The sequence below is a fragment of the Elstera sp. genome (assembly GCF_044372965.1).
In the GTDB taxonomy this organism is placed as follows: domain Bacteria; phylum Pseudomonadota; class Alphaproteobacteria; order Elsterales; family Elsteraceae; genus Elstera.
In genome coordinates this window covers 1-106,738 of record NZ_JBILQX010000001.1, presented here as the reverse complement: position 1 = coordinate 106,738, position 106,738 = coordinate 1, and the positions used below count along the sequence as shown (strand labels likewise).

The window sequence follows — 106,738 nt, the reverse complement described above, 5'->3', positions numbered from 1 at the left end:
CGGCAATCGGCTGTTCAACACCAATTGGGTGGCTGCACCCTCCTCGACGGTGACGTTCGACGGGCTCGGCCCCACCTTCAACCGGGTCTCCTGCTCGGCCTGCCATCTGCGCGACGGGCGCGGTCAGGTGCCGGATAGTGACACCGAGCCGCTGCAATCGGCCCTGGTGCGGATTTCGGTTTGGGACGCCGCCAGCAAAACCGCAACGCCGCATCCAGCCTATGGCGATCAGCTCAACGATCGGGCGATTTCCGGCGTTGCGGCGGAAGCCCGCGTGCGGGTGACGTGGCAGGATGTGCCGGGGGGCTATGGCGACGGCACGGCTTATACGCTGCGCAAGCCCACCCTCAAAATCGATCAACCCGCCTATGGGGCGCTGGGGAAAGACCTGCTAACTTCCTTGCGCGTTGCCCCCGCCGTCATCGGCCTCGGGCTGCTAGAAGCGGTGCCGGAGGCCGATATTCTCGCGCTCGCCGAAAGCCAGAAGCAGGCGGGCATCGTCTCGGGGCGGCGAATGGCGATATTGGTCTCACCACCTCGCTGTTTCCGACGCAGAATTGCCCGCTCGCGCAAAAAGCCTGCCGCGCTGCCCCCACGGGCGGCACACCGGAGGTGAGCGACGAATTTCTTGAAAAGCTCACAGTCTACACCCAAACCTTGGCCGTGCCGCGCCGCCGGGAGTGGGACACGCCGGAATTGAAGCAGGGCGAAACACTGTTCACCCAGTTCGGCTGTTCGGCCTGCCATGTGAAAAGCCTGAAAACCGGCGATCATCCGTTGCCGGAACTGCGCAACCAAACCATTCACCCGCTCACCGATCTCCTCTTGCACGATATGGGGCCGGGTCTCGCCGATGGCCGCTCCGACCATCAGGCCGGACCAACCGAATGGCGCACCCCGCCGCTCTGGGGCCTGGGGATGATCCCGATGGCTAATCAGCACGAGCATCTTCTCCACGATGGCCGGGCGCGCGGTCCCGCCGAGGCAATCCTCTGGCACGGCGGCGAGGCGGAGGGGGCGAAAGAAGCCTTTCGGAATGCTCCGGCAGCGGACCGGGCGGCACTAGTGGCGTTTCTGCGGTCGCTGTGAGGGGAGCGCATGGCGGCATAGGTATCGTCATCAAACGATGCTATGAATTGTACTCCGATAGGAGCCAATTATGCGCGCGACCCTGACCCTCGACGATGATCTGCTAGAGCAAGCCCAAAGCTTGACGGGCATCCGGGAAACCGCCGCTATCGTTCGTGAAGCACTCAAGGCGCTGATCGAGCGGGAAGGCGCGCGGCGGTTGATTCTTCTGGGCGGCAGCGATCCGGGGGCCGAGGGAGCGCCGCGCCGGTAGTCTTCCGGAAAACGGGATACCCAAGGGGCAAGCCCCTTGGGCGGGGGAAACGGGGGCAGCGCCCCCGTTAAACAGTCTCTAAAGCAGCGCCTCATCATACTGAAGCAAGCTCTTTGAGCCCGCGCGGATGCTTTCCAGCAGGCCAGTCGCCCGCACTAACTCATGTTCCGCGAAAATGCGGGCACCGATGATTTTGGCTTCGAGGAACGCCGCGTGGCCGCCGCCTTGGGTAAGGTCGGCCTGGGCGACGAGGGCCGAGCGGGCGAGCATCCAGCCGCCGGCGACGATCCCGGCGAGGTCGAGATAGGCGCTTGAGGCGGCAAACGGCAGGCGCATGTCTTCCTTGGCGGCGAGCAGCAGCCAGTCGGTCGCCTCGCGTAAGGCGGATTGGCCGATGCTGAGGTTTTGCGCCACGACGGCGAGATCATCGCCCGGCTGCTGGGCTAGCTGGCCCAGGGTGGCGCTGACATCGGCAATCAGGGCGGTCATTGCGGCCCCGCCGTCGCGCAGCAGCTTGCGACCGACGAGATCGGCGGCTTGGATGCCGTTGGTGCCTTCGTAGATCGGGGCGATGCGGGCGTCGCGCAAATGTTGGGCCGCGCCGGTTTCCTCGATAAAGCCCATGCCGCCATGAATCTGCACGCCAGTGGAGGCGACGGAAACGCCGAGGTCGGTGGACCAGGATTTGACGATGGGAATGAGCAAATCGCCACGCGCTTGCGCGCCCGCGATGCCCTTATGGGCGCGGTCGAGCACGGCGGCGGCTTCGAGCGCCAGGGCACGGGCGGCTTCAATTTTCACTTTCGAGAGCACGAGCATCCGGCGCACGTCCGGGTGGGCAATGATCGTTTGGCTCGGGCTGCCCGGCAGCGGTTTCCCTTGGGTGCGCGAGCGCGCATAGGCAACCGCGTGCTGATAGGCGCGTTCAGCAATACCGATGCCCTGCACGCCGACATTGAGCCGGGCATTGTTCATCATCACGAACATATATTCGAGGCCGCGATTGGCCTCGCCGATCAGTTCACCCAGCGCGCCCTCGCCGTCGCCATAGGCCATGACGGCGGTGGGGGAGGCGTGGATGCCGAGCTTATGCTCCAGGCTCACGCAGCGCAGATCATTCTTGTCGCCCAAAGAGCCGTCGTCGTGAACCATCAGTTTCGGCACGACGAACAGGCTGATCCCTTTCACGCCCGGCGGCGCATCGGGCAGGCGGGCGAGGACCAGATGGATGATGTTATCGGTATAATCATGGTCGCCATAGGTGATGAAAATCTTCTGGCCGGAAATCCGGTAGGTACCATCCCCGACCGGCACGGCCTTCGTGCGCACCGCCGCGAGGTCTGACCCCGCTTGCGGTTCGGTCAGGTTCATCGTGCCGGTCCAGGTGCCTTCGATCATCTTGGCGAGGTATTTTTGCTTTTGCGCGTCCGAGCCGTGGCGTTCCAGGCATTCAATCGCGCCGAGGTTCAGCAGCGGGCAGAGGGCGAAAGCCATGCTCGCGCTATTCCACAGTTCCGAGAGCGCCGCCGAAATCGCAATCGGTAGCCCCTGACCGCCGAATTCGGGATCGCCGCCGACCGAGTTCCAGCCGCCTTCGACGAAAGCATGATAGGCGTCGCGGAAGCCGGGGGCCGTCCGCACCACGCCATTTTCAAGCACCGCGCCATGCTGGTCGCCACCCCAATTGAGCGGGGCGATCACCGAGCCTGCGAATTTACCCGCTTCTTCCAGAATGGCATCGACATCGGTCGAATCAATGCCGTCGGGGAGAACATCGGCCACCCCGACAACCCGGTGCAGCGTGAAGCGAATATCGTCGAGCGGTGCCTGATACGTCATGACGCGATTACCTTCCCTGGATTCATGATTGCATACGGGTCTAAGGCCCGTTTGATTTGGCGCATCGCCTCAAGAGCGGCGGGCGATTTATAATGTTCAAGCTCGTGCACCTTCAGCGTGCCGATCCCATGTTCGGCGCTGAACGATCCGCCCAAGTCCTGGACGATATCATGCACAACCCGGTTCGCCGCCTCCCACTGCTGCAAATAGGCCTCCCGGTCGGCCCCGACCGGCTGGGAAAGATTATAGTGTAAGTTTCCGTCTCCGGCATGCCCAAAACTGCAAGGGCGGGTTCCGGGGATCAGTTTTTCGATGGCGGCGTCGGCCCGCTCCAGAAAGGCCGGAATGGCGGCAAGGGGCACGGAAATATCGTGTTTGATGCTGCCGCCCTCGTGCTTTTGCGCGTCCGAAATTTCCTCGCGGATGCGGCGGAAGGCGGCGCGCTGGCTGTCGTTCTGGGCAATGGCGGCGTCCGTCACCCAGCCGTTCTCCATCGCAGCGCCTAAGCCTTCTTCCAGCGCCGACTGCAAATCGCCCCCGGCGCGCGGGGAGGAAAGCTCGATCAGCGCGTACCAGGCGCTCAAGGTTTCCACCGGGTCGGCAGTGCCAGGAACGTGGCGAAGCACGGTTTCGATGGAAAAACGGCTCATCAACTCGAACATCGTCACCGTATCGCCGGAGCTTTCGCGCAACAGCGCCAGCGTATCGATAGCGGCTTGCGGGTTCTCGACGGCAACGAAGGCGGTGGCAATATCGCGCGGGCGCGGGAACAGCTTCAGCACTGCCGCCGTGATGATCCCCAGCGTGCCTTCCGCGCCTAAGAACAGGTGTCGCAGGTCATAGCCGGTATTGTCTTTGCGCAAACCGTGCAGCCCGTGGATGATTTCGCCGTTTGGCAGCACCACTTCCAGCCCCAGCACCAAATCGCGGCTATTGCCGTAGCGCAAAACGGCGGTCCCGCCGGCATTGGTGGAGAGATTGCCGCCGATCTGGCAGGAGCCTTCGGCCGCAAGGCTTAGGGGAAACAGCCGGTCGGCCTCTTCTGCCGCTTTCTGCACATCGGCTAGCACCACGCCCGCTTCCACGGTGAGCGTATAGGCCGATTTATCGAGTGCACGGACTTTGTTCATCCGGGCGAGCGACAGGATAATCGCCTTCTCATCGGCAACCGCCCCGCCAACGAGGCCGGTATTGCCCCCTTGCGGCACGATAGGCGTGCGGGTTTCGGCACAAAGCTTCACCACGGCGGCGACTTCTTCGGTATTGGCCGGTTTGACGACCACGCGGGCGGTGCCGCGATAGAGGCCGCGCCACTCCACCAGATGCGGTTCCAACAGGGCGGGATCGACGATCACGCCCTTCGGGCCGAGGATTTCGTGCAGGCGGGAAAGAACGGCCTCGGTCGGCATGATCGGTCTCAAACTCCAGAAGATGAGCGAGGGCTGGCGGCGCGGCGCAGCCGGTCTTGAAGGGCAAGGCCGAGGCCCTGCGAGGGAATTGGCATCACGGCGATGCCTGTCAACTCCGGCTGATCCAAGCGGCGCAGGGCGGCGAACAGATTGGTCGCGGCTTCCACGGGGTTTCCACTGGGGGACAGGTTTTCGACCAGGGCAAACCCTTCCGGCACATCCGGGCCGAAGGCTAGGAGCGCTTCGCCGGGCTGTGGATCGTCGCAGGTCAGGCGAACGGGCAGGCGGGGGGCGTAATGGCTCAGCAGCATGCCGGGGCTTTTCGGGCCGTCGGGTTGGCCCTCGGCAGCGACATCGATTTCCCCCAGCGAGGCTTCCAGCGTCTCACGCGTCACGCCGCCGGGGCGCAGCAGCACGGGGCGGTCGCTGGTAAGATCAAGCACGGTCGATTCGAGCCCCACGCGCGTCGCCCCGCCGTCGAGAATCATAGCAAGGCGCGCGCCGAATTCTTCCTCCACATGGGCCGCAGTGGTCGGGCTGACTTTGCCGGAGCGGTTGGCGGAGGGGGCGGCGACCGGGCGGCCCAGCGCCTGCAAAAGCTGCAAGGCGACGGGATGGTCGGGCACCCGGATCGCCAGGGTCGGCAGGCCCGCCGTCACGAGATCCGAAATCGGCGCTTTCGGGTTGCGCGGCAAAACCAGGGTCAGCGCACCGGGCCACAGGCGGCGGGCGAGGTAGCGGGCGCGGGTATCGAAGATCGCATAGCGCTCCGCCGTTTCCAAATCCGCGACATGGGCTATGAGCGGGTTGAAACTGGGGCGGCTTTTCAGCTCGTAAATCGCAGCCACAGCCTTATCCTGGGTCGCATCGGCCCCCAGCCCGTAGACGGTCTCGGTCGGAAAGGCGACCAACCCCCCAGAACGGAGGTGGCGCGCGGCTTCGGCGATGGTGGCAGCGGTGGCGGACAGAATGGGCATGGCGGCAACCGTGCCGTTCTAGCCCCCGTGGGTCAAGCGATGCGATGGGTTTTCTTGCGCTTGCGCGCTTGCACCGCACGCAGCCCTTGCCAGCCCGCGCCGGAGAGCGTCATCATATCCGTATGACGGCTAAAATTATCACCATTGCTCAGCAAAAAGGCGGCGCGGGAAAAACCACCCTCATCGTCCATCTCGCTACCTTCTGGAGCGCGCAAGGTCTCAGCGTCGCCGTCGCCGATATCGATCCGCAAGGCTCGGTGACGCAGTGGGCGAAGCTCCGCGCCGAGAAGCAAGGGCGGCCTGCGCCCTTCGTGCTGCCCGTCACCGGCTGGCGCACGGCGGGGGAGGTGGAGCGTCTCGCCAAAACCTATGACATTGTGTTGATCGATAGCCCGCCGCACGCGGCCACGGAAGCCCGTATTGCTGTGCGCGCCGCCCATCAGGTCTTGATTCCGCTGCAACCGAGCGTGCTCGATTTGTGGGCAACGAAAGCCACCCTCGATCTCGCCGCCGAGGAAAAGCGCCCGGCCCAACTGGTCCTCAACCGGGTACCACCGCGCGGCAAGGCGGCGCAGGAGGTGGCCGACGAAGCCGAGCGGCAAGGTTTGCCTCTGTCGGCCTTTCGCATCGGCAATCGCACCGCGCTGGCGGCGTCCCTCGCAGCGGGCTTGGGGATTTCCGAGTTTGAACCGTCTGGTGTGGCGGCGCAGGAAATTGCGGCCTTGGCGGGGTCGGTCTACCCAACGAAAGCTTGAAGGGCGCTTTGAATTTGTAGCTCATTTGAGCTACAAAGAGCGTATTAGAAGGGAGGTAGTTATGGCTTCTAATGCTTTCGTGCGCGCGCGTATTGATGAAGGTCTGAAGGACGAGGCCGCTGCCGTTTTAGCGGAAATGGGGCTGACGGTTTCCGATATCGTCCGCATCACCTTGACCCGCATAGCCAAGGATAAGGCGCTACCCTTCGATCTAACGGTGCCGAACGCCGAAACGCGCGCGGCAATGACCGAGTCGCGGGCAATCTTGCGAGCCCGTCGGGCACGTTTTATCAAGGCTCAGGATGTCTTTGATGCCCTCGATCAAGAAGCCCGCAAAGAGTAAGCAGGCTTCGCTGCCGCGCACGGTCGATTACGCCAAAAGCTTTGTTAAGGATTGGCTGCGCCTCTCGCGCTCGGGGCGTTACGACATGCCGCAGCTTAAAGCGGTCATGCTGATGTTGATTGCGGATGACGCACCTTTAGGCCCGGAATGGCTCGATCATCCGCTGAAGGGCGAGTGGGCGGACTATCGGGAATGTCATATCGGTGGCGATTTTTTGCTGCTGTATCAAGTCGATGGCGATAGCATCGTTTTTGTGCGAGCAGGAACCCATGCCGATTTATTCGAGTAAGCCCCTCTACCCCGCCAGAACCTGAAACGGACTATTGCCGAATTCCGGCTTGCCATAGGCGAGACGTGTGCCGCCTAAATCCGTCACCCTTCCGCCTGCGCCTTCGATGATCGCTTGCCCGCCCGCCGTGTCCCATTCGCAGGTGCGCCCGTAGCGGATCATAATATCCGCAGCCCCCTCCGCGAGTAGGCCGAATTTCCAGGCACTGCCGCAGCTTACCTGCTTGGTCACACCATGCTCGGCAAGCGCCACATCGGCGGCGGCCCCATCGCGGTGGGAACGGGAGATCATGGCGACCAACGCCCCGGCGGGGGCGGCGCGCATGTGGATTGGCTGGCGGTCGTCGCCGACCTGTTTCCACGCGCCGAGGCCAAGGCCGCCGGAATAGGTAATGCCCTGCACCGGCACGCGCAGCGCCCCTAAGACCGGATAGAGGCCGGAAATCAGCCCAACCGAGACGGCAAATTCTCCGGTTCGGTTCACGAATTCCTTCGTGCCGTCGAGCGGATCGACGCACCACCAGAGCCCGCCCGAACAATCTGGGCAGAAACCGGCGGCGACCTGTTCTTCCGAGACGATGGGGATATGCGGCGTCAGCGCTTCGAGCCCCGCCAGCAGCACGGCTTCCGCCGCGTGATCGGCCTCGGTCACGGGGGAGCCGTCGCCCTTTTGGGTCATCGTGCAGCCGCTCGCATAGAGCGGCAAAATCGCATCCCCTGCCTCGGTCACAATCCGCTCCAAGCCGGGGATGAGCCCGCGCACCGTTTCGAGATCGATCATTCGGCAGCGGCCCGAGTTTGCGCGGCTTGAATCGCCTGCCAGAGCTTATGGGGCGTTGCGGGCATATCGATATGGGTGATGCCGAGGGGGCTGAGCGCATTCAGCAGCCCGTTGATAACGGCGGGCGGCGCGCCAATCGCCCCGGCTTCCCCCGCACCCTTGATGCCAAGCGGATTAGTGGTGCAGGGAACATTCTTCAAGTGGAACTCGATCTGCGGCAGTAGATCGGCGCGCGGCATGCCGTAATCCATGAAGGAACCGGTGATAAGCTGGCCCGACTCGGGATCGTAGGCGGCTTCTTCGATCAGAGCTTGCCCTGCGCCCTGGGCGATGCCGCCGTGGACTTGGCCCGCCAGCATCAGCGGGTTCACCACTGCGCCGAAATCATCGACGACGACGTAACGCTCCAGCGTGACGCCGCCGGTGTCGGGATCGATTTCCAACTCAACGACGTGCGTGCCGTTCGGATAGGTGGCGGCAGGCGGCTTCCAGCGCCCGTCCCCGTCCAGTTCCGGCGTTTCGCCCTCGGGCACCTTGCCCGCTTTCGCTTGGGCCGCCACTTCTGCCAGCCCGACGCGCCGGTCAGTCCCGACGATGGTAAAGCTGCCGCTCGAAAACTCCACATCGGCAGGGGCAGCTTCGAGCAGATGGGAGGCGAGGCGCTTGCCTTTTTCGATCAGGGCTTCAACGGCTTTGGTGACGGCAACGCCGCCAATGGGCACCGAGCGCGACCCGCCCGTGCCGCCGCCGGTGCGCACCCGGTCGGTATCGCCCTGGACCATCTGGATATCGGCGATATCGATACCGAGCCCATCGGCGGCCAACTGCCCGTAGGCGGTGGCATGGCCCTGGCCGTTAGATTGAGTGCCGATGAAGAGCGTCACTTTACCCGCGTCATCCATCACCAGCCGCGCATCCTCGGGGCTGCCGCCCGCGCAGGCTTCGATATAGGAGGACAGGCCGAGCCCGCGCAGTTTGCCGCGCGCTTTGGCCTCAATCCGACGCGCTTCGAACCCGGCAACATCGGCGATTTTCAGCGCTTCGGCGAGCGTTTGATTAAAGTCGCCGCTGTCGTAGGTTTGCCCCAGCGCGGTTTTGAACGGCATGGCGGTGGCGGGAATGAAATTGCGGCGGCGGATTTCAGCCGACGACAGGCCGGTGATGCGCGCCGCTTCCTCAACCATCCGTTCGATCACATAAGCGGCTTCCGGGCGGCCCGCGCCGCGATAGGCATCGACCGGGGCAGTATGGGTAAAGACGCCGCGCACGCGCACCGAGGCGGCGGGAATCGCATAGACGCCCGTCAGCATCATCGTGCCCGCCAGGGTCGGGATGAACGGCCCGTAGGGCGAGATATAGCCGCCGAGATTGGCGATGGTATCGACCGAGAGAGCGAGGAATTTGCCGTCCGCATCGAGGGCAAGGGCGGCTTCGGTCACATTATCGCGGCCGTGGGCGTCGGCTTGCGAGGAATCGGAGCGCTCGCCGGTCCATTTCACCGGGCGGTTCAGCTTTTGCGCCGCCAGCAGCACTAGCGCCTGTTCGGGGTAGGGGAAAATCTTTGTACCGAAGCCGCCGCCGACGTCCGGGGTGACGACGCGGAGCTTCTCGCGCCCAATGCCGAAGACCTCATCGGCGAAGACCTCTTGCAGGTCATGCACGCCCTGGCTGCTGGTATAAAGCGTCAACCGCCCGTCAGCATCCACATCGCCAATCGCGTTGCGCGGCTCCATCGCGTGGGAAATCAGCCGGTTGTTGATCAGGCGCAGTCGGGCGATTTTGCTGGCCTTGGCGAAGGCGGCTTCCACCGCGTCCGGCTGGCCCGAGCCCCAATCGAAGCAGATATTCCCCGGCGCTTCCGCATAAACCTGCGCCGCATCCAGGGCGACCGCGCCAGCGGTGTCGACGATGGCGGGATGATCGTCGTAATCCACGATCACCGCATCCAGCATATCGCGGGCGGCATCGAGGTTTTCGGCGACAATAAGCGCCACGCCATCGCCGACATGGCGAACTTTGCCTTCCGCCAGCAGCAGGCGCGGCAGCATCACCATTGGCGAGCCGTCGCGGTTCTTCAGCTTGATCGGCGTCATCATCGGCTTCAGGCCCGCCGCGTTCACATCCGCGCTCGTCAGAACCGCCAGCGCGCCGGGGATGGCCAGGGCATCGCTCGCATCAATGCTACTGATGGTGGCATGGGCGTAAGGCGAGCGCAGCACCAAGGCATAGGCTTGATTGGGCAGGGAAATATCATCCGTATAGCGGCCCGCGCCGGTCAGAAAACGCGCATCTTCAACCCGCCGAACCGGCTGCCCCATGCCGAACTGACCCATGCTTCTCTCCCTTGAACCCTGCCTGTTAACAGCGTCATCAAGATAGGCAGGCGCGGGGAGGGATACCAGTGGCAATTGCGCGGGGGTGCCGCAGCGAAACCTACAATCAATAAAAAAGCCTTCCATCTCATGAAGATGGAGGCTTTTAAAATGGTGGGCGCTACAGGGATTGAACCTGTGACCCCATCCGTGTGAAGGATGTGCTCTACCGCTGAGCTAAGCGCCCTCGCCAAAGCGAGGAGTGGTTTTTAGGAGCAGGGCCGTTTCCTGTCAAGCGGCTAATCGCGGGGGGCTGCCGAGTGATCTAAGGCCGGGCCGGGCTCGTACACTTAGAAAGCAAGGAGAGATGCAGCATGGCCCCGATTTTGATTATTGGCCCTGGCGGGATTGGCGCGGCGCTTGCCCGGAACTTGCACCGGCAAGGCCAATCAGTCGCCTTGATCGGGCGGCGAGAGGCGGCGTTAGTCCCGTTGGCGCAAGAGTTGGGCGCTGCCTATGCCGTTGCCGATGTTATGGATACTGCGGCGCTGAAAGCGGCTATCGGCCAGCTTGGCGCGGGTGGTCTTGCCGGGCTCGCCTACCTGGTTGGCTCCATCCCGTTAAAGCCCCTGGCGCGCTTGACCGAGGCGGACTTCTTGGAGGCGTTTCGGCTAAACGCCCTCGGCGCAGCGCTGGCGGTTCAAGCCGCCCAGCCTTTTTTAGACCATGATGCGGGTATAGTGCTGGTGTCGAGCGTGGCGGTGGCGCAAGGCTTTGCCAATCATGCCGCTATTGCGATGGCCAAGGGGGCGGTGGAAGGGCTCACGCGGTCGCTTGCCGCCGAACTCGCGCCGAAACTGCGGGTGAATGCTATTGCCCCCAGCCTTACCAGCACGCCGCTGGCGGAACCTTTTACGAAGAATGAGGCAATGGCCAAAGGGATAGCAGCCTTGCACCCAATCCCCCGGCTTGGCGAGGCCGACGAGGTGGCTGAGCTTGCCGCTTTCTTGCTCGATCCTAAGCGGGCTGGATGGATCACAGGTCAGGTTTTCGCAGTGGACGGCGGACGGTCCACGCTTCGAGTGAAAGGATAGGCGATGCGCACGCTCTTCGGTTTAGCGTTAGCGGGCGGGCTGCTTTTGGCCCCCGCCGTTTCGGCCCAGCAAGCCCCGCCGCGCGAATTGGCGTTTACCGTGGAGCGCGACGGCGCACCGTTCGGCACCCACAGCGTCAAATTCTCCGGGTCGGCTGAAGATTTGAAGGTGGACATCGCGATTGATTTGAAGGTGGATTTCGGCCCGCTTACGGTGTTTCGCTATACACACCGCAACCGCGAAGCTTGGCAAAATGGCCGCCTGACCCGGATAGAAACGACCACCGATGATGATGGCGACGCTTTTCGGGTTATCGGGGGCGCGTTGCCCGAGAGCTTCCGGCTACAACAGGGCGAGGCGACAAGCCCGCTGCCGAAAGACATTCTGCCGACGAGCTACTGGCACCGCGCAGCGCTGGACCGCGATACCTGGCTCGATACCCAAAGCGGGCGCTTACGTAAGGTCGCCATTCAGCGGCTTGGTGACGAGACCATCACAGTGGCAGGCTCCCTTGAGAAAGCCGCGCGCTATCGGGTCAGCGGCGATCTGGAGCTGGACCTTTGGTATCTTCCGAACGGCGAATGGGCCGGGTTGGAGTTCGTAGCGCGCGGCTCTAAAATCCGCTACCGCCGGAACACGCCCACCACGGTGGCGCTGCTGCCCGACGGGGCAAAGCCCGCGCCTGCCATAGCTTCTGCGGCACAATGAGCGGCGCGCTCCGTCTGGTTCTCGGCGATCAACTCACGCTAAACCTATCAGCCTTACGGGATATCGATCCGGCGCAGGATTGGGTGCTTATGGCGGAGGTGGCCGCCGAAACTCGCTATGTGCCGCATCATCCCAAGAAAATCGCCTTTTTCCTGTCGGCCATGCGCCATTTCGCTGAAGATTTGCGGGCGCGCGGGATTCGCGTTTTCTACATCGCCCTCGATGACCCAAACCCTTGTGAGACGCTGGCCGACGCGGTGGCGCGGGCTCAGGCGGCGCTTCAACCGGATCGACTGATCCTCACGGCACCGGGCGAGTGGCGGCTGTGGGAAGAAGTGCAAAGCTGGCAGGGCCGCTTCGGGCTGCCCGTCGACATGCGCCCCGATGATCAGTTCCTTTGTTCGCGCACCGAGTTTGCCGCTTGGGCCGAAGGCCGTAAGGGCCTGCGGATGGAATATTTCTACCGCGATATGCGCCGCCGCACCGGGATTCTGCTGACCGCTGACGGCAAGCCGGAGGGGGCTGCGTGGAATTTCGATGCGGAGAACCGAGGCGCGTTGCCCGCTGAGGTTCCCGCGCCGCCGCTGTTTCGGGTTGCCCCGGATGCGATCACGCACGCGGTGCTCGCGCTGGTTGAAGCGCGCTTTGCCAATCATTTCGGCGATTTGGCCGGGTTCGATTACGCCGTGACCGCCACTGATGCCGACGCCGCCTTTCAGCATTTTTGCCGCCACGCCCTGCCGAACTTCGGCACCTATCAGGACGCGATGCGCCAGGACAGAACCCCTGAGGGGGGCGACGTGCTGTTTCATGCCCGCATCGCCCTGTATCTCAATATCGGTCTGCTCGATCCGAAAGCCGTTTGCGACCGCGCGGAGGCCGAATACCGCGCCGGGCGCGTGCCGCTGAATGCGGCGGAAGGCTTCATCCGGCAAATCTTGGGGTGGCGCGAATATGTGCGCGGGCTCTATTGGCGGCATATGCCCGCCTATGCCGAGGTGAATTTCTTCGGGGCCGAGCGCCCCTTGCCGGGCTTCTACTGGTCGGCCGCGACCGAGATGAACTGCCTGCGCCAAGTGATCGATCAAACCAAGCGCACGGCCTATGCCCACCATATCCAACGCCTGATGATTACCGGCAATTTCGCGCTTCTCATCGGCGCGCGCCCGGCGGAAGTCGCCGAATGGTATTTGGCGGTCTATGCCGATGCAGTGGAATGGGTGGAACTGCCGAACGTTATCGGCATGGCGCTGTTTGCCGATGGCGGGGTGATGGCGAGCAAGCCCTATGCGGCGAGCGGGGCCTATATCGATAAAATGTCGAATTACTGCGAGCGCTGCCGCTTCGATGTTGCCAAAAAGAACGGCCCGAAAGCCTGCCCGTTCAACTATCTCTACTGGAACTTCCTGATCGAGCACCGCGATAAGCTGGGGCGAAACCCGCGCCTTGCCATGCCCTACCGCACCCTCGACAAACTGACCGACGAGCGCCGCGCCGCCATTTTGGACGATTCGCGCTGCTTTTTCAAAACCTTGGAGATTCAGCCATGACCCATCTGTGGATTACCGGCGCGAGCCAAGGTATTGGCCGGGCAGTAGCGCTCGCGGCAGCCCAGCGCGGCTGGACGGTCTCGGCGACGGCGCGCGGGACGGAGGAGCTCGCGGCCTTGGTGGCCGAGGGCGGCGGGCGGATTTCGACCTTCCCCGGCGATATCACCGATCGGGCTGGCCTTGCCGCCGTGGTGGACGCGGTGGAAGCTGCACAGGGGCCAATTACAGTGGCGGTGCTCAACGCGGGCACCCATCAGCCGACGGATGGGGCCGCCTTCGATCCCAGCGTTTACGACCGGCTGATTGGGGTGAACCTGGGCGGGGCCATTAACAGCGTCGCCGCAATTCTGCCGCGCTTTACGGCCCGTAAAAGCGGGCGGGTGGCGCTGGTTTCGTCGGTTGCCGCCTATCGCGGTCTGCCGAAAGCCGGGGCCTATTGCGCCAGCAAGGCAGCGGTGACGGCGCTGGCGGAATCCTTGCGCTTGGACCTCGCGGGGGTTGGCGTGCGCGTGCAGGTTATCCACCCTGGCTTCGTGCGTACCCCCTTGACCGATAAGAATGATTTTCCGATGCCGTTTTTGATGACGCCCGAGGCGGCGGCGGCGCGAATTTTGGCCGGACTTGAGGGGGATGGGTTCGAAATCGCTTTTCCGCGCCGGTTCGTCTTTATCTTGAAACTGCTTCGCCTCTTGCCCTATCGGCTCTATTTTGCGCTGGTTGCCCGCCAGACCGGGGTTTCGACAGGATTGTAAAACATGACCAGCGTGCCGCCTATTGAGCCGTTTCAGCAGTATTTGGAGACCCTGACGGCGGAAACCGTGCCGCAGATCCTGGATCTCGTAGCAAGCGACGTGCGCTTTATCGATCCGTTTCACGATGTCAGTGGGGCGCAGGCGATGCAGCGGGTGTTCGCTGCGATTTTCGTATCGCTCAAGAACGTCCGCTTTACGGTGATCGACCGCGCCTGGTCAGGCAATGCCTGGTATCTGCGCTGGCGTTTTGAAGGCGATCGCCGCCAAGGCGGGCAAATGTTCGAATTCGACGGCATGAGCGAGATTTATTTTAACGATGAAGGCCGTGTGCGCCTCTACCGCGACCATTGGGACGCGGCGAGCGGCTTTTACGAGAAACTGCCCGTCCTAGGTTGGGTGTTGCGCTTGTTGCGGCGGAAAATAGCCTCCGCCGCATAGTCGCGATCCCTTCCGCCAGATTAACCAGCCACCGAACCACAGCAACCACGCTTGCCAGCCGATAAAGGCGAGCGGCGTTACTTCGATTCCTGGCAGGCTCCGAAAGACAGTCGCCAGCGGCTCGGATAATCCTAAGACCCACAGCGGCAGGGTCGCCGCCCCCATCAGCGCCAGCGGTCGGTTCAAGCTCCAAAGGTGGCGCGCCACGCGGGCGGTCCAGGCGGCGAGCAGGATTTGCCCGAGAATTTCCCCAATGAACGTGCCGAACATTTGATGTTGGGCGCGATAAAGCAGATCAATCGTTGCCGCGAGTGGCGGCGGGGCATCCTTTTGTGCCTCCGCCAAAAGGGGCACGATGAACACCCAGCGGGCAAGGCCGACGGTTTGGGCGACGGCGGAGGCCTGCCCGGTCCAGCCCGCCCGCAGGCCAATCGCCCGCTCCAGCAGCCCGGCGAGCGGCGCGAACAGCAGCGCGCCTGCGGCAAACCCGAGCCACGCGAGCAGCAGGGGGGGGCCGCCTGCGCGAAAGGCCGCCAGCGTTACCCCCGTGGGTTCGCGCAGAATATCGTCATAACCGAAGAGTTCGATGAGTGTGGCGTAAGGCAGGTTGAGCGCAAGGATGAAGAGGATAACGATTGGGCCGATAGTCCGCCCCCGCGCGCCGTTCATGGGGCGAGCCCCTGTTTGAGCAGCGTTTGCAGTGCCGCGTAAATCCGGTTCCGCCCGGCTTCCGAAGTGAGATCGACCCCGGCGAAACTGCCCGTGGTGCGCGTGCGCAGCGTGAGATAATGCAAAGCTGCCAGCAAGACCGCATTGATCGCAGGGGCATCAATCCCCTCGGGCGGGGTGAGCGGGCCGCGCGCTTCGGCCATCCACTGCCCCATCGCTATAGTGCGCTTCTGTTCGACGGCGAGTAGCGCGGCGGAAGGGCTATCCAGTTCGGCGGCAAGCACGCGCTGGAGCAAATCATTATCGGTCAGTGTCGCCTGATAGGCGGTGAGCAACTCGGCCATTCGGTCGGCGTAGGAGGTATTGGGCTGCGCTTTGGGCGGGACCGGGCCGACCCAAAACCCAAGATCGCCGCCCAAGGTTTCCACAACCCCTTCAATCCCGCCGAAATAGCGCGTGATCAGTTTTTTATCGCACCCCGCTTCGGCGGCGACGGCGTTCACGCCGAGGGCGGTAAAGCCGTCGCGGGCGATGATGACGCGGGCCGCGTCCAAAATCCGGGTTTCGGTGGCCGAACGGTTGCGCGGGCGCTGTGGATTGGTTTCGTTTTCGGTCATGATGCTCATCCCTTCGCGTCCGTGCAGGCTTTCAGCGGGCCGAGGCGGTCGCGCTCCAGCATCTTGCGCCACCCGGCATCATAGTTGGCGGCATAGCGAAATCGCACCTGCGATCCGCCTGTGGCTGTATCGCTAAACTCAGCTTCTTCCAACCACAGATCATAGGTTTTCAGCCGGTAGCGGTAGAGGCGCGTATCGGCCTCGTAGGTGACGGTTGAGAGTGGTAGGAGGCGGGCCTGGGTTTCAAAACATCGGGCGACCTGCGCGGCGGGGGCCTGGCTGGTTAGGTTGACCACTTCCGTGCGTTCTGAAAAATCTTTCGCGCTTTTTTCGCCAACCTGCGCGCCAGCGGCACAGGCGACGAGACCGAGGCTCGTGAGGACGGGGGCGAGCAATCGCAGCATGATCCGATCTCCCCGCCCTAACGCGCCGCTACTGGGGCCATCAGCCCGGCCAGCGCCTCAGCATGGCGGGCGTGACCGTGTTGGGTGAAATAGCCGACGGGGCCGCCCATCAGGGGCGTGCCATTGGAATGGGTGGCGAGCGCAAGAACCGGGGCCTGGGTCTGGCTATCGATAACCACGGCCTCCGACGCCGCCCCGCCTGCGGTCACGGGGCCGACAAGGGTGGAGGTGACGACATTCAGCGCGACATTCGCCCGCTCAAACCCAGTGATCGCCGCTTTGACCCGCAGAACGCCGGGGCCGGGCTGCTGCACCTGCTTCAGCCGCGCCCCGAACGCCTGGCGCAACGCATCGGCATAGGTTTGCTTCAGATCGTCCCGCACCTCGGTGGCGGTATCGGCGGGCACCTGCGGGCCGGGGCGCAGCGCGACCTCATCGAGAATGAAGCTATGGTAGCCTGCCAGCACGGCCGGAGGGGCGGTGAAGATTTTGCGGTCGGCGTCCTCGGCATCGGCGACCAAAGTGACCGGCTTTCCGGCCTGCGCCTGGATGAAGCCGGTATTGGTGGTTTGTTGATTGGCGCAAGCCCCGAGCAGCAGCAGCGATAAAAGGGCGAGGGTGGGCGGATGAGCGAGCATAGCGGTTTCCCTGAGTAATCAGGGAATGGTCTATCCAATGTCCCTGTACGGGGACATGTATAATGAGCCTTTCGAAATGCCGCAAGTAATTTTGTCCCTAAGCGGGGGCAAAATTATTGAGCCGCAGCGACTCCTTGCCCCGCCCAGGGTTCAAGCGCGCCGGTGCGCTGGGCGGCAGCGGGTTCTTTGCGGAAAAACAGCGTGACCTCGCCGATCTCGATGCCGAATTTCGACACGCGGGCGCGGTTAATCAGCGTGTCCTTATCGGCCAGGAACATCCAATCGTTGAAGGCGACGCGCCAGGTGCCGTCGCCGACTTTGAGGTTCAAATCATAGCGCCAGTTGAGGGCCTTCCCGTAAGCGAGCCCGGTAGCGATGCCGACGACATCGGCAGCGCGGCCCTCGTAGGTATGCTCGTCCTTCTTGACGATGGTCCAGATCCGCCGGTCCTTCTCGCCGTCGCTATAGGTGAAATCCTCGTCCAGCGTCAGGATTTTACCGTCCCAGGTGCCGGTGATTTCGACGATAAAGTCGCGGCGCAAATTCCCGAACCGATCCTCGAAAATGCCCCAGGCCTTGGTCTTTCCGGCGAAATATTCTTCGACGACGAAGCGGGGGGTGGTATTGGCGAAATCCTGCGGTTTCATCGTGCTGCATCCTGTGAGCAGGGCAAAGGCGCCAAAGAAAAGGACGATTGGGGCGGCGTAGAGCCATCGGCGGACCATGGGGATACTCCTGAAGCAGGGCGGAGGCGGGTGAGGGCGGCTTCGTCGAGCGCATAGCCGCGCAACAACAGCCAGGCCAAAAGTTTGAACAACAGCGGCGCACCGCCGTAGAGGGCGGCTAAAGCCCAACCGCCGGGCGAGGTATTTGTTCCCGGCACGAACCCGGCAAGATCGAGCAGCGGAAAGGCAAGGCCAACCGCCAGCGCCAACGAGGCTTTCGTCGCCATGCCCCAGAGGGCGAAGTAGAGCCCGGCCCGGTCGCCGCCGCCGGCCAGCGCATCGGCTTCGATCACATCGGCCTGCATCGCGGGCGGCAGGATCAGGTCGGCCCCCATCATGAACCCTGTCGCGACGGCGAGGACGAAGAAAATCGGGGCGTCACCGAGGCTCAAGAACGGCGCGGGCAGAAACGCGACGCAGGAGAGCAGTAGGCCGGTTCGCCACGCCCGATGTTTCCCCCAGCGACGGCTGAGCCACAACCACAGCGGCACGCCCGCAAGCCCCGAGATGAAATAGAGCGCCAGGGCCGGGCCGGTGGCTTCGGGCGCGCCAAGACGGTCGCCAACAAAACTCAGAAACAGCGTCGCGGGCAGGCCGTTGGCGATGCCATTCAGCAGATAGGCCGCGAGCAACAGCCGGAACGGTTTATTCGTGATCAGGAGCCGCCAGGCCTCTTTCCGCGAGGGTTTGGGCGCGGGCGGGGTGCGTTTTTCCGGCAATCGCCAGCAGGCGAGCAGAACCGCCGGGATCAGCAGCACCAGAATCATCCCCCCGAGCACATTCACCGCCGCAAGCCCAGTCAGGCCGAGGGCGGCGGGCAGGATGGTCGCTGCGAGCGTGCCAATCAGCAAGGCGGCTTCCCGCGCGCCCGCAACCCGTGTGCGGCCATGGTAAGCCTGCGTGAGGTCGGTGCCCCACGCGAGATAGGGCACTTGCAGGGCGGTCCAGCCAAGATACAGCGCCAGACTCCACCCAAGCAAATGGGCTCCGCCCGCGCCCTCGGGCGGGAAAAACAGCGCCCAAACCGACACGCAAACTAGGGGAAGCGCGCCGAGAAGCCAGGGTTTCCGCCGGGGAAAACGGTCGGCCAACACGCCGACAAGCGGATCGGTCAGCGCATCGAAAACCCGGGCGAGCAACAGCAACGTTCCGACGAGGGTCAGCCCGAGGCCTAGGGTTTCGGCGTAAAGCGTGGGGAGATAGATATACAGCGGCACGGCCAGCGCAGCCAACGGTAGGGCGGGCGCGGCATAAGCGGCTAAAGCGGGGCCGGAAAGCGTAGGAGCGGTGTTGGGCTGCATACTCTTGATACGCAGCCCGCGCCGAACTGGATTAGATCAATCGGCCTTACGGGCCAGCCGAAGGTCTGGATGCAGTCTTAGAGCGTAAATTCGGGCGGCTCGTTATGGATTTCTTCGCCTTCGACCGGCAGTTGGTCGGGAATATGCTTGCCTTGGCGGCGCAGCGTATCCAGTACCTCTTGCAGCGCGGCATAGGAGCAGAGACCCAATTGAATCGGGTCACGCGCCTTAATATTGCTGATGTTCCAATGGCTACGCTCGCGGATCGAGGCGATGGTCGTCTTGGTCGTGCCCAGCAGTTTGGAAATCTGCCCATCGGTGATGTCGGGATAGTTCCGCACCAGCCAGGCAATCGCGTCGGGCTTATCTTGGCGTTTGGCAATCGGCGTATAGCGCCCGCCCTTGGTTCGCACCATCGGCTGCGGCAGATTACTGACCAAAAGCTTCAGCTTGGTCTTTGTATCGGCCTCGCAGCGCTTGATTTCTTCGTGGGTGAGCTGACCGTTGATGATCGGATCGAGGCCCTGCATGCCGCCCGCAACCTCACCATCGGCGATGGCTTGGATTTCGAGCATATGCAGACCGCAAAAATCGGCGATCTGGTCAAACGTCAGCGCCGTGTTTTCGACGAGCCAAACAGCGGTGGCTTTCGGCATCAACGGCAATGGCATGATTCTAACCCTCTATAAGCTGCGACGGCCCGCCTTAGGGGGCGGGCCGGGACGATATGGAATCGTCTATAGCAGGCGTGTTACTCCAAACCCAAGACGATTTTTCCAATCGGTTCGCCCGATTCCAGCAAAGCATGCGCGGCGGCGGCTTCGGCGAGCGGGAAAACACGGTATATCTGGGGGCGAATCAGCCCTTTTTCCACCCAAGGCCACACGGTTTCGGTCAGGGCGGCGGCAAGGCGTGTTTTTGCGGCAATGCTTTGCGGGCGCAGCGTGGTGCCGGTGAGCGTGAGGCGGCGCATCATGACTTTGCGAAAATCAACCTCGGCGCTCGATCCTCCCTGAAAAGCGATAAAGACGATGCGTCCTTCAACCGCCGCGCAGTCGATGTTCCGCTGAATATAGGGGCCGCCCACCATATCCAGAATCACATCCGCGCCCCGGCCTTGGGTTGCCTCCAGGGTTTTCAGCCCGAAATCCTCGGTGCGATAGTTGATTACGTGATCTGCTCCGAGTGCGCGCGCGGCGGCGGCTTTTTCGTCGGAGCCCACCGTGACCAGCACGGCGGTACCATGGGCTTTCGCCATTTGAATGGCGAGCGAGCCGATGCCGGAGGTGCCGCCATGGATGAGCAGCGTTTCACCCGGTTGCAACCGTCCGCGATCGAACACATTGCCCCAGACTGTGAACGCGCCTTCCGGTAGGGCTGCGGCTTCGATCATCGACAGGGCGGCGGGGACGGGCAGGCAATGGCCCTCGGGGGCCGCTGCGTATTCCGCATAGCCGCCGCCGGGGGTGAGCGCACAGACCCGTTCGCCGATGCGGGTGGGCGCGACGCCATCCCCCACCGCGACAATCACCCCAGCGACCTCCAGGCCGGGCAGGGGGCTCGCACCCGGCGGGGGCGGATAAGTGCCCTGGCGTTGCAGCAGGTCGGGCCGATTGACCCCCGCTGCGGCGACCTTAATCAGGACCTCGCCCGCCTGAGGCTGGGGTCGGGGCATGGTAACAGGGGTCAAAACCTCCGGCCCACCGGGGGTTTCAATGGCAATCGCGCGCATCACGGGGGGAAGGTTCACGGGTAAGGCCCTTATCGATAAGCTTTTTTAACGAAGGAGGGTCGAGTTTCGGCCCATCCTGTCTTATCATGCGCGCCCGAAGGGACCTAGCAAGGGAAAGCCGGAGCATGCAAGCCGAGGAAGAACGCCCACGCCAAACGGGAGACCAGCCAGTGTTTCTGTCGGTCGCGGCGCTGGAGCGGGCGGGGATTGAGGAGTTACAGGCCTATCGCTTGGCCTTACTCGCCGAAATCGCCCGGGTGGATGCCGAGGCCGAGACCAAACGCAACCGGCGCGGGGCGGCTGAAGCTCTGTTTAAATTCTAGAGAAGGATTTTCGATGAACCGCGTTATTCCGCGTTATGTGCCCGCCAATTCGATCGAAGATAAGCTGGGCTTTCTCATTACCGGGAAAACCACTAACGGCGACCGCGTTTACCTAACCCGGATCGGCAAATGGGGCGGGATTGGCGAGGCGCTGTTTTTTCTGGAAACACTGGACGCCGCCGATAGCCTGAAGGCGATCAAGATTGAAGAAACCCTGCAAGCCGATGGGATCGATCCTGCCAGCGTAACGCTGGTGCGCGTGCATGCTTTTCTGGTGCCGACGGTTATCAGCGAGGCCGATTTGCGGCGCAAGCGCAAGGAACAGGCCTTACGCAAACTGACGCCCGAGGAAATCGAAGCCATTGGCCTCAACCCCGATGGCACGGTTCCTGGCAGTGCCGAGAGCCGCCGCAACCGGAACCTTGGCCCCGCGCCAGCCGCACCAACGCAACCCTTGGCGGTCGATGATGCCGACCTGGCTTAACCGCCGGTCGATTGCGTCAAAAATTTGACCGAATCGCTTGACCCCAAACGGACGAACCATTAGGAGTCAATCCGCTTAGGCAAGTTGTATCAGGTGAGGTAAACTATTGTGAGCCGCCGACGTTATGTCGTGCGGCTTTTTTTTCGCCTCGGCTGTGGCCGTCACGCGGCGGTAACATTTTTAACTCACCCCCCTTGATCTGCTCGCCAGGCGAGAAAATTTAATTCACTATCGGAAGAGGGATGCTTATCCGGGCGCACCGTCCGTTGGTTGGAAATCCCATCACGCGGAAAGGGGGGCCAATGGCAACGGTCTTTTTCCGGGGCACCTACGACGAGGCCTTCCGGCTTTTGGTCGAGGCCCGAGACTATCTCACCTACCGCGAACCATCGGAGCGGGCGGAGCTATCGCTCGACCAGAGACTTGCGGCCAATCGGGAAGCCATGCGCCTAACGTCCCGGTTAACCCAGGTCATGGCATGGCTGCTTGTGCGCCGGGCCGTGCAGGAGGGGGAAATTAGTTTTGAGGAAGCCCTCCACACCGATCGGCGCTTAGATGGGCATCGCGTCTGCTTAATGCAGATAGGCGACGATGATTCCGCCCCCCTGCCGCGCGGTCTAAAAGATCTGTTGGGGCGGTCCTACCGTCTTTATGCGCGCGTGGATCGGCTGGACAAGGCGATGGGAGCCCTGCCCGCGTGCGCCGAGATCGGTGCCATCCACACGACCCACTAATCCCGTTCCCCCAAATGGAAAGTGGCCCCGAAGGGCCACTTAAACCATTTTGGCAAAAGCCTAGGGTTTCGAAAAACCTTAGCCTTTGATGCCCAGATTGGCGAAACGCTTGTTGAAGCGTGCCAACTGACCACCAATGTCCAGCATACGCTGCTGGCCACCGGTCCAAGCCGGGTGCGACGTCGGATCGATTTCCAAACGCAGCGTATCCCCCGGCTTCCCGTAGGTCGAACGGGTCTGATAGGTGTGGCCATCCGTCATCACAACAGTGATCGGATGGTAGTCGGGGTGAATGTCCTTTTTCATCGACGCTCTCGCAGCACAGGTTGGCCGTTTCCGGCACAGCAAAACTCGTGAAGCGAGGCTTCTACCCGAAGTGCCCCCATCTGTCCAGCGCGCTTGTCAGATGGAATGCGATTCTTTGCGGCTTTCTGCCGGTTGTTGTTCGGGGGCGGGGCTGCTATGACCCCCGCCGTACATATTACTGCCGACCGCCGATTAGGATGAGGGCTATGCGCCAACCCAGGTCTTTTCCCGCCGCCGCTAACGACGAGCGGGAACGGAGCCGCAGTCTGCGCTCCTTACGCTTTTTGCTTACCTACCTCAAGCCCTATCGCCTGCAGATGGCGGGGGCGGGGCTTGCCTTGATCGTGGCCGCCAGCACGGTGCTGGCGCTGGGGTCCGGCCTGCGGCATTTGGTTGATGAAGGGTTTGTGTCGGGCGATGCGGGGCTGCTCGATCAGGCGGTTCTCGTGTTGATGGCAGTAGTTGTTTTGTTGGCATTTGCCACCTTCAGCCGCTTCTACCTTGTGTCCTGGCTGGGCGAACGGGTTGTTGCGGATATTCGCCGGGATGTGTTTGCGCGGGCTTTGCATCTGGATGCGACCTTCTACGACACGGCCCGGACGGCAGAAATCCAGTCGCGTCTGACCACCGACACCACGATTATCGAAGGCGTCGTCGGCTCTTCCTTTTCGATTGCTTTGCGGAATTTCCTGCTGTTTGTCGGCGGCTCGGTGATGCTGCTGATTACCAGCGCTAAGCTAACGGGGCTGGTGTTTCTGGTCGTGCCGTTGGTTGTCGGGCCGATCATCATCATCGGTCGGCGGGTGCGGAACCTGTCGCGCCGCGCGCAGGACGAGGTCGCGGCGGTTGGCGTGCAGATCACCGAAGCGCTGCAAGGCGTGCGCACGGTGCAGGCCTTCACGCATGAAAAAATGGAACAGCGGCAGTTTGAAGGCCGGATCAACGCCGCCTTTTCCGCCGCCCGCTCCCGCATTATCGCCCGCGCCTATTTGACCGCGATTGTTATTCTGCTGGTCTTCGGTGCGATCAGCATCATTCTGTGGATCGGTGGGCGCGACGTGCTGGCGGGCACGCTGTCGCCGGGCGATCTGTCGGCCTTTGTTTTCTATGCGGCGGTGGTCGCCGGGGCGGTTGGGGCGATCTCCGAGGTGATTGGCGATTTGCAGCGCGCCGCAGGGGCGTCAGAACGGCTCATCGAGCTTGCCAGCACAGTGCCCGCCATTCAGGCCCCCGCCCATCCTGTGGCCCTCGTAAGGCCGGTACGTGGGGCAGTGAGCTTTGAGGCGGTCTCGTTCAATTATCCGACGCGCCCGGATCGGCCTTCGCTGGATCAGATCAGCTTCACCATCGCCCCCGGCGAGCGCGTTGCCCTGGTCGGCCCCAGCGGCGCGGGCAAGACGACGGTGCTGCAACTGCTGTTGCGCTTCTACGATCCTAATCGCGGGGTGATTCGCTTCGACGGGCACGCCTTGCCCGACCTCGACCCTACCGAATTGCGTGGGGCGATGGCGATAGTGGCGCAGGAGCCGGTGATTTTCGCGGGAACGGTCGCGGAGAATATCCGCTACGGCCGCCCCGGTGCCACCGACGCCGAGGTGCGCGCCGCCGCCGAAGCGGCCTTTGCCGCCGAATTTATCGATCTGATGCCGCAGGGGTTCGACAGTCAATTGGGCGAGCGCGGTATGCGCCTCTCCGGCGGCCAGCGCCAGCGCATCGCCATCGCCCGCGCCATTCTGCGCCAACCGGCCCTGCTGCTGCTCGATGAAGCCACCAGCGCCCTGGATGCCGACTCGGAACGGGCGGTTCAGCAGGCGCTCGATGGGTTGATGCGGGAGCGCACCACCCTCGTCATCGCCCACCGTCTGGCAACGATTGTGAACTGCGACCGGATTCTGGTGCTAGACCAAGGCCGGATTATCGAAAGCGGCACTCACGATGCTTTGGTCGCCCAGGGCGGGCTTTATGCGCATCTCGCGGCGTTGCAGTTCAGCGCGCGGTAATCTCGCTACGCGATTGGGAGGGCGCCGCCCTCCCAATCGCGTCAGCGATCCTTCTACTCCGCCGGTGCCGGCGGCGGCATGGCCGCATCCGGAACGCTGGGCTTGCGCGTCAGCCATTCCGACAGGCGCTCGAAATAAAGGTAAACGACCGGGGTGATGTAGAGGGTGAGCAGTTGCGAGACGAGCAGTCCGCCGACGACGGCAATCCCGAGTGGGCGGCGGAGTTCTGCCCCGGCCCCATGCCCCAGGGCGATGGGGAGCACGCCCATGATGGCGGCGAACGTAGTCATCATGATCGGGCGGAAGCGAATGATACAGGCGTCGTAGATGCTCTTTTCGGCATTCTCATCGCCCTCGCGTTTTCGCTCTAGGGCGAAGTCGATCATCATGATGGCGTTTTTCTTCACAATCCCGATCAGCATGATGATGCCGATGATGGCGATTACCGACAGGTCCATATCGAAAAGCTGCAACGACCAGAGCGCCCCCAGGGCTGCCGAGGGCAGGCCGGAGAGAATCGTGATCGGGTGGATGAAGCTTTCGTAGAGCACGCCGAGAATGATGTAGACGGCGAGCACCGCAACCAGCAGTAGCATCCCTTGCCCGCGTTCGGCGTCTTCAAACACCTTTGCCGAACCCTGGAAGGCGCTGGAAATGGTGACGGGCAGGGCGACACGCTGTTCCATCTCCTTGATCGCGCTCACGACCTGGCCGAGCGCGACCCCTTCGTTGAGGGCGAAGGAGAGGGTGACGGCGGCAAGTTGCCCCTGGTGGTTCACCGACAGCGGGCCGACCGAACGGCTGATACTGGCGAAGGTTTCCAGCGGAACCAGCGTGCCATTGGCGGCGCGCACATAGACGGCGTTGAGCCCGTTCATGCTGCTTTGGAACTTCGGGTCGGCTTCGACAATCACGGCGTAATCATTGACCGACGTGAAGATGGTCGAGGCTTGGCGCGTGCCGAAATAACTGTAGAGGGTGGTGCGCAGCGTATCGATGCCCACGCCTAAGGACGCGGCCTTATCCCGGTCGATATCGACCATCGCTTGCGGCGAGCGGATGCGCAGATCCGAGGAAACGTCTTGCACGCCTGGAATGCGGCGCAGTTCGGCTTCAAGGCGCGGGGCCCAGGCGAAAAGCTCGGTCGTATCCACGCCTTGCAGCGTATATTGATAGGCAAGGTTCGACGTTCGTCCGCCGATACGCAAGTTTTGTACCGGGTTGATGAAGGCATTGATGCCCGGAACCGACTGCAGTTTGTTCCGCAACTGCGTGATAACCGCGCGAATTTCCGGCGTTGTGCGCTGGTCTTTCGGCTTCAGCCCAACAAACATTTGCCCGGTATTGCCGCCGCGCCCGCCAAAACCACCGCCCGCCGTGGAACTGACGGATTCGACATTCGGATCGGCGGCGACGATGGCGGCAAGCTGCTGCTGCTTTTCGGCCATCGCGGGGAAGGCGGTATCTTGGTTGGTTTCGGTGAAGATCGTCAGCAGGCTATTGTCTTCCTCGGGGAAGAAGCCGCGCGGAATCTGCCGGAACTCGTGCACCGTATAGAAGGTGAGGGCGATGGTGAACATCAGCATCACGAACTTATGGCGCAGAACGAGGCGCAGGGTAAAATCATAGCCGTTCTGCATGGCCATGAACGCGCCTTCCAGCGTCCGCCCGAACAGATTTTCCCGGTCGCCCTCCTTATGGGGGCGCAGAAAGCGCGCGCACATCATTGGCGTTAGGGTGAGCGAGACGAAGCCCGAGACCAGAATAGCCATGCTAATCGTCACGGCAAACTCGAAGAAAACGCGCCCAACGACGCCGCCCATGAACAGCACGGGAATAAAGACTGAAATCAAAGAGAGTGTAATTGAGATAATCGTAAAGCCGATTTCCCGGCTGCCCTTCAAGGCGGCCTCCATCGGCGACATGCCTTTTTCGGTATAGCGAACGATATTCTCCAACATCACGATAGCGTCATCGACGACGAAGCCGACCGCGAGGGTGAGGGCCATCAAGGAGATATTATTCAGGCTGAACCCGCAAAGATACATGCCCCCGAGCGTGCCGACGATGGACATGGGCAAGGCCAGCGACGGGATAAGCGTCGCGGAGATTTTGCGCAAAAAGAGGAAAATCGTAAGCACCACCAGAATGACGGTGAGAACGAAAGTAAACTCCACATCAGCAATCGAATCGCGGATCGAGATCGACCGGTCGTTGAGCACCGAAATATTGACCGAGGGCGGAATTTGCGCGCGGAAGACCGGGATCAGCGCCTTGATCGAATCGACCACTTCAATCGTATTGGCCCCCGGCTGGCGCTGAATGGCGAGGGTGATGGAGCGCGTGCCATTGTACCAGCTAGCGACCCGGTCGTTCTGCACCGAGTCGATCACGGTCGCAATATCGCCGAGCCGCACCGGCGCGCCGTTGCGGTAGGCGACAACCAGCGGCACAAAGTCCTTAGCCACTTCCGGCTGACCTGAGGTTTTCAAAATCAGGGTTTGCTTGTCGCCGTTCAAGCTGCCGACCGGCGTTGTCGAGGTGGCGGAAACAATGGTGCGCTGAACATCGTCGATGCTCACCCCCAGCGAGGCCATGGCCTGCGGATTGATCTGCACGCGCACCGCAAACTTCTGCCCGCCGAAGATATTGACCTGCGAGACGCCCGTCAGCGTCGAGAGCCGCTGCGCCATTAGGGTTTCGGCGTATTCGTTCACTTGGCTGAGCGGCAGCACCGAGGAACTGACGGCCACGAACAGAATCGGCTCGTCCGCCGGGTTTACTTTGCGGAAGGAGGGCGGGTTAGGCATTTCGCGCGGCAAACGCCGCGTTGCCACCGATAGAGCGGACTGAACATCAAGCGCCGCCGCATCAATATCGCGCTTCAAATCGAACTCCAGCACCACTGAAGTACTGCCCAGGGTGCTGGTGGAGGTGATCGAACTGATCCCGGCGATATTGGAGAACTCGCGCTCCAGCGGCGTTGCTACCGACGCGCCCATCGTCTCCGGGCTCGCCCCTGGTAGGGTTGCGCTGACGACGATGGTGGGGAAATCCACCTTCGGCAGGGCTGCCACCGGCATTTGCTTGAAGCCCGCAACCCCTAGAATGCATAGCGCCGCCATAAGCAGCGTCGTCATGACCGGGCGCCGGATGCAGAGTTCGGAGAGATTCATCGAAGGCTCCTGCGGGAAGCGGGCTAGGGGATTAACGGCGACTGTTTAGCTACGGGCGGGCGGCTGTTGGCCGGTCTGGGCGGCGCCCGACTGGCCGGGGGCGGGCGGCGTTCCAGGCGCGCCGCCGCCAGGACGATTGCCCCGGCCCGGCGGGGCAGCAGCAGCAGGATCGCGCACGTCGACCCGAATACCGTTGGTCAGGCGCAACTGCCCGTCGGTCACGACCGTTTCGCCGACCGCAAGGCCCTTCGAAACAATGCTGCGATTGCCCACCGTGCGCGCGACGGTGACGGGGCGGAGTTCCGCCTGTTTGGCATCCGCGCCGCCTTCCGCCGGAACGATGGCATAGACATATTGACCCTGTTGGCCGGTCTGGATCGCGGCGCTCGGCACGCTGATCGCATCTTGCTGCACGCCAAAGCGCACGGTGAGCGGTGCGAACATCCCCGGCCACAGGCTATTATCTTCGTTCGGAAAGATCGCCTTGGTCTGGAAGGTGCCGGTAGTCTGATCGATGGTGTTATCGTAGAAGCTGACTTGCCCCATCACCAGATGGTCGGGCCGGTCGGGGACTTGTGCGGCAACGCCAACTTTGCCCGCCGCCATCGCGTCGCGCATTTCCGAGAAATGCTTCTGCGGGACCGAGAAAATCACATTGATCGGGCGGAGCTTGCGGATTGTCACCAGGGTCGAAGTATCGTTGGCTTTCACCAAATTGCCCTTGGTGAGCTTAATTTCCCCGGCCCGGCCGCTGATTGGCGCGGTGATCTTGGTATAGCCGAGGCTAACGCGAAACGTGTCTATCTGGGCTTGGCTGGCTTTAATCGATTGGTCGGCGGTAGCGGCGGCGGTGCGGGCGGTATCGAAGGCTTGCTGCGATGCGATATTGCTGGCGACAAGCGCCTGCTGGCGCTCCAGCGTGCGTTTGGCATTTGCCGACACCGCCATATCGCGCTGCAAATTGGCTTGGGCTTGGCGCAACTGCGCTTCGAGCCCCCGGCCATCGAGGGTGAAGAGCAGATCGCCTTCCTTCACTTCCTGGCCGTCAACAATATGAACCTCGAGAATAATGCCATCGAGGCGGGATTTGACCCCAACCACTTCGGCGGCTTGCACCGATCCGATGGCCGTAATTTCAATCGGTTGCGGGCCGCGTTCTACCGTTGCGGCGAAAACCGGTTGCGGCGTGGCGCGCCGTCCGCCTGCGGCTTGACCGGCTGGCGGTGCGCCCGTCGGGGCCTGAACCCCCGAAATTTTTGCGCTGATCTGTTCCCGCACGGTGGGGGATTGCCAGAGGAGGATCCCGCCGACCGCTAAGATCAGTCCCGCGCCCAACCAACCATATTTCGCCCGCATTCGAACCCCATCCCGATCATGGCCGCCCTTGAAAACCGACGGCAGTCAGACTACGCCTAATCATATATAGGATTCCGGGGGCTTGCCCATCCCCGCAACTTCGGTGCACCGCAAAAAAAAGAACCCCGCCCTTCAAAAGTGTAGGGCAGGGTGTAGGTCGCAATCTCTTGCGAGGGGTCGAGAATAGAGTTGGCGCTGATTATGGCTTTCCTAAGGCGTTGGCTCCGGCACGCTCGCCCTCGCTTCGGCCTGCTGCTGCTCGCCGGGTTGTTGCTCGGTGCCTGCGAGCGCAAGCCCGATGATTTGTTTCGCGCCTGCGCCGCCCTCACGGGGGCCTTCGAGCCGGCGGGAGAAACCATCGTTCGCGCGCCGCCCGACGTGATCGGCCCGCTCTCGGTCCAAATCGCTTGGCGCTGGGGGGATGGGCAGAAGGATGGCTTGATCTGCCATTTCGCTGGTCGGGCGCAAGCCTTGGAAACCCCGCCCTTGCGCGCCGTCGAAACCCTGCGCGGCGGCCCGCTGTCGGACCGCGAAGTAACCGTGCTGGAGGTTTGGGGGCGGATGGCAAGCGAGGGGCCGAAGCGCTTCGACGCCGCGCAGCCGGTGCAGAAATCCGCCCTGGCGGGCTCGGCCTATGGGCTTCAGCAGCTTCTGAACGCGCTCACCGTCGGCAGCCTCTATGCGCTCATCGCGGTTGGCTACGCGTTGATTTTTAGCCTGCTGGAAATCGTGAATTTCGCCTTTGGTGAACTGGCGATGGTCGGCTCGATCCTGGCGGTGATCGTTATTCTCGGTCTCGGTATGGCGGGGGTGGAGAGTGCCTGGATTCTGCTGCCTGCCGCCCTAATCGCCGTTCTGGCCTATGGTGGCGTGCTGGGGGCGGTGATTGACCGCACCGTTTACCGGCCGATCGGGCGCGGCAATCGGCTCTCGCCCCTGGTGGCGGCGATTGGCCTGTCGCTGGTGGTGCAAAACTCGGTACTGCTCGCCCAAGGCGCGCGCGGTAAAATCCTTCCCCCCCTGATTCAAGGCGGCTGGACGCTGCACATGGGCGACTCGACCGTGCATTTCAGCTTTAGCCAGCTTGCCATTATTCTGCTGACGGCGATCATCGGCCTCCTGTTGCACACTACCGTGTAACGCACGCGCTTCGGGCGGGATTTGCGCGCCTGCGCCGCTGATCCGACGATGGCGGGGCTGCTGGGGGTGCCGGTGAATGGCGTCATCGCGCGGGCTTTTGCGCTTTCAACGGCGCTTGCGGGCGTCGGCGGGTTGGTGTCGGTGGTCTATTACGGCCAGACCGACCATAGCATCGGCCTCGCCCTTGGTTTCAAAGCGCTCACGGGGGCGATTCTCGGCGGGATCGGCACGCTGACGGGAGCGATGGCAGGCGCAATGCTGGTCGGGCTGGTTGAAATCCTCTTCGCCGCCTTTATCTCCAATGAGATGCGCGATTTAGCCGTGTTCGTGCTGCTGGTCGGCGTGTTGATCCTCCGCCCGACGGGATTGTTCGGCACGCGCAACGAGACGAGTTCATGACCGACACGCCGAACCTCCCCGCCTGCACAACGCTCTACAATGGCTCTTGCCCGGTCTGCCGGACGGAAATCGACCATTACCGCGCCCAGGACGCCCGCGCGGGCCTCGGCCTCGGCTGGATCGACATTGGCCGCGACCCCGAAGCGGCGCGGGCGCGCGGCTTCGATCCGATTGACGTGCGCAAGCGCCTGCATGTGCTGGATGCCCAAGGCGCGGTTCATATCGGCGTGGACGGCTTCCTGCTGCTCTGGTCCCACCTGCCGCGCTACCGCTGGCTTGGGCGGATCGTTGGCGCGCGGGAGATCAAGCCGCTGGCGGTGGCGCTCTATGATCGGGTTCTGGCGCCGCTGCTGTTTGCGTGGGATCGGCGGCGGGCATCGTGATGCTGTTTGCGAGTCGGCGATAGAAGTGCCGCCGGGTTGATAGGGCTGTAAGGGTCAGTATGGGGTTGAAGGGCATGAACAATATAATCATGTAAATATATTCCGGCCAATCTTCGTAACCACCTATAAATATGATTATAAATAACGCAGGAATAGATAGAAAAAAATACACAATGCATAATATTATTGTTTTGGCATCAAAAACTTTCTTTTTATAATCTATTCTAATATCGGAAAAAAGTTTATCTGAAAATAAATAAACAATACATGCAATAAATATTGCAATCAATATTCCAATGGATGATAAAATTAGGATAATCAATATTATAATATTGCTAAAAAGAGATGCGGTGTATAATGAGATTTGTATTATGATTAAAAAAATATTGTATATCGTTTGGGTGCGGGTGAGGGGCTCTTTTAGGGTTGGGCTCTTTAAAAAATTTAACAAATTTGATCTCGTTTGATTAGTGCCTGCTCACCAGTCTCAACCCTAACGCAAACCGCCGCCCGCTGCTACAAAGCCCAGCATGAGCACCGTCACACGTTTCGCCCTTTTGCCGACGGGGATGCTGCATATCGGCGTGGACGGCTTCCTGCTGCTCTGGTCCCACCTGCCGCGCTACCGCTGGCTCGGGCGGATTGTCGGCGCGCGGGGGATCAAACCGCTGGCGGTGGCGCTCTATGATCGGGTTCTAGCGCCACTACTGTTTGCGTGGGATCGACGGCGACGGGGCGCTTGAGCGTCAGAAGAAAGCGCCGAACGAGCAAGGTTACTCCCATTAAAATCGGTGACAGATTAATCAAATAGGCAATTACAGTCCCAGCACCTGAGGTTTTCGTCATAAAAAAACTGTCACCGGCCCATATTAGATATGGCGCATAGATAACCATTCCAAAGAATATCATAACGGTATCGAACATCCTAAAGCTCGACTCACCTTTGAGTGTTCGAGAGGCTGTTTTAATAAAGCCCCACCAGCCTGCGCCACCAAAAATGAGTATTGGAAAAAATATAAATGCCGCCAAAGCAAAAAATAACCATTGGAGGAATAAAATTATTATCATGGGTATAAGGCTATAAATAAGAATCTCGCATCCTGCGTATACGGTTAAGCGTAGGAAGTGATGGGAGTTTGGGTTCATGTTAACTCAAAAATTACTTTATACATGTTAGCCAATGCGAAAGCGGGTTGACCCGAACATCAGAGAGCCTCCACCCTAGCCCAAACCGTCGCCCGCTGCTACAAAGCCCGGCATGAGCACCATCACACGTTTCGCCCCGTCGCCGACGGGGATGCTGCATATCGGCGGGGCGCGCACCGCCCTGTTTACCCTTCTGTACGCCCGCCACACGGGCGGCAAAGCGCTGCTGCGGATCGATGATACCGACCGCGAGCGTTCGACCGACGCGGCGGTTCAGGCGATTTTCGAGGGGCTGGACTGGCTCGGCCTGAAATTCGACGGCGAGCCGGTGTTTCAGCACCAGCGCCTCACCCGGCACGTGGAAGTCGCGGAACAATTGCTGGCGGCGGGAAAAGCCTATCGCTGCTACGCGACTGCTGAAGAACTGGAAGAGATGCGCAAGGCAGCCGCCCGGCGCGGGCTGCCGCCGCGCTACGATGGCCGCTGGCGCGACCGCGACCCGAGCGAGGCCCCAGCGGGCGCGCCCTTCGTCATTCGCCTGAAAACCCCGCGCACGGGCAGCACGATCATCCCCGACCGGGTGCATAGCACGATCACCTTCGCCAACTCCGATCTCGATGATTTCATCCTGCTGCGCGGCGACGGCTCGCCGACCTATATGCTCTCGACCGTGGTGGACGATATCGATATGGGCGTGACCCATATTATTCGCGGCGACGATCATATGACCAACGCCGCCCGCCAAGCGCAGATCTATGACGCCTTGGGCGTTGCGCGCCCGGTTTATGCCCATATTCCGCTCATTCACGGGCCGGACGGGCAGAAGCTTTCCAAGCGTCACGGCGCGGTCGGGATTGGCGAGTATCGCGATCAAGGCTTCCTGCCGGAAGCGGTGGTCTCCTACCTGATGGGGCTCGGCTGGGCCTCGGGGCTGGAGCATCCGACGATGGAGAGCGCGGCTCCGGCGTTCGACCTGTCGCATTTGGGTAAATCCCCGGCGCGGCTCGATGCCGACGCGCTGGTTTCGGCCAATTTCCACTTTATGAAACACGCCGATGATGCGCGCCTTGCGGAACTCATTCTGCCGCACCTGGGCCGCGCGCCCGACGATCCGGCGAAAGCCCTGCTGACGGCGGCGATGCCGGGGCTGAAGGAGCGGGCGAAAACCGTCCCTCACTTAGCCGAAACGGCGGCTTTCTACCTCGCCCCGCGCCCGATTCCGGTGGAAGAGGCGGCGCACGCGGTTCTGACCGAGGAGGCGCTCGCCCGCGTTCGCGCCGTGTATGAGGCGTTGCAGGGCGTTGATGATTGGTCGCACGATGCGTTGGCCGCGCTGGTGAAAGCCCAGGCCAAAGCGCTGGACGTGCCCTTCGTCAAACTCGGCCAACCCCTGCGGGCGGCGCTCACCGGGCGAACCAATTCCCCTGGCGTTGCCGAGGTGATGGCGCTGCTCGGGCGCGAAGAAAGCCTCGGGCGACTCGCCGACGCGCTCGCCTAATTAAGGGATGGAGGGAATGCCGTCGGCCCGGGGGGGGGGGGGGGGGGGGGGGGTGTAGCGGGCGGCAGTTCTCTGCGCTGTTGCTCCTTGCCAAGCCTTTGGGAGATTAGGGTATGGTGCGCGTATATTGGCGCACGGTCTCAATCGTCGATCATAACTAAATACAGAATTCCAGATAATTTTTAAATAAGTCGCGTCCTGCCCTGTCGGCGAGGACGCCAGAACCGCCCATTTTCCCGCAATTTGCGCCAGTCAGGCGGGCCGTTATCCCCTGATCGTTGGCGGCGCGGGCACCCCTGTCATATCCCAAGTTCGCGCCGTCGACGCCTCAGCAACACGATCCCATCTAGGGGATGATGACGCGATGTCCGCACAACACCCGCCCTCTGCCATAACGCGCCTCTGTTCAGGCGGAACTGAGTTGAAGCCGTTTGACGCGATTGCTCAGCTTCAACTGACATTGATGGATGATCGTGAGGATTTTCGCGCGAGATACTTGGCCGCGAATCTTTCCTGTTTGAACTTGATGGTCATCGAACTCGAAAAACTCATCCAACTTGGTACGGAGTTGGAACAGTGCATGCGGAATATGCTCGGTGACGATCCCAATGATCAAAATGTTATTAACACTATATATCGCTATAATAATGGACTCAATTCAATGAACTCCGAAATTAAAAGAAACATAATTCTGTTATCGGATAGCGTTAAGTCAATCTTATCTGGAGGAAAAACATGAAAAAACTAGGTGTTTTGTGTGCGTTGATTTTCACTTTTTCCGCGCAGGCCCAGGAAGTGAAGATCATAACGACCGATTTTTGCCCTTTTGTTTGCGAGAATTCGTCTGATTTGGGGTACGCTGTCGATATTACGAAACGGGTTTTAGAGCGCAGCGGACACAATGTTTCTGTGACGTTCGCCTCTTGGGCGCGCGCTCTCGAAAGCACACGGCAAGGAGATTTTGCGGCGGCGCTGTCCCCCGCCAAGACTGAAGCGCCGGACTTTATTTTTCCCGAGGAGCCAATCGGGGTACAACGGTATTGCTTTTTCCGCCGGGAGGATTCGGACTGGCAGTACAAGGGCACGGCAAGTCTGAAAGGGCAGAAGATTGGCGCTTTGCGCGATGTCTCTTATGCCGAAATAACCGATTGGCTGGAGGACCGTGCTAATGCCGCTTCGGTCGATTTCCTAACGGCAACCAGTGGGACCGATCAAAATTTTAGAAAACTGGCCGCTGGTCGGTTGACCATTCTATTGGAAGATGATGGCGTTGGCTCCTACTATATCAAGGCCAATAATCTCAAGCTCGCCAAGGCGGGGTGTTTGGCTGGGGAAGCGATCTATTTCGGATTATCTCCAGCATCGCCCGCTAGAAGTCGGGATTTGGCGGCAACATTCGATGCAGGAATCCGCGCGCTCCGGGCATCCGGCGAGTTGAATGCGATTCTCATGCGCTACGGTGTTAATGACTGGAAGTAAGATGTGCTTTTTACTGGGGGCAATGTATAGCGTATAGCTTATATATCGCCCCTATTGGCTTGTGTATTTATTTTATTATTTTTGTATTCTACGTTTAGAATTCATATAAAAAATATTAATATTTATAGAATTTCTTATTTTATATTGCGTTAGTGTTTTGTTAATATTTTTGATGACGCGCTCTTTGGATGTCTCCATCAATTTTTTTCTAATTGTATATTGTCTGTCCACAAAAGACCTGGTATGGGATTGAGCGACTCGCGAGTTAGAGAGTGTGCTCCCAAAATTAGTGTCCCAGGTGTGGTTATGCAGATTGTTTCACAGTTCTTGGTATTACTTACGGCAGTAAATCTAGCATTTTTTATTATATTGTTGCTTCTTAGGAAAGCGCGTCGGACAAAGGCTAATTATTTTTTTGTTGCATTTTTGGTTTTTTATATAATTTCTATTTTTACAGGTGTGAGTTTGCGTTTAATCGCGCTCGAATTGCGTCCGTATGGATATATTGTAAATCTTTTTTTCATGACGTTAATCTCTCCTTTCGGGCTGTCATATTTCAAAATATCTATTCACCCAGATATGGGTGTTAAGAAATTTTTCACAGTAAACTCAATTATATCAATTTTTATTTTTATAACGTCCCTCCCTGTCTTTTATTTTTGTTTCTATCGCAGCGCTATTATCGGTAATACAGATGATATTGCTTCTGCCTATCAAGATTTTGAGGGCGCAATAAAATTTTGCGTTGCGCTTGTCACCCTGCATCAGGGTGGGGGGATTATATTCATTTGGAAATTAATCTCCGCGACTCACTTCAAGAATAATTATTCTAAACGATGGATTTGTGCCTTTTTCCGGTCGCTTCTTACCTGCTGGGCAGCATTTTTTATGTCGAATGTTGTTTTAAATCATTATTTTGACTGGATGCTATTAATGGATATCGATATTTTGATATTTTCAATTGTCGTATATTTCATGACATTTCAGGCAATCACGCAACCTTATGCGTTTTGGGCGCGGAAACCCCTGAAGGCACGGCCTGTTATCTTTCAAGTGAGCCCGCCCAGCGCGCCAACCGTGCGCTATCAGAAATCGGGTTTGGACGATGCCGATATTCAAAGGATCGTTGGCCGGATTGAGACTGAATTTCGGGTAGGTAAGCTCTGGCGCGATTCGAACCTTACGGTGCAATCCTTAGCCGATCATCTTTCGATTCGCCGAGAATATATCTCCCAAGCCTTGAACGATGGTTTAGGGCAGAGTTTTTCGGAATATCTCAACGCGCTCCGAATACAAGATGCGCAGTCTATCCTGCTATCGTCGGCGGGGACCGAGAAGACGATTTTAGAGGTCGCCTTGTTGGTGGGGTACAATTCGAAATCCGCTTTTAATGCTGCCTTCAAACGCTTGACAGGGTGCGCCCCGACCCAATGGCTGCAAGCGCATCGGGTTCATGAGACGCATGCTTTTGAATAACATCGTATGTATCGCGCTAAAAATAAGTGAATTTTGCGTCCTGCCCTGTGGGCGTGGACGCCAGTTTGAGCCAAAAACGCTTTGAGTAGAGCTGCGTAACGCCACGCTCGGCGGTGCGTTGTTTGCGGCCTCACCGATTCCCTGGCACCCATGCCCATCTCGCCACGGTGAGGCCGCAAACACTATCTTCTCGCAAAAATGAGGATAAGAAATGCGAAAATTAAAATAATATCGGAAAATTAATCTAAATATAGATCGTGCCAGGGTGCTAAAAATGACTCAAAGAGCCGAAAACATTTTATCATATAATCTTGCTTGTTTAGTTTTGCTATCAAGCGAAATGGATCGTTTTATAAAGATTAGCAGATCACTCGTGGAAAGCGATATTCACACAAATTATCAGATGAGATTGCTCGATAGTGATAAGCATGTTTTCTTCGAAGCGTATCAATCCCTTCTAAACACGCAAAGCGATATAAGCTGCAAGATTCATAACTTGCAGCGTGAACTACGGGCTCTCTCAACCGACCGGATAGCGGCCAAAGTCGCAAACAGTAACTCGTAAGCCTGCGATAACCGCTCCCCCGAAATTTGCCGGGGGCGGGGGCAACTTACGGCCCGCCGTGGGCTTTCGACCATGCATCGGGGTTGGCAAGGAAGCTGCGGACTTCGGCTAAATCGGCACTTGCAATACGGCTATCGATATCTGCCACTTCCAGCACCTCTTTCCAGGTGGAGAGGTAGTGCAGGGTAACGTTGAGGTCATCCAGCACCTGCAAGCTCCCTGTGAGGGCGGCGTAGAAGAAGACGACGAGGGTATGGTCGCAGCGCGCCCCGGCTTCGCGCAGGGCGTTGATAAAGGTGATCTTGCTGCTGCCCTGGCTTGCTAGGTCTTCCACCAGCAGCACGCGGTCGCCATCCTTAAAATGCCCCTCGATCTGAGCATTCCGCCCGAACCCTTTGGGTTTTTTGCGCACGTAAAGCATCGGCAAGCCCAGCCTGTCGGCGAGCCACGCGGCGTAAGGAATGCCCGCCGTCTCCCCGCCCGCAACTGCATCGATCTGCTCGTAGCCGATATTCTCAGCGATGTTCTGCACGGCGAAATCGATCACGGCGGTGCGGGCGCGCGGGAAGCCGATAATCTTGCGGCAATCCACATACACCGGGCTGAAGGTGCCCGAGGTGAGCGTAAACGGCTGTTGCGGGCGAATATGCACCGCTTCGATTTCGAGCAGGAGTCGGGCGACGGATTGGGCGGGGGTGAGGGGCATAGCGAGACCTTTACGGGCGCAAACACGGTGAGGGCGTGATAAAGCGCCCGCGCCTCCCTGTCTAGCGTCCCTGTCTAGCCTTGGGGGAATCTTGTTGCGTGGGCTGCGGGCTTCTGATTTCTGATGAGGAGCGGCATCAGAAGGAGAGCGGCATGAGTGCGGCAGCATTGGGACGCGAGCGCCAGGGCGGGATTGTAACGGTTACGCTGAATCGCCCTGAGAAACTCAATGTGCTGAATGCCGATCTTTGGCGCGGCGTGGGAGCGGCGCTCACGGAGCTTGCCGAAGACGATAGTATTCGCTGCGTTATTCTGACCGGTGCCGGCAATCATTTCTGCGCAGGCGGCGATATTTCGGAATTCCAAACCTTGCGGGCGACGCCCGATGCGGCGCGCGCCTACGCCAAACTGATGTATGCGACCCTTACCCAGCTAGAGAATTTTCCGCATCCGCTCGTCGCCGCCATCGAAGGCCGCTGCATCGGCGGCGGGGTAGAGCTTGCGTGCCTCTCGGACGTGCGCATCGCCGGGGCTAGCGCCACCTTCGGCGTGCCGATCAATAAGCTTGGCTTTGTTATGTCTTATCCCGAAATCGGGGCCTTCATTCGGGCGTTAGGGCGCAAAGCCGCCGTCGAGATTCTGCTGGAGGGCCGGATTTTCGGCGTTGACGAGGCCAAGGGCTATGGCATCGTTTCGCGCATTGTCGAGGATGGGCAAGCTTTGGTGGAAGCGCAGGAAGCCGCCGAGCGCATCGCCTCTGGCGCGCCTTTGGTTAACCGCTGGCACAAGGCTTTCGCCCGCCGTCTGGACGAAGCGGCCCCATTGACCGAAGCGGAACTGGCCGAGGGCTTCGCCTGCTTCGATACGGAAGACTATCAAACCGGCATTGCCGCTTTCGTGAATAAAACCGCCCCCGTGTTTAAAGGGATATAGCCAATGGCGCATATCATCGTTTTGGGGAATGAAAAGGGCGGGTCGGGCAAAAGCACGACCGCGATGCACCTGATTATCGGGTTGCTGCGGGAGGGGCTGAGCGTCGCCTCGCTCGATCTCGACGCGCGTCAGGGCACACTCACCCGCTATTTCCAGAATCGCACAGCGTTTCGCGCCATGACCGGGGCACAAATCCCGATTCCCGAGCACGCCGCCTTGCTGCCCACCGAAGCTGAGAAGTTTGATGAGGTGGTCGAAGGCCTATGGCGGCGGCATCAGGTGCTGGTCATCGACTGCCCAGGGGCCGATACGCCGCTATCGCGCAAAGCTCATGTTATCGCCGATACGCTGGTGACACCGCTCAATGATAGTTTCATCGATTTCGACGTGATCGGCCACGTGGACCCGGAAACCCTGGCCGTCATCCGGCCCAGCACCTATGCCGAAATGGTATGGGAGCAGCGCAAACGCCGCGCGATGGGCCGCTTGCCGCCGCTGGATTGGATCGTGATGCGCAATCGTCTCGCCCATGTGGACGCGCGCAATAAGCAACTCGTGGCGCAAGCCTTGGAGGCGTTGGCCGGGCGGGTGGGATTCCGCATTGCGCCTGGGTTTTCCGAGCGCGTGATCTTCCGCGAGTTGTTTTTGAAGGGCCTCACGCTGCTGGATTTGCGCGACGAAGGGGTGAATGCCCAAGTGTCCATGAGCCATGTTGCCGCTCGGCAAGAGGTGCGGGCACTGCTGGCATCGCTTAATTTGCCGATCCTGCCGACGGTCTCGACCGACGAGATTACTAAAGCTTAATCGCCCCACGGCTTGCGCCGCAAGGCGCGGATGTGGCAAGTAAGCGGGCAATCGCATCACCCCCTTGGCTGCCTGACCGTGGCCAGATGATGCGAAATGCAATCCGAGGATTTCATGGCCGCACGTAAGGTCCGTAAAGCTGTTTTCCCCGTCGGTGGATTGGGAACCCGTTTCTTGCCAGCCACCAAGGCCATGCCGAAAGAAATGCTGCCGGTCGTGGATAAGCCCCTTATCCAATATGCGGTCGAGGAGGCACGCGACGCCGGGATTGAAGAGTTTATCTTCGTCACCGGGCGCGGCAAGGAAGCTATCGAAGATCATTTCGATCACTCCGGCGAGTTGCAGAACGCGCTGCTGAGCCGGGGGAAGGACGATCTTTGGGCGCTGATCAAAGATATTCCGCTGGGGCCGGGCCGCATCGCCTATACGCGCCAGCCGGAGCCGCTCGGCCTTGGTCATGCCGTTTGGTGCGCGCGCGCCCTGATTAATGGCGAGCCGTTCGCGGTTTTGCTGGCCGACGATCTTATTCTGTCCGATCAGCCGTGTCTGAAGCAGATGATCGAAGCCTATGAGGATTTGGGCGGCAGCATGGTGGCGGTGATGGATGTGCCGCGCGAGCATACCTCGCGTTACGGCATTCTCGATCCGATCTCCGATGATGGTCGCTTGGTGCAAGTGCGCGGTGTGGTGGAAAAGCCGAAACCGGCGATGGCCCCCTCTAATCTCGCCATTATTGGCCGCTACATCCTCGACCCGCAGGTGCTGAACCATCTGGAGCGGCAGGAACGGGGCGCGGGCGGGGAGATTCAGCTTACCGATGCGCTGGCCGATGTGATCGGCGAGCAGCCGTTCCACGGGCTTCGGTTCGAAGGTCGGCGGTTCGATTGCGGCGATAAGGTTGGTTTCTTGGAAGCCAATATCGCCTTTGCCCTGGACCGGGACGATATGGCGGACGCCGTTCGCCGGATTCTGGCCTCCTATACGGCGTGATGAGCGCCTAACAAAACTAGCGTAACCGCGCCTCCCCCTGAGAGAGACGGCGTGACAGAAAGGAAGATTTTATGCGGATTGCCATGATTGGGACCGGCTATGTCGGTCTGGTGTCGGGGGCTTGCTTCTCGGAGTTCGGCGTGACGGTGACGTGCGTCGATAAGGATGTCAGCAAGATCGAGCGGCTCAATCGCGGTGAAATTCCGATTTACGAGCCCGGTCTCGATAAGTTGGTTGAGAATAGCGCTAAGGCAGGCCGCCTGTTCTTCACCACCGACCTCAAGGCGGCGGTGGCGGAAGCTGATGCGGTGTTTATCGCCGTTGGGACGCCGTCGCGTCGGGGCGATGGGCACGCGGACTTGAGCTACGTCTATGGCGCGGCTAAGGAAATTGCCGAAGCCTTGAGCGGCTATACGGTCGTCGTCACCAAATCTACCGTGCCGGTGGGCACGGGCCGGGAAGTGGAACGCATCATCCGCGAGACTCGCCCGGACGCCGATTTCGACGTCGTTTCGAACCCCGAATTTTTGCGCGAAGGCTCGGCTATCAGCGATTTCATGCGCCCCGACCGGGTTGTGATCGGCGCACGGACGGAAAAAGCGCGCGAGCTTATGCGCAATCTGTATCGCCCGCTGTATTTGATCGAAACGCCGATTGTGTTCACCTCGGTAGAAACCTCGGAACTCATCAAATACGCCGCCAATACCTTCCTTGCCGCGAAGATCACCTTCATCAACGAAGTGGCCGATCTGTGCGAAAAGCTGGGCGCGGATGTCCATGACGTGGCCAAGGGCATCGGGCTCGACGGGCGCATTGGCAAGAAATTCCTGCACCCCGGCCCCGGTTACGGCGGCTCTTGCTTCCCGAAAGATACGCTGGCCCTGGTGCGCACCGCCCAGGAAGCGGGGGCACCGCTGCGGATCATCGAAACCGTCGTCGATATCAACGACAAGCGCAAACGCGCGATGGCCGATAAGATCATTTCCGCCTGCGGCGGGTCGGTAAAGGGCAAGACGCTGGCGATCTTGGGCGTCACTTTCAAGCCGAATACCGATGATATGCGCGACAGCCCGAGCCTCGATATTCTCCCCGCGCTGCAAGAAGCGGGCGCAACCTTGCGTGCCTTCGATCCTGCTGGGATGCACGAGGCGGAAAAAATGCTGCCGGGGATTCTATGGTGCGAAACCGCCTATGAAACCATGGGCGGGGCGGATGCGCTGGTGATCATCACCGAATGGAACGAATTCCGCGCGCTCGACTTAAAACGAGTGAAGAGCTTGCTCAAAAGCTCGGTTCTCGTCGATCTGCGCAATGTGTATGAGCCGGATATGATGGCGAATGCCGGGTTCGACTATACCTGCGTCGGGCGCGTGTCGCTTCCGGCGGTAAAATAACTTCTGCTGACTTTTAAGGACGAATTGCCATGAGCGGCTACCGCTTCGAGCCTACCATTCTGCGGGAATATGATATTCGCGGCATCGTCGGCAAAACCCTTTCGGGGGCGGACGCGCAGGCGCTCGGGCAGGCGTTCGGCTCGTACGTGATCGAGCAAAGCGGCGTGGTCGCACCGCGCATTGCGGTAGGCTATGATGGCCGCCTCAGTTCGCCCGATCTCGAAGCCGCCCTGGTCGATGGCATGATGAGCACCGGCGCGCAGGTCACGCGCGTCGGCCTCGGCCCCACGCCGATGCTCTATTACGCCACGGCCTCCGAAGGGCTGGAAGCCGGGATCATGATTACCGGCTCCCACAATCCGCCCGATTATAACGGTTTCAAAATGATGCTGTTGGGCGGCCCGGTATATGGGGCGATGATCCAGGAGATCGGCAAGATTGCCGCCGAAGGGCGGTTCAAGAAGGGCGTAGGATCATCGATTTCGATCGATCTCATGGATCGTTACGTTTCCCGAATGATTGAAGGTTTCCGCGGTGGCCCGCTTACTGTTGTGTGGGATGCGGGGAATGGGGCTGCGGGCGACGCGATGATCCGTATGACGCGCCGCCTGCCGGGCCGTCACATTCTGCTGAACGAGGTGATCGACGGCACTTTCCCGGCCCATCACCCGGACCCGACCGAAGAGAAGAACCTCGTTCAGTTGAAGGCGGCGGTGGCTGAGCATCAGGCCGACCTCGGCATTGCCTTTGACGGCGACGGCGACCGCATCGGCCTCGTCGATGGGCAGGGGCGGGTCCTGTGGGGCGATCAGATTCTGGCGCTACTGGCGCGGCCCGTGCTGGCCGACCTGCCGGGGGCCACGATCATTGCCGACGTTAAGGCCAGCCAAGTGCTGTTCGATGAAATTGCGCGCTTGGGCGGCAAACCGCTAATGGGCGCGACCGGCCATTCGCTGATTAAGAAGCAGATGAAACAAACCGGCGCGCCGCTCGCGGGTGAAATGTCGGGCCATATTTTCTTCGCCGACCGCTATTATGGCTTCGACGATGCGCTTTATGCGGCGGTGCGCGTGCTCGAAACCGTCTCTTGGGCCGGAAAAAGCCTTGCGACCTTACGCGATGAGCTGCCGAAGCGCCAAAACACGCCGGAACTGCGCTTCCCCTGCGCCGATACGCGCAAATTCGCGGTCGTTGCGGAAGTGAAAGAAAGATTGGCGGCGGCAGGGGCCAATGTTTCCGCTGTTGATGGCGTGCGCGTAACAACCGCCGACGGCTGGTGGCTGCTGCGCGCCTCCAATACCCAAGACGTGCTGGTTGCCCGTTGCGAGGCAGCGGACGAAGCCGGGTTGGATCGCCTGAAGGTAGCATTGCTGGACGCGCTCGCGCCCAGTGGGGTTACGCCGCCGCAGTTCTAAGCGCTACAGCATGCGGGGGCTCCCGGCGGATCGGCTGCTGCTGGCAGGTATCATTCTGCTCTGGGGCGTCGGCGCGTTCTTTCCGCCGCTGAACGCCGATGCGGGCGCGATGCTGCGCTTTGCCGAACGCATGCTGGACGGTGAGATGCTTTACCGCGACCTCATCGATTTCAACCCGCCGATGGGCTATTGGCTCGATCTGATCCCGGCGGGTCTGGCTAAAACCGGGCTCGGTAGCGCGGTATTTTGGTTCATTGCCCTCTGCCTGCTCGCCGTGGTCGTCGGCGCGTCGCTGGCACTCCGCATCCTCGCGCCCCTTCTGAACGACACCGAACGGCGGTTACTCGCGCTCACGGGGGCGATCACGCTGCTGGTCCGCCCCGGTGACTCGTTTGGCGAGCGCGAACACCTGATGCTCGCGCTGATTCTGCCCTATGGGGCGCTCGCCGTGCGGGCGGTGGCGGGGCTGCCCGCACGGCGAGCGTTACGGGTTTTCGCGGCGGTGATCGCTTTCATCGGGATTGCTCAAAAGCCGCAGTTCGCGCTGTTGGGGGCGATGGTTGAACTCCTCTTGCTCGTCCGTCTCGGGCCGAAGCGCTGGCTGACGCGGCCCGAACCTTGGCTGTTTTTGTTGCTTGGGCTGATTTACGTCGGGGCGACTGCGGCGCTCTATCCCGCCTATCTCGCCGATATGCTACCGCTGGCCTCCGACCACTACGATCTTTTCGATCTCGATCAGGGCATCGATATGATCACTGGCGTCGAACTGCCGCCGCTGTTGATCGGTCTTGCCTGCCTTGCGCCCTGGGCCTTGCGGGTCAGGCTGCGTCCTGTCGCGGCGGTTCTATGGCTGATGGCGCTGGCGGCGGTTCTGGCGGGGCTCTTGCAGTTCAAGGATTGGGATTATCATTTTCTGCCTGCGCGGATTCTGCTGATTCTGCTTGCCGCCTACGGATTGGCAGGGATTTTGAGTCGGGGGCAGGCGGTGCCGGACGGGCGCATTCTGGCAGCGTTCGCCATTGCCTTGATGGCGCTCGGCGGCCATCTCAGCCCACCGTTACGGCTTCAATTCGATTACGCCAAAAGCGACGCCCGCGTGGTGGAAGAGTTAATCCGCCGCGAGGGCGGGGGCCGCCCAGTGCTCTGGCTGACCCAATATATTGATCCGACCTCCCCGGTGCTGAACTATACCGGCAATCGGTTAGCGATGCCCTTCATGTCGCTTTGGCTGCTGCCTGCACTCTACGACGCAGATGAGCCCGGCCCCGATGGTCGCTTGCGCCTGCACCCGCCCGAAGCGCGCTCCCCGGCGGAAACGCTGCTGCTGACGCGCGTCGCCGACTCGGTGCGGCGCGAAAAACCGTCGCTGATCTTGGCCGAAACCTCGCAAGATGAGGCGGCTTTTCGGCTGCGCCCGCTCGATTATTTGGAGTTTTTTGGCCAAGACCCTCGGTTCGCGGACGAATTCACCCACTACCGGCTCTTGAAACGCATCGGCACGCTGCGGGTATTCAAGCGCCAGGACTAGAATAACACCGTCAGCGCGGTCCAAGACTCGGGTAACACATCGAGTATGGCGGCTTCTAAACGCTTATCAAACCCGGTCAAAACGGCTAATCCGGCGAGGCCGAGAAGAAGGCCGAACGCCTTTTTGAGCGTGCCCCCTCGGGTCAATAAGGCCGGGCGGAGCTTGGCCAAGGTTTGCCGCGAGGCATAGGCGACCCCCAACAATGGCAGAGCCGCGCCAAAGCCGAACAGGGCCAAGAGCCCGCCCCCCGTCAGCGCGCCCCCTTCACTTGCGGCCAAGGTGAGGGTTGACGCGAGCAGCGGGCCGGAGCAGGGGCTCCAAACCAGCCCAAGCGTCGCCCCGATCAACAGCGCCCCCCCGAGATCGGCAGAGGACCCGCTTGAACTCAGTCGCGCCGCCCCACTCGCTATGGGGGTCAGCAGGGCTGAGAACCGGCTATCCAGCGCGGGAATAAGCATGACAAGCCCAAAAGCCAGTAGCAGGCTTCCGCCGATGGGGCGCAGCGCATCGGCATCGAAGCCCAAACTGGCACCGAACAACCCAATGAGAACCCCCAGGGCGGCGAAAGACAGAATCATCCCCCCGGCCATTGCCACAGGGGCGAGGGGGTGACGGGCGGTAGCGCTTCCCACCACCAACGGCAGAATCGGGAAAACACAGGGGCTCAGCGTCGTCAAACTGCCCGCAGCGAGACTGAGCCCGGCTTGCGTCAAGGAGACCATCTTACAGCGCGGACTTTAGGGCTTTGCGCAAGGCGTCCGTTTTGGTGTCGCCCGCAAGGCGCGTTGTTTCGGTCTTGCCTTTGTAAACGATGAGGGTGGACTGCGTGCGAACCTTGAGCGCGCGCTTCAACTCGGTTTCCTTATCGTAATCGGCCACCAAAATCGTCATATCCAAGTCTGTTTCGCTTTTGAGGGCGCCGAAGACTTTTGTCTGCGCCCGGCAGGTGGAGCACCAATCGGCATGAAAATGTAGGGCAACCGGCTTTCCCGCGTTCTGCGCTTCGGCAAGGGCCGCAGCCGTATAGGGTTTGCTCTCCAGCGCACTCGCCATTGTCGCGGCAAACGACAGCACGGCGGTTAAGGCAAGGGCGGCGAATTTCATCGGAAATCTCCAAGAAGGTTACTTATCCTGTTTCGCCGCCCATCCCCCAAAAGTTACGCTTCGCTATGCAGTCCGACGCGGTTGCCCTCGCTGTCGCGGATATGGGCGAAGAAGCCCATGCCGGGCGGCAGCGCGGTTTTCGGCGTAACGATTCCGCCGCCCAGGGTTTCGATGCGGCTTAACAGATCGTCTAAACGGCCTTCGCAGTTCAGGTAAATCACCGGGCCATCATTGGCGGGACGGTAAGCGGGGCCGGAAATGACGCAGCCCGAGAGAGCGGGTTGTTCGTAGGGGAAAATGCCAAGGCGGTTCGGCCCGAGGTCTTCGCGGCGTAAAGAAACGCCGAAGAGGCTTTCGTAAAAGCCGGTGGCCCGGTCAAAATCCGCCGAGGGAATTTCGAACCAAACGGCGACATTGTTAGACATATTCAAGTTCCTTAACAGGGATGGGGGATAGGGTGGCGGCGATCAAATCCAGATCGGCCGCGGTTGCGGGAATAAGGCCGAAGCGGAAGGCATAGCCCCACGACCGCTTGCCTCGGGTGAAGGAAAGCTGCTCCAGCAGCGGTAGGATCGAGGCGCGGCCTTGCGCCTGCCACAGAACATCCCGGCGGAAAGGGTGAAAATCCTCGGCCATCGTCACTTGATAGGCCTCGCCCGAGCGGACGGTTCCCAGGGCCGTGAAGGCTTGGCAGCGCGCCCCCGGCGGGCCGACGCGATGGAAACTTTCGGTCGGGGAATAATAGGCCACCCTATCGCCGGGCTTGATCCGTTTCAGCGGCGCGGCCTTGCCGTGGCAAACCTGCATAATGCCCCACTCAAGCCCACGGGCAACGTGGTCGGCGGAGGCAACCGCAATCCAATTTCCAGGGGGATGATTCAGGGGCAACATCTCGCTCTCTCCTCAGCTTCAGTCGGCAGCGCCGATAGGCAGAGAGTGAGGGGAGGCAGTGTCAGATTCTGTCAGGAGCGCGCGGGTTGGTCCGGGTCGGGAATATTCAGGCTGCGCCGCCAGCGGATCATCAGCGTTCGGCGGCGGATCGGGGCGCGGTCGGGCAGAATCTCCAGCGCGTGAATCCGGTCCAGCCGGAAATGGCGGTAATCTTGCCGCGCTTCGCACCAGGCGGCAAGTACGCGCGCGTCGCGGAAAAACGCGAGGGCAATCGGCCAAATGATCCGCTCGCTCGCCTGGGCGTCGCGGTCGCGGTAGTGGATCCGCAGTTTTTGCTCATTGCGCAGGGCTTGGCGCAGATCGGCGAGCAGATCGCCGGGCGGCAGGATGGTTTCGGGCCCGGTTGAGCGCGTCGGCGGCACCAGCAGCCCGGCCCCTTCCACTTGCGCGGCTAGATCGGGCGGGAGCACGGCCATCACTTTTGCCAGCACATGTCGGGCGGCGCGGGCAAGCTCAGAATCCTCCTGCTGCGCGACCCAGCGCATGCCGAGCCCAAGGGCTTCCAACTCGCTTTCGGCGAACATCAGCGGCGGCAGCAGAAAGTCGGGCTTCAGCAGATAGCCAAGTCCGGCTTCCCCCTCAATCGTCGCGCCTTGGCCGACGAGGGTTTGGATATCGCGGTAGATGGTGCGCACCGATACGCCCAACTCCTCGGCCAAAGCCGCCGCCGTCACCGGATAGCGGTGGCGGCGCAGGGCTTCGACGAGGGAAAACAGACGGTTGCTGCGGCTCATCGGGCGAGTTTAGCCGATCACGCGGGCAAAGCCTCTAGCCAATCGCGCAGCATTTGGCGGGCGGCGCGGCTAGCGCCGGAGCCGAAGCGGATGGCATCGGCGCGCAAGGCGGCAATATCGATCCCCGCCGCCGCCAACTCGCCCGCGTGCCCGACCAGCCAACGCTCGAACCCGCGTTCCCAGCCCTCCGGGTGGCACTGGAACCCGAGGATGGTGGGGCCGAGGGCGAAGGCTTGCTGTGAACAAATCGCCGTTTCCGCAAGCCGGGTAGCGCCGGGCGGCAGGGTGAAGGCGTCGCCATGCCAATGCAGCACCGGCACCCCGTTGAGCGCCTTCAATGGGCTGGCCTGCCCCTCCGGTGTGAGGGTGAGGGGCGACCAGCCGATTTCCTTCACCCCCATCGGCGCGACCGTTGCGCCGAGGGCGTGGGCCATCAATTGCGCGCCGAGGCAGAGACCAAGTGTGGGGCGCTTCGCTGAGAGCCGCGCGTCGATGAAGGCGAGTTCTGCCGTCAGGAAGGGGTAGAGGGCCGCCTCATAGGCCCCAATCGGCCCGCCGAGGACGATCAAGAGATCGGCGGCGTTCGGATCGATCCCGGCGAGGCTTTCGACCGATGGATCTAAATAGGTGATTTGATAGCCCGCCGCCGCGAGCGGTTCGGCAAAACTGCCCAAATCTTCAAAGGTGATATGGCGAAAAACCAGCGCGGATCGGCTCATGGCGTGCATCCTTCCGGGGTGCAGGCGGCGGTTTCCGAAAAATCGGCTTGGCCGAGCGGCTCGGTCAACAGCGCGCCGATCTGGGCACCCAACCAAAGATCATCCACATGCCCGAAGCGTTTCAGGCGCAAGCGGCCCTGCTGGTCGATCAGGATGACGCTGGGCGTGCCTTGCAAATCGTACCGCGCCATGGTTTCGGGCAAGGGGGAGCCGGGGCGGTCGATGCCGATGGGGAATTTCAACCGATATTCATGAACGAAGGCGCGCAACGCCCCTTCGTTCATGGCGCTATGGTGTTCGAAGACGGTATGTAGGCCGATCACGGCGACTTGATCGCGCGGGAAGAGATCATAGGCGCGCGCAAGCTGCGGTAGGCCAACCTGCACGCAGCCGGGGCACAGCATCTGGAAGGTGCCCAGCAGAACGACGCGACCACGGAACCCCTCCAGGGTCAGCGGATGCGGGGAGTTCAACCAGGTCTCGACCGACCAAGCGGGCGCGGGGCGAAGTTTTGGCATGGCTCTCTCCTATTGCCCTGTGACCTGCCCCGGAAGGCTGAGATCGCCGGAAGCGACCTTAAAGACGGCATCGACGCATAACAGTGGTGCGTGCAAATTGGCATTGACCTTCAGTCCCGCCGTAACGCCGTCGAATTTGAAATTCGCGGGGACCCCGATGGCGGCGCGCGGAACGCGGATTTCGATGGCCTCGCCCTTAAACTCAGGCGGATAGGCGGGGCTATCGATCAATAGCGGCACGCCGGGCCAGGTTTCCGGCACTTTCGGCTTTGCGTCCTTCGGGATATCCCGGACTTTCAAGCCGCCGCCGCAGGCCGCATCGGGGGCGAGAATGACCCAATGGCTATGCCAAACGTCGCGATTCTTGGCCCCCTTCGCGGCATCGTCGAAATCTGGGTGGAAGGTGGCGGCCAGGGCAACAATCCCTTGATCGCGCTCAAAGCCGATATCGCCGCTGTTCAAGCTGGTCGGCCAGACATAGGCATAGACCGGCGCGCCAGCAAACTGGCCCGTGGCGGTTGGGCGTTCGCTGCCAGCGGTGCCCCGCACCTGGCTGCGGAACACAAGCTGCGGACCGTCAACGCGAATGCTGGTTTCGACCAGATCGAAAGGGGCCGATGTGCCGGGATTGGCTTTTGCTTTGATATCGTGGGCGAGCGCCGGGGCGGCAGACAAAAGAAGAGCGCTCACGGCCACGCGGGCCGCGTTGGAAAGGTTCATGATGTTAGTCCTTCGGGGGGTTACACGGGAAAGGCGGGTGTCGGCGCGGCGAGGAACCGCCGCCACGCGGCTTCGGCAAGATCGGGCGGGGCGGGGGACTGCTCGGGGCAGTCAAGGCGCAAATGCCGGTCGCCAAAGGGGGCATCGACCAAAGCGCAATGGTGCGGTGTGTCCGCATCGGCATGCACGTTCGGGCGGAAATGCGTGCAGGTAATGCAGAGGCGACCAACGGGAATCGTGCCCTGGACCTGCATCTGCCGGATCATTTTTAGGATGACCCGGTAGAAGACGGCTTGCTCCAGCGGCGGCAGGTTAGCCACGGTTTCCAGCAGCGCGTCGGGCCAATCGGCGATGGTCGCGAGCAAGGCAAATCCCGCATCGGTAATCGAAATCCGCTTGGCCCGGCCATCTTCAGGGTCGGGGGTCTGGACCGAGAGCCCGCGCGCCAGCAAGGGTTGCAAGGCTTCGGTCATCGCCGGGGCTTTGATGGCCAGCGACTGAGCGAGCAGGCTGGGGCGCAGCCCCTCGGTGTGATTGCGCAGCAGGGTGAGGATCTGGCCTTGCGTTGGGGATAGCCCGTGCGGGGCTACCCCCTGCTGGGCATTGGTTTTCAACGCCAGCGCCAGCCGCGAGAGCCCGGCGGCGACGCGGATGCCGATGGGGTCGTTGATCTTATCGAAAGGCGTTTCCATCGCGGCGGCTCCTATGCTTCGGCTACCGAAATATAGTGGCTTGAAGCAGGAGTCAAGTTAGTTCGGTTGCCGAAGCATAATTTTCTACAGAAAGCCGATCCAACGGCCCGCCAGCAGGGCGGCGAGCCACAGCAGGAAGGAGAGAAGCGCACATAGGCGGACGGACAGCGGCACCGGATAGCCCTGAAGTGCGGCCCGAAAGCCGGGATTGGTGTGCTGCACGATGATGAGTCCCGCAAGCCCGGTCAGCAAGGTAAGTTTCGTTACGAAAGCAAAATTAGCGATATATTCAGCAGGTTGGACGGAGAAAAGAGCAAGCCCGGTGCCGAGGGCAAGGGCGACGCCGGTCGCGGCGGCGCGGACCAGGAACGGCCCGATGACCGGCAGCAGTGCGCGGCGAAAAAATCCCATCAACCGCAAATCCAGCGGCAGAATCGCGCCGAGGATCAAGCCGATCCCGAGAATATGGGCGGCATTCACGATGAGATAGAGGGTGGGGGAGCCGCGCAGCGCCGCCGCCACGGGCGTCGCTGCGAGCCAATCGAGCGGTGTCACGTTTACGGCTGGCGGATGCGCTCGGGGTAGATATCGTATTTCTGGCCCGCGAGGGTGATGCGCACCGCCTTCATATGCGCCGTGTTTTTCTCTAAGGACCGGTTGCCGAGTACGAGGATGGCATCGCCCGGCTTAGCCGTCGTCCCAGTAAAGCCGGAGCGCGCCGTTTGGTTCGGGTTGCCCAGATCGACCTGCCAGAGGATGCCGTCGGCGGCTTTGACGTGCAGGGTCGGGTGCGGCGGGTCCATCGAAATGCGCTCGATGCGGCCCTGCAATTCGAAAGGCTCGCTTTCGGCCCAGGACCAACCGTGATGGGCAGCGGCGGGGAGAATGGTGCCGAGGGCGAGGGGAAGCCCCAGGCAGAGGGCGGCGAGACGGTGGGGCATGACACGGAACCTCACGCAGGGTTAGGACTGCCCCTAAGCTGGGAGGAATACGGGGGGCGTGCAAGACGCCGCCCCCCAAAAACCTAGTCGTAGCGCAACTCGGTTGCCTTCCCTCGGAAGACGAAATAGGCGAAAGCGCTATACCCGATGATCGCCGGAAGCACGAAGAGCGCCCCGATCAGCATAATCAGCAGGCTTTCCGGCGCGCTGGCCGCCGCAAAAATCGTCAGCTTCTCCGGCACGACATAGGGGAAGAAGGAATAGGCGAGGCCAAAGAAGGCCAGCGTATAAATCCCCACGGCCCCGGCAAACGGCACCCAGGCGAAGCGGTCGGTCGTGGTGGGGAGATGCTTCAGCACCAGGGCGACGCCGAGCATCAAGGCCCCGCAGGCAATCGGTAAGGGGGCGAGCAGAATGATGTTCGGCAGGCTGAACCATTTCTCGAAAATGCGCGGGCTCACCCAGGGGCTAGCGATGGAAACGGCGGCAAGACCCACGACGAGGAAGATCAGGCAGCGCTGCGCCCAAACCACGGCTTGCTTTTGCAGCGTCGCTTCGGTCTTAAAAATCAGCCAGGTCGCGCCGATGAAGGCATAGCTCGCGGCAAGGCAGACGGCGGTGAGGGCGGCAAAACCGTAGGTGGTGGCGGTTTCGGTAAGGCCCATCACGTAGAAGCCGAGCATCCAGCCTTGCGACAAAGCGGTCATCAGCGAGCCGATAAAGAAGGCCCGGTTCCACCAACCCTTTTGCTTCGGCTTCACCTTGGCGCGGAACTCGAAGGCGACGCCGCGTAAAATGAGGCCGATGAGCATAATCAGCACGGGCAGGTAGAGCGCGGTCAGAATCATGCCGTGGGCGGCGGGGAAAGCCACCAGCAGCAGGCCGACCGCCAGCACGAGCCACGTCTCGTTCGCGTCCCAGAAGGGGCCGATGGCGGCAATCATCCGGTCTTTCTGCGCGTCCTCCGCCACAGAAAACAGCAGCCCAACGCCGAGATCGTACCCGTCAAGGACGACATAGATGAGGATTGAAAGGCCCATCAGCCCGGCAAACACCAGGGGGAGCCACACGGTCGGATCACCAAAAAGGGTCAGCATGGGGGTTACTCCGCCGCTACGGGAACGAAGGGATAGGCTTTAGAGGCAGGCGTCGCGCCGACCGCTTTGCGCGCGAGGTAGAAGAGCGCGCCGATATAGGCCGTGAGCAGCGCCGCATAGACCAGCAGATAGGCCGCGAGCGAGATGCCGATCATTGGCGCGGGAACGTTGGAGGCGGCTTGGGCGGTCGTCAGCACCCCCGTCACCAGCCAGGGCTGTCGGCCGATTTCGGTGACGTACCAGCCCGCGAGCGTTGCGATCCAGCCCGAAAAACTCATGAGAACGAACAGCCGGGCGACCAGTGGCGGAAGACTGCCGCGCCGAAGCAGCAGAAACGCGCCGAGCCAGGAGAGGGCGAGCATCGCGAGGCCCATGCCCACCATGATGCGGAAGCCGAAGAACACAGGCTTCACCGGCGGGTGATTGCCGATGTAATCGTTGAGGCCGGGCACGACGCCGTCAGCCGAATGCTTCAAGATCAAGCTGGCCCCATTGGGAATGGCGATCTCGAAGTGGTTGCGCCGGGCGGCTTCATCGGGCCAGGCGAAGGGCAGGAAAGGCACGTTCGGCCCCGTTTCCCAATTGCCTTCCATCGCGGCGATTTTCTGCGGTTGATGCTCCAGCGTGTTCAGCCCATGCAAATCGCCAACGAAAATCTGCACGGGGATCAGCAGGGCCGCGAGCCAAACTCCGGTTTTCAGCGCGGCGGGCACGGCGGGGCTGCGGTCGCCCTTCAGCCAGCGATAGGCCGAGAGGCCCGCGACCAGAAACGCCACGGTGAGGCCGGAGGCGATCAGCATGTGGGTAAGCCGATAGGGCATCGACGGGTTGAAGATAATGGCGATCCAGTCGGTCGCATGGGCCACGCCGTCGCGCATTTCAAACCCTTGGGGCGTTTGCATCCAAGAATTGAGCGCGATGATCCAAAAGGCCGACATGGTGGTGCCAAAAGCGACAAGAAAAGTCGCCAGCGTATGCACCCAGCCCGCGACCTTGCGAAAGCCGAACAGCATGATTCCAAGGAAAACGGCTTCGAGGAAGAAGGCCGTCATCACCTCATAGGCCAGCAATGGCCCCGCGATATTGCCGACTTTTTCCATATAGCCCGGCCAATTGGTGCCGAACTGGAAGCTCATGGTAATGCCGGAGACGACGCCCATGGCAAAGGAGAGGGCGAAGATCTTCACCCAGAAATTATACGCGTCCATCCATTTGGTATCGCCGCTGCGATTGTAGCGCAGTTTGAAGAACAACAGCACCCAGCCCAAGGCAATGGTGATGGTGGGGAAGAGGATGTGGAAGGAAATATTGGCGGCAAACTGAAGGCGCGCCAGCATGACGGCATCCATCAGGTATCTCCTTTGGAGAAGGTGGGATCGAGGTTTGGGTCGAGATCGGGCTCGAAGGGGGTATCGGAGCTCGTTTCACCCGCGCGGGCTGGGCGGGCACGGCGACCGGGCAGGGAAGTGAACTTGTCTTTGATTTCCAAAATCTTTTGCACCCGCGCGCCCAGCGACAGCAGCATCACCAGCCGTTCGGTATCGAGCCCCTGCACGTCGCCATACCAGCGGGTGAGCAGTTCGATGAGGTCGTGCATTTCGCGCATACGCCCTTGGGCGTGGCGCTCGTCCTCATTGCCCGGCGTTTGCATGAGCAATTCGCGTAAGACGGAGAGGGTGGGGTCGATCTCGCGCTTTTTGCGCTCTTCCGCCAGGGTGCGGACGATGGCCCAAATATCGTCCGGCGTGGTGAAATAATCCCGCCGGTCGCCGGGGCGGTGAATAAGCCGCACGAGGTTCCAGGTTTGGAGCTCCTTAAGCCCCATGCTGACGTTCGAGCGGGAAAAACCGAGCTTTTCCATAATCTGATCGGCGTTCAGCGGCTCAGCAGCGGCGAAGAGCAGCGCGTAAATTTGCCCCACGGTGCGGTTGATGCCCCAGCGGCTGCCCATTTCGCCGAAATGCAGCACGAAGGATTGAAGGAGCGGCGAGAGGTGCATCGGCGTGTTCCGTAATTTCAGTAATTTCTGAAATTACTATAACAACAAACTGCACCACGGCAAGGGCGGGCGTGGTGAAAAAACGAGAGGGGGGAGATATGGAAAGGCTAAACAAATATTAAATTAATATAAAAAACCATATATCTGATACGGCAGTAAGATCGCATGATCTTACTGCTCGGGACTTTAGGCGCTGGCTTTTTTCGGTTCCGGCGCGGTTTCGTTGCCGTTTTCGCGCAGCACATAGCCACGGCCCCAGACGGTTTCGATATAATTATCGCCGCCGGTGGCCGTGCTAAGCTTCTTGCGCAGCTTGCAGACGAAGACGTCGATGATCTTCAGTTCAGGCTCGTCAATGCCGCCGTAGAGATGATTGAGGAACATTTCCTTGGTCAGCGTTGTGCCTTTGCGTAAGGCCAACAGTTCCAGAATGCCATATTCCTTGCCGGTGAGATGCAGGGGCTTGGCATCGACATCGGCGGTTTTAGCGTCGAGGTTCACGGTTAGGCGCCCCGTGCGGATGACCGAATCCGAATGGCCCTTCGCCCGGCGGACGATGGCCTGAATCCGGGCTACCAACTCGCGCTTATCGAACGGTTTGGTCAGATAATCGTCGGCCCCGAACCCCAGGCCCTTAATCTTATGATCGAGTTCCGACAGGCCGGAAAGGATCAGAATCGGCGTGCGCACCCGCGCTTGGCGGAAACGGCGCAACACTTCATACCCGTCAATATCCGGAAGGATCAAATCCAGCAGGATAATGTCATAATCATAAAGCTTACCGATCTCGACGCCATCTTCGCCCAAATCGGTGGTATCGACAATGTAGCCAGCGGAAGACAGCATCAGTGCGATGCTCTTCGACGTTGCGGCATCGTCCTCAACTAAGAGAATCCGCATAGTGCCCCACCTTAAACGAGCCGCCCAGGAGCTCGATAAATTGGTTAATGTCCGTTAACTATCCCTAATATCTCACAATAAAGCAAGCGGATATGCGCTGTCCGAGTCATAGATCCGGTTCCCTTTGGGGCTACACTTCGCTATTATCCAAGCGTATCAAAGGGGAGCGGCGCGATGCTGATTGATAACCTTATTTCCAGCGTCGGCCGGATGGCTGACCATGTTCTGCATGGCCGCATCGTCGGCGTTTTGGGCATGATGGTGGAAATCGGCGGGGTGCAGCGGGCGCTTTCGGTCGGCGACCGGGTGACGATCATCGCGCGTGGCGACCGGCGCGTACCGGCGGAAATCGTTGGTTTCAAGGGTGAACGGGCGTTAGCGATGCCCTTCGGAACGCTGGACGGTGTCGGTTTGGGCTGCCGAGCCGAAATCGCGCAAACCGACCCAGTGATCTATCCGCACGAAAGTTGGCTGGGCCGGGTCGTTGGCAGCATGGGCGAGCCGATTGATGATTTGGGGCCGCTCAATGCGGGGCAAATCGCCTATCCGTTAAGAAATGCGCCGCCGCCCGCACACCAGCGGCAGCGTGTCGCAGGCAAGATTGATATGGGCGTGCGGGCACTCAATCAGTTCCTCACTTGCTGCCAGGGGCAGCGCATGGGCATTTTCGCGGGTTCCGGCGTAGGTAAATCCGTGCTGCTCTCGATGATCGCGCGCTACACGTCTGCCGATGTCATTGTGATCGGGCTGATTGGCGAACGCGGCCGCGAAGTGCAGGACTTTATTCACGACGATCTCGGGCCGGAAGGCTTGGCGCGCTCGGTGTTGGTGGTGGCAACCTCCGATCAGCCGCCGTTGATGCGCCGCCAAGCTGCCTATCTGACGCTGTCGGTCGCCGAATATTTCCGCGACCAGGGTAAGAATGTTCTCTGCCTCATGGATAGCGTCACCCGCTTTGCAATGGCCCAACGCGAAATCGGCCTGTCGGTTGGCGAGCCGCCCGCCAGTAAAGGGTATACGCCATCGGTCTTTGCCGAACTGCCGCGCCTGCTGGAGCGGGCCGGGCCGGGCTTGCGCGGCTCCGGGTCGATCACAGGCCTCTTCACCGTGCTGGTCGAAGGCGACGACCATAACGAGCCGATTTCGGACGCCGTGCGCGGTATTCTCGACGGGCATATCGTGCTGGAACGCACCATTGCCGATCGGGGCCGCTACCCCGCCATCAATATTTTGCGCTCGGTTAGCCGCGTTATGCCGGGCTGCAATACGGACGATGAAAATGGCGTCGTTTCGCGCGCCCGTCAGATGCTTGCGGCCTATGAGGATATGGCGGAAATGATCCGGCTGGGGGCCTACCGCCCCGGCTCCGACCCCAAGACCGATGAGGCGATGCGCTATTACCCGCTGATCGAACAGTTCCTAGCGCAAGGCAAGCGCGAGCGCGGCGATTTGGTGCAGGGCTATTATCAACTCGCCGATATTCTCAATAGCGGTGGCGTTGGGTGAGCAAGTCCCTCAAGCCGCTGATCCGCTATCGTAAGTTCGAGTTGGATGAGCGACGCCGCGAACTGCGAGCGCTCGAAGATCTGGCCACCCAGATCGATGCCTCTATCGTTGCGCTCGATCAGGAAGTGATGCGCGAACGCCAACTTGCGGCCAATGATATGCTGCTGGCCCGCTATTGGCCGACTTATTCCGACTGGGCGCGTGGGCGGCGGGAAGCGTTGGTTCAAAACCGGCTGCAAATCGGCGAGCAAATCTTAAAAGCCGAAGATGCGGTAACAGATGCTTATCGAGAGTTGAAAAAATTCGAAGTGGCCGAAGCCAATCGCCTAGCCCGCGAAAAAGCAGAGCAGGATCGTAAAGATCGCATACGTCTCGATGAAATCGCCGAAGTCGCCCATCAACGCAAGATGCAGTGAATTGTTTCAGTCTTCCTGTCAAAATTTACGTCTTCGATCTTTTGGCGGCTAAATTTTTTCCGAATCAATCAAAAATTAATTCATAGTAAAAAATTGATAAAATAATCATATTAAGCTTGAATTAAGAAATTCCCGCATAGTGTCTGACCCGAAAAATACCCTCCGAGGTCCAAGGGGTATTGGCAATCGTATTCTATAGTGAGGGGACAGTCGTGTCGAAAATCAGTATCGGTGCGCGCGTAAAATTTGGCTTGGCCATTATTTGCGTTTGCGTTTTTGCTTTAGCGATTCAGATATTATCGACACAAGTTTCCATCATGTCTTCCAAGAATCGGGCATCGGTCACGGCGGCGGTTTTTGCCGATACACTCCGCATGGTCGAATTTTTAGCTCTGGAGCGCAGCCCGTCGAATAATCTGTTGGCAGCGGAAGCGGCGGCGGATGCCTCGGCGCTCGCCAAACTTCAGCAGGCCCGCAAAGCCACCGACGATCTTATCCAGAAGGTCTCGATTGGGCTTACGAGCCTCGGCGGCGAGCCGGCGATGAAGGAGACGCTGGCAACCCTAACCAAAGGGCTCAGCAGCGTTCGTGCGGCGGTCGATACCGATATTGCCAAACCGCGCAGCGCGCGCGGCGAGATTGTGCTGGGTTACTTCCAACGCATGTTCGCCATTAGCGCCCAGGCCGATGGCATCTTGAATAAGCTCGAAGCCGAAACCACGATTGCCGATCCTTCGGTTGCGGCCTTGAATATGCTGGCGCGCCTTGCCGCCGATATGCGTGAAAGCGCGGGCCAGCAGGCCGCGACTTTGGGCACGGGCATGACCGCCAATCGTCCGCTCACACAGGTGGAAGCAGATCGCGTCGAACAGTTGCGCGGGCGGGTCGAGACCCTGTCGGAGCGGTTGCGCAATGGTATCGCGCAAGTGGGGGCCACGCCGGAGCTTCTGGCCGCGCAACGGGCGATGGAGCAAGGCTATATGACGCGCGGGCGCGAGATCGTCGGCACGCACCTGGCCGAATCGCGCCAGCAGGCCCCCTATAGCAAGAGTGTGACCGAGATGGTGACGGAGATCGTCCCGCAGTTGCAAAGCATTATGGGCCTGCGCAATGCCGCGCTTCTGGAAAGCCAGAGTCGGGCTGAGGCAGAAGTTTCCAACGCTTATCGGCGCCTTGCTTTCGGCGGCTTTCTGGTTCTCGTCACCGGGTTTGCGCTCGTGCGCCTGATTATTCTGATGCAGCGTCAGGTTTTGGCGCCGCTGTTCAAACTAACCGAGACCGTGACGGTCCTCGCCAATGGCCAGCGCGACCAGGTGGTGCCGTTTCTCGACCGCAAGAATGAAATCGGTCAAATGGCGGGTGCAATTGAAAACCTGCGCCTCAAGGCCATCGAAGCCGACCAGTTGCACGCCGAACAAGCGCAAGAGCAGGCGCGCAAGCTGGAGCGTCAGCAAAAAGTTGAGAGCTTCATCGCGACCTTCGGCTCGGGCACGGCAGAAATTCTAACGGCCATGGGCGCGGCGGCCGATCAAATGCAGGGCACCGCCAATGTGATGAGCACCAATGCTGCGCGCACCGACGATCAAGCGGCGGCAGTAGCGGCTGCCTCCGAGCAAGCGTCGGCGAATGTGCAGACGGTAGCGGCGGCTTCGGAAGAACTCAGCAGTTCAATACGCGAAATCGGCCGACAGGTTCAGGAAAGCGCCTCGATTGCCTTGCGGGCGACCGATGAGGCCGAGCGTACCGTCTCCCAAGTTCGCCAGCTTAGCGACGCGGCCCAGCGCATCGGCGAGGTGGTGACGATGATCAACGGGATCGCCGCGCAAACCAATCTTCTGGCCTTGAACGCCACCATCGAAGCGGCGCGCGCCGGGGAAGCGGGCAAGGGCTTTGCCGTGGTCGCCGCCGAAGTCAAAAGCCTTGCGCAGCAAACGGCGAAAGCCACCGAGGAAATTGCAGCGCAAGTCACCGGCGTTCAGACCGAAACCAGTGCCGTCGTTGGCTCCATCGAAACCATCGGCAAAACCATCGACCGGATGAACGAAATCACCTCGGCGGTTGCGGCGGCGGTGGAAGAGCAAGGGACGGCAACCCAGGAAATTACCCGCAACGTACAACAGGCGGCCAATGGCACCCAGCATGTCACCGAGAATATCGCCCATGTCACCTTAGGGGCTGGCGAGACTAAAAAGGCCGCCGATGTGGTGCTGGAAGCCGCCGATCGGCTTACACTTGCGGGCAACACGCTGCGTACGGAAATCACCGAGTTCCTGGGGAATATCCGCGCGGCTTAAACCCCATTCGACGCGCCGAAAAGGCTGGCAACCCCCAACGGGTGGCCAGCCTTTTCTTTATTGCCCAAGCCGGGGATCGGGCACTTCATAGGTCCAGACGCGGAAGGATTTCAGCAGGTGCGGGCCGAAGGAATTGATAAGCGGAATATCGGCGGCATCCCGACCGCGGGCCACGATAATGCGGCCAATGCGCGGCTTATTATTGCGCGGGTCAAAGGTATACCATTCGCCCTCTAAGAAAACCTCAATCCAGGCGCTAAAATCCATGGGATTGACCACCGGCACGCCGATATCGCCCAAATGCCCATTAATGTAGCGCGCTGGAATATTCAGGCAGCGGCAGAGCGTGAGGGCAAGATGGGCATAATCGCGGCAAACGCCGATGCCTTCGTTATAGGCTTCGAAGGCCGTGCGGGTGGAGCGCGCCTGCATGTAATCAAAGCGAATATGCTTGTGCACGAAATCACACACGGCCTGCACGCGGGCCCAGCCCGGCGGCAGATGGCCGAACAGATCCCAAGCGGTTTGGCTCAGCTTATCAGTTTCGCAATAGCGGCTGCCCATCAGATAGACGAGGCAGGAATCGGGTAAATCGGTTACGGGAATTTCCCGCGCCGCGAAATTGGCCCGGTCGACTAAACCTGAATCTTCGATGGTAGCATCGCCCCAAATGGTGATGTCGCCCGCGGGCGCCACCATCCGGCGACACAAGTTGCCGAAGAGGTCGTGGTAGACCGTCGTCGGCACCGAAGGGTTGGTGAAGGTCGTTTCCGGCACACGAATATCGGCATCCCGATCCGCCGTGACCGACAGGAGGCAGACCAGCGCGGTTGGTTGCGCGCAGTTTAAAGTGATTTCATAGCCATAGCGGATGAACATGGGCAGGGCCTCGCGTCAAGCGTTGGAGGGGACTCGATCGAAGCTTCCATCCGGCAACCGTATATCACCGGATCAACGACACGCGACCGTGTCAGGCTACAGTGAAGCAGAAGCAATCGTCACGCCATTTTGAGCGACAGGGGGATGGCAGGGATGCTAACGGCGTTAAGTAGGCAAATTCAGGGGCTTAGCGGGGCACGTCAGGAAAGGCGCTTGCCTTGGCCGGTAAAACCTGTGGCACTGCGATAGAACCCCCCTTTTCTAAGGCGGATTTCATCTCATATGATGAATCACGGCCCGGCAGTTTAAACGCGCCGCCTGACCAGATAGTTCCCTATTTCTCCAACCCAATCCCTCCCACCCGTGCGGAAAATACCTTCGAGTAGAATGAGCGACGATCTGAAAAACGGAAATCCTGGCAATAATACGGGCGTTGCGGTCAAGGCCAAGCCAAAGACCAAGAAGCCGTCTATGTACAGGGTTCTTATGTTAAACGACGATTACACGCCGATGGAGTTCGTCGTTCACATTCTCGAAAGGTTTTTCCAGAAGAATAAGGAAGAAGCCACGCGGATTATGCTGCATGTCCATCAGCGTGGTGTGGGGGTGTGCGGTGTCTTCACCTATGAGGTGGCGGAAACGAAAGTCACGGAAGTGATGGACTTTGCCCGCCGACACCAGCACCCTTTGCAGTGCACCTTGGAGAAGGAGTAGCCTTAATGCTCTCGCGGAACCTGGAAAAGAGCCTGCATACGGCCCTGGAGCTTGCCAATAAGCGTCGGCACGAGTTTGCCACGCTGGAGCATCTCCTGATGTCTCTCACCGACGATCAAGATGCGTTGGGCGTGTTTCGCGCCTGCGGTGTCGATCTCGATAAGCTGCGCCGCGACCTAACCAATTATCTCGATAACGAGCTGTCGAATATCGTCAGCAGCCGAACCGAAGACGCAAAGCCAACCTCCGGCTTCCAGCGCGTCGTGCAGCGGGCGGTGATCCACGTGCAATCGTCGGGCCGGGCGGAAGTTACGGGCGCGAATGTGCTGGTGGCGCTGTTCTCGGAACGGGAAAGTCACGCCGTGTATTTCCTGCAAGAGCAGGATATGAGCCGGTTCGACGCGGTGAACTTCATCTCCCACGGTATCGCCAAAGTGCCGGGCCGCTCGGAAACCCGCCGCACGGCGGGGGCTGAAGAGGAAGCTGCGCCGTCATCGCCCCCGAAAGAGGGGAAAGAGGCGAAAAAGGGCCAAGAAGCGCTTGAAGCTTATTGCGTCGATCTGAATAAGAAGGCGGCGAACGGCAAGATCGATCCGCTGATCGGCCGTGAGGCTGAAGTGGATCGCACCGTCCAGATCTTGTGCCGTCGCACGAAGAATAACCCGCTTTATGTGGGCGATCCGGGCGTGGGGAAAACCGCGATTGCCGAGGGGCTGGCGAAACGTATCGTCGATGGCGATGTGCCGGAAGTGTTGCTGGGCGCGACTATCTTCGGGCTCGATATGGGCGCACTCTTGGCGGGCACGCGTTATCGCGGCGATTTTGAAGAGCGGTTGAAGCAAGTTTTGGGCGAGCTTGAAGCCCATCCCAATGCCGTGCTGTTCATTGATGAAATCCACACGATTATCGGCGCCGGCGCAACCTCGGGCGGGGCGATGGATGCCTCGAACCTGCTGAAACCGGCGTTAGCGGCGGGCAACCTGCGCTGCATCGGCTCGACTACCTATAAGGAATACCGCAGCTACTTCGAAAAAGACCGCGCGTTGGTGCGGCGCTTCCAGAAGATCGATGTGGCCGAACCTTCGGTGGAAGATTCGATCAAGATCCTCAAGGGCCTCAAGCCCTATTACGAGCAGCACCATAAGGTGCGCTACACCAATGAGGCTATCCGCACAGCGGTGGAGCTTTCGGCGCGCTATATCAACGACCGCAAGCTGCCCGATAAGGCTATCGATGTGATCGACGAAGTGGGGGCGGCGCAAATGCTGCTGCCGCTGTCGAAACGCAAGAAGACGATTTCGGTGAAAGACGTGGAGGGGGTGGTTGCCAAAATCGCCCGAATCCCGCCAAAGGCCGTCTCGTCGGACGACCGCGAAGTGCTGAAAACCCTTGAGCGCGATCTTTCCACGGTGGTCTTCGGGCAAGATGAAGCCATCAAAGCCCTCTCCAGCGCCATCAAACTGGCGCGGGCGGGGCTGCGCGATGCTGAAAAGCCGATTGGGAACTATCTTTTCTCCGGCCCTACCGGCGTCGGGAAGACCGAAGTGGCGCGCCAGTTGGCGCGGCTTTTAGGCATCGAACTGAAACGCTTCGACATGTCGGAATATATGGAGCGCCATACCGTTAGCCGCCTGATTGGTGCGCCGCCGGGCTATGTAGGCTTCGATCAGGGCGGGCTCTTGACCGATGCCATCGATCAGAACCCCCATTGCGTGCTGCTGCTGGATGAAATCGAAAAGGCCCACCCGGACCTGTACAATATCCTGCTGCAAGTGATGGACCACGGCAAACTGACCGATCACAACGGCAAGAATGTCGATTTCCGGAATGTGATCCTGATCATGACGACGAATGCGGGCGCGGCCGATATGGCTAAAGCCGCCTTCGGGTTCGAGCGGGAACGGCGCACGGGCGAGGATAAAGAAGCCATCGAGCGGATGTTTACGCCCGAGTTCCGCAATCGTCTGGACGCCACCATCCCCTTCGCCAACCTGTCGCCGGAGGTGATGGATCGGGTCGTGGATAAGTTCGTTATCCAACTCGAAGCGCAATTGGCCGACCGTCATGTGGTGCTGGAACTAACGGAAGCGGCCAAATCCTGGCTGTCGAAGAAAGGTTTCGATCCGCTCTATGGCGCGCGCCCTCTAGCCCGCGTCATCCAAGATACGGTCAAAAAGCCGCTGGCCGAGGAACTGCTGTTCGGCAAGCTCGCCCACGGTGGGCATGTTCAGGTGGATGTGGGGAGCGATGGGGAACTCTCGTTCCTTGTTACCTCCGCACCGGGCCGCAAGGCGACGGAGCCGGAAGCCGAACTGGTCGAGTAGAAACACAAAAAAGGGCCGCCCCTCAGGGCGGCCCTACTTTTTTCAGCTTAGGTCATAATATCGACGTAGAAGGCAACGCCCTCGTAGGTCAAGAGAGGAAGGTTGGCGACAATATTATCGCGCTCCGCTTCGGACGTTGTGAAGAAATGCGCGCCGCTGGCCGTATTGTAGAACCGATAAAGTTCTTCCTGCGGGCCATTGTCGGCGGTATAGGCTTTGAAACTGCTTCCCTGATACGAAAACTGCGGTAGCGATTTTAGAATAGAGTCCCGCTCAGACGTGCTGATCGTATAAAAATACGCGCCGGTTTTTTCATTCTGGAAGCGGAACACCTCAAGGCCGGTCTTACCGCTCGCCGAGGCAAAGGCAAATCCTTCCTCGACAGCATAGGGCATCGACGTGCGCACGCTATTGGTTTCTGCATTTGAGCCAGTATAAAAATGGGAATTCGTCGCAGTATTATAGAAGCGGTGAACACCATTAGTCACCCCAGCGGCATCTTCAATCCAATAGGTGCCGTCGCTAAACCGAATTTGCTCGGCTGAAATCAATGTATCGGCATAACCCTTGCCGGTTACTTTGTAGGTCCCGTCGGCGGCCGAGTATTTAACCGAATAGTCAGCTTTCCGGCCGTCGTAAACGATCGTATCGGTTCCAGCCCCGGCATTGAGTTTGATCGACTTTCCCGAAACATCGATATGGGCTTTTAAAATATCAGCCTGATCCGTACCAATCCCTTGGTCGGCGAGCATGGCTTTTTCGATTGCCGAAATTTGCCGACGCTGCCCGAGGAGAACCGATTCGCTAACGGCGCTATTGGTAAACTGCTCGCCATTATATATTTTCGTATTAATGGAGTAAATATCATTCGGGTTTAACGCAAGATCCGAACCATAATATTTTCTAACGTTTTCACCGCTGAAATAGGGCGTGCCACCTTTATAAACCACGAGGTCATCATAGATGGTTTTATAGGTTCTACTGTAAATACTAGCCGCCGCTGTTTGAAATCCATGAAAACCAAGGGCTTTACCAACAGAGTATAGCATCAACGAATAAAAATCATACTTATCGCTCGGGATATCTCCCCCGCTATCGTAAGGCGATGGGTCGAAGAAAAATTCATCCAACCCATAACCGTTAATGATGATATTGGCGTCGAACTTGCTACCGTTTGCGTCGATTCCCGTCCGAATTTGGTGACCAAACGTCGCTTCCGTCTGGTATTTACCACCGGAAACTCCGTGCGTCACGAGATCCGCCGCAAAGCCGCCGCCGTAATTGCTGCCGATCGAACCCGACGTTTGAACGCTAATCTGAATACTCGCATCGCCCGCGAGCACCTTGGACCACGCTTCGACCGCCGCCGTGAGATTCGATTGAATAGCATTCTTATAGGAAGCTGCGGTGTTAGTCGCGTCGGTAAAGGTGTAAGTTGCGCGAATGGTCATGGCTTATGGCCACCTACTCTATGTTTGGGGCGGGTGCGAAAGTTGGTGAACCATATCAAAATTCCCTAAAATGGCAAATTAAATTAACATTCTGTTAGCAATTTTATCTCGAATACATCTGTATTGAAGTGATTTTTTAACCTTGCTGGAGAGGCGTTACAGAGATTGTCGCCGATATAAAAAAGCCCCCGGTAGCCTTGGCGTGACCGGGAGCGATGTTTGAGACGGCTAGATTGCGGTCGAAGCGCTAAAATATTCAGTCGTTCACGATCTGCCAGCGGCCATCGCCCCGGCGGCAGGCGCGGCCAATGCCGGTTTCGGATTTGCCGTCCACATAGATCGTTTGCTCATATTCTTTGCAGACCGCGCCGGATTGATCGCGGCCCTCGCGCGTCGGCGTAAAGGTGCCCCGGCTTTCACCCTGGTTCCAGGCTATGGTTTGGCCGATCTGGCCGTTATCTAAGGCGCGATTGCGTGCGGCCATCGCCTGTTCACACTGGCCCTTATCGATGGAATTGCCTGCGAAATACCCTGCGGCAGCCCCCGCGAGCGCCCCCACGGCAATCGCCGCGCCTTGGGTGCTGCGGCCCGCGCCACGAAAAGCCGAGCCTAAAAACGCGCCTCCGGTGGCCCCCGCGAGGGTACCGCCGATGCGACCCCAGCCAAGCTCGCCACAGGAATCGCCAAGCTGGCCCGAGCCGCCGGGATTTGCCGCGCACCCCGCCAAAGCTAGGGCTACCAGCCCAACAGCGGTTAATTTCGTGCCGATCATCATCTATCCCCACATGAGTCCATTGCGCTCTTTCTAGCCGACGATCCTGTCGAAATTTCGGCAGAAAAACGCATAGGGCGGATTCCATCAGAATTCGCCCTGGGGCACAACTTACGTTTCTGTCACGATTTGGACAGGGTTTAAGTCAGAATATCCACGTAGAAAGCAATTCCTTCATACTTGAAATTTGGAAGGGATCCAATAATGCTATCGCGCTCTGCTTCTGACGTCGTGAAGAAGTGCGAATTTGTTGCGGTGTTGTAAAACCGATATAGCTCTTCTTGCGGCCCCTTATCGGTCGTAAACGCTGTGAAGCTGCTAAATTGATACTCGAATTGTGGCAAGCTGTTCCGAATAGTATCTCTTTCTTGAGTGCTAATTGTGTAAAAATAAGCACCCGTCTCCTTATTCACAAACCGAAAAACTTCCTGGCTACCGGCCGATTTAGCGTTGGAGAAGGCAAAGCCCTCGTCGATAAACTGGGGTGCATTCGTGCGCAGATCATAGGCTTCGCTATTGAAGCCTGTATAAAAATGCGTCCCTGTCTCGGTATTATAAAAACGATGAACCCCCGTTCTCATAGCGGCTATGTCTTCGATCCAATAGGTTCCATTATCGAAACGGATCTGTTCAACGGAGCGCAAGGTATCGGTAAACCCGTTCCCCTTGACAATATAGCCGCCCGAAGTAGGCACATAAGATATGCTGTAGGATGCTAGGCTGCCGGAGTAAACGGCCGTATCCGTCCCCGCGCCAGCATTGAGCGTTACGGAGCGGCCGGTATTCTCGGTATGAACCTTGAGAATATCCGACTGTTTGGTGCCGATCCCAAGATCCGCTAACACCGCAAGGTCAATCGCCGTAATCGCATCGCGCTGCCCGCGCGTCGCATAGGGCGACATGAGCGTCTGCGCATTTGACGTATGAGATAGATCGTTCGTCGCTAACAGCAGAGGGCCGCCATTATATCGGCTCACGTTTTCACCGACAAAATAGGCCGCCCCGCCCGAGTAAGTGATCTTATCATCGTATATTGATTTATAAGTATAATAAGCGCCGGTATAATCGTCACGATAGGAAAAAAACCCAAGGCAATGGGCAACTTCATGCATCATTGTGGAAAAAAAGTCATACTGCGTGCTTGGAACACCCGCAAAATCATCTAAAGGATTGGGGTCGTAGTAAAATTTACTGAGGGCCTGACTGTTAATTGTTATGTTTAGATCGGTTGAGGCACCGTTTGTATCCGTTCCCGTCCGTAGTTGATGTGCAAGATTGGACTCATACTGGCGAAGACCGGAAACGATACCATTGTCGGCTTGATTGCGAGGACCGGCCGAGGCAAGATTCGAGGAACCCTGATTGCTCACCGTAACCGTCACTTGAAGATTGGCATTTCCCGCCAGAACGTTAGCCCAAGCTTGAAACGCTGCGCTGATATTTGTCATAACAGTATCGCGCAGCGATCCTAGACTGTTGGCGTTGTCGATAACCGTATAGGTTGCGTTGATCGTCATAGTTGCCCGGTCCAATTCTGGAGTCTGGAAATCGCATCTTGCCCCTCGTTATTAGCAAAAATATGATTCGAATCAAATTAATTGTTTTTTAATTGAAGGTTATCAGGTGAATGCAAGTGTATTCAAACGATACTTTTGAGTATAACATCTCATTTGGGAGATAAGGTTGAATGATACTTTATGATTATTACAGGTCCTCCGCCGCCTATCGCGTGAGAATCGCAGTATGGCTAAAAGACTTGAGCGTGGAACAGCGCGCCTGCCACCTGCGCGAGGGCGCGCAGCGTTCGCCAGATTATTTGGCAATCAACCCGCAGGGCCTGGTCCCCTGTTTGCAGGATGAGGGTTTTTCTGTCACGCAGTCTTTGGCAATTTTGGAGTATCTGGACGAAATTCATCCAGTCCCACCGCTGCTGCCCGCGACTCCAGCCGCACGGGCGCGGGTCCGCAGTTTAGCGCAACTGATCGCCTGTGATATTCACCCTTTGAATAATTTAAGGGTTCTCAAATACTTAAAGGGCGAGAGTGCGCAACCTCAAGCCGCTATCGACCAATGGGTTATCCATTGGATCGCCGAAGGGTTTGCGGCGCTGGAAACCCGTCTTGCACGGGACTCCGAAACAGGGCGCTGGTGCCATGGCGATGCGCCCGGCCTCGCTGACTGTGTGTTGATCCCGCAGATCTATAACGCACGGCGCTTCAACGTGCCGCTTGCGGCCTATCCAACGCTTTTACGCATTGACGCCGAGGCGGCGGCGCACCCGGCCTTTATTGCGGCGCACCCTGCGCGGCAACCGGATGCCGAACCCGGCGCATAAGCCCCAAAAAGAACCGCCCCAGTGCTGGGGCGGTTCCATTTTAGCAAAGAGAGAAACGGCTTAGCGTCGCCACCAACCGCGCTTCGGCGGCAGCGCTGCCTGATCGACATCGACGACTTTCACCGCCTCAATCGCCGCGAGGTTTTCGGTCGGGGCCGATTCTGCAACGGTGGCCGCCTCAGGAGCGGTCTCGACGACGGGGGCAACTGGGGGGGCAACCGCCGGAGCAACCGTCTCCAGGGCATGAGCAGGAGGCTCTGCCGCCAAGACAGCGGTTTCCTCAGACGGCACCTCCGCCGCTTTAGCGGCACGGGGGCGGCGGGCGCGGCCCGGTTTTGCCGGAGTTGCGTCGGTAGCCGGGGCTGCCGCCGCCGGAGCCGCCGGGGCTTCCACCGTCTCATCCGCCTTCTTCCGGCGCGGTGCGCGCTTGGGCTTGGCCGAAGCCTCTGCCTCGGCTGTCACCACGGGAGCCCCCTCGGCATCCACGGGCTTTTTACGGGCCGGGGCGCGCTTGCGCTTCGGCGCTTCTGTTGCCACCGCTTCCTCATCGGGCGCGGCTTCGACGATCGGGATGACGACGGGTGCCGGTTCGGCCTCGGGCGCGGCCGGATCGGCGGCATCCATAACATCCACACCATCGGCTTGGCTCTCGTCGACGCTAAAGCCTTCACCGCGACGGGAGCGGCGACGACCACCGCGCTTGCCGCGACGACGACGCGGGCCATCTTCCCCATCGCCGGTTCCGGCTTCGGGGGTGATGCCAGTCTCGCCTTCGAGCGTGTTGGCGGCACCATCGGCCTCATCGACCTCGCCGTCGCCATCATCGCCCTCGTCGGCTTGCTCGCCATCGGCTGTGGTAAACTCGGCGGAACCCTCTTTCGTGCTGCCATCAGGCCGCCGGCGGCGGCGACGGCGACGGCGACGACGGCTGTTATCGTCGCCCAGCTTATCGCTACCATCGAGTTCCTGGCCGTCGTCACCCTCCGCCTCATCGTCATGGGCGAGGGCGGCCCGGTCCTCGGCGGTCAGTTCCTCGTCTTCGGAGGCGAGGTCTTCGGGGTCGGGTTCAAAGGCGACCGGGGCCACAGCGGCAAGCGCCGCAAGTTCGGCAATCTGTTCCGGCGTTTTGGCTTCCAGACGGTCGAGGCGATGATCCGGCGGCGTCAGCGTATCGTCGCGACCGATTTGGACGCGGAAGCGGTAACGCTCTTCGATAGAGCCCAGGGCATCGCGCTTCTGGTTGAGCAGATAGAGCGCAATGGCGGTGGGGACATAAACCAGGATTTCCGCCGAACGGTTGCGGATGCCTTCTTCCTCAATCGCGCGCAACACGGTGAGCGCGGTCGATTCGGTCGAACGAATAACCCCCGTGCCTTGGCAATGCGGGCATTTTTCCGTATGGGCTTCGATCACCGAGGGGCGCAGGCGCTGGCGCGAGAGTTCCAGCAGGCCGAACGCCGAAATCCGCCCGATTTGGATGCGCGCCCGGTCGGCCTTCATGGCCTCCTTCATCTTGCGCTCGACCGCTTGGTTATTGCGGCCCTCTTCCATATCGATGAAATCGACGACGATCAGCCCGGCCAAATCGCGCAAGCGCACTTGCCGGGCGATTTCTTCCGCCGCTTCCATATTGGTTTTATAGGCGGTCTCTTCGATATGCCGTTCGCGCGTTGCCCGGCCCGAGTTGACGTCGATGGCCACAAGGGCTTCGGTCGGGTTGATGACGATATAGCCGCCGGAGCGCAGTTGCACCACGGGCGAATGGATTTGATCGAGCTGGGTTTCCACCTGATAGCGGTGCATCAGCGGAATCGTGGGATCGGTATAGGGCACAATCCGGCGCGCGTGGCTCGGCATCAGCATGCGCATGAAGCTTTTCGCGCTCTGATAGCCTTCCTCGCCCTCCACCAAAATCTGTTCGATATCGCTCGAATAGAGATCGCGGATGGCGCGCTTAATCAGATTGCCTTCCTCGTGGATGAGGGCGGGGGCGGAGGATTCCAGCGTGCTTTCGCGGATCTCGTCCCACAGGCGCAGCAAATATTCATAGTCGCGGCGAATATCAATGCGCGAGCGTTCCATTCCGGCCGTGCGGACGATCACCGCCATGCCTTCGGGAATGTTGAACTCGTCCAGCATGCCCTTCAGGCGCTTGCGGTCCGGCCCGTTGGTGATCTTGCGGCTCACGCCGCCGCCACGCGGGTTGTTCGGCATGAGTACGCAATAGCGCCCGGCGAGCGACAGATAGGTCGTGAGTGCCGCGCCCTTATTGCCGCGCTCTTCCTTCACCACCTGGACCAGCATGATCTGCCGACGGGTGATAACGTCTTGAATCTTATAATTGCGCAGATTGCGCGAGCGGCGCGGGGAGACATCGTCGAACTCGTCGCCGCCGACTTCTTCCACGGTCTCGCCGTCTTCACCCTCTTCGCTCTGGCGGGCTTCGGCGGCTTCGCGCGCGGCCTCGGCAATCAGGGCTTCCCGGTCGGCAATCGGAATCCGGTAATAATCCGGATGGATTTCCGAGAAAGCAAGGAAGCCGTGACGACCGCCGCCATATTCTACGAAAGCCGCCTGAAGCGAAGGCTCTACCCGCGTCACTTTCGCGAGGTAGATATTGCCTTTAAGCTGCTTTTTGGTGGATGTCTCGACGTCGAATTCTTCGAGACGCTGACCGTCCAACACGACAACGCGGGTTTCTTCCGCGTGGGTCGCGTCGATCAACATACGCTTGACCATAGGGTATAAACTCCAGCAAGCCCGGAGCGGTCAGCAACGCCGAACGACCGCCGAGGGCGGTAGAGTAGGGCAGTGCAGTCAACACTTGGGCTTGGAATAGGGACGGAGCGGTAAAACGATCTAGGATCCCCACCCGAACGGAAGCCAAGGCGGCATAAGCCCCCTTGGGCGTCGGGTTTAAGCTGCGATGACCGCACGCGTTGGACACTAGACTGACGGCTCCTGGGTTAGACGCAAGACCATCTCGCGAAACCTGTTGGGGCGCGTGCCGGGGGGCAGAACCTACCGGTTCGTTCTGGATGGAGCTAAACCCCCTCTAACGGGAATGGATCTTCCGTCGGAGCAGGGCCGATCCACCCAACGCGGGCCGATAAGCCAACAACCGGAAAAAAAGATACGGGCTGACCTTGAAGTCGCCGCCGATCCCGGACATGCCAGAACACAATAGGGATAAGTGCGCAGTACGACAATCATATTCCGCGAGACCGAGCGAGAATTAACCGCGCGTCATACGGGGCGCGACGGAGACAAGTCGGCCCCGCTTGGCGAAGGCGGGTTGCACCGGCTCGGGCGCACAGGCATGCTGCGGCCATGATCGCATTCAGGACTGACCTTACGGGATTCTTTCGGGCTTCGCGCCGTTTCGGCTGGGCGATGCTCCTGCTGCTCGGTTTCTTCGCCGCGCTGCCGCGTCCTGCGCAGGCGGAGGCGACGGCGACCGGCTGGCGGGTTGGTGTGCGGGACGGCGGCATCACGCGCTTCGTGCTCGACGTGTCGGAGCCGGTAGCGGTGCGGGTGCAACCTCGGGGGCCGGATCGGGTCTTCATCGATCTTACCGGCGTTACGGTGCGCCTAGACGATAAACCGCCGCGCGGGGGGCTTATCCAACGCGCGGTGAGCATCTTGGACGCGAGCGGGCGACGGGGGATCGAATTGGTCCTGAGCCGCTCGGCACAAATCCAGGCCGCGAGCTTGTTTCCCCCGGAAGGGCCGCAACGTTACCGGCTGGTGGTCGATCTCGTGCCGGGAACGCCTGTGCCGGGAACGCCTGTGCCGGTGACGCAAAGCGCGCCGCAAGCTGGTGCCGTGCCCAGCCTTGGCTTGACAGCCCCGCTGCTGGCGCCGCCCCCCGCGCCGCCGCCCGGAAATAATGCCCCGATCCCCTTAACCGGCCTTGGCCCTTCGGCAACGGTCGGGCTGCCGCCGATCACCGAAACGCCTGGCGCGCGTTTACCAAACCGGGCTACCGCATCACCGCCGCCGCCTGGCCCTTTCCAGAGCGCCCCGCCCTCGGCCCCGCCACCGCCGCAAGCCCCGGTGCCGCCGCCCGCTGTTCCGCGCCCAAAAGTGCAAACGGAAGTCTTGGAACTCCCCAAACCTGCGGCCCCGCTGCCCGATGCGGCGAGCCTTGCGCCTGCGCCACTGCTTGCCGCCCGGACCGAGCCTGAGGGGGCCGTGTCGGGTTCGAGCGGGATAATCTATGAACGTGAACCCTATCGGGCGGTTCGCGTGATCGTGCCGCTGGGGCCCCCACGTTTTGCGCCGCCAGTGCCAAAACCCGCCCTGCCGGTGATTATGCTCGACCCCGGCCACGGCGGCAAAGACCCCGGCGCAACCTCCTATTCCGGTAAATTCGAGAAGGATATTGTCCTGGGGTACGCTCGCGCCATTCGCGAGCGCCTGGAAGCGACGGGCCGCTACCGGGTCTTCCTCACCCGCGACGGCGACGCGCTGCTACCCTTGCGCGACCGCGTGACGCTCGCCCGCAGCGAAAATGCCGCGCTGTTCATCTCGATCCATGCCGACGCGCTGGCCGACCGCAATGTTTCCGGCATGTCGGTCTATACCCTCTCCGACAAGGCGACCGACCGCGAGGCCGAAGCCTTGGCGACGAAGGAAAATAAGGCCGATATCATCACGGGGGCGGACCTATCGGGTGCAACCGGCTCGGCGGCCTCCATCCTCATCGAGTTGGCCCAGCGCGATACCCGCGCCGCCTCCCGGCAATTTGCTGTGGCGCTGGCAGAAGAATTGCGGCGCGACGTGGCTCAAGTAAATAACGCCATCCGCTCGGCGGGGTTTGCCGTGTTGACCGCGCCCGACATGCCCTCGGTGCTGCTCGAACTCGGGTATCTTTCGAACCCGGACGATGAGCGCCGCATTCTGGCCCCCGATTTCCGCCAACGCATTGCCGACGGCGTGACGCGCGCGGTGGATGCGGTTTTGCCGAAACTGATGGGCGCGCGCGCCGGTTGAGGAGAGTGCCCCGATCTTTGCGGATCCTGCACGCCCGCCTTGCGGGGGGAGCGCCAAGAATCCACCTTACCTTCGCCATTTTCTGCTAAGAGACTGCGATACTTTGCTGAGGGTTCGGGCCTAACCATGCGGACTTGGTTTATCGCGTTTCTATCGTTGATGCTCGTCGCCACCGTTGGGGCGATTGGGGGCTTCGTCTTCGTTTTGCGCCATTACGGCGACCAACTGCCGGATCACCGGCAATTGGCTGAATACCGCCCCCCCATCGTTACCCGCGTTCACGCGGGTGATGGGCGCTTGCTGGCGGAATTGGCCGCAGAAAAGCGCGTGTTCGTTCCTGTTGCCCTTATTCCGGCCCAGGTAAAGCAAGCGTTCGTGTCGGCGGAAGATAAGAATTTCTATACCCATCCCGGTATCGATGCGGTCGGCCTTGGGCGCGCGATGGTGCAAAACCTCGGCTATTACCTGTCGGGTCGCCGCCTCATCGGCGCGTCTACGATCACCCAGCAGGTCACGCGCAGCTTTTTGTTGACGAATGAGCGGTCGATTGACCGTAAGATCAAGGAAATGATCCTGTCGATTCGTATCGAACAGGCGCTGAGCAAGGATCAAATTCTCGAACTTTATTTGAACGAAATTTACCTAGGCTCGGTCGGTGGGTCCGGTGCCTATGGCGTCGCCGCCGCCGCGCTGATGTATTTCAATAAATCCCTCGATCAACTGACTCTGAGCGAAGCCGGTTTCTTAGCGGCACTGCCAAAAGCCCCCTCCAACTATAATCCCTCCACGCAAGCCGACCGTGCCCACGCCCGCCGCGATTATGTGCTCGACCGGATGCTGGAAGACGGGTTCGTGACGGCGGAAGAGGTGGCAAAGGCGAAGGAAGAGGTTCTGACCGTCCGCCGCCGCGACGCCGACGAACTGGTGAAGGCCGATTTCTTTGCCGAAGAAGTCCGCCGCGAGCTGGTGGGGCGCTACGGCGAAGAAGGGGCGTATCGCGGCGGCTATATGGTCCGCGCCTCGCTCGATCCACGGTTGCAGGAAATCGCCGACCGGACGTTCCGCAATGGGTTGATCCGCTACGACCGTCGCCACGGCTGGCGCGGGCCGCTGGAAAAGGCGGTTCCGGTCAACGAGTGGCAAAAAACGCTCGCCGCCCGCACGCCGCCGGGCGGGGCGGGAACCTGGAACCTCGCGCTGGTGCTCAAGGTAACGGACAGCGTTGCGGAAATCGGCGTTCGCGAAAATAGGACCGAAACCAAGCCGGGAAAAATTCCGCTCACCGAGCTTTCCTGGGCGCGGCCGGTGCTGCCCGACCAAAAGGTTGGCGCGCCGCCGAAGAAGGTTTCGGAGGTGCTGACCGTCGGCGATCTTATTCTGGTTGAAGCCGTGACCACCGCCCCCGATGGCAAAACCAAATATCCGGCGGAAACATACGGGCTGCGCCAACTGCCCGATGTGTCGGGCGGGATGGTGGTGATGGACCCGCATACGGGCCGCGTGTTGGCGCTCGTTGGGGGTATCAGTTACGATCTCAGCCAATTCAACCGCGCAACGCAGGCAAAACGCCAACCGGGCTCCAGCTTCAAGCCGTTCGTGTATATGGCGGGGTTGGAAAACGGCTATACGCCTGCGTCGGTGGTCCTCGATGCGCCTTTCGTGATGGACGATGGGTCGGGCAAAAAATGGCGGCCCGAGAATTATACGGAAAAATTCTACGGCCCATCGTCCTTACGCCTCGGTATTGAGCAGAGCCGCAACCTGATGACAATCCGGCTCGCTTCGGCTATCGGCATGGAAAAGGTCGTCGATATCGCGTCGCGCTTCGGCATTACCGATAATCTGCCGCCGCTCCTTTCCATGTCGCTTGGGGCGGGCGAATCGACACCGCTGAAGATGGCGGCGGCCTATGCGATGATCGCCAATGGCGGCAAGAAAGTGGTGCCGACGGTGATTGACCGGGTGCAAGACCGCTACGGCCAGACGGTGTTCAAGCATGATCCGCGCGTTTGCGACACTTGCACCGCCGAAACCTATGACGGTGGCTTGCCGCCCTATCCGGTCGATAATCGTCCGCAAGTGATCGACGCGGCCACGGCGTTTCAGATGACCTCGATGCTCGAAGGTGTCGTCCAACGCGGCACTGGCGCTGCGATCGGTGCCGCCTTAAAGCGCCCGCTGGCGGGGAAAACCGGCACCAGCAACGATAGTTTCGACAATTGGTTCGTTGGCTACTCGCCTGATCTGGTGGTCGCCGCCTATATCGGCTTCGATCAGCCGCGCACCCTGGGCAAGACCGAAACCGGCGGCGGCAATATGGCCCCGATCTTCCGGGATTTCATGAAGGAAGCCTTGGAAGGCGTGCCGCCGATTCCCTTCCGCGTGCCGCCGGGGCTGCGCATGGTCCGCGTGAACCGCGAAACCGGCAAGCTTGCGGGCGTTGGCGATCCGAAGGCCATCTTCGAAGCCTTCAAACCGGGCACCGAGCCGGGGGCGGACGATCCCGATAACAACGATCCCTTGCTCGGCGACCTGCCGCAGGGCTATAGCCTAACCCCTGTTCAGGGGGGCGAGGGTGGAACGGTCGATCCGGCCAATCCTGCCGCGCCCGCCGCCGCGCCGGTTGCGGGCGATGCCCCGCCGCCAGCCCCGGCCCCCGCGCCGGCCAGCGGTAATCTGGGCGGAATTTACTAAGTCGCGTGGCGACGAACTGAGGATAAAAATATGCGTGCCGAAATCGTGGCGATTCACGATCACATCAAGCAGCAACTTGAGCTGCTGAGGAGGGGTCTTTGACTGGGATGTCTCTGTCGCCCGCCTAAATGAACTCACCGACGCTGCCAATGATCCGGACCTGTGGAACGATCAGGCCAAGGCGCAAAGCCTGCTGAAGGAAAAGACCGCGCTGGAGCGCAAGGTCAACGGCTATCGATCCATCGAAAACGAGCTGGCCGACGCGCTCGGTTTGCTGGAGATGGCCGAAGCCGAGGGCGATGCGGACCTCACGGCGGAAGCGGAAACCGCGCTGGACGCCCTTAAGGTCGAAGCCGATAAGCGCGTTCTGGAAAGCCTGCTGTCCGGCGAAGCCGATATGAACGACGCCTATCTGGAAGTGAACGCCGGGGCCGGGGGCACCGAAGCCCAGGACTGGGCGAACATCATGCTGCGCATGTACACGCGCTGGGCGGAACGGCGCGGCTTCAAAGTGGAGTTGCTCGAAGAAAGCCCCGGTGAAGAAGCCGGGCTGAAATCCGCGACCATCATGATTTCCGGCCTCAATGCCTATGGCTGGCTGAAAACGGAAAGCGGCGTCCATCGTCTCGTGCGCATTTCGCCTTTCGACAGCCAGGCGCGGCGGCACACCAGCTTTTCGTCGGTCTGGGTCTATCCGGTCGTCGACGATAATATCGAAGTGGAGGTTCTGGATAAGGATTTGCGCATCGATACTTTTCGCGCCTCCGGGGCGGGCGGGCAGCACGTCAATAAGACCGAAAGCGCCATCCGCATCACCCATATGCCGACCGGCATCGTCGTCGCCTGCCAGTCCGACCGCTCCCAGCACCGCAACCGGGCAACCGCTATGCAAATGCTGAAAGCGCGCCTCTACGAGCGGGAACTGCAAGAGCGCGAAGCCAAGGTTGCCGCCGCCAACGCCACCAAGTCCGAAATCGGCTGGGGCCATCAAATCCGCTCTTACGTGCTCCAGCCCTACCAAATGGTCAAGGATCTGCGCACCGGGGCCGAAATGGGCAATTCCGGCGCGGTGCTGGATGGCGATATCGATACATTCCTTGAAGCGGCGTTGTCAGCGCGGCTGGGATCGGTCGCGGGGTAAGTTAAAGTTAGGGGCATTTGCCCCTAACAACCCCAACTAAGGGGCTTGCCCCTTAGTAATCCATTTTTCCTGAAACGAATTATCGGGGCCAGATGCCGCGCCCCCGATTCTAGCTTGACGCGCGTGCGGTTTTGAGAGAATTTCCCATATATGGAAAATCCTCTCACTGATGAAACCTCCCTCGACCATCGCCTCGCGCAACGCCTGAAGGCGCTGCGGGCGGACCGCGGTTGGTCGTTGGACGATTTGGCCAAGCGCAGCACGATCAGTCGAGCGACCTTGTCGCGGCTGGAGAATGCCGAGGTCAGTGGCACCGCGACCGTGCTGGGGAAACTCTGCGCCGCCTATGGGCTGCCGCTGTCGCGGTTGCTGCGGATGGTGGAGGCGGGGTTTGCGCCGATGATCCGCCCGCCGGATCAACCCGTTTGGACCGATCCTGAAACCGGGTTCGTGCGCCGCTCCCTGTCGCCGCCCGCGCAAAGCTTGGCGGGGGAGGTGCTGGAGTGCAGCCTTGGCCCAAATGTCGATATTGCCTATGAGTCTCCACCGCGCCCCGGCCTGGAGCATCATCTGCTGATGCAAGAGGGCGCCTTGACCCTAACGATTGAGGGCAAGCCCTATCGGCTCGCGCCCGGCGACTGTCTGCGTTATCAGCTTTTCGGTCCGAGCCGCTTCGTCACGCCGCCCGACCAAGGCGCGCGCTATCTGCTTTTTCTCGTGTGAGGGTGACATGATTGAGATTCACGCGCTTTCGGCCACCGAGCTGGACGCTTGCCTCACTGAACTGGCCGATTTGCTCCATGCCTGCGTGCAGGCGGGGGCGAGTATTAGCTTTGTGCTGCCTTTCACCAACGCGGACGCTAAGGCCTTCTGGTCCGAAAAAGTCCGGCCCGGCGTGGCGTCCGGCACGCGCGTTCTGCTGGTGGCGCGGCACAATGGTGCGATCACAGGAACAGTGCAACTCGATTGCGACACGCCGCCGAATCAGCCGCATCGGGCTGATGTGTGCAAGCTGATGGTCCATCCCGAGGCGCGGCGGCAGGGGACCGCGCAAGCGCTGATGCGGGCCTTGGAGGCGGAAGCTACGAAGCGGGGCCGGAGCCTGCTGACGCTCGACACGCGCACGGGCGACGCGGCAGAGCCGCTCTATCGCGGTCTGGGGTATCAGACGGTGGGAATCATTCCCAATTTCGCTCTGAATACGGCCCGCGACGGGCTGCATGGGACGACCATTCTCTATAAGCACCTCTCCCTATAAAAAGAGCGCCTGAAGTTTCCCTCAGGCGCTCCTGCACGTCGGGCCGGGTTCAACCGGCCCTGCTCTTTTGCCTAATCGAGCTTCACGCCATATTTCACGAAGCCATTCTGCCCTTCGCCGAGTTTGACCAAGGCGGGGTTTGAGCTTAGGAAGGTTTCCGCTTTACCCGAGCTTTCAAACGCCAATGTCACGGGCTTGCCGATTTTGGCGAATTTCCAGTTTTTATCGGCGCTGGGGTTTACGCTTTTTTGTTCGGTGATGAAATCGATCAGGGCTTGGCGGTTTTCATCCGGCGATTGCAGGATGATATTCTTGCCATCAAGGCCGGGGAACTTACCGCCGCCCGAGGCGCGGTAGTTATTGGTGACGATAACGAACTCCTGCACCTCGTCGATAGGCTTGCCCTGATAGCTCAGGTTCTTGATGCGGCGCGCGTCGGCGGCCACCAGTTTACCGTCGTTATCGTAGCGCTTCGGCTGGGTCACATCGACCTCATAGGTCACGCCGTCGATAATGTCGAAGTTGAAGGTGGGGAAGCCGCCATCGACTAGGTCTTGCGGTTCGCTCTTGTTCGGGTCGATCTGCTTGAACTGCCCGACCGCCATTTCCAACCATTCCCGCACGCCCGCGCCCTTGAGGACAACGGCTTGCAGCGTGTTCGGATATAGGTAGAGATCGGCGGCGTTCTTAATGGCGATCTCACCCTGGGCGACATCGGTGTAATAATCCGGGCCGCCGCGTCCACCGGCCTTGAAGGGGGCGGCCGCCGACAGAATCGGCAGGCTTTCGTATTTCGTGCCCTTCAGGGCCTTCTTGGCATACCAAATCTGCGCATCGGAGACGATCTGCACCGAGGGATCATCCTGTACCAGCGCGAAATAACTATAAATTGGCGCGGCCAGCTTACCGAAGGGCGCGCGGATGTATTTCAGCGTCTCTTCGTGAATCGGCGTTACGGCGGCGACGATATCGGGCTGATTGTCGACCAGCGGCACGCGCTTGCGGTTTTCATCAATTTTGTAGATTGGGCGAATGCTGGTCGTGCCGTTGGTCACGGTCCAGCCGTTGCTGCCCTTGGTCAGTTCCAGATCGAAAATGCCGAGATGGCTACCCCAAAAGCCCGGCATTGCAACGGGAACGCCATTGATGGTTCCCTTTGCGGCGTCCGCCCCCGCTAAATCCTTGAATTGACCGGGGAAGGTAAGGTGCTGATGGCCGGTGAGAACCGCATTTACTCCCGGCACCTTGGTCAGCGCCCAACCAGCATTTTCGGCCATATCCCCCGATTTTACTTGATCGGTGCCAATCCCTGTATGGGCGGCGAGGATGATGATATCGGCCCCCTTGGCCTTTACTTCAGGCACGATGGCTTCGGCAGTGGCCACAATATCCTTCGTGATGATTTTACCGTCCAAATGGCTCTTATCCCATTGAACGATTTGCGGTGTGGTTAGCCCAATCACGCCAATTTTCAGGAGTTGTTCGGCCCCAGTGCTATCCTTTACCCGCCGCTCCAGAATCACATAGGGGGTAAAGCGGTGCGTTTTACCGTCCATTTCGAATATATTGGCCGATAGTGACGGGAATTTTGCCCCCTTCAACGCCGTGTCGAGGAACGGCAGGCCAAAGTTAAATTCGTGGTTGCCGAGGGACGCGGCATCATATCCGAGCAAATTCATGGCCGCATAGGCAGGGTGAATATCTCCTGCTTTCAGCCCCTTTACCTTAGCAACATAATCGCCCAACGGGTTCCCTTGTAGAAGGTCGCCATTATCAATCAATAGACTATTGGCAACCTCACCTCGCGCTTGGCGAATCAGTGTTGCTACTTTGCTTAGGCCAACGGTATGATCTTCGGCATCCCGATAATAGTCATAATTCAGGAAGCTCGTGTGAATATCCGTGGTCTGCAAGACCCGCAAATTCGCCTTTACGTCCTGGGCAAAAGCCGGAGAGGTGAGCACGGACCCTGCGAGAAGCAGCCCGACGAGTGATGAAAAACGCATTGTTGAAAGTCCCTTTCGTCGCAATATGAGCAGTTAGTGCGTATAGCCTAGCAGACATTTATTCTAGACGCCGGGGACAAAATTTGATGACGTTGGCGTCAAGTTTTTGCGACAGTTTTCCGCAGTGCCGAAGCGCGAGGACCCCGTGAGACTTTCGCAATGGTCGCGCTCAAACCCGCTCCCTATCTATGAGGGGCGTTAGGAAGAATATCTGCCGGACCCCGAGTTGCCCGGCTTTTGGTGGAGGAAAACCCTGTGACTGCTCTGCGTTCCGATGTCTCGAGTCTGCCTGCGCCGGGGCTCGATCCCGTGCTCGATCCGAAGCTGCTCGCGCGGGCGCTGTCCGGCAAACTGCTGATCGATGGCGCACTGGTTCCTGCCCTGAGCGGCAAGACCTTTCCGGTCGTGAACCCCGCCAACGGCGAGACGGTGGCCGAGGCAGCCTTGGGCGAGGCCGACGATGTGAACCGCGCCGCCGAAGCCGCCCATAAGGCGCAAAAGCTCTGGGCCGCCCGCCCAGCGCGCGAACGCGGCAAGTTGGTGGCGGCCTGCGGGCAGAAGCTGCAAGAGCATGTGGAAGAGTTGGGCCGTCTCGTCGCGCTTGAAACCGGCAAGGCCCTGCGCACCGAAAGCCGGGTGGAGGCCTCGGTTCTGGCCGATGTTTTTACCTTCTTCGGTGGGCTTGCCCCGGAGATGAAGGGCGAAACCGTGCCGTTCAATCCGGATATGCTGACGGTGACGGTGCATGAGCCGCTGGGCGTGGTTGGCGCGATCATCCCCTGGAATGTGCCGATGATGCTGATGGCGCTGAAAATCGCCCCGGCGCTGGTGGCGGGGAATACCGTTGTCGTGAAATCGGCGGAAGAAGCGCCGTTGGCGGTGTTGCGCGCCTGCCAGATCATGGCGTCGGTACTGCCCGCCGGAACGCTCAATATTCTCTCGGGCTTTGGGCCGGAATGCGGTGCACCGCTGGTCAATCATCCGGTGGTGAAGAAAGTCACCTTCACGGGCTCGGTCGAGACCGGCAAGATCGTGGCGCGGGCGGCGGCGGATAAGCTGATCCCGGTGACGCTCGAACTCGGCGGTAAATCGCCGATGATCGTCTGTGCCGATGCCGATTTGGACCGGGCGGTTGCGGGCGCGATTGCGGGGGTGCGCTTCACCCGCCAGGGCCAAAGTTGTACGGCGGCGAGCCGCATCTATGTTCACGCCGATCTGCACGATGCCTTCATCGCCAAACTCACTGAAAAGGTGAATGCGATGAAAATGGGCGACCCCTTAGATGAGGCCACCGATATCGGTACGATCATTTCCAAAGATCAGTTCGAGAAAGTGAAAAATTACGTGGCGATTGGCGAGGCCGAGGGCGGGACCGCATTGCGCTGTGCGCAAATGCCGACCGATCCGGCCTTCGCCAAAGGCTTGTTCGCCCAGCCGGTGGTGTTCACCGGGCTTCCGGCCCATAGCCGGGTGCTGCGCGAAGAAATCTTCGGCCCCGTTACCTGCATTCAATCCTGGACCGATTTCGACGCGGTCATCGCGGCGGCCAATGATAGCGACTATGGGCTCGCCGCAACGATTTGGACGCGCGACCTTAAAACCGCCCTCGATGGTTCCCGTCGGCTCGAAGCTGGGCTGGTTCAGGTCAATCAGAACCTCGTTGTGCAGCCAAATATTTCTTACGGCGGAGTGAAACAGTCGGGCATGGGTAAGGAAGCCTCGCTCGAATCGATGCTGGAGCATTTTACCCATAAGAAAACAATTATCCTCAATATGACCTAACCGGCCCGGCAGGGCGGGCAAACCGATTGCGCGTCCTGTCTTCTTTTCAGGCTTGGGATGAATCGACAGCCAGTTTCAAAAAACAGCAACATCTGCTTTGCTACTGTCCGGGCATGGGCCCTGGTGGCCATTTTACCGAATGCGTGGAGAAGCAGATGTTAGCACGGTTATTTTCAGGTCATTCTTCGGACGACGCCGATTTCATTACGCTTTGGGAAACCCTGGCCGGGGTCGGCCTGTGGCATGTTTCGCTTCACGAAGCCAATACCCTGCACGAAAAAAGCAAATGGGTTTGGTCGGCGGAGTTTCGCCGCTTGCTCGGGTTCAGCAGCGAAGCCGAGTTTTCCAACAGCATTCAAGCCCTGGTCACGCGCTTGCACCCCGATGAGGCCGAGGAAACGCGCTTAAAGCTGCGCACCATCATTACGACGCGGGGCAGCGCGGAGCGGTTTGATCGGACGTTCCGCATTAAGGTGAAAGACGGCAGCTATCGCTGGTTCCGCTTTACGGCGGGCGTGCTGCGCGACAGCAGCGGTGTAGCACTGAAAGCCGGGGGCGCGTTGATCGACGTGCATGATGCGACCGTGCTGCAGAACAACCAAACGCAGCGGGTGGAAACCCTTAGCACGGTGACGATGCAGCTTGAACATTCGGTGGCGAATGTGGTGGAAACCTCTGCCGCGCGCTCCGGTGATGTCCGTGCGGCGGCCCAGCGCCAGGCGCAAACGGCGAACCGGGCGCAAGAGCAATTGACGGCGGCGGCAGCGGCTTCCCGGCAAGCGCTGAGCGGGGCCGAAACGGTTGCGTCGGCGACCGAAGAGCTTTCGGCCTCCATTGCCGAAATCGGCCGCCAAGTGACCGACGCCTCGTCTATCTCCCAGACGGCGACTCAGGAAACCGAGCGCACGAACGGTATTATTCAAACCCTGGCCGGTGCGGCCGATCGAATCGGCCAAGTGGTCAATCTGATCAACAATATCGCCGGGCAAACCAATCTGTTGGCGCTGAATGCCACCATCGAGGCAGCGCGGGCGGGCGAGGCGGGTAAGGGCTTCGCCGTAGTGGCGACCGAGGTCAAAAGCCTCGCCAGCCAGACCGCAAAGGCAACCGATGAAATCAGCGAGCAGATCGCCGCCGTTCAAACCGAAACCGCCCGCGCGGTCGAGGCCATTCGCAAAGTGACGGACGTTATTTCGCGCGTCCAATCCATTAACACGCAAATCGCGGCCTCGGTTGAGCAGCAGGATGCTGCCACGCGCGAGATCGCCCGCACCGTGCAGCAAGGGGTTACGGGAACGCGCGGGATTAGCCAGACGCTGGATACGGTAGCCTCCGGCATGTCCGAAAGCGCAACGCTGGCCCACACGGTGCAGGGGGCTTCGGACGATTTGGCGCGTCAGTCCGAAACCTTGCGTCAGGAAGTCAAGGCTGTTCTGGACTTGTTGCGTCGCGTCTAAAAATGCGCCCCCGCCTGAGGATTTTCACGCTCGGGCGGGGGCTGCCGTTTAGCTTGGCTGCGGCACCAAGGCATTATCCAGCGCGGCTGCCCGTATCGCGGCAGGGCGCTGATGAATACGGGCAAGATAGGTTTTGAAAGTCGGGTTCAGGGGCACGATTTTGAATTGCGTGAGCCAGCCCAAGGTAGCTCCCGCGAAAACATCGACGGCGCTAAAGGCCTCGCCCGCGAAATAGGGATTTTCTTTTAGGGCGTTTTCCATCGCCGAGATGGCAAGATCGAAGGTGCCAAAGCCCAGCATCCGGCTTTTTTCGGGCGGTATTTCGACTTCGAGGGCCCGAAACATTGCCGCTGAATCGAGCGGTCCTGCCGCAAAAAACATCCAGCGGAAATAGGCGGCGCGGGCGGGGGTTCCGGCGGGCGGGATCAGGCCCGCTTCGGGGAAAGCATCGGCCAGATAAGAGCAGATCGCCGCCGTTTCAGTGACGACTGCGCCCTTATGCTGAATTGCGGGAACTTTGCCGAGCGGGTTGATCGCGAGATAGTCGGGCGATTTCATCTCCGGACCATAGTTCACAACGCGGGTCTCGTAGGGCACGCCGATTTCTTCCAGCATCCAGCGCGCCACCCGGCCCCGCGACTGCGGATTGGTATAGAGAATCAGATCGTTAGACATACAGCGCTCCCGTGATAAACTACAGGCGCGAAGCGTAACATAGGTGCGCCGAAAACCCTAAACGCTTGGCGTCTGAACGCCAGCAGCGGCCCGAAGTGCGTTCAGGCGGTTCAGCCAGCCACTTAAAAAGACCTGCTCGCTGGGGTTTTTAGCGACGATATTCCGGTAATAGGCTTCGCGGGCATCGCAATATTGGGTAATTGTGGCCTCCAAGGGGGCGCTATTGGCGGCTTTTTGCGTTATTGGGCCAAACCCGCCATCTACCGTCGTGCCGACCTGCTGCTGCAAGAATTGTACGGCGCGGCCCACCCCCATATTCACGGCGGTGTCGAATTCAACGAGGTTTAACCGTGCGGGAATGCGGTCTGCGCCCGAGGGTGTCCAATAATTTTTCTGATAAATCTGTTGAACCTCAGCGTCAGTAATCAGCTTTACATCCTGGGTCGCCTGGTTTTGCTGGGTTCTCCAGGTATTATAGGTATTTTGAGTAATGCCTTTATTCGTGGCTCCCCCAGGATCGGCGGGATTATTCACATAGCCACCTTCCCATTTGAGAACGAAGGCGAGGCAACCATTGAAATCGAATGTCGTCACGCTCGACCCTCCGTTCTGAATAGATAGTATTTTAATATGATTTTTGCGTATTTTTGCAATCAAGAAGTGTGGTGGCGGTCGCACGGCTCGCCGAGCGCTTCGATAATCCGGCATTCACCGATGGTGCCGTGCCGGTCCTCGGCGATCATGCGGGCCACTTCCTCGCGCAACGCCGTCAGCCGCGCGATTTTATGATCGATGTCGATCAGATGTGCCGCCGCAATCGCATCGGCATCGTGGCAGGGGCGGGTATCGTCGGCGGCCAAGGCCAGCAGTTGATGAATGGCGGCCACCTCGAACCCAAGTTCGCGCGCGTGCCGAATGAAGCGCAGGCGGCGCACATCGTCCGCGCCGTAAACGCGCCGATTGCTGTCGGTCCGGTCGGCGTGTTCGAGCAGGCCGACGCTTTCGTAATAGCGAATCGTCGGGATTTTCACACCGGTTTCGCGCGATAGGGTTCCGATGCTGATGCTCTGCATTTTTCCGCTTGCTCCTCTAGTCACTAGAGGATGTAGGGCTAAGGCATGATCGTTTAAAGGACCAACGGAAAATGTCGCACGGCCACTCGCACCCTCACGACCACGACCACGGGCATTCCCATGCGCCGGAACCGCAGGCCGACGCTTGCGGCTGCCAAGGGAATCCCGTCTTCGATGGCATTGACCCGCGCTATCGCCGCACGCTTTGGCTGGTGATTGCGCTGAATGCGGGCATGTTCGTCACTGAAATTCTGGCGGGCCACCAGGCGGGCTCCCAAGCGTTGCAAGCCGATGCGCTCGATTTCCTCGGGGATACGCTGACCTATGGGCTCAGCCTCGCTGTCATCGGCCTATCGATCCGCGTGCGGAGCAATGCCGCCCTTGCCAAAAGCGTTAGCCTGTTTCTCATGGGGCTTTGGGTGTTCGGGTCAACCCTCTATCAGGTGATCGTGCCGAGCGTTCCGCAGGCCGAGGTGATGGGCGTTGTCGGCTTCCTTGCACTTGGGGCGAACGTCGCGTCGGTGCTACTCCTGATGCGGTATAAGGACGGCGACGCCAATGTTCGATCAGTCTGGCTGTGTTCGCGGAACGATGCCATCGGCAATATCGCCGTGATGGGGGCTGCGGTCGCGGTGGGCTTCACCGGCACGCGCTGGCCCGATCTATTGGTTGCGGGCATTATGGCCGGATTGTTCCTATCGTCCGCGGTGCAAATTCTGCGGCAGGCTTTGGCGGAGCGGCGGTCGGCGGTAGCGATGGTTTAAGCGGCGGCCTCTAAATCCGAAAGCTCGGTGGCGGTGATCCAGCCGCCGCCCAGAACGCGGTCGCCCTCATAGAAGACCGCCGCCTGCCCCGGCGCGATGCCATGCTGGGGCGTGCTCAAGCTCAGCGTGCCGCTGGCATCGGCGTTACGGGTGAGAGTGGCGGGAACTGGGGCTTGGGCCGAGCGTAGCTTGACCGTGCAGGCGGCTTCCATCGCCGTCGGGGCGCCTAACCAGTTCACCTCTTTCAGATGCACCCGGTCGCGCCCCAAGGCCGCGCGCGGGCCGACGACGACGCGGCGGCGGTTCGGCTCCAGGCGGATCACGAAAAGCGGCTCCCCGCCGCTCACTTCCGCGCCCAAGCCGAGGCCCCGGCGCTGGCCGATGGTGTAATGGATCACGCCCTGATGCTGCCCCACGACCCGGCCCGCCAGATCGACGATCTCGCCGGGCTCCACCGCTTCCGGGCGCAGGCGCTTCACAATGGCAGCATAATCGCCATCGGGCACAAAACAGATATCCTGACTGTCGGGCTTATCGTGCACCGTCAGGCCGTAGCGCTGGGCGAGGTCGCGCGTTTCCGGCTTGGTCAGATGCCCCAGCGGGAAGCGCAGATAGGCCAACTGCTCCGGCGTGGTCGCAAAGAGGAAATAGGATTGATCGCGCGCGGGATCGGCCCCGCGCAGCAACTCCGGCCCCTGGTCTCCCAGGCGGCGCTGAACGTAATGACCTGTTGCGAGCGCATCCGCACCCAAATCTTGAGCGGTGGCAAGGAGGTCGCGGAACTTGACCGTCTGATTGCAGCGCACGCAGGGGATAGGTGTTTCGCCGCGCGCGTAACTATCGGCAAACTCTTCGATTACCTGCTCTTTGAAGCGCGATTCGTAATCAAGCACGTAATGGGGAATGCCAATGCGCTCCGCCACCGTCGCCGCATCGTAAATATCTTGGCCCGCGCAGCAGGCCCCTTTGCGTAAAGCCGCGCCGAAATCGTAAAGCTGAAGGGTTATGCCGACAACGTCATACCCCTCGTCTTTCAGAAGCGCGGCCACAACAGAACTATCGACTCCCCCGGACATGGCAACGACCACGCGCGTTTCGGCGGGCGGCTTGGCGATACCGAGGGAGTTGAGCATAAGCGGCCTCTTAGCCCGCCATCATATTACGGCTGCCGGTGGGGAGCGAAACCTTCAGCCCATCCAACTCTTCCGTCATAATGATCTGGCAACCGAGCCGGGAGGTGGCGGTGAGGCCGAAGGCGAGATCGAGCATATCTTCCTCGTCTTCGCTGGCTTCCGACAGGCGCTCGTAATCTTCCGGGTCAACGACGACATGGCAGGTGGAACAGGCTAACGAGCCTTCGCACGCGCCTTCCAGATCGATCTGATTGCGATGCGCGATTTCCAGAACCGACAGGCCTACCGGCGCTTCTACCTCGTGGCGATTGCCGTCGCGGTCGATGAAGGTCAATTTCGGCATCGGTTTTCCTCTTCGGGGTTAAAACGCCCCTGTTTACCCGCTAGACTGCCGCTGGTCCAGTGCTGTGAAAGATTAAACGCTGAAGCTTTCGCCGCAGCCGCAGCGGGCCTTTTCGTTCGGATTGGTGAAGGTGAAGCCGGAGGTGAATTTATCTTCCCGGTAATCCATTTCCGAGCCGATGAGGAACATCACCGCCGCCGGATCGACCAGCACGGTCACGCCCTTATCTTCCACCACTTCGTCGAACTGCATCTTGCTGTCGGCATAATCGACGGCATAGGACAGGCCGGAGCAGCCGCGCGTTTTTATCCCGACCCGCAAGGCAACGGCACGGGGCTCGCGCTTATCCAGCAGCGATTTGACGCGGGCGGCGGCGGCATCGGTGAGCGAGATCACCGCTTTCGGGGCGGGGCGGGGGGAGGGATCGGTCTGGGCCATGGGGGCGGCTCCTTAGTCTTAGTCTAACTTAACAAGGTTAGTATGGGGGGTGACGCTTCTGCCTGCAAGCCGTTGCCACGCGGAACAGAATTGTTCCAACTGCGCCGCTGTCGTTCCCACGCCGAAACTGACCCGGATCGTGGCGCCCGCAATCTCGTCCGGATAGCCCATCGCCGCCAGCACGGCGCTGCGTTTCACCTTGCCCGAGGAGCAGGCCGACCCGGCGCTGACGGCAAATCCCGCAAGATCGAGCGCGATCACTTGGGTTTCAGCCGGTTTGCCGGGAAGGGCGACGGAAAAGCAATTGGGCAGTCGCGGGGCACCCGTTGCCGCCGGAAGAAACGCTCCCAGCGCGCACAAATCGGCTTCGGCTTTATCCCGCAGCGCCGCGAGCGCCGCCATTGCTGGAATTTCGGCTTTGGCGGCCTGGGCCGCGACCCCGAAGGCGGCAATCGCCCCAACGGCCTCGGTGCCCGCGCGCCGACCTTTCTCCTGCCCACCGCCGCGCAGCAGGGGCAGGGGCTCGCGGGCGGTGCCGCTGATCGAAGCGCCCAGGATCAGGGCCGCCGCGCCGGGCACGCCGCCGAGCTTATGGCCGGAGAGGGTGAGCAGATCGGCCCCGAGCGCTGCCATATCGAGCGGGATGCGCCCCGCTGCCTGTACGGCGTCGCAATGGAGAAGCCCGCCCTTGGCGTGGACGCGCGCGGCGATTTCGGGGATCGGTTGCAGAATACCGGTTTCGCTATTGGCCAGCATCACCGAGACCAGCGGCGGGCGCGACGCCTGAGCGAGCGCGGCATCAAGCGCGTCCATATCCAGCGTGCCATCGGCTTTAACCGGCAGAATGGTTGCGTCCGGTGCCGCCTGTTTCACCGCGTCATGCTCAATCGCTGAGATGATAACCGCGTGATCGGGGTAGCCGCCAAGGGCCATATTATTGGCTTCGGTGCCCGTGGCAGTGAAAACCACCTGATTTGCATCGACCGCGACCAGATCGGCGACCGACCGCCGGGCTTCTTCCACCCGCCGCCGCGCCGCCCGCCCGAGACTATGGACGGAGGAGGGGTTGCCGCCCGCCTGCACCGCAGCGACCAAGGCCGCCAGCGCTTCCGGGCGCGTCGGCGCGGTGGCGTTATAGTCGAGATAGATCATAAGGTTTCGTCATTCAGCCGCAAGCGGGGCTTGATGGGTTTGAATGCGCTGCTGGCACACGTCTTCGAGCGACACCGAGGCGAGAAACACGCCGATTTGCTCGCCCAGCGCCTGCCACAGATCATGGGTCATGCAGCGCGCGCCCTTGAGCGTACAGCCTTGGGGCGAACCCGGCGCGCAGCGGGTAGCCCGAATCGGCTCATCGACCGCGCGGATAATATCGGAAATCCAGGTATCGGCGGCGGGTTTCGCCAGCAGATAGCCGCCCCCCGGCCCGCGAACGCTGCGCACCAGCGCATGACGGCGCAGTTTGGCGAAAAGCTGCTCCAGGTAGGACAGCGAAATATCCTGTCGTTCGGCAATTTCGGCCAGGGCCACCGGCGCGCCCCGGCTTGTGTGGGCGAGATCGACCATGGCCATCACGGCATAGCGGCCTTTAGTGCTGAGCTTCATCGGTCACTCGGCAGGCAGCGGTGCCGTAGGCTCGTGCTTAGGCGTGCCGACGGGGCGCAGCGGCGAGCTATCCTCAAGTTCGGCTACCCGCGCCTTCAGCGCCGTCACTTCATCCAGCAGGCTATTGAACGCCCGCGCCAGCGGATCGGGCAAATCTTCGTTGGTGAGGCCATAGGCGCAGAAATCGACCTTGGCTTCCCCAACGACCTTGGCCGGAATGCCGGTAACGGTGGCTCCCGCTGGCACGGCCTTTACCACCACCGCATTAGCCCCCACGCGCGCGCCGCGCCCGACGGTAAAGCCGCCGAGAACCTGCGCGCCCGAGCCGACGATAACATTATCTTCCAACGTCGGGTGCCGTTTGCCACCATGCAGAGAGGTGCCGCCCAGGGTAACACCCTGATAGAGGGTAACATCATCGCCGATGATTGCGGTTTCACCGATGACGACGCCCATACCGTGATCGATAAAAAATCTTTGGCCGATTTGTGCCCCAGGATGGATTTCGATGCCGGTCAGCATCCGCCCTATCTGCGATAAACTGCGCGCAAGCGTAACCCAGCCGCGCTTCCAAGCGCTATGCGCCACCCGGTAAAACAGCACCGCGTGCAGCCCCGGATAGCACAAAATCACCTCCAGCCGCGAGCGGGCGGCGGGGTCGCGGGCGAGAATACTGTCAATCTCATCGCGGAACTGCTTGAAGAGCATGGTGCCCATCATTATCACTAAGGCCGCCCGGGGCGCGGCTGCCCATGGTATCGTCCAGTAGCATATAAAAAGCCCTACTGGCGCGGTCAAGTATGCGGCAAACGGCGCTCCTTCTCCAGCATCTCGTCTGGGGTGGGGCCGTAGGTTGGAAAGAAGGTGCCGAAGTCTATGCCCGAAGTTATCATCAATGGGCCGGAAGGCCGCTTGGAAGGCCGCTATCATCACGGCAAAACGCCGAACGCGCCCATCGCGGTCGTTCTGCATCCCGACCCGCGCGGCGGCGGCACGATGAATAATAAGATCACCTATGCGCTGTATCAGACCTTCGTGCAGCGCGGGTTCTCGGTCTTGCGCTTCAATTTTCGAGGAGTTGGCCGCAGCCAAGGCAGCTTCGACCGGGGTGAGGGCGAATTGTCCGATGCCGCGTCGGCGCTTGATTGGTTGCAAACCTATAACCCGAATGCCTCGGCAAGCTGGGTGGCCGGTTTCTCCTTCGGGGCGTGGATCGGCATGCAGTTGCTGATGCGCCGCCCGGAGCTGGTCAGCTTCATCTCGGTCGCGCCGCCCGCCAATATGTTCGATTTCACCTTCCTCGCCCCGTGCCCTGTATCGGGCCAGGTGATTCAAGGCGATGCGGACGAGGTGGTGCCGGAACCCTCGGTGGCGAAACTCGTCCATAAGCTCTCGAATCAGCGCGATATTACGATCGACTATCAGGTCGTACCGGGGGCGGGGCATTTCTTTGCCGATCAACTGCCCACCGTGACGGCGGCCGTGGATCGTTACGTAAAAGATACGATGGCGGCTCTACCTGCGACCGGCAGCGGCGGGCCGGGCCGGGCGGCGTTCCGCTAACGATCGCCTGCGTTCGGATTAAACGGGGGGGGCGGTGGCTTACGGGTGCCGTCCCCTTCCGAATTCGAACTTCCGCTCCCTTCGAAAATCGAGCGCAAAATCCCTGGCGCGAAGCCGGATAGCGGGTTGACGCTCACCTGCGGGTCGGCCATTTGGCCGGTGACGGTAAAGGTCCAGGCAAAAATGCCGCCGCCGTCGCCGCCCGTTAGCAGCGTGCCGAGCAGCGGAATCGCGCTGATCACTCGGTTGATCCCCGCCATCGGCACGATGGTTCCGTATAAATCCAGTTTTTCCGTCGTGCGGTTGATCGCACCATCGAGCTTCAAGCCCACCGAAAGCCCCGTGGTGCGGCCGTTGGCGAGGGTGATTTTCTGCGGACTAATCCGGTAGTTCAGCGTTGCCCGCTCAAAGGCGATACCCTCACCTTGCAGCAGTTCAGGAATGCCGGTGATCGAGGCAATCGCGAGGATACGGCCTAAAACCGGCTCTTCCAGCAAGCGATAGGCCGTCATCTTCGCGTCGCCGCGCCAGCCTTCGGCATCCGGCTGGCCGGTAACGCTCAAGGCCCCGCCGCGGACCGTATCGATCACCCCAGCAAAGGCGAGAAAGGCTCCGGCATCCGCCGCCTCAAGGGTCAAGTGCCGTTCTTTATCGGCACCCGAAATCATTGCGGAAACGTTACCATTCCCAATTTTTGCCGAAAAACCGAGGTCGCGCCACACATCGCGCGCCACCAGGAGGGTTGCTTTGACATTTTGGGCCTCGCGTTTTGGGCCGAGCACCAGCGTATCGAGTTTCGCCGTCAGGGCGAGCGATAGCGGCGGTGATTGTGATCCAGGCGGTTGCTTGGCCCGGTCGGCCATCAGGGCGGTTAGATCGAGCGAACGCCCGTCGAGATCAACAATCCAACCCTCGCGGCCGCGCTTAAAACTGGCGGCAAGATCGGTGCCCGGCATCTGCACGCGCCGCAAGACGGCTTGGCTGATATCCATGCGATTATCGAACTGGACGCTGCCCGCCGCGCTGCGCCCTGTCGCCGTGCGGTAGTCGAAGGTCGGGATTTGGGTGAGGCGGTTATCCTCCATCGCTAGTTCCGCCGTCGCTTGCGCGCCCTCGCCGATGGGCTTGACATAGAGAAGATCGACCACGTCAACCCGCGCCCGCGTTAGGTCGGCTTTGACCTGAACCTTGGCTTGTTTCGGTTTCGGTTCAATATACGTGAGATCCAGGCCGATGGGGCCGCTCACATATCCTGCGCCCGGCAGTTTCAGCGCCGCGCGCCCGGCGTCGTCCACCGTTCCGGCTAGGGTAAGGCTGCGCCCCGCATCGGTAAACGGTTCGGTCCAGCCGATCTGAAACCCGACGCCGTTGAGTTTACCGTTACCGCTGCCGCTGAGCCCCTTGGGGGTGATTTTCAACACCAGCGCGGCTTCGGAGAGGGAGATGTCTTCGATCACATTCCGCAGGGCAGCGTCGGTTAGCGTCGCCTCGGCGCTAATCTCCAACTGCTCCACTTTCAGCGCATCCAGGAGCGGGAAGCCCATCTGCAAATTGACCCGCGTCGTCCCTTGGCTCTGCTTTGGATCGATACCGAAACGTTTCATAAAACCCAGTGGCGGCAGGTCCAACAACCCCAGCGCCTCCGGAACCGGCCCTTCGATCGCCATGGTGAGCGCCATATGCTGATCTTTAGCTCTCAGCCCGGTAATGGCGATATTGCCGCTGGGAACGGTGAGACCGCCGCGCACGCGCCCATCTTGCAAACTCATGGTTAGGCGACCGTCGCTATGGGTATAGGTCAGCGCGCCGCCAACGCCTTCAACCGGGGGCACTTTCCCAAGGTAGGTTACGTCGATATTAGTGGCCTTGAGCGATGCTGTGAGTTCTTGAATATCCGGCTCCCCATCGCGCGACGGCAGAATAGCCCTCAGCGTGGCCGTTGCCTCCGAAACACCGCCTTTGGTGAGATTGGCGAAGATCCAGCGGCGCGGATTCGGGGCGACGGTCACGGGCCACAGGGTTGGCAGATCGGCCAAACTAACGGATTTGACCGCTAAAACCGCCTCGAGTTGAAGGGGGAACTGAAGCCTGTTCAGCGCAATTTTACCGCTTAGGCCCGTGCCATTCCCAACGATAAAGCGATTTATATGGATATCGAGACGATTATCTTTCAGCGCTAAACCCGCCTCTCCCCCGGCAACAGCCAGAACCCCGGTGGGCAATTCGCTATGAACGATACGCCCGGCACCAAATTTTAGCTGCGCCGTTAGGGTTTGCGGGTATCCGCTGCTATCCAGTACCGCCTGAGCGGTTGCATGGGTCGGCAGGATCAGCCCGCTTGCGTCGGCGAAACCGGGGAGGCGGGCGGCAATAGCCGACGGCATCAAATTGGCAATATCGATGCCGACCGTCCAAACGTCATCGTCCTGGTTTTGCCAGTCGCCGAGCGTGAGCTTCCCGCTAAGGGTGACGCGGGTTTCCTGGCCGGGCAGAATTAGCGTGCCGTCCATCCCGCCGAGAGGATTACCCGCCGGATCGGCTTGCAGGGTCGCAGATAGATCATTCACCCGCCATTCGGTGTTCATCCGCTCGTCCACCAAAACCACGCGGGTATCGCGCAAGCGTACCTGCCGCAGCCCATTCGGTTTGCCGAGTTGAAACACCTCGGTCAGCCACTGGGCGGGCGAGCGCGTGTTGCTCGCGTCAGTCGCCGTCTCGGGGGTTGGGGGGGCGGCGTCGCCGTCCGCCTGAATCCCGAGGGCGAAGCTGCCGTTTTCGGCGCGCCGTCCGCGCAGGATCAACCCGGTCAGGCGCAAAACGGTGGGCTGGAAACGCCCGCGCAGCAGTTCGGGGCCGCTAAACTCCAGCCATGCGGTCGGCAGGGTCAGAAGACGGCTACCGTCCAACGTGCTAACGCTGACCCCGCGCAAATCGAGCCCCAGATCGCCGCTGCTGGCGTCCCACGATAGGGCGGCTTGGCGCATGCGGATCGTCTGGCCCGAGACGGCGGAAAGGGCTTTTTCAAGCGGCTCTAAGGCAAAATCGAGCGGGACGGGGCCCTGCGCCAGCCGAAAAGCCCCGTAGCCCAGCACGCCAATAGCCAAGAACAGCAGAGCCAGCAGCGAGCGCACCCCGTGCCGGGTAAATCCGTCCAACATACGTCGCCGCTTGACCCGCTTCTTTCCGGGGATTACCGAACGGGGGGTAGCCGTGCCTGATCGCTTGAGGTCAGGCCCTGCGGAAGAAGGATCGGTCGATGGCGTTTCAGTTTCCATTCCTGGCGACACTCGATGGGCTACCGCGCCCCGGCCGACCGGATCGCGTGGCGGTCGCCATCGAAAGGTTGCTGGACCGCGCGGAAGCCGCCGGTGCGGAGTGCGTTGCTGCTATACGGGAAATGCTTGAACATCCGCAAGGTTCCCCCTTGATTGCGGCCATTTTTGGAAACAGCCCGTTTTTAACCGAGGCCATTCTTGCCGAACCGGCCTTTTTTGTAGCGCTTTTGACCCAGGGGCCGGACGCCACCTTCGCCGAACTGCTTACGCCCATTAATGATGAACTGGCGGCGGTGGCGCAATCCCCCGATCTCATGCGCCGCCTGCGCCACGCCAAACGCCGGGCGGCGCTGACGATTGCCGTGGCCGATCTGTGCGGCACTTGGCCGCTGCTGCGCGTGACGGGAGCCCTGTCGGAATTCGCTGACCGCTGCTTATCAGTCGCGGCGGGGCATGCCCTGGCGGTGAAGCGGGTTCAGAAGGGCGAAGTGCTCACCCCCGCTCTGGTCGCCGACAGCCGCCGGGGCCTCATCATCCTCGGCATGGGCAAGCTCGGCGCGCGCGAACTGAATTATTCCTCTGATGTTGATCTGATTTTGCTCTACGACCCCGACCGCGTTTCGCCCGGTGTGGTCGCCCTGCGCGATACGTTGCGCGAAACCTATGTGCGCTTTGCGCAAGATTTGGTGAAGCTTATCCAGGAGCGCACGGGTGACGGCTACGTTTTCCGTGTCGATCTGCGTCTGCGGCCCGATCCGGCGTCCACCCCGGCGGCGCTGTCGGTGCTCGCGGCGGAAACCTATTACGAGACCGTCGGCCAAAACTGGGAACGGGCGGCGATGATCAAAGCCCGGCTGGTGGCGGGCGATGTGGACGCGGCAGCGCTGTTTCAGCGCAATCTGCGCCCCTTCATTTGGCGGCGGCACCTGGATTTTGCGGCGATCAACGATATTCACAGCATCAAACGCCAGATCAACGCCCATAAGGGCGGCACCGAAGCGATTTTAGGGCACGATCTGAAGTTGGGGCGCGGCGGCATCCGCGAAATCGAGTTTTTCGTTCAAACCCAGCAATTGATCTGGGGGGGGCGCGACCCCTCCCTGCGCCTGCGCCCGACGCTGGAGGTGTTGGAAGCGCTTGTCAGGGCCGGGCGGGTGCAGCGGCCTATCGCCGACGCGCTGGCCGATGCCTATGAAAAACTCCGCACCTGGGAACATCGGGTGCAGATGGTTGAGGATCAGCAAACCCATAAGCTTCCCACCGATCCCGAGGCTTTTGCCGCGCTCGCGGCCTTCAGCGGTTTCGCTTCGGCGCAGGCTTTCGCGGTGGCGGTGGCGGAAACCTTGGGGCAGGTGCGCAGCCATTACGGCGATCTGTTCGAAGAATCGCCGCCGCTTTCGGGTCCGGGCAATCTGGTCTTTACCGGCGCGGACGACGATCCCGAGACAATCACGACCTTGCAGGGCATGGGGTTTGCCGACGCCTCGTCCTTGTCTGAAACCGTGCGCGGCTGGCACCATGGCCGCATCCGCGCCACCCGGTCGGCGCGAGCGCGCGAACTTCTGACCGAGTTGATGCCGACACTGCTGCAGGCCCTCGCCCAAATGCCCGATCCGATGGCGACCTTCGGGCGTTTTGATCGGTTTTTGACCAATCTTCCCGCTGGCGTGCAAATTCTCTCGCTGTTTCATCAGAACCCCGGCGTGCTCGATCTGGTGGCGGAAATCATGGGCTCGGCCCCAGGGTTGGCTGAGCATCTCGCGCGGCACTCGCGCCTGCTCGATGGGCTGATTCACGATGCGCGGCGGATTTCCGCCGATCTGCCGGTGATGATCGAAGCCGATTTGGCGGAAGATCTCGCGCGCGACCTTGCGCAAACGCAAGGCTTCGAGGATGTGCTCGACAGCGTCCGGCGCTGGACCGGCGACAGGCGCTTTCAGATCGGCGTTGCCCTGCTGCGCGGGGAGATCACTCCGGAGGCGGCGGCGCGCGCCCTGTCGGCGGTGGCGGATAGTGTTATCGCGGCGCTGCTGCCGCAGGTGCATCGGGAGTTCGCGCAAACCCATGGACAGGTGCCGGGGGGGGAATTCTGCGTTCTAGGGCTGGGCAAGCTTGGCGCGCGGGAGCTAACCCCAACGTCCGACCTTGATCTTGTGTTCATTTACCGCATGCCCGAAACGGTGGAACAGTCCGATGGGGGCAAGCCGCTGCCTCCATCGCTTTACTTCCAGCGCTTGGGCCAGCGGTTGATTGCGGCGCTGACCGTGTTAACGGCGGCAGGCGAACTCTATCAGGTCGATATGCGCCTGCGCCCCAGTGGCAATAAGGGGCCGGTGGCCTGTAGCCTCGATAGTTTCACCACCTATCAGACCGACGACGCCTGGACGTGGGAACATATGGCCCTAATCCGCGCCCGCACGGTGGCGGGCGATGCGCGCCTCTGTGCCGCAGTTCAAGCGGTGCGGATGGAAACTCTCACCCGCCCGCGCGATAAGGGGCTTATCCTCGCCGATGTGGCCGATATGCGCGCCCGCATCGCCAAGGAGCGCCCCGGTAGCGGCCCCTTCGATGTGAAGGACCGGCCGGGCGGCTTGGTCGATATCGAGTTTATCGCCCAAGGGCTTATTCTCTCCACCGTCGCGCCGGGGGCGAAGGCCCTGCCCGACGATCTGGGCAATACGCTCACCGCCCTGCAATGGCTTATCGACCAGGGCGCGGTGACGCCGGAGGCGGGGGAGGTGCTTTTGCACGCCTGCCGCCTGTGGCAAAGGCTGCAAGTGCTGTTGCGCTTGGCGGGAACGGGAAAATTCGATCCGGCGACGGCCCCGGAAGGGATGCGCCGCGCGTTGGTTCATGCGGCGGGCGTCCTTGACTTTTCAGCCCTTGAGCAAGAGATGAGTGAGGCCGCAACGCGCGTGCGGCGCCTGTTTACCGACTTAATCGATGCGCCCGCCCAGCGGCCCGCACCCCCCGAAGGAGACGCCCGACCATGAGCCTCGATGTTGGCACCCAAGCCCCCGATTTCACTCTGCCGACCGATGGCAATGGCTCCGTGACCCTCAGCGCGCTGAAGGGCAAGCCGGTGGTGCTCTATTTCTACCCGAAAGACGATACCTCCGGCTGCACCGCCGAAGCCTGCCAGTTCCGCGATATGCAGCCCGATTTTTCCGGTGCTGAGGCCGTCATCATCGGCCTGTCGAAGGACAGTGTGGCGAGCCACGATAAGTTCAAAAAGAAGTACGAACTGCCCTTCATGCTTGCCGCCGATACCGAAGGGGCTGCCTGCGAAGCCTATGGCGTGTGGGTAGAAAAAAGCATGTACGGCAAGAAATACATGGGCATCGAACGCGCCACCTTCCTCATCGACCGCGACGGCAAGATTGCGAAAATCTGGCGCAAGGTGAAAGTGCCGGGCCATGGGGCCGATGTGCTGAAGGCGCTGGCGGCTTTGGCGTAAAAGCTTGGGGACGCTGTCCCCAAACCCCTGGCCAAGGAGCTTGCTCCTTGGCAATCCCATTTCCTTTATGAGAATAAAATTACGATTTTCCAGTAAGTTAAGAATCAAAATGGGATTCTCAAGGGGCAAGCCCCTTGAGCGGAGTGCAGAGGCTGCGCCTCTGCTCCTCTCCCTCGTTTCCATGACAGAATCATGATGCGTTGCGGGGGCCGGGTTTTTACCGCACTCTCCGCCTCGCAACGTAAACAGGAAGGTGGGCTTTATGGGCGTCGAAGGTCAGCGGGCTCCGAGTGAAGGGGGCATGCGTCCCACCCAGCCGCGCTATGCCAATGCGGAAGCGATGGTCGCGGCGCTAAAGCCGGGCCATCCGGTTTATTGCGTGCGGCCCCATGTGGTGAAGCGCGCGGCGCGGGATTTTCTCGATGCGTTCGATGGGCGCGTGTTGTACGCGACTAAATGCAACCCGCATCCGCTGATTCTGCGCGCGTTGTATGAAGAAGGCATTCGCCATTTCGATACGGCGTCCTTGAATGAAGTCGCCCAGGTGCGCGAATTATTCCGTGACGCTGAGTGTTACTTCATGCACCCGGTTAAAAGCCGTAGCGCCATTCGGATTGCCGACGAGGTGTATAACGTCGAGCATTTCGTCATCGATACCCGCGACGAGCTGCATAAGGTTTTGGACGAAGCCCGCGAAGAGGGGCTGGCAATCATCGTGCGCCTCGCAACCCCTTCGGCGGGCGCGGCCTATGATCTGTCGGCAAAATTCGGCACGAAACCAGCGGAAGCGGTGGAACTGCTCCAGGAAATCAAGGCCGAGGGCTACCGGGCGGGAATCGGCTTTCACGTCGGCTCCCAATGCGCCAATCCGCGCGCCTTTCGCACCGCTTTGAAGATCGTTGGCGAGGTGCTGGATGCCGCCAAGGTCGATATTGCTTATCTCGACGTTGGCGGCGGCTTCCCCACCTCCTACCAGGGCGCGCAAGTGCCGCCCTTGTCGGAGTTTTTTGCCGAAATCGAAGCGGGATTGCGCGAAATCAAACTGCGCCGCGACTGCGTGCTGATGTGCGAGCCGGGCCGCGCCTTGGTGGCCGATGGCATGTCGTTGGTCACGCAGATTCACCTGCGCAAGGGCGATCAGCTTTACATCAACGACGGGATTTACGGCTCGCTGTCCGAAACCGTCACGGCACGCCTGCGCTTTCCCGTGCGCCCGATTCGGCTGACCGGCGGGTTTAGTCAGGATATGGTCGAGTATACGATTTACGGCCCGACCTGCGACTCAACCGACGTGCTGCCCGTCTCGATCCGCCTGCCTGCCGATATGAAGGAAGGCGATTGGATTGAATTCGGCCGCATCGGGGCCTATTCCAATGCGCTCGCCACCCGCTTCAATGGCTTCTTCCCGGATGCCTATGTTGTGGTGGAAGATGACGCAATGGCGATTGACGGAAATTAAGCATGGGGCTGGGTATGAAAGTGTCGCGGATTGAAGTTAGCCCAGGGATCTCCCTTGCCGTTCGAGAGAGTGGCCCTGCCGATGCGCCGCGCACGCTGTTTTGCGTGCATGGGCTCACCCGGAATGCCCAGGATTTCGATAAGGTCGCGGCGGCGATGGCCGACCGCTACCGAGTTATCGCCGTCGATATCGTCGGGCGCGGCGAGTCCGACTGGCTCCCCGATCCGGCGGGCTATGATTACCCCACCTATATTTGGCAGTGCATGACGCTGCTGGACAAATTGGGGCTGCCGCAAGTCGACTGGCTCGGCACATCTATGGGCGGTCTCATCGGTATCGGGCTTAATTCCGTGCAACCGCAGCGCATTCGGCGGTTGATTTTGAACGATGTCGGCGGGTTTTTGCCGAAGGAAGCGCTGAAATCCATCGTCGAGGCCGAGCGCAACCCGGTTTTCGCCTCGCTTGCTGACGCTGAAGTGAGTTTACGCCAGCGTTATGCCGATTTCGGCCCGATTTCGGACGCGGATTGGGCACTGCTCACCGAGGCGTCGACGCGCTTGCAGCCCGATGGCAGCTACCGATTGCGGTTCGATCCGAACATCTATGCAAGTTTCGACAAGGCTCCCGTCGGCGATATTAATCTTTGGCCGCTGTGGAACCAAGTGAAGCAGCCGGTGTTACTGTTGCGGGGTGGGCTCTCAGGTTTGCTCCTGAAGGCAACCGCCCTAGGGATGGTTGCACGCGGCGGGGTCGATCTTGTCGAGTTTGGCGATTGCGGTCACGCGCCGTCGCTGCTGCAGCCCGAGCAAATCCAACCGATCCGCGATTGGTTGCTGAAAACGGAATAGGGGGCGATCATGGGTTTATGGGTTCGGGCGGCACTTGCCGCAACGGTTCTCGGATTGGCAGGCTGCGCCGAGATGCCGGCGGCCCCGGCGAGCTTGTCGTCGCGCGCGCAAAGTGGCTTTGCCGCCTATGAAACGCACGCTTTCGACGGCGGCTATTTCGCCACCGATCTTAAGGGGCAGACCTATGCCTATGCGTGGTTGGATCGGGCCGATGAGTTCGATGTGACGCTGTCCGTATGCAGCCCACTCGGGTGCACGACGACCAAACGCTATGGGCAAAACCCGCTCCATGCCGCGCTGACCGTCTGCCGGGAAAATGCGGGCGACGTCTGCACGATCTATGCGGAAGGCATTCGGCGGCGCTAGAGCCGCCGAATGCTGAGCGTCTTAACTGCGCAACAGTTCAGCAGCTTCAAGCGCGGCATAGGTTAAAATCCCATCCGCCCCGGCGCGCTTGAAGCCGATGAGCGTTTCCAGCAGCGTGCGGTTGCCGTCGATGTACCCGGCGGCAACGCCCGCCTTCCACATCGCGTATTCGCCCGACACGTGATAGGCGAAGGTCGGCACGGCGAAGGTCTCCTTCACCCGGTAGAGCACGTCCAAATACGGCATGCCGGGCTTCACCATCACCCAATCCGCCCCTTCCGACAGATCGATGGCGACCTCCTGCAAGGCTTCATCGCTATTGGCCGGGTCCATTTGATAGGTGGCTTTGCCCTGCGGCCCGTAGGAGGCCCCCGTCACGCCCAAAGCGTCCCGAAACGGCCCATAGAAACCCGAGGCGTATTTCGCGGCGTAGGAGAGAATCAGCGTCTCCGTGTAGCCGTTTTCTTCCAACGCCTCGCGGATTGCGCCGATGCGCCCGTCCATCATATCGGAGGGGGCGATAACGTCGATCCCGGCTTCGGCCTGGGCGAGGGCCATTTTCACCAGGGCGGCGACGCTTTCGTCATTATCCACCCGGTCGCCGACAACGATACCGTCGTGCCCGTGCAGGGTATAGGGGTCGAGCGCCACATCGCCGATCAGGCCAATGTCGGGCACGGCGGCTTTCACGGCACGGATGGCGCGCTGCATCAGCCCGTCCGGGTTCCAGGCTTCCTCGGCTTCATCCGATTTGCTCTTGGGCTCAACCGCCGGGAACAGGGCAATCGCCGGAATGCCCAAAGCCACGGCGCGCTTCGCCTGTTCGATCAGCAGATCGATGGTCAGGCGCGATACGCCCGGCAGGCCGGAAATCGGGCGGGCTTCATTTTCGCCGTCGATGACGAACACCGGCCAGATCAGATCGGCGGCGCTCAGGCGGTTCTCCTGCACCAAGCGGCGCGACCAACCCGCCATGCGCGTGCGGCGCGGGCGGGTAAAGGGAAAGCCGGTGGGCGGGATCACGGACGGACGCGACATAGCGATTCCTTTATCTTTACGTGCGCGGAAACTGTTTATCGGAGTTTTCCGATCCTTCGCGGCTGCTAAAGTTTCCCGCACGTCAATAGGCCAGATTGACAGCCAAGGCCCGTTCCTTATGATCGAGAAAAACGGGAGGAACAAGCGCATGACCCACGATTTGACCGAAGATCAGCGTGCCTTTCAAAGCATGGCGCGCGATTTTGCTGCTGAACATCTCGCCCCCTTTGCCGCCAAATGGGACGAGGAGCATATTTTCCCCGTCGAGACCTTCCGGGCGGCGGCGGCCCTCGGCATGGCCGGAATTTATGTGCGGGAGGAATCGGGCGGCTCGGGCCTTACGCGGCTCGATGCGTCGCTGATTTTCGAAGAACTCTCGGCGGGGTGCGTGTCGTCGGCGGCCTATCTCTCCATCCACAATATGGTGGCGTGGATGATCGATACCTTTGGCAACGACGATCAGCGCGCGCGCTTTTTGCCGTCCTTGCTAACGATGGAAAAGCTGGCGAGCTACTGCCTTACCGAACCCGGCTCCGGCTCGGATGCCGCCGCTTTGCGGACGCGGGCGGTGCGCGACGGCGATCATTATGTGGTCAATGGCTCGAAGGCTTTTATCTCCGGCGCGGGCGTGTCGGAAGTCTATGCGGTGATGGTCCGCACGGGCGGCGAGGGGCCGGGCGGAATTTCCACGCTCTTGATCGAAAAGGGCACGCCGGGCCTTAGCTTCGGCAAGCCTGAGAAGAAAATGGGCTGGAACAGCCAGCCGACCGCCGTTGTCACTTTTGAAGATTGCCGCGTGCCGGTCGCCAATCGCCTGGGCGAAGAGGGCGAGGGCTTCAAGTTTGCCATGAAGGGGCTCGACGGCGGACGCATCAATATCGCCTCCTGCTCGCTCGGTGGCGCGCGCGCGGCCCTGGATGCGGCAAAAGCGCACATGGGGGTGCGCAAGCAGTTCGGCAAAGAGCTTTCCGCCTTTCAAGCGCTCCAGTTCCGCATTGCCGATATGGCGACCGAGCTTGAGGCCGCCCGCCTCCTGGTCCACCGGGCGGCGCGATCCTTGGATGCGGGCGACCCCGATACAACGATGCATTGCGCCATGGCGAAACGTTTTGCCACCGATGCCGGGTTCGAGGTGGCCAATCAGGCGCTGCAACTCCACGGCGGCTATGGCTATATCCAGGAATATGGGGTGGAGCGTATCGTGCGCGATTTGCGCGTTCACCAGATTCTCGAAGGCACCAACGAGGTGATGCGCGTCATCATCGCCCGCAAGCAACTCCAAGAGGGCCGCAATGTCTGAGGCTGTATCGCAAGAAAGCGTGCTGTTCGACACCACGAACGGCGTGCTGACGATCACGCTGAACCGCCCCAAAGCCTTGAATGCGCTGTCGCTGGAGATGATCCGGGCGATGGCCCCGGTTCTGCGCTCGGCGGCCACCGATCCCGCTATTTGTAGTGTGATTCTGCAAGGCGCGGGGGAGCGGGCCTTTTGCGCGGGCGGCGACGTGCGCGCGGTGGCCCAAGCCGTCAGCGGTGGCGATATGGCGGCGGCGGATGCGTTCTTCCGCGAGGAATATACGCTGAACCATTTGCTGCACACCTACCCGAAGCCGATCATCGCCTTGATCCACGGCGTGTGCATGGGCGGCGGCGTCGGGCTGTCGGCGCACGGGCCGCTGCGGGTGGTGGCCGATAGCTTGCTGTTCGCCATGCCGGAAACCGGGATTGGTCTTTTCCCCGACGTTGGCGGAACCTGGGTGCTGAATCAGATGCCGGGGGAGATCGGCCTCTATCTCGGCCTCACCGGCGCGCGCTTGGGCGCGGCGGATGCCTGCGCGATTGGCTTTGCCACCCATCACGTCAAAGACGCCGATCTTCCCGCCTTACGCTCCGCCTTGATCGAGGCTGCACCTGCGACGGACGCAGAGGCTGAAGCGGTGATCGCCCGGTTCGATCGACAGCGCGGGAAGAGCGCGTTGCTAGCCCAGCAGGCGTTGATTGATCGTTTGTTTGCGGGCGACTCGGTCGAAACTATTCTGGCCGCGCTTGAGGCTGACGGGAGCGATTGGGCCAAGGCTCAGGCCGAGACCTTGCGCCATAAATCGCCAACCAGCCTGAAGATTACGCTGGAGCAGTTGCGCGGCGGGAAGGGGCTCGATATTGCCGCTGTCTTTGTTCGGGAATACCGCCTGAGCCAGCACTGCATGGCGGGGCCGGATTTCCGCGAAGGCATCCGGGCGCTGCTGATCGATAAAGACCAATCGCCGAGATGGTCGCCCGCGACGCTGGCCGAGGTGACGCCGACGGTGGTGGAAAGCTTCTTTGCGCCCCTGCCGGGCCGCGAGTTGGATTTGAGTGCGAACGTGGCCTTAACCGCCTAACCCAAAAAAAATATCCTCGGGGGGAAACATCATGGCGACAATCGCCTTTATCGGTTTGGGCAATATGGGGCGTCCGATGGCGCTCAATCTGGTGAAAGCCGGGCATGTTTTGCGCGTATTCGATTTGAACCCGGCGGCGGTGGCGGCCCTGGTCGCCGTGGGCGCGGTTGCCGCGGCAACGCCGGGGGAGGCCGTTGATGGGGCGGAGATTGCCGTCTCGATGCTCCCGGCTGGGCTGCAGGTGCGCGAGGTTTATACCGGCGCGGGCGGGGTGTTCGACCGGCTTCCGGCGGGTGGCCTCTGTATCGACTGCTCCACCATCGACGTGGCTTCTGCGCGCGATGTGGGCAACGAGGCGGCTAAACGCGGCCTTCGCTTCGTCGATGCGCCGGTTTCAGGCGGTACCGCTGGGGCCGAAGCGGGCACACTGACGTTTATGGTCGGCGGTCCTGAAAGCGCTTTCAGCGCAGCAAAGCCGATTTTGGAAGCCATGGGCAAGACGATTGTCCACGCAGGCGGGGCGGGCAATGGTCAAGCGGCGAAGATTTGTAACAATATGGTTTTGGGCATCAGCATGATTGCTGTGTCTGAAGCTTTCGCGATGGCCGAAAAACTGGGGCTGGACGCGCAAACATTGTTCGATATTAGTTCGAAGTCCTCTGGGCAATGTTGGGCGATGACATCTTACTGCCCGGCCCCCGGCCCGGTGCCGACGGCCCCCGCCAACCGGGGTTATGCTCCTGGCTTTGCCGCTGCTATGATGTTGAAAGATTTGGATCTTGCCGAAAAAGCGGCCGAGTCGGTCGGCGCGGCAACCCCCTTGGGGCATCTCGCAGCCCAGCTCTATCGCGACTATTGCGCGCAAGGCGACGGCGGCAAGGATTTCTCTGGGATTATTCAGATGCTAGCCAAAGGCGCGTGAAGGCGGTATCAAGGGACTAACATATTTCCCTAAAACGCTGGCGCGACCTTCAGGGGGACAGGAAGGCCGCGCCCAAGGAGAAAAACGTGAAGGCCGCATATCTTGAGGCAATCCGGCTCACCGAGCGTCTGCATCGTCAGTTTCTGGAACTGGTCAAGAGCGAGCTTGATCGCCTCGGCATCGAGGATATCAACAACGTTCAGGCCTTTATCCTGTTCAATATCGGCAGTGACGATCTGACCGTCGGTGAACTCACCAACCGAGGCTATTACCTCGGCTCAAACGTGTCCTACAACGTTCGCAAGATGGTGGAGAACGGCTACCTGATGCAGGAACGTTCCACCCACGACCGCCGGTCGATCCGGGTGAAGCTCTCGGCCAAGGGTCTGGAACTCTGCCAGATGATGGACCGGATGTTCGATCGGCAAATTTCCGCCCTGGGCGAAGTTGCGACCGATGCTGAGTTGACGAGCGCTGCCAATACCTTCCGCCGCCTGGAACGGTTCTGGATTGGCATGCTCGATTACGGCCTGCGGACCTAGTATCAACAAAATCACGGGGGCCTGCGCGGCCCCCGTTTTTTTTGCGCCGATCCATCGGCCTCTGCTAAACTTCCCTCGCAGTTAAGTGAAGGAATGACACGATGGTTGCGCTCAAGCTTCAGCGGATCGGCGACGAGATCGGCGTTATCCTCCCCAAGGAGGCGCTGGACGCTTTGGGTTTGGGGGAGGGCGGCACGGTTTATGTGTCGGAGGCTCCGAATGAGATTGCGCCTTCGTCCCCTGATGTCCGGCATCAGCGCCAGTTGGAAGCTGCCCGCGAGATCATGCAGCGCCGCCGCGACGTTTTGCGCGTGCTGGCGCAATGATGGAGCCTGAATGGGTTCTGCCGAGCCTCGTTGAGACCATTCATCAAGAACAGATCGACGAGCACGGCGGCCTTGCCGGTGTTCGGGATGCGGGGCTGCTCGAATCGGCGTTGGCGCGCCCACGCCAACTTTTCAGCTTCGGCGATCCTGATCTGTGCGACCTTGCTGCCGCCTATGCCTTTGGGATTGCCCGGAATCATCCTTTTCTGGACGGCAATAAACGCACCGCTTTCGTTGTTTGCGAATTATTCCTGATTTTAAATAAGGTCAGTCTTTCGGCCGATGACGAAACCTGTATCAAAACCATGCTCGCCCTTGCTTCAGGAAGCATGACCGAGCAGGCCTATGCCGATTGGCTGCGATCGGTGACGCGGCTGGTGCCCTAAACCCCGTCCGGTCTGAAATCCGTCACCCGGCGCATGGCGAAGCTCGATTGAATGCGGGCAACACCGGGTAGGCGCGACAGAACTTCCTTATGCAGCCGCTCATAGTCGGCCACCGTGCGCGTTTCGGCGAGCACGAGATAATCGGCGACGCCGGTCATCAGGTAGCAGGCCGTGACCTCCGGGCATTTGCGGATTTCGGCCTCAAAGCGCCCCAGGTGATCTTCGGTTTGGCGCTCCAGAGTGATCTGAATGATTGCCACGGTCGGCGGCTGGTCTTGGGGCGCGTCGATGAGGGCGGTATAGCCGCGAATAATGCCGCGATGCTCCAGCAGCCGCACGCGGCGCAGGCAGGCCGAAGCGGAAAGGCCGACGCTTGTCGCAAGATCGGCATTGCTCATCCGCCCATCATTGCGCAGGGCGCGCAACAGCTTGCGGTCAATCTCGTCAAGAGTCGTAGAATCGGCCATCGGATTCGAATTTTCCTGCATGTAAGCCATAATTTTCGAAGAAAATTCGATAGAACGCAAATACATCGCGCACTTCTACGCTTATACTTAATCTTTGCAGTCCATAAAAATAAAGGGGTTAGGCGATGCGCGTTCTCGTGCTGGGCAGTGGGGTTATCGGGGTTACGACCGCCTATTATCTCAATAAGGCCGGGCATGAGGTGACGGTGATCGACCGGCAGCCCTCGCCCGCGCAGGAAACCAGCTTTGCCAATGCGGGGGAAGTGTCGCCGGGCTATTCGTCGCCCTGGGCCGGGCCGGGTGTGCCGATTAAGGCGATGAAATGGATGTTCATGAAGCACGGGCCGCTGGTCGTGCGCCCGACGCTGGA

The 106,738-nt window shown here is 60.6% G+C and carries 101 protein-coding genes, 1 tRNA gene and 2 pseudogenes; 53 read left to right on the top strand and 51 right to left on the bottom strand.

The annotated features are described in order from the left end of the window. The first annotated feature begins 28 nt into the window (after window positions 1–28). Window positions 29–1,089 (top strand): annotated as a pseudogene (locus ACIQ36_RS00520) (di-heme oxidoredictase family protein). Window positions 1,090–1,159: 70 nt separating this feature from the next. Continuing rightward, window positions 1,160–1,342 (top strand): type II toxin-antitoxin system VapB family antitoxin, encoded by a 183-nt coding sequence (locus tag ACIQ36_RS00515; RefSeq protein WP_395824208.1) that lies wholly within the window; start codon window positions 1,160–1,162, stop codon window positions 1,340–1,342. Between the two features lie 78 nt (window positions 1,343–1,420). Here ACIQ36_RS00515 and ACIQ36_RS00510 read toward each other — a convergent pair whose 3' ends face one another. From ACIQ36_RS00510 to ACIQ36_RS00500, 3 genes are read right to left on the bottom strand one after another with little or no spacing between them, the layout of a single operon-like run. Beyond that, window positions 1,421–3,181, bottom strand: a complete 1,761-nt coding sequence (locus tag ACIQ36_RS00510; RefSeq protein WP_395824205.1) for an acyl-CoA dehydrogenase — start codon at window positions 3,179–3,181, stop codon at window positions 1,421–1,423. After that, window positions 3,178–4,590 carry an FAD-binding oxidoreductase gene (locus ACIQ36_RS00505; RefSeq protein WP_395824202.1) on the bottom strand — a complete coding sequence of 471 codons (1,413 nt, stop codon included), beginning with the start codon at window positions 4,588–4,590 and terminating at the stop codon, window positions 3,178–3,180. The genes ACIQ36_RS00510 and ACIQ36_RS00505 overlap by 4 nt, the downstream gene beginning before the upstream one ends. A gap of 8 nt (window positions 4,591–4,598) precedes the next feature. Next, entirely contained in the window at window positions 4,599–5,567 is a 969-nt protein-coding gene (locus ACIQ36_RS00500) for an L-threonylcarbamoyladenylate synthase (protein WP_395824199.1), read from the bottom strand. A gap of 122 nt (window positions 5,568–5,689) precedes the next feature. On the opposite strand from ACIQ36_RS00500, the gene parA reads away from it, so the two are divergent. The 3 genes from parA to ACIQ36_RS00485 all read left to right on the top strand — a co-directional run bounded on the left by parA (window position 5,690) and on the right by ACIQ36_RS00485 (window position 6,954). Further along, on the top strand, window positions 5,690–6,322 hold the full coding sequence (gene parA, locus ACIQ36_RS00495; protein WP_395824196.1) for a ParA family partition ATPase: 633 nt from the start codon (window positions 5,690–5,692) through the stop codon (window positions 6,320–6,322). 61 nt (window positions 6,323–6,383) lie between these two features. After that, window positions 6,384–6,665 carry a type II toxin-antitoxin system RelB/DinJ family antitoxin gene (locus ACIQ36_RS00490; RefSeq protein ID WP_395824193.1) on the top strand — a complete coding sequence of 94 codons (282 nt, stop codon included), beginning with the start codon at window positions 6,384–6,386 and terminating at the stop codon, window positions 6,663–6,665. Continuing rightward, window positions 6,634–6,954, top strand: coding sequence for a type II toxin-antitoxin system YafQ family toxin (locus tag ACIQ36_RS00485; protein ID WP_395824190.1), 321 nt, complete (start codon window positions 6,634–6,636; stop codon window positions 6,952–6,954). The genes ACIQ36_RS00490 and ACIQ36_RS00485 overlap by 32 nt, the downstream gene beginning before the upstream one ends. A 6-nt stretch (window positions 6,955–6,960) precedes the next feature. Here ACIQ36_RS00485 and cysQ read toward each other — a convergent pair whose 3' ends face one another. The 3 genes from cysQ to ACIQ36_RS00470 form a co-directional block, all read right to left on the bottom strand. Next, the gene (gene cysQ / locus ACIQ36_RS00480; RefSeq protein WP_395824187.1) at window positions 6,961–7,734 is read right to left on the bottom strand and encodes a 3'(2'),5'-bisphosphate nucleotidase CysQ; all 774 of its coding nucleotides are present in this window, start codon (window positions 7,732–7,734) and stop codon (window positions 6,961–6,963) included. Next, a complete protein-coding gene (locus ACIQ36_RS00475; protein WP_395824184.1) occupies window positions 7,731–10,067 on the bottom strand; it encodes a xanthine dehydrogenase family protein molybdopterin-binding subunit in 2,337 nt (778 codons plus the stop codon). The genes cysQ and ACIQ36_RS00475 overlap by 4 nt, the downstream gene beginning before the upstream one ends. Window positions 10,068–10,218: 151 nt before the next feature. After that, a tRNA-Val gene (locus ACIQ36_RS00470) sits at window positions 10,219–10,293 on the bottom strand. Window positions 10,294–10,420: 127 nt separating this feature from the next. Here ACIQ36_RS00470 and ACIQ36_RS00465 point away from each other — a divergent pair. The 5 genes from ACIQ36_RS00465 to ACIQ36_RS00445 are packed head-to-tail and all read left to right on the top strand — an operon-like array spanning window position 10,421 to window position 14,588. After that, on the top strand, window positions 10,421–11,140 hold the full coding sequence (locus ACIQ36_RS00465) for an SDR family NAD(P)-dependent oxidoreductase (RefSeq protein WP_395824181.1): 720 nt from the start codon (window positions 10,421–10,423) through the stop codon (window positions 11,138–11,140). Between the two features lie 3 nt (window positions 11,141–11,143). Further along, window positions 11,144–11,848 (top strand): DUF6134 family protein, encoded by a 705-nt coding sequence (locus ACIQ36_RS00460; RefSeq protein WP_395824178.1) that lies wholly within the window; start codon window positions 11,144–11,146, stop codon window positions 11,846–11,848. Further along, window positions 11,845–13,398 carry a cryptochrome/photolyase family protein gene (locus tag ACIQ36_RS00455; RefSeq protein WP_395824175.1) on the top strand — a complete coding sequence of 518 codons (1,554 nt, stop codon included), beginning with the start codon at window positions 11,845–11,847 and terminating at the stop codon, window positions 13,396–13,398. Before ACIQ36_RS00460 ends, ACIQ36_RS00455 begins: the two co-directional genes overlap by 4 nt. After that, on the top strand, window positions 13,395–14,150 hold the full coding sequence (locus tag ACIQ36_RS00450) for an SDR family NAD(P)-dependent oxidoreductase (protein ID WP_395824172.1): 756 nt from the start codon (window positions 13,395–13,397) through the stop codon (window positions 14,148–14,150). Before ACIQ36_RS00455 ends, ACIQ36_RS00450 begins: the two co-directional genes overlap by 4 nt. Before the next feature lie 3 nt (window positions 14,151–14,153). Continuing rightward, window positions 14,154–14,588, top strand: a complete 435-nt coding sequence (locus ACIQ36_RS00445) for a nuclear transport factor 2 family protein (protein ID WP_395824169.1) — start codon at window positions 14,154–14,156, stop codon at window positions 14,586–14,588. On the opposite strand, the gene ACIQ36_RS00440 is transcribed toward ACIQ36_RS00445, so the two are convergent. The 8 genes from ACIQ36_RS00440 to ACIQ36_RS00405 form a co-directional block, all read right to left on the bottom strand. After that, window positions 14,538–15,257: a DUF4386 domain-containing protein gene (locus ACIQ36_RS00440; RefSeq protein WP_395824166.1), complete on the bottom strand. Its 720-nt coding sequence runs from the start codon at window positions 15,255–15,257 to the stop codon at window positions 14,538–14,540. The genes ACIQ36_RS00445 and ACIQ36_RS00440 overlap by 51 nt on opposite strands. Beyond that, window positions 15,254–15,874 (bottom strand): TetR/AcrR family transcriptional regulator, encoded by a 621-nt coding sequence (locus tag ACIQ36_RS00435; RefSeq protein WP_395824163.1) that lies wholly within the window; start codon window positions 15,872–15,874, stop codon window positions 15,254–15,256. The genes ACIQ36_RS00440 and ACIQ36_RS00435 overlap by 4 nt, the downstream gene beginning before the upstream one ends. A gap of 5 nt (window positions 15,875–15,879) precedes the next feature. Then, window positions 15,880–16,278 (bottom strand): hypothetical protein, encoded by a 399-nt coding sequence (locus ACIQ36_RS00430; protein WP_395824160.1) that lies wholly within the window; start codon window positions 16,276–16,278, stop codon window positions 15,880–15,882. A gap of 17 nt (window positions 16,279–16,295) precedes the next feature. Further along, the gene (locus ACIQ36_RS00425) at window positions 16,296–16,916 is read right to left on the bottom strand and encodes a DUF3313 family protein (RefSeq protein ID WP_395824157.1); all 621 of its coding nucleotides are present in this window, start codon (window positions 16,914–16,916) and stop codon (window positions 16,296–16,298) included. A gap of 113 nt (window positions 16,917–17,029) precedes the next feature. Beyond that, window positions 17,030–17,563 carry a DUF3833 domain-containing protein gene (locus ACIQ36_RS00420; RefSeq protein WP_395824154.1) on the bottom strand — a complete coding sequence of 178 codons (534 nt, stop codon included), beginning with the start codon at window positions 17,561–17,563 and terminating at the stop codon, window positions 17,030–17,032. Beyond that, window positions 17,560–18,942, bottom strand: coding sequence for an MFS transporter (locus ACIQ36_RS00415; protein WP_395824151.1), 1,383 nt, complete (start codon window positions 18,940–18,942; stop codon window positions 17,560–17,562). The genes ACIQ36_RS00420 and ACIQ36_RS00415 overlap by 4 nt, the downstream gene beginning before the upstream one ends. Window positions 18,943–19,019: 77 nt before the next feature. Further along, window positions 19,020–19,613, bottom strand: a complete 594-nt coding sequence (locus tag ACIQ36_RS00410; protein ID WP_395824148.1) for a DUF1013 domain-containing protein — start codon at window positions 19,611–19,613, stop codon at window positions 19,020–19,022. A gap of 80 nt (window positions 19,614–19,693) precedes the next feature. Continuing rightward, the gene (locus ACIQ36_RS00405; RefSeq protein WP_395824211.1) at window positions 19,694–20,674 is read right to left on the bottom strand and encodes an NAD(P)H-quinone oxidoreductase; all 981 of its coding nucleotides are present in this window, start codon (window positions 20,672–20,674) and stop codon (window positions 19,694–19,696) included. 125 nt (window positions 20,675–20,799) lie between these two features. Here ACIQ36_RS00405 and ACIQ36_RS00400 point away from each other — a divergent pair, with 125 nt between their 5' ends. The 3 genes from ACIQ36_RS00400 (at window position 20,800) to ACIQ36_RS00390 (ending at window position 22,215) form a co-directional block, all read left to right on the top strand. Next, window positions 20,800–20,997, top strand: coding sequence for a DUF1192 family protein (locus tag ACIQ36_RS00400; RefSeq protein WP_395824145.1), 198 nt, complete (start codon window positions 20,800–20,802; stop codon window positions 20,995–20,997). A gap of 13 nt (window positions 20,998–21,010) precedes the next feature. Continuing rightward, entirely contained in the window at window positions 21,011–21,481 is a 471-nt protein-coding gene (locus ACIQ36_RS00395) for a hypothetical protein (RefSeq protein ID WP_395824142.1), read from the top strand. Window positions 21,482–21,783: 302 nt separating this feature from the next. Then, window positions 21,784–22,215: a DUF1465 family protein gene (locus tag ACIQ36_RS00390; RefSeq protein WP_395824139.1), complete on the top strand. Its 432-nt coding sequence runs from the start codon at window positions 21,784–21,786 to the stop codon at window positions 22,213–22,215. Window positions 22,216–22,293: 78 nt separating this feature from the next. Here ACIQ36_RS00390 and rpmE read toward each other — a convergent pair whose 3' ends face one another. Continuing rightward, entirely contained in the window at window positions 22,294–22,521 is a 228-nt protein-coding gene (gene rpmE, locus ACIQ36_RS00385) for a 50S ribosomal protein L31 (protein ID WP_395824136.1), read from the bottom strand. A gap of 206 nt (window positions 22,522–22,727) precedes the next feature. On the opposite strand from rpmE, the gene ACIQ36_RS00380 reads away from it, so the two are divergent. After that, a complete protein-coding gene (locus tag ACIQ36_RS00380; RefSeq protein WP_395824134.1) occupies window positions 22,728–24,521 on the top strand; it encodes an ABC transporter transmembrane domain-containing protein in 1,794 nt (597 codons plus the stop codon). 53 nt (window positions 24,522–24,574) lie between these two features. Here ACIQ36_RS00380 and ACIQ36_RS00375 read toward each other — a convergent pair whose 3' ends face one another. Next, window positions 24,575–27,697 carry an efflux RND transporter permease subunit gene (locus tag ACIQ36_RS00375; protein WP_395824131.1) on the bottom strand — a complete coding sequence of 1,041 codons (3,123 nt, stop codon included), beginning with the start codon at window positions 27,695–27,697 and terminating at the stop codon, window positions 24,575–24,577. A gap of 45 nt (window positions 27,698–27,742) precedes the next feature. Further along, complete coding sequence (locus ACIQ36_RS00370) at window positions 27,743–29,053, bottom strand: efflux RND transporter periplasmic adaptor subunit (RefSeq protein ID WP_395824128.1); 1,311 nt, start codon at window positions 29,051–29,053, stop codon at window positions 27,743–27,745. Between the two features lie 201 nt (window positions 29,054–29,254). Between ACIQ36_RS00370 and ACIQ36_RS00365 the strand changes: the two are divergent. From ACIQ36_RS00365 to ACIQ36_RS00340, 6 genes and pseudogenes are all read left to right on the top strand, one after another. Then, window positions 29,255–30,592 (top strand): annotated as a pseudogene (locus tag ACIQ36_RS00365) (branched-chain amino acid ABC transporter permease). Beyond that, complete coding sequence (locus ACIQ36_RS00360; RefSeq protein WP_395824126.1) at window positions 30,589–30,975, top strand: thiol-disulfide oxidoreductase DCC family protein; 387 nt, start codon at window positions 30,589–30,591, stop codon at window positions 30,973–30,975. Before ACIQ36_RS00365 ends, ACIQ36_RS00360 begins: the two are co-directional and overlap by 4 nt. A 530-nt stretch (window positions 30,976–31,505) precedes the next feature. Next, entirely contained in the window at window positions 31,506–31,718 is a 213-nt protein-coding gene (locus ACIQ36_RS00355) for a hypothetical protein (protein ID WP_395824123.1), read from the top strand. Between the two features lie 515 nt (window positions 31,719–32,233). After that, window positions 32,234–33,619: a glutamate--tRNA ligase gene (gene gltX / locus ACIQ36_RS00350; protein ID WP_395824121.1), complete on the top strand. Its 1,386-nt coding sequence runs from the start codon at window positions 32,234–32,236 to the stop codon at window positions 33,617–33,619. Window positions 33,620–34,354: 735 nt separating this feature from the next. After that, entirely contained in the window at window positions 34,355–35,098 is a 744-nt protein-coding gene (locus tag ACIQ36_RS00345) for a substrate-binding periplasmic protein (RefSeq protein ID WP_395824117.1), read from the top strand. A 306-nt stretch (window positions 35,099–35,404) separates the two neighbouring features. Then, window positions 35,405–36,574 carry a helix-turn-helix transcriptional regulator gene (locus ACIQ36_RS00340; RefSeq protein WP_395824114.1) on the top strand — a complete coding sequence of 390 codons (1,170 nt, stop codon included), beginning with the start codon at window positions 35,405–35,407 and terminating at the stop codon, window positions 36,572–36,574. A gap of 611 nt (window positions 36,575–37,185) precedes the next feature. Here ACIQ36_RS00340 and ACIQ36_RS00335 read toward each other — a convergent pair. Beyond that, complete coding sequence (locus ACIQ36_RS00335) at window positions 37,186–37,845, bottom strand: orotate phosphoribosyltransferase (protein ID WP_395824111.1); 660 nt, start codon at window positions 37,843–37,845, stop codon at window positions 37,186–37,188. A 152-nt stretch (window positions 37,846–37,997) separates the two neighbouring features. On the opposite strand from ACIQ36_RS00335, the gene ACIQ36_RS00330 reads away from it, so the two are divergent. The 6 genes from ACIQ36_RS00330 (at window position 37,998) to ACIQ36_RS00305 (ending at window position 44,908) form a co-directional block, all read left to right on the top strand. Then, window positions 37,998–38,777, top strand: coding sequence for an enoyl-CoA hydratase/isomerase family protein (locus ACIQ36_RS00330; protein ID WP_395824108.1), 780 nt, complete (start codon window positions 37,998–38,000; stop codon window positions 38,775–38,777). Window positions 38,778–38,780: 3 nt separating this feature from the next. Then, window positions 38,781–39,581 carry a division plane positioning ATPase MipZ gene (locus ACIQ36_RS00325; protein ID WP_395824105.1) on the top strand — a complete coding sequence of 267 codons (801 nt, stop codon included), beginning with the start codon at window positions 38,781–38,783 and terminating at the stop codon, window positions 39,579–39,581. 114 nt (window positions 39,582–39,695) lie between these two features. Next, on the top strand, window positions 39,696–40,571 hold the full coding sequence (galU, locus tag ACIQ36_RS00320; RefSeq protein WP_045775111.1) for a UTP--glucose-1-phosphate uridylyltransferase GalU: 876 nt from the start codon (window positions 39,696–39,698) through the stop codon (window positions 40,569–40,571). 71 nt (window positions 40,572–40,642) lie between these two features. Then, window positions 40,643–41,965: a UDP-glucose dehydrogenase family protein gene (locus ACIQ36_RS00315; protein WP_395824101.1), complete on the top strand. Its 1,323-nt coding sequence runs from the start codon at window positions 40,643–40,645 to the stop codon at window positions 41,963–41,965. A 29-nt stretch (window positions 41,966–41,994) separates the two neighbouring features. Then, window positions 41,995–43,380, top strand: coding sequence for a phosphoglucomutase/phosphomannomutase PgmG (pgmG, locus tag ACIQ36_RS00310; protein ID WP_395824098.1), 1,386 nt, complete (start codon window positions 41,995–41,997; stop codon window positions 43,378–43,380). Window positions 43,381–43,390: 10 nt separating this feature from the next. Then, entirely contained in the window at window positions 43,391–44,908 is a 1,518-nt protein-coding gene (locus tag ACIQ36_RS00305; RefSeq protein WP_395824096.1) for a hypothetical protein, read from the top strand. Here ACIQ36_RS00305 and ACIQ36_RS00300 read toward each other — a convergent pair. The 15 genes from ACIQ36_RS00300 to ctrA form a co-directional block, all read right to left on the bottom strand. Then, window positions 44,905–45,630 (bottom strand): cytochrome c biogenesis CcdA family protein, encoded by a 726-nt coding sequence (locus tag ACIQ36_RS00300; protein WP_395824093.1) that lies wholly within the window; start codon window positions 45,628–45,630, stop codon window positions 44,905–44,907. The genes ACIQ36_RS00305 and ACIQ36_RS00300 overlap by 4 nt on opposite strands. A 1-nt stretch (window position 45,631) precedes the next feature. Beyond that, the gene (locus tag ACIQ36_RS00295; RefSeq protein WP_395824090.1) at window positions 45,632–46,012 is read right to left on the bottom strand and encodes a thioredoxin family protein; all 381 of its coding nucleotides are present in this window, start codon (window positions 46,010–46,012) and stop codon (window positions 45,632–45,634) included. A 53-nt stretch (window positions 46,013–46,065) separates the two neighbouring features. After that, on the bottom strand, window positions 46,066–46,437 hold the full coding sequence (locus ACIQ36_RS00290) for a VOC family protein (RefSeq protein ID WP_395824087.1): 372 nt from the start codon (window positions 46,435–46,437) through the stop codon (window positions 46,066–46,068). Next, on the bottom strand, window positions 46,430–46,903 hold the full coding sequence (locus ACIQ36_RS00285; protein WP_395824084.1) for an EVE domain-containing protein: 474 nt from the start codon (window positions 46,901–46,903) through the stop codon (window positions 46,430–46,432). Before ACIQ36_RS00285 ends, ACIQ36_RS00290 begins: the two co-directional genes overlap by 8 nt. A gap of 71 nt (window positions 46,904–46,974) precedes the next feature. Further along, window positions 46,975–47,697 (bottom strand): helix-turn-helix transcriptional regulator, encoded by a 723-nt coding sequence (locus tag ACIQ36_RS00280; protein ID WP_395824081.1) that lies wholly within the window; start codon window positions 47,695–47,697, stop codon window positions 46,975–46,977. Window positions 47,698–47,714: 17 nt separating this feature from the next. Then, a complete protein-coding gene (locus ACIQ36_RS00275) occupies window positions 47,715–48,416 on the bottom strand; it encodes a glutamine amidotransferase (protein WP_395824078.1) in 702 nt (233 codons plus the stop codon). Continuing rightward, window positions 48,413–48,934, bottom strand: coding sequence for a peroxiredoxin family protein (locus ACIQ36_RS00270; protein ID WP_395824075.1), 522 nt, complete (start codon window positions 48,932–48,934; stop codon window positions 48,413–48,415). The genes ACIQ36_RS00275 and ACIQ36_RS00270 overlap by 4 nt, the downstream gene beginning before the upstream one ends. A 9-nt stretch (window positions 48,935–48,943) precedes the next feature. Next, on the bottom strand, window positions 48,944–49,654 hold the full coding sequence (locus ACIQ36_RS00265; RefSeq protein ID WP_395824072.1) for a hypothetical protein: 711 nt from the start codon (window positions 49,652–49,654) through the stop codon (window positions 48,944–48,946). Window positions 49,655–49,674: 20 nt separating this feature from the next. Continuing rightward, complete coding sequence (locus ACIQ36_RS00260) at window positions 49,675–50,346, bottom strand: MarR family winged helix-turn-helix transcriptional regulator (protein ID WP_395824069.1); 672 nt, start codon at window positions 50,344–50,346, stop codon at window positions 49,675–49,677. Window positions 50,347–50,430: 84 nt separating this feature from the next. Further along, the gene (locus ACIQ36_RS00255) at window positions 50,431–50,901 is read right to left on the bottom strand and encodes a DUF2214 domain-containing protein (protein WP_395824066.1); all 471 of its coding nucleotides are present in this window, start codon (window positions 50,899–50,901) and stop codon (window positions 50,431–50,433) included. 2 nt (window positions 50,902–50,903) lie between these two features. Next, window positions 50,904–51,287: a DUF6152 family protein gene (locus tag ACIQ36_RS00250; protein WP_395824063.1), complete on the bottom strand. Its 384-nt coding sequence runs from the start codon at window positions 51,285–51,287 to the stop codon at window positions 50,904–50,906. Window positions 51,288–51,370: 83 nt separating this feature from the next. Continuing rightward, window positions 51,371–52,384: a cytochrome d ubiquinol oxidase subunit II gene (locus ACIQ36_RS00245; RefSeq protein ID WP_395824060.1), complete on the bottom strand. Its 1,014-nt coding sequence runs from the start codon at window positions 52,382–52,384 to the stop codon at window positions 51,371–51,373. Window positions 52,385–52,389: 5 nt separating this feature from the next. Beyond that, the gene (locus ACIQ36_RS00240) at window positions 52,390–53,733 is read right to left on the bottom strand and encodes a cytochrome ubiquinol oxidase subunit I (RefSeq protein WP_395824058.1); all 1,344 of its coding nucleotides are present in this window, start codon (window positions 53,731–53,733) and stop codon (window positions 52,390–52,392) included. After that, window positions 53,733–54,383, bottom strand: a complete 651-nt coding sequence (locus ACIQ36_RS00235) for a GbsR/MarR family transcriptional regulator (protein WP_395824055.1) — start codon at window positions 54,381–54,383, stop codon at window positions 53,733–53,735. Before ACIQ36_RS00235 ends, ACIQ36_RS00240 begins: the two co-directional genes overlap by 1 nt. Before the next feature lie 186 nt (window positions 54,384–54,569). Further along, entirely contained in the window at window positions 54,570–55,283 is a 714-nt protein-coding gene (ctrA, locus tag ACIQ36_RS00230; protein ID WP_395824051.1) for a response regulator transcription factor CtrA, read from the bottom strand. A 174-nt stretch (window positions 55,284–55,457) separates the two neighbouring features. Here ctrA and fliI point away from each other — a divergent pair, with 174 nt between their 5' ends. From fliI to ACIQ36_RS00215, 3 genes are all read left to right on the top strand, one after another. Continuing rightward, entirely contained in the window at window positions 55,458–56,789 is a 1,332-nt protein-coding gene (fliI, locus tag ACIQ36_RS00225; RefSeq protein ID WP_395824049.1) for a flagellar protein export ATPase FliI, read from the top strand. Beyond that, window positions 56,786–57,205, top strand: a complete 420-nt coding sequence (locus ACIQ36_RS00220) for a hypothetical protein (protein ID WP_395824046.1) — start codon at window positions 56,786–56,788, stop codon at window positions 57,203–57,205. Before fliI ends, ACIQ36_RS00220 begins: the two co-directional genes overlap by 4 nt. Before the next feature lie 317 nt (window positions 57,206–57,522). Then, window positions 57,523–59,499, top strand: coding sequence for a methyl-accepting chemotaxis protein (locus tag ACIQ36_RS00215; RefSeq protein WP_395824044.1), 1,977 nt, complete (start codon window positions 57,523–57,525; stop codon window positions 59,497–59,499). Between the two features lie 57 nt (window positions 59,500–59,556). Here ACIQ36_RS00215 and ACIQ36_RS00210 read toward each other — a convergent pair whose 3' ends face one another. Further along, window positions 59,557–60,378, bottom strand: a complete 822-nt coding sequence (locus ACIQ36_RS00210) for a transglutaminase family protein (RefSeq protein ID WP_395824041.1) — start codon at window positions 60,376–60,378, stop codon at window positions 59,557–59,559. Window positions 60,379–60,765: 387 nt separating this feature from the next. On the opposite strand from ACIQ36_RS00210, the gene clpS reads away from it, so the two are divergent. Both clpS and clpA read left to right on the top strand, forming a co-directional pair. Continuing rightward, window positions 60,766–61,092: an ATP-dependent Clp protease adapter ClpS gene (clpS, locus tag ACIQ36_RS00205; protein ID WP_395824038.1), complete on the top strand. Its 327-nt coding sequence runs from the start codon at window positions 60,766–60,768 to the stop codon at window positions 61,090–61,092. A 5-nt stretch (window positions 61,093–61,097) separates the two neighbouring features. After that, entirely contained in the window at window positions 61,098–63,416 is a 2,319-nt protein-coding gene (clpA, locus tag ACIQ36_RS00200; protein WP_395824035.1) for an ATP-dependent Clp protease ATP-binding subunit ClpA, read from the top strand. Window positions 63,417–63,463: 47 nt separating this feature from the next. On the opposite strand, the gene ACIQ36_RS00195 is transcribed toward clpA, so the two are convergent. From ACIQ36_RS00195 to ACIQ36_RS00185, 3 genes are all read right to left on the bottom strand, one after another. Then, a complete protein-coding gene (locus ACIQ36_RS00195) occupies window positions 63,464–64,867 on the bottom strand; it encodes a hypothetical protein (RefSeq protein ID WP_395824032.1) in 1,404 nt (467 codons plus the stop codon). 256 nt (window positions 64,868–65,123) lie between these two features. Then, window positions 65,124–65,642, bottom strand: coding sequence for a hypothetical protein (locus ACIQ36_RS00190; RefSeq protein ID WP_395824030.1), 519 nt, complete (start codon window positions 65,640–65,642; stop codon window positions 65,124–65,126). A gap of 137 nt (window positions 65,643–65,779) precedes the next feature. Beyond that, on the bottom strand, window positions 65,780–67,156 hold the full coding sequence (locus ACIQ36_RS00185; protein ID WP_395824027.1) for a hypothetical protein: 1,377 nt from the start codon (window positions 67,154–67,156) through the stop codon (window positions 65,780–65,782). Between the two features lie 170 nt (window positions 67,157–67,326). Between ACIQ36_RS00185 and maiA the strand changes: the two genes are divergently transcribed. Next, window positions 67,327–67,974 carry a maleylacetoacetate isomerase gene (gene maiA / locus ACIQ36_RS00180; RefSeq protein WP_395824024.1) on the top strand — a complete coding sequence of 216 codons (648 nt, stop codon included), beginning with the start codon at window positions 67,327–67,329 and terminating at the stop codon, window positions 67,972–67,974. 60 nt (window positions 67,975–68,034) lie between these two features. Here the strand turns inward: maiA and ACIQ36_RS00175 are convergent, their stop codons facing one another. Next, complete coding sequence (locus ACIQ36_RS00175; protein WP_395824021.1) at window positions 68,035–70,713, bottom strand: Rne/Rng family ribonuclease; 2,679 nt, start codon at window positions 70,711–70,713, stop codon at window positions 68,035–68,037. 591 nt (window positions 70,714–71,304) lie between these two features. On the opposite strand from ACIQ36_RS00175, the gene ACIQ36_RS00170 reads away from it, so the two are divergent. The 5 genes from ACIQ36_RS00170 to ACIQ36_RS00150 all read left to right on the top strand — a co-directional run bounded on the left by ACIQ36_RS00170 (window position 71,305) and on the right by ACIQ36_RS00150 (window position 78,062). Continuing rightward, window positions 71,305–72,969: an N-acetylmuramoyl-L-alanine amidase gene (locus tag ACIQ36_RS00170; RefSeq protein ID WP_395824018.1), complete on the top strand. Its 1,665-nt coding sequence runs from the start codon at window positions 71,305–71,307 to the stop codon at window positions 72,967–72,969. A 126-nt stretch (window positions 72,970–73,095) separates the two neighbouring features. Beyond that, window positions 73,096–75,663, top strand: coding sequence for a penicillin-binding protein 1A (locus ACIQ36_RS00165; protein WP_395824015.1), 2,568 nt, complete (start codon window positions 73,096–73,098; stop codon window positions 75,661–75,663). A gap of 30 nt (window positions 75,664–75,693) precedes the next feature. Then, window positions 75,694–76,804, top strand: a protein-coding gene (prfB, locus tag ACIQ36_RS00160) for a peptide chain release factor 2 (RefSeq protein ID WP_395824012.1) whose coding sequence is annotated in 2 segments (ribosomal slippage) — window positions 75,694–75,762 and window positions 75,764–76,804 — 1,110 coding nt in all. Because the reading frame shifts where the segments join, the coding sequence is not laid out codon by codon here. A 150-nt stretch (window positions 76,805–76,954) separates the two neighbouring features. After that, the gene (locus ACIQ36_RS00155; protein WP_395824009.1) at window positions 76,955–77,527 is read left to right on the top strand and encodes a helix-turn-helix domain-containing protein; all 573 of its coding nucleotides are present in this window, start codon (window positions 76,955–76,957) and stop codon (window positions 77,525–77,527) included. A gap of 7 nt (window positions 77,528–77,534) precedes the next feature. Next, window positions 77,535–78,062, top strand: a complete 528-nt coding sequence (locus tag ACIQ36_RS00150; protein ID WP_395824006.1) for a GNAT family N-acetyltransferase — start codon at window positions 77,535–77,537, stop codon at window positions 78,060–78,062. Window positions 78,063–78,133: 71 nt separating this feature from the next. On the opposite strand, the gene ACIQ36_RS00145 is transcribed toward ACIQ36_RS00150, so the two are convergent. Beyond that, window positions 78,134–80,068, bottom strand: coding sequence for a bifunctional 2',3'-cyclic-nucleotide 2'-phosphodiesterase/3'-nucleotidase (locus ACIQ36_RS00145; protein WP_395824003.1), 1,935 nt, complete (start codon window positions 80,066–80,068; stop codon window positions 78,134–78,136). 255 nt (window positions 80,069–80,323) lie between these two features. Between ACIQ36_RS00145 and ACIQ36_RS00140 the strand changes: the two genes are divergently transcribed. Both ACIQ36_RS00140 and ACIQ36_RS00135 read left to right on the top strand, forming a co-directional pair. Continuing rightward, complete coding sequence (locus ACIQ36_RS00140; protein ID WP_395824001.1) at window positions 80,324–81,850, top strand: aldehyde dehydrogenase family protein; 1,527 nt, start codon at window positions 80,324–80,326, stop codon at window positions 81,848–81,850. Between the two features lie 155 nt (window positions 81,851–82,005). Continuing rightward, window positions 82,006–83,307: a PAS domain-containing methyl-accepting chemotaxis protein gene (locus ACIQ36_RS00135; RefSeq protein ID WP_395823998.1), complete on the top strand. Its 1,302-nt coding sequence runs from the start codon at window positions 82,006–82,008 to the stop codon at window positions 83,305–83,307. Between the two features lie 48 nt (window positions 83,308–83,355). On the opposite strand, the gene ACIQ36_RS00130 is transcribed toward ACIQ36_RS00135, so the two are convergent. From ACIQ36_RS00130 to ACIQ36_RS00120, 3 genes are read right to left on the bottom strand one after another with little or no spacing between them, the layout of a single operon-like run. Then, a complete protein-coding gene (locus ACIQ36_RS00130) occupies window positions 83,356–83,982 on the bottom strand; it encodes a glutathione S-transferase family protein (protein ID WP_395823995.1) in 627 nt (208 codons plus the stop codon). Between the two features lie 57 nt (window positions 83,983–84,039). After that, a complete protein-coding gene (locus ACIQ36_RS00125; protein ID WP_395823993.1) occupies window positions 84,040–84,576 on the bottom strand; it encodes a glycoside hydrolase family 108 protein in 537 nt (178 codons plus the stop codon). A 59-nt stretch (window positions 84,577–84,635) separates the two neighbouring features. Continuing rightward, window positions 84,636–85,055 carry a helix-turn-helix domain-containing protein gene (locus tag ACIQ36_RS00120; RefSeq protein WP_395823990.1) on the bottom strand — a complete coding sequence of 140 codons (420 nt, stop codon included), beginning with the start codon at window positions 85,053–85,055 and terminating at the stop codon, window positions 84,636–84,638. 71 nt (window positions 85,056–85,126) lie between these two features. Here ACIQ36_RS00120 and ACIQ36_RS00115 point away from each other — a divergent pair, with 71 nt between their 5' ends. After that, window positions 85,127–85,819 carry a cation transporter gene (locus tag ACIQ36_RS00115; protein ID WP_395823987.1) on the top strand — a complete coding sequence of 231 codons (693 nt, stop codon included), beginning with the start codon at window positions 85,127–85,129 and terminating at the stop codon, window positions 85,817–85,819. Here ACIQ36_RS00115 and mnmA read toward each other — a convergent pair. The 6 genes from mnmA to cysE form a co-directional block, all read right to left on the bottom strand. Then, a complete protein-coding gene (gene mnmA, locus ACIQ36_RS00110; RefSeq protein WP_395823984.1) occupies window positions 85,816–86,952 on the bottom strand; it encodes a tRNA 2-thiouridine(34) synthase MnmA in 1,137 nt (378 codons plus the stop codon). The genes ACIQ36_RS00115 and mnmA overlap by 4 nt on opposite strands. Window positions 86,953–86,962: 10 nt before the next feature. Continuing rightward, on the bottom strand, window positions 86,963–87,295 hold the full coding sequence (locus tag ACIQ36_RS00105; RefSeq protein WP_395823981.1) for a ferredoxin family 2Fe-2S iron-sulfur cluster binding protein: 333 nt from the start codon (window positions 87,293–87,295) through the stop codon (window positions 86,963–86,965). 72 nt (window positions 87,296–87,367) lie between these two features. Then, window positions 87,368–87,733, bottom strand: a complete 366-nt coding sequence (locus ACIQ36_RS00100; RefSeq protein WP_395823978.1) for a HesB/IscA family protein — start codon at window positions 87,731–87,733, stop codon at window positions 87,368–87,370. An 18-nt stretch (window positions 87,734–87,751) separates the two neighbouring features. Further along, window positions 87,752–88,885: a cysteine desulfurase family protein gene (locus tag ACIQ36_RS00095; protein ID WP_395823976.1), complete on the bottom strand. Its 1,134-nt coding sequence runs from the start codon at window positions 88,883–88,885 to the stop codon at window positions 87,752–87,754. Window positions 88,886–88,894: 9 nt separating this feature from the next. Beyond that, window positions 88,895–89,338: an Rrf2 family transcriptional regulator gene (locus tag ACIQ36_RS00090; protein WP_395823973.1), complete on the bottom strand. Its 444-nt coding sequence runs from the start codon at window positions 89,336–89,338 to the stop codon at window positions 88,895–88,897. A 3-nt stretch (window positions 89,339–89,341) separates the two neighbouring features. Continuing rightward, the gene (gene cysE, locus ACIQ36_RS00085) at window positions 89,342–90,058 is read right to left on the bottom strand and encodes a serine O-acetyltransferase (RefSeq protein ID WP_395823971.1); all 717 of its coding nucleotides are present in this window, start codon (window positions 90,056–90,058) and stop codon (window positions 89,342–89,344) included. Window positions 90,059–90,214: 156 nt separating this feature from the next. Between cysE and ACIQ36_RS00080 the strand changes: the two genes are divergently transcribed. Next, complete coding sequence (locus ACIQ36_RS00080; protein WP_395823969.1) at window positions 90,215–90,901, top strand: alpha/beta hydrolase; 687 nt, start codon at window positions 90,215–90,217, stop codon at window positions 90,899–90,901. Here ACIQ36_RS00080 and ACIQ36_RS00075 read toward each other — a convergent pair. Then, complete coding sequence (locus ACIQ36_RS00075) at window positions 90,898–94,059, bottom strand: AsmA-like C-terminal domain-containing protein (protein WP_395823966.1); 3,162 nt, start codon at window positions 94,057–94,059, stop codon at window positions 90,898–90,900. The genes ACIQ36_RS00080 and ACIQ36_RS00075 overlap by 4 nt on opposite strands. 98 nt (window positions 94,060–94,157) lie before the next feature. Between ACIQ36_RS00075 and ACIQ36_RS00070 the strand changes: the two genes are divergently transcribed. The 5 genes from ACIQ36_RS00070 to ACIQ36_RS00050 all read left to right on the top strand — a co-directional run bounded on the left by ACIQ36_RS00070 (window position 94,158) and on the right by ACIQ36_RS00050 (window position 100,306). Next, window positions 94,158–97,169 carry a bifunctional [glutamine synthetase] adenylyltransferase/[glutamine synthetase]-adenylyl-L-tyrosine phosphorylase gene (locus ACIQ36_RS00070; protein ID WP_395823964.1) on the top strand — a complete coding sequence of 1,004 codons (3,012 nt, stop codon included), beginning with the start codon at window positions 94,158–94,160 and terminating at the stop codon, window positions 97,167–97,169. Continuing rightward, window positions 97,166–97,633, top strand: a complete 468-nt coding sequence (bcp, locus tag ACIQ36_RS00065) for a thioredoxin-dependent thiol peroxidase (RefSeq protein ID WP_395823961.1) — start codon at window positions 97,166–97,168, stop codon at window positions 97,631–97,633. Before ACIQ36_RS00070 ends, bcp begins: the two co-directional genes overlap by 4 nt. 301 nt (window positions 97,634–97,934) lie before the next feature. After that, window positions 97,935–99,092 (top strand): type III PLP-dependent enzyme, encoded by a 1,158-nt coding sequence (locus ACIQ36_RS00060; protein ID WP_395823958.1) that lies wholly within the window; start codon window positions 97,935–97,937, stop codon window positions 99,090–99,092. Window positions 99,093–99,094: 2 nt separating this feature from the next. Beyond that, on the top strand, window positions 99,095–99,940 hold the full coding sequence (locus ACIQ36_RS00055; RefSeq protein WP_395823955.1) for an alpha/beta fold hydrolase: 846 nt from the start codon (window positions 99,095–99,097) through the stop codon (window positions 99,938–99,940). A 9-nt stretch (window positions 99,941–99,949) separates the two neighbouring features. Next, the gene (locus tag ACIQ36_RS00050) at window positions 99,950–100,306 is read left to right on the top strand and encodes a hypothetical protein (RefSeq protein WP_395823951.1); all 357 of its coding nucleotides are present in this window, start codon (window positions 99,950–99,952) and stop codon (window positions 100,304–100,306) included. A 21-nt stretch (window positions 100,307–100,327) separates the two neighbouring features. Here the strand turns inward: ACIQ36_RS00050 and hemB are convergent, their stop codons facing one another. Further along, window positions 100,328–101,344: a porphobilinogen synthase gene (hemB, locus tag ACIQ36_RS00045; RefSeq protein ID WP_395823948.1), complete on the bottom strand. Its 1,017-nt coding sequence runs from the start codon at window positions 101,342–101,344 to the stop codon at window positions 100,328–100,330. A gap of 148 nt (window positions 101,345–101,492) precedes the next feature. Between hemB and ACIQ36_RS00040 the strand changes: the two genes are divergently transcribed. The 6 genes from ACIQ36_RS00040 (at window position 101,493) to ACIQ36_RS00015 (ending at window position 105,901) form a co-directional block, all read left to right on the top strand. Beyond that, window positions 101,493–102,644, top strand: a complete 1,152-nt coding sequence (locus ACIQ36_RS00040; protein ID WP_395823945.1) for an isobutyryl-CoA dehydrogenase — start codon at window positions 101,493–101,495, stop codon at window positions 102,642–102,644. Then, on the top strand, window positions 102,637–103,725 hold the full coding sequence (locus ACIQ36_RS00035) for an enoyl-CoA hydratase/isomerase family protein (protein ID WP_395823942.1): 1,089 nt from the start codon (window positions 102,637–102,639) through the stop codon (window positions 103,723–103,725). The genes ACIQ36_RS00040 and ACIQ36_RS00035 overlap by 8 nt, the downstream gene beginning before the upstream one ends. 31 nt (window positions 103,726–103,756) lie before the next feature. Beyond that, window positions 103,757–104,647, top strand: a complete 891-nt coding sequence (gene mmsB / locus ACIQ36_RS00030) for a 3-hydroxyisobutyrate dehydrogenase (protein WP_395823939.1) — start codon at window positions 103,757–103,759, stop codon at window positions 104,645–104,647. Window positions 104,648–104,733: 86 nt separating this feature from the next. After that, window positions 104,734–105,189, top strand: a complete 456-nt coding sequence (locus ACIQ36_RS00025) for a MarR family winged helix-turn-helix transcriptional regulator (protein ID WP_395823937.1) — start codon at window positions 104,734–104,736, stop codon at window positions 105,187–105,189. Between the two features lie 101 nt (window positions 105,190–105,290). Further along, window positions 105,291–105,515 carry an AbrB family transcriptional regulator gene (locus tag ACIQ36_RS00020; protein WP_395823935.1) on the top strand — a complete coding sequence of 75 codons (225 nt, stop codon included), beginning with the start codon at window positions 105,291–105,293 and terminating at the stop codon, window positions 105,513–105,515. Continuing rightward, on the top strand, window positions 105,512–105,901 hold the full coding sequence (locus tag ACIQ36_RS00015; protein WP_395823932.1) for a type II toxin-antitoxin system death-on-curing family toxin: 390 nt from the start codon (window positions 105,512–105,514) through the stop codon (window positions 105,899–105,901). Before ACIQ36_RS00020 ends, ACIQ36_RS00015 begins: the two co-directional genes overlap by 4 nt. Here the strand turns inward: ACIQ36_RS00015 and ACIQ36_RS00010 are convergent. Beyond that, the gene (locus tag ACIQ36_RS00010; RefSeq protein ID WP_395823930.1) at window positions 105,898–106,368 is read right to left on the bottom strand and encodes an Lrp/AsnC family transcriptional regulator; all 471 of its coding nucleotides are present in this window, start codon (window positions 106,366–106,368) and stop codon (window positions 105,898–105,900) included. The two genes, ACIQ36_RS00015 and ACIQ36_RS00010, sit on opposite strands and share 4 nt — an antisense overlap. Before the next feature lie 125 nt (window positions 106,369–106,493). Between ACIQ36_RS00010 and ACIQ36_RS00005 the strand changes: the two genes are divergently transcribed. After that, window positions 106,494–106,738 (top strand): FAD-dependent oxidoreductase (locus ACIQ36_RS00005; protein WP_395823927.1); only part of this gene is annotated, 245 nt, incomplete at its 3' end.

Excerpts from the sequence above, each read along its gene's own strand:
- ACIQ36_RS00515 (WP_395824208.1), top strand. The coding sequence starts at position 1,160 with ATGCGCGCGACCCTGACCCTCGACGATGATCTGCTAGAGCAAGCCCAA.
- ACIQ36_RS00510 (WP_395824205.1), bottom strand. The coding sequence starts at position 3,181 with ATGACGTATCAGGCACCGCTCGACGATATTCGCTTCACGCTGCACCGG.
- ACIQ36_RS00505 (WP_395824202.1), bottom strand. The coding sequence starts at position 4,590 with ATGCCGACCGAGGCCGTTCTTTCCCGCCTGCACGAAATCCTCGGCCCG.
- ACIQ36_RS00500 (WP_395824199.1), bottom strand. The coding sequence starts at position 5,567 with ATGCCCATTCTGTCCGCCACCGCTGCCACCATCGCCGAAGCCGCGCGC.
- parA (WP_395824196.1), top strand. The coding sequence starts at position 5,690 with ATGACGGCTAAAATTATCACCATTGCTCAGCAAAAAGGCGGCGCGGGA.
- ACIQ36_RS00490 (WP_395824193.1), top strand. The coding sequence starts at position 6,384 with ATGGCTTCTAATGCTTTCGTGCGCGCGCGTATTGATGAAGGTCTGAAG.
- ACIQ36_RS00485 (WP_395824190.1), top strand. The coding sequence starts at position 6,634 with ATGCCCTCGATCAAGAAGCCCGCAAAGAGTAAGCAGGCTTCGCTGCCG.
- cysQ (WP_395824187.1), bottom strand. The coding sequence starts at position 7,734 with ATGATCGATCTCGAAACGGTGCGCGGGCTCATCCCCGGCTTGGAGCGG.
- ACIQ36_RS00475 (WP_395824184.1), bottom strand. The coding sequence starts at position 10,067 with ATGGGTCAGTTCGGCATGGGGCAGCCGGTTCGGCGGGTTGAAGATGCG.
- ACIQ36_RS00465 (WP_395824181.1), top strand. The coding sequence starts at position 10,421 with ATGGCCCCGATTTTGATTATTGGCCCTGGCGGGATTGGCGCGGCGCTT.
- ACIQ36_RS00460 (WP_395824178.1), top strand. The coding sequence starts at position 11,144 with ATGCGCACGCTCTTCGGTTTAGCGTTAGCGGGCGGGCTGCTTTTGGCC.
- ACIQ36_RS00455 (WP_395824175.1), top strand. The coding sequence starts at position 11,845 with ATGAGCGGCGCGCTCCGTCTGGTTCTCGGCGATCAACTCACGCTAAAC.
- ACIQ36_RS00450 (WP_395824172.1), top strand. The coding sequence starts at position 13,395 with ATGACCCATCTGTGGATTACCGGCGCGAGCCAAGGTATTGGCCGGGCA.
- ACIQ36_RS00445 (WP_395824169.1), top strand. The coding sequence starts at position 14,154 with ATGACCAGCGTGCCGCCTATTGAGCCGTTTCAGCAGTATTTGGAGACC.
- ACIQ36_RS00440 (WP_395824166.1), bottom strand. The coding sequence starts at position 15,257 with ATGAACGGCGCGCGGGGGCGGACTATCGGCCCAATCGTTATCCTCTTC.
- ACIQ36_RS00435 (WP_395824163.1), bottom strand. The coding sequence starts at position 15,874 with ATGACCGAAAACGAAACCAATCCACAGCGCCCGCGCAACCGTTCGGCC.
- ACIQ36_RS00430 (WP_395824160.1), bottom strand. The coding sequence starts at position 16,278 with ATGCTGCGATTGCTCGCCCCCGTCCTCACGAGCCTCGGTCTCGTCGCC.
- ACIQ36_RS00425 (WP_395824157.1), bottom strand. The coding sequence starts at position 16,916 with ATGCTCGCTCATCCGCCCACCCTCGCCCTTTTATCGCTGCTGCTGCTC.
- ACIQ36_RS00420 (WP_395824154.1), bottom strand. The coding sequence starts at position 17,563 with ATGAAACCGCAGGATTTCGCCAATACCACCCCCCGCTTCGTCGTCGAA.
- ACIQ36_RS00415 (WP_395824151.1), bottom strand. The coding sequence starts at position 18,942 with ATGCAGCCCAACACCGCTCCTACGCTTTCCGGCCCCGCTTTAGCCGCT.
- ACIQ36_RS00410 (WP_395824148.1), bottom strand. The coding sequence starts at position 19,613 with ATGCCATTGCCGTTGATGCCGAAAGCCACCGCTGTTTGGCTCGTCGAA.
- ACIQ36_RS00405 (WP_395824211.1), bottom strand. The coding sequence starts at position 20,674 with ATGCGCGCGATTGCCATTGAAACCCCCGGTGGGCCGGAGGTTTTGACC.
- ACIQ36_RS00400 (WP_395824145.1), top strand. The coding sequence starts at position 20,800 with ATGCAAGCCGAGGAAGAACGCCCACGCCAAACGGGAGACCAGCCAGTG.
- ACIQ36_RS00395 (WP_395824142.1), top strand. The coding sequence starts at position 21,011 with ATGAACCGCGTTATTCCGCGTTATGTGCCCGCCAATTCGATCGAAGAT.
- ACIQ36_RS00390 (WP_395824139.1), top strand. The coding sequence starts at position 21,784 with ATGGCAACGGTCTTTTTCCGGGGCACCTACGACGAGGCCTTCCGGCTT.
- rpmE (WP_395824136.1), bottom strand. The coding sequence starts at position 22,521 with ATGAAAAAGGACATTCACCCCGACTACCATCCGATCACTGTTGTGATG.
- ACIQ36_RS00380 (WP_395824134.1), top strand. The coding sequence starts at position 22,728 with ATGCGCCAACCCAGGTCTTTTCCCGCCGCCGCTAACGACGAGCGGGAA.
- ACIQ36_RS00375 (WP_395824131.1), bottom strand. The coding sequence starts at position 27,697 with ATGAATCTCTCCGAACTCTGCATCCGGCGCCCGGTCATGACGACGCTG.
- ACIQ36_RS00370 (WP_395824128.1), bottom strand. The coding sequence starts at position 29,053 with ATGCGGGCGAAATATGGTTGGTTGGGCGCGGGACTGATCTTAGCGGTC.
- ACIQ36_RS00360 (WP_395824126.1), top strand. The coding sequence starts at position 30,589 with ATGACCGACACGCCGAACCTCCCCGCCTGCACAACGCTCTACAATGGC.
- ACIQ36_RS00355 (WP_395824123.1), top strand. The coding sequence starts at position 31,506 with ATGAGCACCGTCACACGTTTCGCCCTTTTGCCGACGGGGATGCTGCAT.
- gltX (WP_395824121.1), top strand. The coding sequence starts at position 32,234 with ATGAGCACCATCACACGTTTCGCCCCGTCGCCGACGGGGATGCTGCAT.
- ACIQ36_RS00345 (WP_395824117.1), top strand. The coding sequence starts at position 34,355 with ATGAAAAAACTAGGTGTTTTGTGTGCGTTGATTTTCACTTTTTCCGCG.
- ACIQ36_RS00340 (WP_395824114.1), top strand. The coding sequence starts at position 35,405 with ATGCAGATTGTTTCACAGTTCTTGGTATTACTTACGGCAGTAAATCTA.
- ACIQ36_RS00335 (WP_395824111.1), bottom strand. The coding sequence starts at position 37,845 with ATGCCCCTCACCCCCGCCCAATCCGTCGCCCGACTCCTGCTCGAAATC.
- ACIQ36_RS00330 (WP_395824108.1), top strand. The coding sequence starts at position 37,998 with ATGAGTGCGGCAGCATTGGGACGCGAGCGCCAGGGCGGGATTGTAACG.
- ACIQ36_RS00325 (WP_395824105.1), top strand. The coding sequence starts at position 38,781 with ATGGCGCATATCATCGTTTTGGGGAATGAAAAGGGCGGGTCGGGCAAA.
- galU (WP_045775111.1), top strand. The coding sequence starts at position 39,696 with ATGGCCGCACGTAAGGTCCGTAAAGCTGTTTTCCCCGTCGGTGGATTG.
- ACIQ36_RS00315 (WP_395824101.1), top strand. The coding sequence starts at position 40,643 with ATGCGGATTGCCATGATTGGGACCGGCTATGTCGGTCTGGTGTCGGGG.
- pgmG (WP_395824098.1), top strand. The coding sequence starts at position 41,995 with ATGAGCGGCTACCGCTTCGAGCCTACCATTCTGCGGGAATATGATATT.
- ACIQ36_RS00305 (WP_395824096.1), top strand. The coding sequence starts at position 43,391 with ATGCGGGGGCTCCCGGCGGATCGGCTGCTGCTGGCAGGTATCATTCTG.
- ACIQ36_RS00300 (WP_395824093.1), bottom strand. The coding sequence starts at position 45,630 with ATGGTCTCCTTGACGCAAGCCGGGCTCAGTCTCGCTGCGGGCAGTTTG.
- ACIQ36_RS00295 (WP_395824090.1), bottom strand. The coding sequence starts at position 46,012 with ATGAAATTCGCCGCCCTTGCCTTAACCGCCGTGCTGTCGTTTGCCGCG.
- ACIQ36_RS00290 (WP_395824087.1), bottom strand. The coding sequence starts at position 46,437 with ATGTCTAACAATGTCGCCGTTTGGTTCGAAATTCCCTCGGCGGATTTT.
- ACIQ36_RS00285 (WP_395824084.1), bottom strand. The coding sequence starts at position 46,903 with ATGTTGCCCCTGAATCATCCCCCTGGAAATTGGATTGCGGTTGCCTCC.
- ACIQ36_RS00280 (WP_395824081.1), bottom strand. The coding sequence starts at position 47,697 with ATGAGCCGCAGCAACCGTCTGTTTTCCCTCGTCGAAGCCCTGCGCCGC.
- ACIQ36_RS00275 (WP_395824078.1), bottom strand. The coding sequence starts at position 48,416 with ATGAGCCGATCCGCGCTGGTTTTTCGCCATATCACCTTTGAAGATTTG.
- ACIQ36_RS00270 (WP_395824075.1), bottom strand. The coding sequence starts at position 48,934 with ATGCCAAAACTTCGCCCCGCGCCCGCTTGGTCGGTCGAGACCTGGTTG.
- ACIQ36_RS00265 (WP_395824072.1), bottom strand. The coding sequence starts at position 49,654 with ATGAACCTTTCCAACGCGGCCCGCGTGGCCGTGAGCGCTCTTCTTTTG.
- ACIQ36_RS00260 (WP_395824069.1), bottom strand. The coding sequence starts at position 50,346 with ATGGAAACGCCTTTCGATAAGATCAACGACCCCATCGGCATCCGCGTC.
- ACIQ36_RS00250 (WP_395824063.1), bottom strand. The coding sequence starts at position 51,287 with ATGCCCCACCGTCTCGCCGCCCTCTGCCTGGGGCTTCCCCTCGCCCTC.
- ACIQ36_RS00245 (WP_395824060.1), bottom strand. The coding sequence starts at position 52,384 with ATGCTGACCCTTTTTGGTGATCCGACCGTGTGGCTCCCCCTGGTGTTT.
- ACIQ36_RS00240 (WP_395824058.1), bottom strand. The coding sequence starts at position 53,733 with ATGGATGCCGTCATGCTGGCGCGCCTTCAGTTTGCCGCCAATATTTCC.
- ACIQ36_RS00235 (WP_395824055.1), bottom strand. The coding sequence starts at position 54,383 with ATGCACCTCTCGCCGCTCCTTCAATCCTTCGTGCTGCATTTCGGCGAA.
- ctrA (WP_395824051.1), bottom strand. The coding sequence starts at position 55,283 with ATGCGGATTCTCTTAGTTGAGGACGATGCCGCAACGTCGAAGAGCATC.
- fliI (WP_395824049.1), top strand. The coding sequence starts at position 55,458 with ATGCTGATTGATAACCTTATTTCCAGCGTCGGCCGGATGGCTGACCAT.
- ACIQ36_RS00215 (WP_395824044.1), top strand. The coding sequence starts at position 57,523 with ATGTCTTCCAAGAATCGGGCATCGGTCACGGCGGCGGTTTTTGCCGAT.
- ACIQ36_RS00210 (WP_395824041.1), bottom strand. The coding sequence starts at position 60,378 with ATGTTCATCCGCTATGGCTATGAAATCACTTTAAACTGCGCGCAACCA.
- clpS (WP_395824038.1), top strand. The coding sequence starts at position 60,766 with ATGAGCGACGATCTGAAAAACGGAAATCCTGGCAATAATACGGGCGTT.
- clpA (WP_395824035.1), top strand. The coding sequence starts at position 61,098 with ATGCTCTCGCGGAACCTGGAAAAGAGCCTGCATACGGCCCTGGAGCTT.
- ACIQ36_RS00195 (WP_395824032.1), bottom strand. The coding sequence starts at position 64,867 with ATGACCATTCGCGCAACTTACACCTTTACCGACGCGACTAACACCGCA.
- ACIQ36_RS00190 (WP_395824030.1), bottom strand. The coding sequence starts at position 65,642 with ATGATGATCGGCACGAAATTAACCGCTGTTGGGCTGGTAGCCCTAGCT.
- ACIQ36_RS00185 (WP_395824027.1), bottom strand. The coding sequence starts at position 67,156 with ATGACGATCAACGCAACCTATACGGTTATCGACAACGCCAACAGTCTA.
- maiA (WP_395824024.1), top strand. The coding sequence starts at position 67,327 with ATGATACTTTATGATTATTACAGGTCCTCCGCCGCCTATCGCGTGAGA.
- ACIQ36_RS00175 (WP_395824021.1), bottom strand. The coding sequence starts at position 70,713 with ATGGTCAAGCGTATGTTGATCGACGCGACCCACGCGGAAGAAACCCGC.
- ACIQ36_RS00170 (WP_395824018.1), top strand. The coding sequence starts at position 71,305 with ATGATCGCATTCAGGACTGACCTTACGGGATTCTTTCGGGCTTCGCGC.
- ACIQ36_RS00165 (WP_395824015.1), top strand. The coding sequence starts at position 73,096 with ATGCGGACTTGGTTTATCGCGTTTCTATCGTTGATGCTCGTCGCCACC.
- ACIQ36_RS00155 (WP_395824009.1), top strand. The coding sequence starts at position 76,955 with ATGGAAAATCCTCTCACTGATGAAACCTCCCTCGACCATCGCCTCGCG.
- ACIQ36_RS00150 (WP_395824006.1), top strand. The coding sequence starts at position 77,535 with ATGATTGAGATTCACGCGCTTTCGGCCACCGAGCTGGACGCTTGCCTC.
- ACIQ36_RS00145 (WP_395824003.1), bottom strand. The coding sequence starts at position 80,068 with ATGCGTTTTTCATCACTCGTCGGGCTGCTTCTCGCAGGGTCCGTGCTC.
- ACIQ36_RS00135 (WP_395823998.1), top strand. The coding sequence starts at position 82,006 with ATGTTAGCACGGTTATTTTCAGGTCATTCTTCGGACGACGCCGATTTC.
- ACIQ36_RS00130 (WP_395823995.1), bottom strand. The coding sequence starts at position 83,982 with ATGTCTAACGATCTGATTCTCTATACCAATCCGCAGTCGCGGGGCCGG.
- ACIQ36_RS00120 (WP_395823990.1), bottom strand. The coding sequence starts at position 85,055 with ATGCAGAGCATCAGCATCGGAACCCTATCGCGCGAAACCGGTGTGAAA.
- ACIQ36_RS00115 (WP_395823987.1), top strand. The coding sequence starts at position 85,127 with ATGTCGCACGGCCACTCGCACCCTCACGACCACGACCACGGGCATTCC.
- mnmA (WP_395823984.1), bottom strand. The coding sequence starts at position 86,952 with ATGCTCAACTCCCTCGGTATCGCCAAGCCGCCCGCCGAAACGCGCGTG.
- ACIQ36_RS00105 (WP_395823981.1), bottom strand. The coding sequence starts at position 87,295 with ATGCCGAAATTGACCTTCATCGACCGCGACGGCAATCGCCACGAGGTA.
- ACIQ36_RS00100 (WP_395823978.1), bottom strand. The coding sequence starts at position 87,733 with ATGGCCCAGACCGATCCCTCCCCCCGCCCCGCCCCGAAAGCGGTGATC.
- ACIQ36_RS00095 (WP_395823976.1), bottom strand. The coding sequence starts at position 88,885 with ATGATCTATCTCGACTATAACGCCACCGCGCCGACGCGCCCGGAAGCG.
- ACIQ36_RS00090 (WP_395823973.1), bottom strand. The coding sequence starts at position 89,338 with ATGAAGCTCAGCACTAAAGGCCGCTATGCCGTGATGGCCATGGTCGAT.
- cysE (WP_395823971.1), bottom strand. The coding sequence starts at position 90,058 with ATGATGGGCACCATGCTCTTCAAGCAGTTCCGCGATGAGATTGACAGT.
- ACIQ36_RS00080 (WP_395823969.1), top strand. The coding sequence starts at position 90,215 with ATGCCCGAAGTTATCATCAATGGGCCGGAAGGCCGCTTGGAAGGCCGC.
- ACIQ36_RS00075 (WP_395823966.1), bottom strand. The coding sequence starts at position 94,059 with ATGTTGGACGGATTTACCCGGCACGGGGTGCGCTCGCTGCTGGCTCTG.
- ACIQ36_RS00070 (WP_395823964.1), top strand. The coding sequence starts at position 94,158 with ATGGCGTTTCAGTTTCCATTCCTGGCGACACTCGATGGGCTACCGCGC.
- bcp (WP_395823961.1), top strand. The coding sequence starts at position 97,166 with ATGAGCCTCGATGTTGGCACCCAAGCCCCCGATTTCACTCTGCCGACC.
- ACIQ36_RS00060 (WP_395823958.1), top strand. The coding sequence starts at position 97,935 with ATGCGTCCCACCCAGCCGCGCTATGCCAATGCGGAAGCGATGGTCGCG.
- ACIQ36_RS00055 (WP_395823955.1), top strand. The coding sequence starts at position 99,095 with ATGGGGCTGGGTATGAAAGTGTCGCGGATTGAAGTTAGCCCAGGGATC.
- ACIQ36_RS00050 (WP_395823951.1), top strand. The coding sequence starts at position 99,950 with ATGGGTTTATGGGTTCGGGCGGCACTTGCCGCAACGGTTCTCGGATTG.
- hemB (WP_395823948.1), bottom strand. The coding sequence starts at position 101,344 with ATGTCGCGTCCGTCCGTGATCCCGCCCACCGGCTTTCCCTTTACCCGC.
- ACIQ36_RS00040 (WP_395823945.1), top strand. The coding sequence starts at position 101,493 with ATGACCCACGATTTGACCGAAGATCAGCGTGCCTTTCAAAGCATGGCG.
- ACIQ36_RS00035 (WP_395823942.1), top strand. The coding sequence starts at position 102,637 with ATGTCTGAGGCTGTATCGCAAGAAAGCGTGCTGTTCGACACCACGAAC.
- mmsB (WP_395823939.1), top strand. The coding sequence starts at position 103,757 with ATGGCGACAATCGCCTTTATCGGTTTGGGCAATATGGGGCGTCCGATG.
- ACIQ36_RS00020 (WP_395823935.1), top strand. The coding sequence starts at position 105,291 with ATGGTTGCGCTCAAGCTTCAGCGGATCGGCGACGAGATCGGCGTTATC.
- ACIQ36_RS00015 (WP_395823932.1), top strand. The coding sequence starts at position 105,512 with ATGATGGAGCCTGAATGGGTTCTGCCGAGCCTCGTTGAGACCATTCAT.
- ACIQ36_RS00010 (WP_395823930.1), bottom strand. The coding sequence starts at position 106,368 with ATGGCCGATTCTACGACTCTTGACGAGATTGACCGCAAGCTGTTGCGC.